Source organism: Geothrix edaphica, assembly GCF_030268045.1.
Taxonomy (GTDB): Bacteria; Acidobacteriota; Holophagae; order Holophagales; family Holophagaceae; genus Geothrix; species Geothrix edaphica.
In genome coordinates this window covers 557,364-660,716 of record NZ_BSDC01000002.1, presented here as the reverse complement: position 1 = coordinate 660,716, position 103,353 = coordinate 557,364, and the positions used below count along the sequence as shown (strand labels likewise).

The 103,353-nt window shown below is 67.6% G+C and carries 88 protein-coding genes and 3 tRNA genes (1 of these 91 cut by a window edge); 53 read left to right on the top strand and 38 right to left on the bottom strand.

Going from position 1 to position 103,353, the window contains the following annotated elements; genetic code table 11:
- Positions 1–633 precede the first annotated feature (633 nt).
- The 4 genes from QSJ30_RS10805 to QSJ30_RS10790 all read right to left on the bottom strand — a co-directional run bounded on the left by QSJ30_RS10805 (position 634) and on the right by QSJ30_RS10790 (position 5,235).
- Positions 634–1,053: a hypothetical protein gene (locus tag QSJ30_RS10805; protein ID WP_285609091.1), complete on the bottom strand. Its 420-nt coding sequence runs from the start codon at positions 1,051–1,053 to the stop codon at positions 634–636.
- Between the two features lie 659 nt (positions 1,054–1,712).
- A complete protein-coding gene (locus QSJ30_RS10800; RefSeq protein WP_285609090.1) occupies positions 1,713–2,204 on the bottom strand; it encodes a DUF2314 domain-containing protein in 492 nt (163 codons plus the stop codon).
- 645 nt (positions 2,205–2,849) lie between these two features.
- Complete coding sequence (locus QSJ30_RS10795) at positions 2,850–4,442, bottom strand: M28 family peptidase (protein WP_285609088.1); 1,593 nt, start codon at positions 4,440–4,442, stop codon at positions 2,850–2,852.
- 25 nt (positions 4,443–4,467) lie between these two features.
- On the bottom strand, positions 4,468–5,235 hold the full coding sequence (locus tag QSJ30_RS10790; protein WP_285609087.1) for an RsmE family RNA methyltransferase: 768 nt from the start codon (positions 5,233–5,235) through the stop codon (positions 4,468–4,470).
- An 81-nt stretch (positions 5,236–5,316) separates the two neighbouring features.
- Between QSJ30_RS10790 and QSJ30_RS10785 the strand changes: the two genes are divergently transcribed.
- Positions 5,317–6,261: a TerC family protein gene (locus QSJ30_RS10785; protein ID WP_285609085.1), complete on the top strand. Its 945-nt coding sequence runs from the start codon at positions 5,317–5,319 to the stop codon at positions 6,259–6,261.
- Entirely contained in the window at positions 6,258–7,208 is a 951-nt protein-coding gene (locus tag QSJ30_RS10780; protein WP_285609083.1) for a bifunctional riboflavin kinase/FAD synthetase, read from the top strand. Before QSJ30_RS10785 ends, QSJ30_RS10780 begins: the two co-directional genes overlap by 4 nt.
- Positions 7,209–7,217: 9 nt before the next feature.
- Here the strand turns inward: QSJ30_RS10780 and QSJ30_RS10775 are convergent, their stop codons facing one another.
- Positions 7,218–7,370, bottom strand: coding sequence for a hypothetical protein (locus QSJ30_RS10775; RefSeq protein WP_285609081.1), 153 nt, complete (start codon positions 7,368–7,370; stop codon positions 7,218–7,220).
- A gap of 777 nt (positions 7,371–8,147) precedes the next feature.
- Here QSJ30_RS10775 and QSJ30_RS10770 point away from each other — a divergent pair.
- From QSJ30_RS10770 to QSJ30_RS10755, 4 genes are all read left to right on the top strand, one after another.
- Positions 8,148–8,480 (top strand): YegP family protein, encoded by a 333-nt coding sequence (locus QSJ30_RS10770; RefSeq protein ID WP_285609079.1) that lies wholly within the window; start codon positions 8,148–8,150, stop codon positions 8,478–8,480.
- 177 nt (positions 8,481–8,657) lie between these two features.
- Positions 8,658–9,014 (top strand): hypothetical protein, encoded by a 357-nt coding sequence (locus QSJ30_RS10765; RefSeq protein WP_285609077.1) that lies wholly within the window; start codon positions 8,658–8,660, stop codon positions 9,012–9,014.
- Positions 9,015–9,194: 180 nt separating this feature from the next.
- Positions 9,195–10,118, top strand: a complete 924-nt coding sequence (locus QSJ30_RS10760) for a DUF4238 domain-containing protein (RefSeq protein WP_285609075.1) — start codon at positions 9,195–9,197, stop codon at positions 10,116–10,118.
- Positions 10,119–10,320: 202 nt separating this feature from the next.
- Positions 10,321–10,716 carry a hypothetical protein gene (locus tag QSJ30_RS10755; protein ID WP_285609073.1) on the top strand — a complete coding sequence of 132 codons (396 nt, stop codon included), beginning with the start codon at positions 10,321–10,323 and terminating at the stop codon, positions 10,714–10,716.
- A 376-nt stretch (positions 10,717–11,092) separates the two neighbouring features.
- On the opposite strand, the gene QSJ30_RS10750 is transcribed toward QSJ30_RS10755, so the two are convergent.
- Entirely contained in the window at positions 11,093–11,830 is a 738-nt protein-coding gene (locus tag QSJ30_RS10750; protein WP_285609071.1) for a tyrosine-type recombinase/integrase, read from the bottom strand.
- A gap of 453 nt (positions 11,831–12,283) precedes the next feature.
- On the opposite strand from QSJ30_RS10750, the gene QSJ30_RS10745 reads away from it, so the two are divergent.
- The 3 genes from QSJ30_RS10745 (at position 12,284) to QSJ30_RS10735 (ending at position 21,560) form a co-directional block, all read left to right on the top strand.
- A complete protein-coding gene (locus QSJ30_RS10745) occupies positions 12,284–19,513 on the top strand; it encodes an RHS repeat-associated core domain-containing protein (RefSeq protein WP_285609069.1) in 7,230 nt (2,409 codons plus the stop codon).
- Positions 19,506–20,093: a hypothetical protein gene (locus tag QSJ30_RS10740; RefSeq protein ID WP_285609068.1), complete on the top strand. Its 588-nt coding sequence runs from the start codon at positions 19,506–19,508 to the stop codon at positions 20,091–20,093. Before QSJ30_RS10745 ends, QSJ30_RS10740 begins: the two co-directional genes overlap by 8 nt.
- A 567-nt stretch (positions 20,094–20,660) precedes the next feature.
- A complete protein-coding gene (locus QSJ30_RS10735) occupies positions 20,661–21,560 on the top strand; it encodes a hypothetical protein (protein WP_285609066.1) in 900 nt (299 codons plus the stop codon).
- Positions 21,561–22,146: 586 nt separating this feature from the next.
- On the opposite strand, the gene QSJ30_RS10730 is transcribed toward QSJ30_RS10735, so the two are convergent.
- Both QSJ30_RS10730 and QSJ30_RS10725 read right to left on the bottom strand, forming a co-directional pair.
- Positions 22,147–22,455, bottom strand: coding sequence for a hypothetical protein (locus QSJ30_RS10730; protein ID WP_285609064.1), 309 nt, complete (start codon positions 22,453–22,455; stop codon positions 22,147–22,149).
- A 166-nt stretch (positions 22,456–22,621) separates the two neighbouring features.
- On the bottom strand, positions 22,622–23,236 hold the full coding sequence (locus tag QSJ30_RS10725) for an acyltransferase (RefSeq protein WP_420798783.1): 615 nt from the start codon (positions 23,234–23,236) through the stop codon (positions 22,622–22,624).
- 31 nt (positions 23,237–23,267) lie between these two features.
- Here QSJ30_RS10725 and QSJ30_RS10720 point away from each other — a divergent pair, with 31 nt between their 5' ends.
- Positions 23,268–23,954 carry a MarC family protein gene (locus QSJ30_RS10720; protein ID WP_285609062.1) on the top strand — a complete coding sequence of 229 codons (687 nt, stop codon included), beginning with the start codon at positions 23,268–23,270 and terminating at the stop codon, positions 23,952–23,954.
- Here QSJ30_RS10720 and QSJ30_RS10715 read toward each other — a convergent pair whose 3' ends face one another.
- Positions 23,955–24,503, bottom strand: coding sequence for a glutathione peroxidase (locus tag QSJ30_RS10715; protein ID WP_285609060.1), 549 nt, complete (start codon positions 24,501–24,503; stop codon positions 23,955–23,957).
- A 129-nt stretch (positions 24,504–24,632) separates the two neighbouring features.
- Between QSJ30_RS10715 and QSJ30_RS10710 the strand changes: the two genes are divergently transcribed.
- Both QSJ30_RS10710 and QSJ30_RS10705 read left to right on the top strand, forming a co-directional pair.
- Positions 24,633–26,021: a two-component system sensor histidine kinase NtrB gene (locus QSJ30_RS10710; protein WP_285609058.1), complete on the top strand. Its 1,389-nt coding sequence runs from the start codon at positions 24,633–24,635 to the stop codon at positions 26,019–26,021.
- Positions 26,022–26,067: 46 nt separating this feature from the next.
- The gene (locus QSJ30_RS10705; RefSeq protein WP_285609056.1) at positions 26,068–28,947 is read left to right on the top strand and encodes a WD40/YVTN/BNR-like repeat-containing protein; all 2,880 of its coding nucleotides are present in this window, start codon (positions 26,068–26,070) and stop codon (positions 28,945–28,947) included.
- On the opposite strand, the gene QSJ30_RS10700 is transcribed toward QSJ30_RS10705, so the two are convergent.
- From QSJ30_RS10700 to uppS, 4 genes are read right to left on the bottom strand one after another with little or no spacing between them, the layout of a single operon-like run.
- Entirely contained in the window at positions 28,948–30,084 is a 1,137-nt protein-coding gene (locus QSJ30_RS10700) for a M50 family metallopeptidase (protein WP_285609054.1), read from the bottom strand.
- The gene (gene dxr, locus QSJ30_RS10695) at positions 30,081–31,253 is read right to left on the bottom strand and encodes a 1-deoxy-D-xylulose-5-phosphate reductoisomerase (RefSeq protein WP_285609052.1); all 1,173 of its coding nucleotides are present in this window, start codon (positions 31,251–31,253) and stop codon (positions 30,081–30,083) included. Before dxr ends, QSJ30_RS10700 begins: the two co-directional genes overlap by 4 nt.
- Position 31,254: 1 nt before the next feature.
- On the bottom strand, positions 31,255–32,142 hold the full coding sequence (locus QSJ30_RS10690) for a phosphatidate cytidylyltransferase (RefSeq protein ID WP_285609050.1): 888 nt from the start codon (positions 32,140–32,142) through the stop codon (positions 31,255–31,257).
- Positions 32,142–32,828, bottom strand: a complete 687-nt coding sequence (gene uppS / locus QSJ30_RS10685) for a polyprenyl diphosphate synthase (protein ID WP_285609048.1) — start codon at positions 32,826–32,828, stop codon at positions 32,142–32,144. Before uppS ends, QSJ30_RS10690 begins: the two co-directional genes overlap by 1 nt.
- A gap of 126 nt (positions 32,829–32,954) precedes the next feature.
- Here uppS and QSJ30_RS10680 point away from each other — a divergent pair, with 126 nt between their 5' ends.
- A complete protein-coding gene (locus QSJ30_RS10680) occupies positions 32,955–35,357 on the top strand; it encodes a response regulator (protein WP_285609046.1) in 2,403 nt (800 codons plus the stop codon).
- Positions 35,358–35,414: 57 nt separating this feature from the next.
- Positions 35,415–36,554 (top strand): hypothetical protein, encoded by a 1,140-nt coding sequence (locus tag QSJ30_RS10675; protein ID WP_285609044.1) that lies wholly within the window; start codon positions 35,415–35,417, stop codon positions 36,552–36,554.
- A gap of 48 nt (positions 36,555–36,602) precedes the next feature.
- Here QSJ30_RS10675 and QSJ30_RS10670 read toward each other — a convergent pair whose 3' ends face one another.
- Positions 36,603–37,322, bottom strand: coding sequence for a response regulator transcription factor (locus QSJ30_RS10670; RefSeq protein WP_285609042.1), 720 nt, complete (start codon positions 37,320–37,322; stop codon positions 36,603–36,605).
- 321 nt (positions 37,323–37,643) lie between these two features.
- On the opposite strand from QSJ30_RS10670, the gene QSJ30_RS10665 reads away from it, so the two are divergent.
- Positions 37,644–38,594, top strand: a complete 951-nt coding sequence (locus tag QSJ30_RS10665) for a glycosyltransferase (protein WP_285609041.1) — start codon at positions 37,644–37,646, stop codon at positions 38,592–38,594.
- 16 nt (positions 38,595–38,610) lie between these two features.
- Here the strand turns inward: QSJ30_RS10665 and QSJ30_RS10660 are convergent, their stop codons facing one another.
- The 3 genes from QSJ30_RS10660 to QSJ30_RS10650 are packed head-to-tail and all read right to left on the bottom strand — an operon-like array spanning position 38,611 to position 41,612.
- Positions 38,611–40,008, bottom strand: a complete 1,398-nt coding sequence (locus QSJ30_RS10660) for a sensor histidine kinase (protein ID WP_285609039.1) — start codon at positions 40,006–40,008, stop codon at positions 38,611–38,613.
- Positions 39,998–40,672 carry a response regulator gene (locus QSJ30_RS10655; protein WP_285609037.1) on the bottom strand — a complete coding sequence of 225 codons (675 nt, stop codon included), beginning with the start codon at positions 40,670–40,672 and terminating at the stop codon, positions 39,998–40,000. Before QSJ30_RS10655 ends, QSJ30_RS10660 begins: the two co-directional genes overlap by 11 nt.
- Before the next feature lie 22 nt (positions 40,673–40,694).
- A complete protein-coding gene (locus tag QSJ30_RS10650) occupies positions 40,695–41,612 on the bottom strand; it encodes an ABC transporter substrate-binding protein (protein WP_285609034.1) in 918 nt (305 codons plus the stop codon).
- A gap of 232 nt (positions 41,613–41,844) precedes the next feature.
- Between QSJ30_RS10650 and QSJ30_RS10645 the strand changes: the two genes are divergently transcribed.
- The 6 genes from QSJ30_RS10645 to QSJ30_RS10620 all read left to right on the top strand — a co-directional run bounded on the left by QSJ30_RS10645 (position 41,845) and on the right by QSJ30_RS10620 (position 48,315).
- Positions 41,845–43,122, top strand: coding sequence for a porin (locus QSJ30_RS10645; protein ID WP_285609032.1), 1,278 nt, complete (start codon positions 41,845–41,847; stop codon positions 43,120–43,122).
- 11 nt (positions 43,123–43,133) lie between these two features.
- The gene (locus tag QSJ30_RS10640) at positions 43,134–44,888 is read left to right on the top strand and encodes an anion permease (protein ID WP_285609030.1); all 1,755 of its coding nucleotides are present in this window, start codon (positions 43,134–43,136) and stop codon (positions 44,886–44,888) included.
- Between the two features lie 71 nt (positions 44,889–44,959).
- Complete coding sequence (locus QSJ30_RS10635; protein WP_285609028.1) at positions 44,960–45,541, top strand: chromate transporter; 582 nt, start codon at positions 44,960–44,962, stop codon at positions 45,539–45,541.
- Positions 45,538–46,125: a chromate transporter gene (locus QSJ30_RS10630; RefSeq protein WP_285609026.1), complete on the top strand. Its 588-nt coding sequence runs from the start codon at positions 45,538–45,540 to the stop codon at positions 46,123–46,125. The genes QSJ30_RS10635 and QSJ30_RS10630 overlap by 4 nt, the downstream gene beginning before the upstream one ends.
- 25 nt (positions 46,126–46,150) lie before the next feature.
- Positions 46,151–47,344, top strand: coding sequence for a CaiB/BaiF CoA transferase family protein (locus tag QSJ30_RS10625; RefSeq protein WP_285609025.1), 1,194 nt, complete (start codon positions 46,151–46,153; stop codon positions 47,342–47,344).
- 8 nt (positions 47,345–47,352) lie between these two features.
- A complete protein-coding gene (locus QSJ30_RS10620; RefSeq protein ID WP_285609023.1) occupies positions 47,353–48,315 on the top strand; it encodes a hydroxymethylglutaryl-CoA lyase in 963 nt (320 codons plus the stop codon).
- 7 nt (positions 48,316–48,322) lie between these two features.
- On the opposite strand, the gene QSJ30_RS10615 is transcribed toward QSJ30_RS10620, so the two are convergent.
- The gene (locus tag QSJ30_RS10615; RefSeq protein ID WP_285609021.1) at positions 48,323–48,511 is read right to left on the bottom strand and encodes a DNA gyrase inhibitor YacG; all 189 of its coding nucleotides are present in this window, start codon (positions 48,509–48,511) and stop codon (positions 48,323–48,325) included.
- 164 nt (positions 48,512–48,675) lie between these two features.
- Between QSJ30_RS10615 and dnaK the strand changes: the two genes are divergently transcribed.
- From dnaK to QSJ30_RS10580, 7 genes are all read left to right on the top strand, one after another.
- Positions 48,676–50,568 (top strand): molecular chaperone DnaK, encoded by a 1,893-nt coding sequence (gene dnaK / locus QSJ30_RS10610; protein ID WP_285609019.1) that lies wholly within the window; start codon positions 48,676–48,678, stop codon positions 50,566–50,568.
- Positions 50,569–50,646: 78 nt separating this feature from the next.
- Complete coding sequence (gene dnaJ, locus QSJ30_RS10605; RefSeq protein ID WP_285609018.1) at positions 50,647–51,714, top strand: molecular chaperone DnaJ; 1,068 nt, start codon at positions 50,647–50,649, stop codon at positions 51,712–51,714.
- On the top strand, positions 51,707–52,084 hold the full coding sequence (locus QSJ30_RS10600) for a MerR family transcriptional regulator (RefSeq protein WP_285609016.1): 378 nt from the start codon (positions 51,707–51,709) through the stop codon (positions 52,082–52,084). Before dnaJ ends, QSJ30_RS10600 begins: the two co-directional genes overlap by 8 nt.
- A gap of 62 nt (positions 52,085–52,146) precedes the next feature.
- A complete protein-coding gene (locus QSJ30_RS10595; protein ID WP_285609014.1) occupies positions 52,147–53,013 on the top strand; it encodes a sigma-70 family RNA polymerase sigma factor in 867 nt (288 codons plus the stop codon).
- Entirely contained in the window at positions 53,010–53,897 is an 888-nt protein-coding gene (locus QSJ30_RS10590) for a P-loop NTPase family protein (protein ID WP_285609013.1), read from the top strand. The genes QSJ30_RS10595 and QSJ30_RS10590 overlap by 4 nt, the downstream gene beginning before the upstream one ends.
- A gap of 3 nt (positions 53,898–53,900) precedes the next feature.
- Positions 53,901–56,453, top strand: a complete 2,553-nt coding sequence (locus tag QSJ30_RS10585) for an MMPL family transporter (protein ID WP_285609011.1) — start codon at positions 53,901–53,903, stop codon at positions 56,451–56,453.
- On the top strand, positions 56,450–57,505 hold the full coding sequence (locus tag QSJ30_RS10580) for an SAM-dependent methyltransferase (protein ID WP_285609009.1): 1,056 nt from the start codon (positions 56,450–56,452) through the stop codon (positions 57,503–57,505). The genes QSJ30_RS10585 and QSJ30_RS10580 overlap by 4 nt, the downstream gene beginning before the upstream one ends.
- Before the next feature lie 108 nt (positions 57,506–57,613).
- Here the strand turns inward: QSJ30_RS10580 and QSJ30_RS10575 are convergent, their stop codons facing one another.
- Together QSJ30_RS10575 and QSJ30_RS10570 are read right to left on the bottom strand one after the other, a co-directional pair.
- Positions 57,614–58,159, bottom strand: coding sequence for a hypothetical protein (locus QSJ30_RS10575; RefSeq protein ID WP_285609007.1), 546 nt, complete (start codon positions 58,157–58,159; stop codon positions 57,614–57,616).
- A gap of 182 nt (positions 58,160–58,341) precedes the next feature.
- Positions 58,342–60,252, bottom strand: coding sequence for a CocE/NonD family hydrolase (locus QSJ30_RS10570; protein ID WP_285609005.1), 1,911 nt, complete (start codon positions 60,250–60,252; stop codon positions 58,342–58,344).
- Between the two features lie 174 nt (positions 60,253–60,426).
- Here QSJ30_RS10570 and QSJ30_RS10565 point away from each other — a divergent pair, with 174 nt between their 5' ends.
- Both QSJ30_RS10565 and aguB read left to right on the top strand, forming a co-directional pair.
- The gene (locus tag QSJ30_RS10565; RefSeq protein WP_285609003.1) at positions 60,427–61,452 is read left to right on the top strand and encodes an agmatine deiminase family protein; all 1,026 of its coding nucleotides are present in this window, start codon (positions 60,427–60,429) and stop codon (positions 61,450–61,452) included.
- Positions 61,449–62,318 carry an N-carbamoylputrescine amidase gene (gene aguB / locus QSJ30_RS10560; protein WP_285609001.1) on the top strand — a complete coding sequence of 290 codons (870 nt, stop codon included), beginning with the start codon at positions 61,449–61,451 and terminating at the stop codon, positions 62,316–62,318. Before QSJ30_RS10565 ends, aguB begins: the two co-directional genes overlap by 4 nt.
- Positions 62,319–62,335: 17 nt before the next feature.
- Here the strand turns inward: aguB and meaB are convergent, their stop codons facing one another.
- Positions 62,336–63,274, bottom strand: a complete 939-nt coding sequence (meaB, locus tag QSJ30_RS10555) for a methylmalonyl Co-A mutase-associated GTPase MeaB (RefSeq protein ID WP_285608999.1) — start codon at positions 63,272–63,274, stop codon at positions 62,336–62,338.
- Positions 63,275–63,376: 102 nt separating this feature from the next.
- Here meaB and QSJ30_RS10550 point away from each other — a divergent pair, with 102 nt between their 5' ends.
- The 4 genes from QSJ30_RS10550 (at position 63,377) to QSJ30_RS10535 (ending at position 65,641) form a co-directional block, all read left to right on the top strand.
- Positions 63,377–63,781, top strand: coding sequence for a hypothetical protein (locus tag QSJ30_RS10550; RefSeq protein WP_285608997.1), 405 nt, complete (start codon positions 63,377–63,379; stop codon positions 63,779–63,781).
- A 16-nt stretch (positions 63,782–63,797) separates the two neighbouring features.
- Positions 63,798–64,919, top strand: a complete 1,122-nt coding sequence (locus QSJ30_RS10545; protein ID WP_285608995.1) for a hypothetical protein — start codon at positions 63,798–63,800, stop codon at positions 64,917–64,919.
- A gap of 15 nt (positions 64,920–64,934) precedes the next feature.
- A tRNA-Pro gene (locus QSJ30_RS10540) sits at positions 64,935–65,011 on the top strand.
- A gap of 366 nt (positions 65,012–65,377) precedes the next feature.
- Positions 65,378–65,641 carry a hypothetical protein gene (locus tag QSJ30_RS10535; RefSeq protein ID WP_285608993.1) on the top strand — a complete coding sequence of 88 codons (264 nt, stop codon included), beginning with the start codon at positions 65,378–65,380 and terminating at the stop codon, positions 65,639–65,641.
- 60 nt (positions 65,642–65,701) lie between these two features.
- On the opposite strand, the gene QSJ30_RS10530 is transcribed toward QSJ30_RS10535, so the two are convergent.
- The 6 genes from QSJ30_RS10530 to QSJ30_RS10505 form a co-directional block, all read right to left on the bottom strand.
- Complete coding sequence (locus tag QSJ30_RS10530) at positions 65,702–66,685, bottom strand: alpha-ketoacid dehydrogenase subunit beta (protein WP_285608991.1); 984 nt, start codon at positions 66,683–66,685, stop codon at positions 65,702–65,704.
- An 11-nt stretch (positions 66,686–66,696) separates the two neighbouring features.
- Positions 66,697–67,668: a thiamine pyrophosphate-dependent dehydrogenase E1 component subunit alpha gene (locus tag QSJ30_RS10525; protein ID WP_285608989.1), complete on the bottom strand. Its 972-nt coding sequence runs from the start codon at positions 67,666–67,668 to the stop codon at positions 66,697–66,699.
- A 49-nt stretch (positions 67,669–67,717) separates the two neighbouring features.
- Positions 67,718–68,692: a c-type cytochrome domain-containing protein gene (locus tag QSJ30_RS10520; RefSeq protein ID WP_285608987.1), complete on the bottom strand. Its 975-nt coding sequence runs from the start codon at positions 68,690–68,692 to the stop codon at positions 67,718–67,720.
- A 13-nt stretch (positions 68,693–68,705) separates the two neighbouring features.
- Positions 68,706–69,275 (bottom strand): hypothetical protein, encoded by a 570-nt coding sequence (locus QSJ30_RS10515; protein WP_285608985.1) that lies wholly within the window; start codon positions 69,273–69,275, stop codon positions 68,706–68,708.
- Between the two features lie 143 nt (positions 69,276–69,418).
- Complete coding sequence (locus tag QSJ30_RS10510) at positions 69,419–70,765, bottom strand: GAF domain-containing protein (RefSeq protein WP_285608983.1); 1,347 nt, start codon at positions 70,763–70,765, stop codon at positions 69,419–69,421.
- Positions 70,762–71,286: a hypothetical protein gene (locus QSJ30_RS10505; RefSeq protein WP_285608981.1), complete on the bottom strand. Its 525-nt coding sequence runs from the start codon at positions 71,284–71,286 to the stop codon at positions 70,762–70,764. The genes QSJ30_RS10510 and QSJ30_RS10505 overlap by 4 nt, the downstream gene beginning before the upstream one ends.
- Positions 71,287–71,430: 144 nt before the next feature.
- On the opposite strand from QSJ30_RS10505, the gene QSJ30_RS10500 reads away from it, so the two are divergent.
- Entirely contained in the window at positions 71,431–71,826 is a 396-nt protein-coding gene (locus QSJ30_RS10500) for a bacteriohemerythrin (protein WP_285608979.1), read from the top strand.
- 324 nt (positions 71,827–72,150) lie between these two features.
- On the opposite strand, the gene QSJ30_RS10495 is transcribed toward QSJ30_RS10500, so the two are convergent.
- Positions 72,151–72,227, bottom strand: a tRNA-Arg gene (locus tag QSJ30_RS10495).
- A 68-nt stretch (positions 72,228–72,295) separates the two neighbouring features.
- Between QSJ30_RS10495 and QSJ30_RS10490 the strand changes: the two genes are divergently transcribed.
- On the top strand, positions 72,296–72,898 hold the full coding sequence (locus tag QSJ30_RS10490; RefSeq protein ID WP_285608977.1) for a DUF4337 domain-containing protein: 603 nt from the start codon (positions 72,296–72,298) through the stop codon (positions 72,896–72,898).
- Positions 72,899–72,944: 46 nt separating this feature from the next.
- Here QSJ30_RS10490 and QSJ30_RS10485 read toward each other — a convergent pair whose 3' ends face one another.
- The 5 genes from QSJ30_RS10485 to QSJ30_RS10465 all read right to left on the bottom strand — a co-directional run bounded on the left by QSJ30_RS10485 (position 72,945) and on the right by QSJ30_RS10465 (position 79,854).
- On the bottom strand, positions 72,945–73,778 hold the full coding sequence (locus QSJ30_RS10485) for a hypothetical protein (RefSeq protein WP_285608975.1): 834 nt from the start codon (positions 73,776–73,778) through the stop codon (positions 72,945–72,947).
- 25 nt (positions 73,779–73,803) lie between these two features.
- Complete coding sequence (locus QSJ30_RS10480) at positions 73,804–75,222, bottom strand: NCS2 family permease (RefSeq protein ID WP_285608973.1); 1,419 nt, start codon at positions 75,220–75,222, stop codon at positions 73,804–73,806.
- 28 nt (positions 75,223–75,250) lie between these two features.
- Complete coding sequence (gene uraA / locus QSJ30_RS10475; RefSeq protein WP_285608972.1) at positions 75,251–76,531, bottom strand: uracil permease; 1,281 nt, start codon at positions 76,529–76,531, stop codon at positions 75,251–75,253.
- 206 nt (positions 76,532–76,737) lie between these two features.
- Positions 76,738–78,249: a putative bifunctional diguanylate cyclase/phosphodiesterase gene (locus QSJ30_RS10470; RefSeq protein WP_285608970.1), complete on the bottom strand. Its 1,512-nt coding sequence runs from the start codon at positions 78,247–78,249 to the stop codon at positions 76,738–76,740.
- Between the two features lie 99 nt (positions 78,250–78,348).
- Positions 78,349–79,854 (bottom strand): aminotransferase-like domain-containing protein, encoded by a 1,506-nt coding sequence (locus QSJ30_RS10465; protein WP_285608963.1) that lies wholly within the window; start codon positions 79,852–79,854, stop codon positions 78,349–78,351.
- A 136-nt stretch (positions 79,855–79,990) separates the two neighbouring features.
- Here QSJ30_RS10465 and QSJ30_RS10460 point away from each other — a divergent pair, with 136 nt between their 5' ends.
- Complete coding sequence (locus tag QSJ30_RS10460; protein ID WP_285608961.1) at positions 79,991–81,055, top strand: hypothetical protein; 1,065 nt, start codon at positions 79,991–79,993, stop codon at positions 81,053–81,055.
- Here the strand turns inward: QSJ30_RS10460 and QSJ30_RS10455 are convergent.
- On the bottom strand, positions 81,052–81,726 hold the full coding sequence (locus tag QSJ30_RS10455) for a cupredoxin domain-containing protein (protein ID WP_285608959.1): 675 nt from the start codon (positions 81,724–81,726) through the stop codon (positions 81,052–81,054). The two genes, QSJ30_RS10460 and QSJ30_RS10455, sit on opposite strands and share 4 nt — an antisense overlap.
- A 53-nt stretch (positions 81,727–81,779) precedes the next feature.
- On the opposite strand from QSJ30_RS10455, the gene QSJ30_RS10450 reads away from it, so the two are divergent.
- A complete protein-coding gene (locus QSJ30_RS10450; RefSeq protein WP_285608957.1) occupies positions 81,780–83,933 on the top strand; it encodes a serine/threonine-protein kinase in 2,154 nt (717 codons plus the stop codon).
- A 115-nt stretch (positions 83,934–84,048) separates the two neighbouring features.
- Positions 84,049–85,284 (top strand): CHRD domain-containing protein, encoded by a 1,236-nt coding sequence (locus QSJ30_RS10445; protein ID WP_285608955.1) that lies wholly within the window; start codon positions 84,049–84,051, stop codon positions 85,282–85,284.
- A 416-nt stretch (positions 85,285–85,700) separates the two neighbouring features.
- On the opposite strand, the gene QSJ30_RS10440 is transcribed toward QSJ30_RS10445, so the two are convergent.
- Positions 85,701–85,777: transfer RNA gene (locus tag QSJ30_RS10440), tRNA-His, on the bottom strand.
- Between the two features lie 109 nt (positions 85,778–85,886).
- Here QSJ30_RS10440 and QSJ30_RS10435 point away from each other — a divergent pair.
- The 6 genes from QSJ30_RS10435 to QSJ30_RS10410 all read left to right on the top strand — a co-directional run bounded on the left by QSJ30_RS10435 (position 85,887) and on the right by QSJ30_RS10410 (position 92,499).
- On the top strand, positions 85,887–87,392 hold the full coding sequence (locus QSJ30_RS10435; RefSeq protein ID WP_285608953.1) for a trypsin-like peptidase domain-containing protein: 1,506 nt from the start codon (positions 85,887–85,889) through the stop codon (positions 87,390–87,392).
- An 89-nt stretch (positions 87,393–87,481) separates the two neighbouring features.
- On the top strand, positions 87,482–88,801 hold the full coding sequence (locus tag QSJ30_RS10430) for a response regulator (protein WP_285608950.1): 1,320 nt from the start codon (positions 87,482–87,484) through the stop codon (positions 88,799–88,801).
- Entirely contained in the window at positions 88,798–90,129 is a 1,332-nt protein-coding gene (locus tag QSJ30_RS10425; RefSeq protein WP_285608948.1) for a hemolysin family protein, read from the top strand. Before QSJ30_RS10430 ends, QSJ30_RS10425 begins: the two co-directional genes overlap by 4 nt.
- A complete protein-coding gene (locus QSJ30_RS10420) occupies positions 90,122–90,979 on the top strand; it encodes an NTP transferase domain-containing protein (RefSeq protein WP_285608946.1) in 858 nt (285 codons plus the stop codon). Before QSJ30_RS10425 ends, QSJ30_RS10420 begins: the two co-directional genes overlap by 8 nt.
- Positions 90,980–90,983: 4 nt before the next feature.
- On the top strand, positions 90,984–91,967 hold the full coding sequence (locus QSJ30_RS10415; protein WP_285608944.1) for a phosphotransferase: 984 nt from the start codon (positions 90,984–90,986) through the stop codon (positions 91,965–91,967).
- 7 nt (positions 91,968–91,974) lie between these two features.
- The gene (locus QSJ30_RS10410; protein ID WP_285608942.1) at positions 91,975–92,499 is read left to right on the top strand and encodes a GNAT family N-acetyltransferase; all 525 of its coding nucleotides are present in this window, start codon (positions 91,975–91,977) and stop codon (positions 92,497–92,499) included.
- A 4-nt stretch (positions 92,500–92,503) separates the two neighbouring features.
- Here the strand turns inward: QSJ30_RS10410 and QSJ30_RS10405 are convergent, their stop codons facing one another.
- Positions 92,504–93,793 (bottom strand): RsmB/NOP family class I SAM-dependent RNA methyltransferase, encoded by a 1,290-nt coding sequence (locus QSJ30_RS10405; RefSeq protein ID WP_285608940.1) that lies wholly within the window; start codon positions 93,791–93,793, stop codon positions 92,504–92,506.
- Between the two features lie 88 nt (positions 93,794–93,881).
- Here QSJ30_RS10405 and QSJ30_RS10400 point away from each other — a divergent pair, with 88 nt between their 5' ends.
- The 8 genes from QSJ30_RS10400 (at position 93,882) to QSJ30_RS10365 (ending at position 102,786) form a co-directional block, all read left to right on the top strand.
- A complete protein-coding gene (locus tag QSJ30_RS10400; protein ID WP_285608938.1) occupies positions 93,882–94,328 on the top strand; it encodes an OsmC family protein in 447 nt (148 codons plus the stop codon).
- A gap of 5 nt (positions 94,329–94,333) precedes the next feature.
- On the top strand, positions 94,334–94,909 hold the full coding sequence (gene nrdR, locus QSJ30_RS10395; RefSeq protein ID WP_285608936.1) for a transcriptional regulator NrdR: 576 nt from the start codon (positions 94,334–94,336) through the stop codon (positions 94,907–94,909).
- Between the two features lie 295 nt (positions 94,910–95,204).
- Positions 95,205–97,622 carry an endopeptidase La gene (gene lon, locus QSJ30_RS10390; protein ID WP_285608934.1) on the top strand — a complete coding sequence of 806 codons (2,418 nt, stop codon included), beginning with the start codon at positions 95,205–95,207 and terminating at the stop codon, positions 97,620–97,622.
- A gap of 7 nt (positions 97,623–97,629) precedes the next feature.
- The gene (locus tag QSJ30_RS10385) at positions 97,630–98,487 is read left to right on the top strand and encodes a tetratricopeptide repeat protein (protein WP_285608933.1); all 858 of its coding nucleotides are present in this window, start codon (positions 97,630–97,632) and stop codon (positions 98,485–98,487) included.
- A gap of 48 nt (positions 98,488–98,535) precedes the next feature.
- Positions 98,536–98,916 carry a hypothetical protein gene (locus tag QSJ30_RS10380; protein WP_285608931.1) on the top strand — a complete coding sequence of 127 codons (381 nt, stop codon included), beginning with the start codon at positions 98,536–98,538 and terminating at the stop codon, positions 98,914–98,916.
- Positions 98,917–98,989: 73 nt separating this feature from the next.
- On the top strand, positions 98,990–99,907 hold the full coding sequence (gene ftsY / locus QSJ30_RS10375; RefSeq protein WP_285608930.1) for a signal recognition particle-docking protein FtsY: 918 nt from the start codon (positions 98,990–98,992) through the stop codon (positions 99,905–99,907).
- On the top strand, positions 99,900–101,027 hold the full coding sequence (gene ribD, locus QSJ30_RS10370; RefSeq protein ID WP_285608929.1) for a bifunctional diaminohydroxyphosphoribosylaminopyrimidine deaminase/5-amino-6-(5-phosphoribosylamino)uracil reductase RibD: 1,128 nt from the start codon (positions 99,900–99,902) through the stop codon (positions 101,025–101,027). Before ftsY ends, ribD begins: the two co-directional genes overlap by 8 nt.
- Before the next feature lie 79 nt (positions 101,028–101,106).
- Positions 101,107–102,786, top strand: a complete 1,680-nt coding sequence (locus QSJ30_RS10365; protein WP_285608928.1) for a hypothetical protein — start codon at positions 101,107–101,109, stop codon at positions 102,784–102,786.
- 3 nt (positions 102,787–102,789) lie between these two features.
- Here the strand turns inward: QSJ30_RS10365 and thiS are convergent, their stop codons facing one another.
- Both thiS and QSJ30_RS10355 read right to left on the bottom strand, forming a co-directional pair.
- Positions 102,790–102,990 carry a sulfur carrier protein ThiS gene (gene thiS / locus QSJ30_RS10360; RefSeq protein ID WP_285608927.1) on the bottom strand — a complete coding sequence of 67 codons (201 nt, stop codon included), beginning with the start codon at positions 102,988–102,990 and terminating at the stop codon, positions 102,790–102,792.
- Positions 102,987–103,353, bottom strand: the final stretch of a protein-coding gene (locus QSJ30_RS10355) for a trans-sulfuration enzyme family protein (protein WP_285608926.1). The gene runs 830 nt beyond the window's last position; only the last 367 of its 1,197 coding nucleotides appear in the window; its start codon lies beyond the right edge, outside the window; it ends in the stop codon at positions 102,987–102,989. Before QSJ30_RS10355 ends, thiS begins: the two co-directional genes overlap by 4 nt.

Sequence of the window (103,353 nt, the reverse complement as noted above, 5' to 3'; positions counted from 1 at the left end):
CGGCGATCAAACACCAGCCGAAGCCGCGCGCCGCTGGGATTCACTCCGGTCGGCTACGCCTCCCTCCGCGAATCCCAGCGAGACAACCCTTAACCCAGGACTCTCAACATCCTTGGTATAGAAGTGGGGAGGACGTCAGAGCCCGCCCACGTCGGCCTAACGAAGGAAGCTAAGCGGCCACGCCTGCACCGAGGCGATGAGCAAAGCCGAGATAGCGAAATGATGAGATAGAACGGAAGGCAATGCAGGCGGGGTCCGACTTGAGCGGAGGGTTAGGCAGGGCTGTCTCATTTTTTAAAAATTGCTGCTGACAAAATTATGCCCGAAATCATCAGGTGCCCAACCACGTTAAACCAAAACAAGGACGGGTCCTTTCTTCTGTAAGCCCAACCACTACCGCGGTTCTTCGCTCGACCAATTCGAAAGTTGTAGGCAGTAAAAAGAAACCATGCCATTCCGATAGAAGCGATGGCGATTCTCTCAATCATGTAGCCTGCCTAACGAATGAAGCTAACCGGACCCGCCTGCACCGAGGCGCTGAACGGAGCCGAGAAAGCGAGAAGCTGAGAGAGAGCGGAAGGCAATGCAGGCGGGGTCCGAGTTGAGCGGAGGGTTAGGCAGGCTGGGCCTACACTATGGGAGAGTAATTTCAACACTATTGTTTCGATCAAAGTGATACCACCTGAGTGCAGGCGAATGGACATCGATCGTAGATAATTCAGTGGCCCGAACCAAACTGAACTCGTAACCATAATCACCTTCGAGTTCTCCTGCCGGCCACATGTCGACCCAGTTTGGAAAGTGGTAATAGAACTTAAAGGGGCCGATTCGTAATGTCGTATTGCCCACTTGGAACGACATCCGGCCGATGCCAACTAACGATTTCGCGTGAACCTTGCCTTTGCGGATTGAAGTGTTTGATCGTGAGAAGGAACCACTTCCATCGCCTTGAAACGTTGATTCGAATTCAGCAGATCCCCAACCCTTCTCTTCGTCGGGTTTCACTGCTGAGAACCTCAGTGCCCCGTATTGGTTTCCCTTTTTGACGAGCATAACCAATCCGGCAGGGACAGAGATTCGGCGTGGCCCGACCGTTGCCCTAATCGCCTGCCCCTCCGTGCTCTGCGCAGGGAGGAGCATTACCAGGGCACTAATGGTCAGAGTTGGGATCAAGAGACTGCCTAACGGGTGGGCTAACCGGCACCGCCTGCGCCGAGGCGCTGAACGAAGCCGGGATAGCAAAATGTTGAGAGAGAGCGGAAGACAATGCAGGCGGGGTCCGAGTTGAGCCAAGGGTTAGGCCGACGGGATAGGTTTGTTTCTGCCGATAAGACGGAAGTAGGTGGAAAGGAATTTATACGCAAATGGAATGCATGGACCGAGTGCCATCAAGTAATTTGGCTTAGGGTTCACGGCATAAGAATAGAGGCAAAACAGGCAGGCTGACAGAAAGAGCAGGCCAAAAGTTAGAGCCCAAGCCGGAAGGATGGTTCCAGGCGTGAGTGCACGGCAATTCGGGCACCATTCGGCTTTCTGCGGGAGTTGCCCAGCGCACTTGGGGCACGTGCGTTTCATTGGAGGCCTAACGAAGGAAGCTAAGCGGCCCCGCCTGCACCGAGACGATGAGCGGAGCCGAGAAAGCGGAACGAAGAGAAAGAGCGGAAGGCAATGCAGGCGGGGTCCGAGTTGAGCGAGAGGTTAGGCCGACGAGCCTAGACATACTTTTGTTCTTCGATTTCAAGTTGCGGGGGTAAGTGGCCCCATTGTTCGCGGCCACGAACAAACATGACACGCATCGTAAAACCACCTGTGTAACTTCCGCTTGGCGATTCAACCTGCCAATCCACCAATTCAGAGATTGAATGAGTATGGATGCGCTCTAACCGTCCGGTATGAGTAATCGGCGGGGTGAGGTAGCGCACACTCATCTGAGAATTTTCCAAGCCGAGCATTTCAGCCCAAAGGAATTCCTTTTCTCCAGAACTAGAAATGAATGGGACTTTGACCCGTACACCATTGTTGGGTTGGTCAACTAGGTCAAGAAACTGCGGAATGGAGGCCACAGCCTTCTGCATTGCCTCACTCATCAACGGATCGTCGGGTTCCATAAAAAGTGGTGGCAAATCGGGGCGAGAAATGCGGAAGAACCGCCACCAAATGAAGAGTGCGGTCAAACCAATCAAAGGGTAGATGAAGTGCGTCATTTGGCGGCCTAACGATGGAAGCTAACCGGCCCAACCGCGACCGGGCGATGAGAGGGGAGCGGAAATCCCAGCGCACGGGGGAGAGCGGAAGGCACGTGCGGTTGGGTCCGAGTTGAGCGCGAGGTTAGGCCGAGCCCTAAGTAGTAGTGCCCCGAATACGCGCCGCGCTTAGATTTGAGCCTGCTTGTGTGCGAGCGGAAGTTCATGCTGACGAACCCAAAGGAAAACGATGGAGTTATCGCGTGAACGTGGAGGCCGAGATGCTGAAGCGGCCTCGATGATGGCAGAAATCCATGGGCCGATGGTTGATGAGTAAGCGATAACCCTATTCTTTGAACGCTGAAGACTGAGGAACGGTGAGCCTTTGCCGCTGGAGTGAGCCAATCTGATGAAGCTGAACCAGCGCCTCACCACCCAGCAGGCAGAAAGAGAAGGGCGAACGAGGCCTAACTTTAAATTGGACGGCGGGTTTTTGTGGGTGTTGAGGCCGCCTAATCGGGGGGGAGTGAGGGTAATTGTTGAAAGAACCGCGGAGCTATGGAATGGGGGGAATTGAATAGGCAGACCGGAAAAGGGCGGATGGATGGGGGATCCTAGCGCATTCCTGACATGCGGGTGTGGGGTTTGGGAGGACCGGGGTCGGGGTCAGCGGGCGGCCTTGAAGGTGGGCTTGGTGGGGGCGTTGGCGACGGCCTGGCCGAGGTCGAAGGTGAACTGGGCCTGCTGGACCATGCCACGGAGATCCCAGGTGGGGTCGTACTCGTCGGTGACCTGGTGGTAGCGCTTGCCGTAGGCGGCGGCCTTGGCCTTCAGGGCGGCGGGATCGGCGCCCTGGTAGTCGCGGCCGCCGCCCACGGACAGGGCGGGCACGCCGGCCTGCACGAAGCTGTAGTGGTCGGAGCGGAAGTAGCCGCCGCCGGTGTCGGCGCGGGGCGGGGCGACGGTGAGGCCGGCGGCCCTGGCCACGGCGAGGCCCAGATCGCCCAGGGTGCTGCGGTTGGCGAAGGGCAGGCCGATGTCCCTGGTGGGGGCCACGAAGTTGAGGCTGTCCAGGTTGAGGTCCGCCGCGGTCTTCGCCAGGGGCCAGAGGGGGGCGGCGGCGTAGGCCTTGGAGCCCAGCAGGCCCTGCTCCTCCCCGCACACGAAGAGGAACATCTGGCTGCGCTTCGCGGGGGCGTGCCGGGCCGCCTGGGCCATGGCCAGCAGGGCCGCGCAGCCCGAGGCGTTGTCCACGGCGCCGTTGTAGATGCCGTCGCCCTCGGAGCCCGGATGGCCGTCCACGGCCGGGGCTGCGCCCCTGCCCAGGTGATCCCAGTGAGCTGAGTAGATCACCACCTCGTCCTTCAGGACCGGATCCGAGCCGGGCACCACGCCCGCCACGTTGGCCTGCTCGACGGTGCGCACGGCGCTGGCCAGGGTGCCCTTGAGGCGCAGGTCCAGGGCCACGGGCCGGAAGTCGCGGCGCAGGGCCCGGGCGCGCAGGGCATCGAGATCCTGGCCGCCCTGCTTGACCAGGGCCCGGGCGAGGGCCTCGGTGACCCAGCCTTGCAGGGGCGTGCCCTCGGGGCCCTGGGCCAGCTGGAAGCGCTCCGCGTCCCAGCCGTTGCGGACCACGGGCCAGCCGTAGCTGGCGGACGGTGTGGTGTGCACCAGCAGGATGCCGGCGGCGCCCTGGCGGGCGGCCTCCTCGAACTTGTACGTCCACCGGCCGGAGTAGCTCAGGTCGGGGCCGTCGAAGAGGCCCGGCTCCTCGGCCGTGGGCGCGGGCTCGTTCACCAGCACCAGCAGCACCTTGCCCTTGAGGTCGAGGCCCTTGAAGTCGTCCCAGCGGTCCCCGGGTGAGTGGATGCCGAAGCCCGCGAAGACCACGGGCGCGTCGAAGGCCTGCTCGGGCTTCGCGACGCCGGAGCCGTAGACGATCTCCGTCCCGAAGGCCGGGGTGGCGCAGGCCCCGCCGCCCATGAAGCTGATCGTGCTGCGGCCCGTCAGGGTCCGCAGGCCCCGGAGGGGGACGGACTGGCGGTACGAGGCGCCGTTGGCGGGCCGCAGGCCCAGGGCCTGGAGCTCCGTTTCCAGGTAGCGCACCGTCAGCTCGGCGCCGCGCTGGCCCGTGCCGCGGCCTTCCAGCAGATCGTCCGCCAGGAAGGCGAGGTGGGCGCGCAGCGGGCCCTCCTGCACGGGCGGCGGCGCCTGGGCGAGGAGGGGGATCGCGGCCAGGAGGGACGGCAGGACACGCATGGAGGCTCCGGAGGTGGCCCCCAGTTTACCTCGTAACACGGGGTTTGCTGGAAGCAGGGCCCGAAGTAGGAACGGCGGACCTCCCCAGCTCGAACTGCACGGCCCCCAGCAGGGCCACGGGGGCGGTGACGGCGCGGAGGATGCTGCGGCCCAGGCTCACGGGCTGCCAACCGGCGGCGGCCAGGGCGGCGTACTCGGCGTCCGTGATGCCACCCTCGGGGCCGCTGGTGAAGGCCAGGGGCTCCCGGCGCAGCTCCGGGTTGGCCTGGCCCGTGGCCAGCTCGTAGGCCACCCACTTCTGGGGGGCCTCCCAGGCGGCGAGGGCCGCGAGGGGGATGGGGGCGCGCAGTTCGGGGCGGCGGCTGCGGTGGCTCTGCTCGCAGGCAGACTGGATGATCCGGGTCCAGCGCTCCATGCGGGCGGCGGTCTTGGCGGGATCGAACTCGCTGCGGGCGTAGATGACCGGCTGGATCAGCGTCGTGCCCAGCTCCACCAGGGGCGCCAGCCAGTCGTCGAAGAGGCTGAGTTGCGCGGGCAGGGGCAGGCAGGCGTGGAGGGGGATGGGCGGCTCGCGGTCCTCATGGAGGGGGGCCACCAGGCGCGCCAGGGCGTGGGCCCGGTCCAGCTCCGCCAGGTCCGCCGTCCAGGGCTGGTCGCCCAGCACCAGCTCCAGGGCGTCGCCGGGCTGCAGGCGCAGGGCCCGCAGGTGCCGGGCGGCCTCGGCGCCCAGGGGCACGGCGAGGTTCTCGGCGGCAGCGGCCGGAGGATCGAGGAACAGGCGGGGGAGGCTCACGGGGAAATCATCCCATAAGGAATTCCCGGTCATCCCGCGGGGACTTCCCCCCCTCGATAAGCTGGATGTTCTGGAGGACCCTTGGTCGACGCTCTGCTGCAAGCCGCTCCCTGGTGGGCCTGGGGTGGCTTTCACGCCTTCGTGTTCCTCATGCTCACCCTGGACCTGGGCGTGTTCAACCGGAAGATCCACGCCCCCAGCATGCGGGAGGCCGCGGTCTGGAGCTCGGTCTGGATCACCCTGGCCCTCGTCTTCAATGCGCTGATCTTCCAGGCGGAGGGCGCCCAGAAGGGGCTGGAGTGGTTCACGGGCTACGTGCTGGAGAAGTCCCTCAGCGTGGACAACCTCTTCGTGTTCGTCCTGGTGTTCCAGAGCTTCCAGGTGGACCTGCGGCACCAGCACCGGGTGCTGTTCTGGGGCGTGCTGGGGGCCCTCATCATGCGGGCCGCCATGATCCTAGCCGGCACGGCCCTGCTCAACCGCTTCGAGTGGATGATGTACGTCTTCGGCGGCTTCCTCCTCTACACCGGCGTGAAGATGCTGCTGGTGAAGGGCGAGGACTCCGACCCCACGCAGAACCCCATGGTGAAGGCCTTCCGCCGCTTCGTGCCCTACGACGAGAAGGGCGGCCACGAGCACTTCTGGTCGTACAAGAACGGCCGCCGCTTCGCCACGCCCATGCTGCTGGTGCTCATCACCATCGAGGTGACGGATCTGGTCTTCGCGGTGGACTCCATCCCGGCGGTGCTGGCCGTGAGCCGCGACCCCTTCGTGGTCTACACCTCGAACATCTTCGCCATCCTGGGCCTGCGCAGCCTCTACTTCCTGCTGGCCAAGATGATGGACCGCTTCCACCGGCTGAAGACGGGGCTGGCCATGGTGCTGGCCTTCGTGGGCGTGAAGATGTGCATCGCGGACTGGGTGCACATCCCCGTGCAGTACAGCCTGCTGGTCATCGCGGCCGTGCTGGGCGGGAGCGTGATCGCCAGCCTGGCCTGGCCCCTGGAGCAGGACGGGGCCGAATGATGGAGGTCTGGCGCCACACCCTGGAGGCCGCCCCGATCTCCGGCCCCTGCGTGGTCACCCTGGGCACCTTCGACGGCGTCCATGCGGGCCACCGGGAGCTGCTGCGGATCGCCGCGGGACGGGCGCGGGCGGCGGGCCTGCGGGCCGCCGTGGTCACCTTCGATCCCCATCCCACGGTGGTGGTGGCCCCCCAGCGCCGGCCGAAACTCCTGATGACCCTGGAGCAGCGCCTGGAGGCCTTCGCGGCCGAGGGCATGGACCTGGCCTGGGTGATCCCCTTCAGCCGCCCCTTCTCGGAGCTGAGCCCCGCGGCGTTCCTCGGCGGCGTCCGGCGGGCCCTCGCGCCCGTGGAGCTCCACGTGGGGCGGGCCTTCTGTTTCGGCCGGGACCGCAGCGGCACCGTGGAGACCCTCGAGGCCTGGGGCGCGGCCCACGGCTGCGCGGTGCACACCCTGGCCCTGCGCGCCCCGGATGGCGGACGCCTCTCCAGCACCCGCATCCGCGAGGCCCTGGATCGCGGCGAGGTCGAGGCCGCCGCGGAGCTGCTGGGCCATCCCTACACGCTGACGGGCGTCGTGGTGGAGGGCGACCGGCGGGGCCGCCACCTGGGCTTCCCCACGGCGAACCTGGCCTGGGAGCAGGAGCAGCTGCCGGCCTTCGGCGTCTACGTGACCGAGGCCTGCCTCCCCCACCACCACCCGCAGCTGGAGGGCCCCCGCCTGGGGCTCACCAACGTGGGCGAGAAGCCCACCTTCGAGGGCCAGCGCCTCACGGTGGAGACCCATCTGCCGGAGTTCGAGGGCGACCTCTACGGCGCCCGGCTGCACCTGCGCTTCCTCCACCGCATCCGCGGCGAGGCGCGCTTCGCCTCCGTGGACGAGCTCCGGACCCAGATCACCCGGGACGTGGCCACCGGCAAGGCCTGGTGGGCGGCCCACCGCGGCTGAGGCGGGGTCCTAGCTGGCCGCCGCCACCCGCCAGCGGGTGAGGGGCCGCTCGGCCAGATCCCAGACCTGGAAGCCCAGGGGGAGGCGGCTCACGCCCAGACGCTTGCGGATCTGGGCCTTGGCGGCCTCCAGGCTCTCGGCCTCGACGGGGCCATACTCCATGAAGTAGCCTGAAAACTTGTATCCAAAAGCTTTACGCACTCGAGCACCCCCGGTTTCTCGACTTTCTGGACTCCTCAGTGGGATCAATTTCGCTTTTTATCCGTGTTTCGTCAAGAGGAAAAGGCGAAAATATCAAAAAAATAGAACGGAATCTTGGGAAATCGGAAGGGATCCGGTGGAGGGGGTGGAACCAAATCTGGACAGGCGGTAGTCCAACTGGACCAAGGCCTGGGTCCAGGGAGAAATTTCTCGGACCCCAATGGAGATCGTTCGAAGGATTCGGGTTGGGGAGGGCGGCGGGATTCCAGCGCTGGGGGGATCGCCTCACCCCGGCCAACCAAGAGGACACCTCTGTTCCCTGACCAAGCTACGCCCAGCGTCGGCGTGACTGATTCGCTTCCTTTGTTCGACCTCGCCGAGGTCGGAACGAGCATCCAGTTAGCAACCGTTCAGCCTGGCATTTCGCCTGTTCAGCCGTTCTGCTTGGGGGTTTGGTGGTGGGTGTGCGTTCATGGTGGCAAACCACACGCTGCTCTTTTCAATTTCCGCTTGGTTTTCCGGTCGCCTCGGTTCACAGCAGCAGAGCTGTGGGCTCGGCCTAACCTCGCGCTCAACTCGGACCCAACCGTTCATGCCTTCCGCTCTCCCGCCTTGGTTGGGGTTTCCGTCCCCCTACAACGTCCGGTTGGGGTTGGGCTGGTTGGGTTCAACCGTTAAGTGTTTCGCTCACTGTTAACCCCGGCGCATCCGCGCCATAACCTTCAAAGGAGATCCACCATGTCTGGTTGGTTTGAACTCAAGAAGGCTTCTGATGGTCAGTTCCAGTTCGTTCTTAAAGCTGGCAATTCTGAAACCATCCTCACCAGTGAACTTTACACAACCAAGCCCTCTGCTCAAAACGGCATTGCCTCGGTCCAGGCCAATTGTGGCAAGGATGATCGATACGAGAGACTCGTATCCAAGAACGGCAAACCCTATTTCAATCTCAAGGCCGCAAACCATCAAATCATTGGTACCAGCCAGCTGTACTCCTCAACCGAATCTCGTGATGCAGGCATTGTTTCTGTGAAAGCAAACGGCACTTCCACCACCATCAAGGACAACGCCTAACCTTCAGCTCAACTCGAATCCCACCTGTATTGCCTTCTACTTTCTCTCAACGTCCCGCTTTCTCGGCTCCGCTCAGCGCCTCGGTGCAGGCGGGGCCGGTTGGTTTGTTTTCGTTAGGCGCATCTCCGCAATTTTTCAAGCACCACTGTCCTGGGTATTCCTTTTCATGGAGGCCACATGAGCCTGGAGATCATCAAAATTCACGAACAAGGCAAACAGGACAGTGAGTACATAGAACTTAGGGCCGTTGAAAAGTGTGACCTGAAATACTACATTGTCTCTGACACCACCTACACATCGGAAACTTCCATTTCAAATAAACTTAGAAACATACATTGGTTTTCTGCAAAAACAGTTGAAAAGGGAGATTACATCTTTCTCAGAACATGCAAGGGGGCAAACACCTCGCATAAGAATCAAGCAGGAACCACCACTCACGTAATTTTCTGGGGCCTCGATAAACCCGTATGGAACAACACCGGTGATGCGGGAATATTGTTCACATTGAAAACATGGAATACAAAAAAAGCATAACTCTATGCAATCAACACCTGACCCTTAGCTCTACTCGGACCCCGTCTGGATTGCCCGCTGCTCTTTCTCTTCATCCCGCCTCCTCAGTCCCGATCGTAGCTTCGATACAGGCGGGGCCGGTTACCTTCATTCGTTAGGCAGTTCACCGTTTTTACACTAATACCATCAGTAAGGATGAATGTGTCGAATCAACCCAAACGTCATCACTGGTGGCCAATGGCTCAATCCCAACACTGGACTGATGCTGATGGATTGGTATTCGCCTCGCGTTCAAACGGAACTTATTTTCGTGCGAACCCTTTGAACATTGGTGTTGAGTCCGAATTGTATACACGGTTTGGCAGCGACAATAGCAAAGACACATCTATTGAGGATTGGTTTGCCAATACTATCGATTCTCCTGTAACACAGATATTCAAGCACCTTTTTGATCCATCCAACATTACGCGCCAGTCATTCGATCCTGATCCAATGAAGGCTAAATCAGCAAAGGAAATCGGGTACAAAATCAATTCTTATATTGATAAGATCAGTTTGCCATCGAATATCCGTGCTGCAATTTCTGCTTATTTAGCAGCACTATTGGTAAGGCACCCAACCTATCTTTCCAAACTAATCAATTTTCATAATGATGGTTCCAATCCCCGTGAAACAGTCAAAGACATAGCACTAGATAATATGCTTGAATTATTCGAACTCTATTATCAAAAGATTAGAAGTGCGGTTTTTATTGTGTCTCGCCGTATTGGAACATCAGAATTTTTGTACGCTGATGGCGGTATTTTGGTTGATGAACCCTGGCGCAGGGAGTTTGGTATTCCATTCGATATTCACGCCCCTCTAACACCGGACATCGCGATACAGGTTCTACCAATCCCTGACCATGGTGAACTTTCGTATGCATTCATTGCAGAGTCCACGAATCAAGGTGTATCTCGGCAAAACAAGATAATTCTTGGAGGTGCACAACGGTTTGTCTTTTCCAGGCAACCACCGCCATCAACATTTATTCAAAGACACTTTGGTGTCCCCGCACCCAAAAATATTGGTTACAGCTTCATTAATGGCCAACTCAATACAACCTACGATCCTTCACGAAAATGACATATTCAATTACCGGCTAACCTCTCGCTTAACTCGGACCTCGCCCGCATTGCCTTTGGTTCTCTCTCAACTTCTCGCTATCCCGGATCTGCCCAGTGCTTCGGTGCATGCGGGGCCGGTTAGCTGCCTTCATTGGGCACCACGGAAACTCCATAGTCCGCCGATCAGATTCGAAACTTAATCAGCCACTCAGGAGGTATGCATGTCCAAGGACTTTCTTGATATAAAAATGACTGGATTTGATGAGAAAGCATCACGCCCTGTCGAGCAAGGCTCCCCGATCTTCCGGATGCTGATTGATCTGTCCGGTGCGGCACCGTCAGAGTGGGCTCAATACTTCAATCAGAGATGGTCTCAGCACTTCTACATGAGGAAGCGCCGCGCACATGTGTCTGGGAATTCGCTAACCATTGAGTGCGTTCCAGATGAGTTGGAGAGAGACCACATTCCAGAACTGAAGAAAGTGATCGCAGAAACGAACGCCGCCTACGCAAAGTACCACGCTCAAAGACAGCAGGAGCGCGCAGAGGAAGAGGCAAAGAAGGCCTCCGACTCCGAGAAACTGGCCCAAATCAAGAAGACCATCAAATTCGACTGAGGCTGCAGCCTAACCCTCCGCTCAACTTGGCCCCCGCCCGCATTCCACGCTCTTAACTCCGTGCTATCTCTTCGTTCCAGGAGTCTATAGGAGGATGTATGACGAAAAAGGTTACGAGCCACCCTGTTGCCGCCAAGGCTTCTTCCGTCCTGAGAAGCTCTTCTACGGGGAAGGCCTCCAAAGCTGCAGCCGGTAGCGCTTTGTCTCAAGCAGACCCATCAAAGGCGACATCATCCAAGGCGGCGACAGCTGCATCCAAAACGCTACGGGATGGCCGAACGAGTGCTGCCAGTAAAAGCGCCGCCGGGTCGGCGCTATCGCAAAGATTTGGCGGGAAGAAAAAGTAAGTTCAGCCAGCCAAGCCAGGCTCGGATGCTCACCCCGCCTGAACCTTCAGCACCTGCACATTGCTACTCGGCTCTGGACCCGGCTGTGGACGGGCCTTCTCCATCGCAGCCCGCATGTTCTTCAGGTCCTGCTCGTAGTAGTACTGGGCCGTAGTCTGCTGTGAGCTATGTCGCATGATGGCCGAGACCTGAACCAGTGGGACGCCACGATTCAGGAGGTTTGTGGCCAATGAGCCCCGGAGCCGATGATGGCTCCAGTCCATGAAGCCCATCGCGGCAGCGGCCTGCTTCACCACATGGTCCGTGTATTTCTCCCCGTGGGGGGTGTCGTGGTTTTTTCTGGGGCACATGTATCGACCCATACGGGGAAGCCGGGCGAACCATTCACTCATTTCCTCGATGACCGGGAGGGTCTCAACCTTCCCACCCTTCCCTTCGACCGTGTAGGTCTGAGTCCGCTCGTCGTACCTGTCCCAGCGAAGTTCATATGCCTCGAATCGGCGCAAACCCAAGTAATGCATCGCTCTGACCATGGTCTGCTGTTGAAGGTTGGGGTACTTCAGCACCCGATTGGCCGCCTTCGTGGCCACAATGCGGGCGAGCCGGTTGTCCTTGATGTCCTCGCTCCCCTCGAAGAGGTAGTAGGAGATCTCGACCTTCTTCCCGGGCTTGGTCACCAGCAGCAGGGGAGTCCGCTTGTCAGGGGTTGCGTTGGGGGCCTTGGGCGTCAGGTCCTTCTTGGGGGTGATGGGCTGCGAAATGGCCATGATTCGGTCCTCCAGGCTGCTTGGGCGATCTACCCAAGGAGATGGGGAGGCTCTGCTCTCCCCTACCTTGATAATCACGACGCCTCGCAGTCCTGGCACGCCGCGAACTGCGGATCCCCGCGTCAAACCTATCTTTCAGGGCCTATGGTGCTGTGAACCAGGTGGGTAACCAGAGCATTGGTTGGGCGAGTATCAACCCGCGTATAACCCCGGTTGGGCCGGAATCCATACGCTCCGTGGACCAAGGTCCAGGCGAAATCGGACCGGCATCGCCCAACCCCACCCGGTCTTGGCAGATCCGGAGTCCACCAAGTATCCGGGGGCCGCGAATTGGGCCGGTGGTGGGGGTACCTAATGGTTCACTCTACCTAATTAGAACTCGGAATTTTTATTTAAAATAAGACTCAAGCGCTACCGCTTGGGAAGTGAAATGACACCGTTCGCAGGATTTGGATGTCGAATTCAGAGTTGCGGCTAGGATTTCAAAAGTTTTTGAAGTTAATCCTTCGCTGCAAGTTTTGGGGATGTTGCGTCAACAATGATGGAGCCAAGACGATGATCGTGCTGGAAACGATGCGGCCAATGTTGCGAAGAGCCTTACTCGTTGGCGCCCTAGGAATGGCGATTGGGATTTGGTCTCCAATGAGGGCTCAAGATATTTCAAGTTCGGCAGACGCCTCAGGAAGTTCCACTCCGTCTGCCAGCTACTCCATATCCATGACCCTGGGCAGCGTGGATGCAGTGTCGGGGTCTATTAACCTGTCGGTACCCCTTGGTCCGACACTACCTGGGCGGATCCCTGCTGGATTTAAATGGACCTACGACAGCATGGACCCGATGCAATCCAGGGTCGGTGGGGCATATCTTCCGGTAGTTTGGCCTGCGTCATTTGATATTTCGTACGGGATCGGAGCCAATACACGAGCCCTTGTCCTTGGAGCCAAGTACGAATTCCTCCGTGCAGCTGTCCCGACAGGCGGCATTCCTTCAGACGAGACGTTCCAGGCCTGGATGACCGCAAGAGGTGTGGATCTTGGTTCTGCTGATGCCAACGCGTACTTCACTGCCAATGGTGGCGATGACAGTGTTCCTCCCATGTTCGAGATCGTCGCCAAACAGCCAAGTGCAGACGGAACGAAGTGGTACATCCAATCGGACTGGATCGTCAAGATTCCTCATAACAGGCTCGATGGCACTTACACCACATATAAGGTCGCCAAACGCCAGGTTGTTCTGGACGGAGGCCTGGCGGTGTGGACCAAAGACGGCCTTTCGGCAGAATTCACCAACCGCTTTGGCGACCACGTGTCGTTCGTTGTGGCTTCTGATCCCGCCAATCTCCAAACAACTTATACACTTCAAGATATTTTGAATCCGGGAAATACCCTGACCATGGTCCTCAAAACGGGCTCGGCCATGTCGCCCTTTGGTTCATGGGACTTCCAGGTACAGCAGGCAAATAACTCGACCTTGACGGTGACGAATCCCTTTGGACTTCCAAAGGTGGTGATGGGTGGGCTGGCCCGCCTTGGTCAAGCATGGGTTTACCCTGGTCCCGGATTACGCGGTGCATCGTCGAATGGTGAGAGAGGATTTACTCCCACTTCCCTCACCGAGACTGCAGACAACGGCGAGGTTGCGGCCACCTCCTGGACCTGGCAAACAGAAACGTCCCAGGACTCCAAGTGCCAAGATCCTTATGACCCAACCCAATTCATTGAATGCATGTTGCCGTCTCCATGCATGTACCTGCACACGATCAATCATCCAAATGGGCTGACTGAATCGATCACCATAGGGGATGGTCTTAATCTCTCATCGGCTGCTTTTTCTGGAAGTCTTTGGGTGGGCTACCGTCCAGGCATACCCATGACCCAGATTGTGGCAAATGAAAAGCCCAATCCTACGCAAGGTTCCGCCGCGTGGCGCGTGTGCCGGACTGATGGCGTCACTGGAGAAACCTTCCTGATCGTGAGGAAAAGCCCCACCATCTCTCAGCCGGGGGGTGGAGGGCCTTACACTTGGGTTAATACAGCCCATGAGACTTGGGTTCTAAAGTACCCGACCAGTTCACCGGGCTCTACGTCTAAGTATCGAGGGGTTCACCTCATCCACCCTTCGGCCACGGCGGATATTAGACAGAACGCATCCTCTCCCCAGGCCTTCTTATTTGCCACCTCAGCCATCCTGGCCAAAGAATCCATTCACGGGGTTGGTGGACCCACGGACCTTTCCACGAGTTCTTGGGCCTTCCCACCCAATTTCGATCCCGCCTCCACCAGCTATATCCGGGATTCGGTGACGGTTTTCGACGGTTGGGATGTGCGGAGTTGGGCCAATCCCAGCGGAAGCCTAAGCGTTGCCCAACCTCTGACTGCGACCCCTCTGCGAGTTAAGACGGATACGGATAAACTTCCGAGCCGTGTTCAAATTGCAGGACTGCCAAATGTCCCGGGTGCCAGGGACGATTGGGGCCCGACCCAGACCGATGAGTACGCTCTACCTTGGTCTGGCAGCCTCAGTACCGTTGACCCAAACCAGACTGCTTCGTGGAGTGGAACTGTAAGCCTTCCCAGTTCTGGCGTGCATCGTACGGGCACCATCCAACGGAGTTGGAACTCGGCACTGTTGGCCTTGCAGATCTCCCAGGATCACAAGACCTTACAAGTCCCGAGTGGTTCTGGTGCTGCTCGGTATGTTTCAAGCGTGGATACCTCGTCCTTGGCCGTGTCCCTCAGTCCTCAGGCAAGCGCCGACTTTGGGATCACCACCAATACCTATTCCACTAGCGGGTCAACCCAAGGCCTTCTTACACAGGTATCAGCCCAGCGTGGCGGGTATACCGCCACCGAGACCAGGGATTATCAGGTAGCAGGGCCTAATGGCCTGCTACTTCCCCTAGTTGGTTCAGTGACTAAGACCCTTTCGGGGCCCAATGGGTTGGCTCCAGCGAATCTGGATGATCCCTCTGTGAAGGCCGGCACCGACTATACCTACACCAATGACAACTTTCATCGCTTGGCTTCGCAGTTCGACAAGACGACCGGAACCGGGATCACCTATGACGCATTCGACTCGTTCGGGCGGGTCACCCAAAAAACTGAGAAGCCACTGGGAATTGTGACGACCTCTAGCTATGACGACTGGGGGCGACTCCAAACTGAGACACATGCCTATGGCACGTCCAAAGCCGTGACCACGAGCTACACCTATGATCCGAACGGGCTCTGGACGAGAAAGACGGTCACCAGTGCCGAGGGTGTAGCTATGACCATCTTCACGGAACTGGATGCATTTGCTCGGGTGAAAACCATTCACACCCTTAAAGGGGGTGGTACCGAGGTGGCAACTCAGACCTTCCAGTACGACGAGTGGGGCCAGAAGAAGGCTATGAGCCCGGTGCTTAAGACTGGTGCGACTCCTTATGGGAACACCACCTATTCCTACGATGATCGTGGCCAGTTGGTTCAGACAACGGATCCAAAGGGCAATGTGCTCTCTCGGACTCCCACTGATTCCACGGGGCTTGCTTCCTACCCGGCCTGGAGGACCCAGACCGTGGATGGCGTGCCCTTAACCGGCATCTGGACGACCTTTACAGATGATCGTGGCTACAGTCGCGGCGAGGTTTATGACCTCCTCGGACAGAAGGTGGCGGTCGTAGATCAGAACGGCCACGTATCGACCTATGCCTACGACCAGGACGGCCACCTCCTTCAAACCAACCAGGGTGGGCAATTGCGGTCTTATGTTTACAACGCCATGGGGTGGATGACCCAGCGAATCGAGCCTGAGGAGGGTCTGACTTCCTATCCCGAGGTTGATCCCTACACAGGTGCGCCAAATTTCAACATATACGGGTTACCAAGAGCCGCTCAAATGAAAGGCTCTGGAACCGGTGTGGCCGTAACCATGACCACCACCCTGAACCATTTCAATCTGCTGGCTACGACCTCGAGCACCGACGGAGTTATCACCTCCTCACGTTCCTTTGGATATGACAGCCTGCATCGGCTCAGTTCGTTCACGGATGTCCAGCCGAATGGGACATTAACTGAAATCTATGGTTACGACGAGGTCTCACGCCCTACCACCAAGACTGTTTCTGATGGCATTCAGTCATTCACTGTTTCCCAAACGCTGGATAGCCTTGGGAGAGTGACGAGTTTGACTTACCCCTCGGGTGGTGGTCGCGCGCCCCAGTTGGCTGTGATCGATGGTGATGACCAAGGGCGTCCTAGTTCCATCAGATTGGACGGCAGCCTACGGGCGAGGGCGTCCTATGATCAGGTTTCTGGATCCTCTGACACGACGACAATAATTTACGGTAATGGGAACTCAACAAGCTCGACCTTGGAGAAGGGTGATCTGGTAAGGACTGATTACACAGCTCTCCCCACATCTGGGTTATTCCCCACCGGATCTGAGGCTAATGCCATGGCCTGGACGCCCGGCGGGCTAATGACGGATCGTGGGGCAGATCATTTCGACTACGATGGCTTGCAGCGGTTAGTTCACAGCAAGGTAGTAGGCATCTGGGGTGAAGTGACGGACCAGTGGTTCGCCTATGATCGGTGGGGAAATCGGGCCGCAGAGGACTGGACCTATGTAGCTTCTGGGGCGAGTCCTTCATCCAAGCCCGATGAGGTCTTAGCGTATGCGGCGACTTACGACGCTCGCAACCGCCTGACGGAATCTGTGGCCGCTCTGATTCCCGGGAGTTGGCGAGGAGGTGCTGGACAAGGCACGCAGAATGGATCCCTCCTGACTGGGGCGAGCTATGATGCATTGGGCCGGCTTTCATCAATCTTTGCAGTTCCCAATAATCAAGCACAGAAAGCTTCGAGTTGGAGTTACGACCCATCAGGTCGGGTCATCAGTGAAACCGTCGAAGGTGCGACCTCGACTTACCTTTTGGATGGGGAAGGGCTGCGCTTCAAGCGGATGAGGTCTGATGGTTCCATCCAATACACCGTGTACGGATTCAATCGGGAGCCCCTCACCGTCTTCGTGAAGACGCCAACCGTCATCACCACCGTCCAAGCCAGGACCTTGGCCGCGACCAGTACCACCAAGAAGAGGCTGAAGACCGCCCAGGCATTGATCGGCGGCGATCCTGTGGGCGCCTACATCGATGGTCCGGATGTAGGCACGACCTTGTACGTAGGCCAGGCGGTGTCCTTCACCGGAACCTCGGATTTCGGGTACTCCTTCAGTTGGACATTTGGGGATGGGACGACGGCCACCGGAGCCTTTCCCATCAAGACCTACACGACGGCAGGCACGTACACCGTGACCCTCAGGGTAGCGGCGATCTCTGGTTATATTGGCAGTTCTGCGACCCGCAGCTTCACGGTGGCCGTGGCCAAGCCGGTAATCAGCAGCTTCACCGCCACGCCCACCACCATTGCTCTGGGTGCAAGTTCCACCCTTGTGTGGTCGGTCACCGGTGCAACCAGTTTGAGCCTGGACAATGGAATCGGCAGCGCCACTGGAACCACAAACCGGGCAGTTAATCCAAGCGTATCCACCACCTTTACCCTGTCCGCCACCAATGCGGGCGGTACGGTGACGGCGATTGTGACTGTGACGGTGGTGCAGCCCCCCACCCTCACCAGCTTCTATGCGAACCCAGCCAATATCTATCAGGGGGACGGCAGCACGCTGTTCTGGACTGTCAGTGGGGCCACGAGCCTGAGCCTGGACAATGGCATCGGGGCCGTGTCGGGCAGCAGTCGGCCCGTGAGCCCGAGCGCCACTACGACCTATACACTGACTGCGACAAACACCTTAAACGGCGTCAGCGTAAGCCGGACGGCCATGGCCACGGTCTATGTAAGTCCACGGCCCACGGTGCCGAACATCGACGGTTTCACCGCGGACGCCACCACCATCGCTGCGGGCTCTGGGACGACCCTGCGCTGGAGCGTGAGCAATAGCGTGGGCGCGGTGAACGTGTTCATCACCAACGTGGGCACGGTGGCTCAAAGCGGCAGCCAGTGGATCACGCCCGCCGGCACAACCACCTACACGCTAACGGCCACCAACTCCCTGGATGCCACCAAGAGCGTATCCCGGGATGTGACGGTGAGCGTGGTCAACCGGCCCGTCATCACCTTCAGCGCCAATCCTGGTGCAGTGAACGTGGGGTCGAGCAGCACGCTCAACTGGAGCGTAACAAACAGTCCCACCTCTGTGTCCATCGACCAGGGGATCGGGGGCGTGGGGGCCAGCGGGTCGACCAGCGTGAGCCCCGGGGCGACCACCACTTACACCCTGACGGCCAGCAACCTGGCCGGGACCGTGACTGCCACAACCACGGTCAGCGTCACCCAGAAGCCCGTGATCGTGAGTTTCCAGCCGACCTCCAGCCAGATCAACCAGGGCTCAAGCACCACCCTCACCTGGACCACCCAAGGGGCGACAAGCCTCACCGTGAATGGAGCCTCAGTACCGGGAACCAGCCTCCTGGTGAGCCCCACCACCACCACGTCCTATACCCTGGTCGCGACCAACGCCGCGGGAACCGACTCCAGGACCACCACAATCACGGTGGTGATCCCGGAATCCTTCCTTTGGAACAAGACCATGATCTACGGCTTCGGCCAGGAACTGGCGGAGGAACAGGCCGGGCAGGGCACCGTGTACATCCAGTCGGACTATGTGGGCAGCCCAAGCATATTGTCCGATGCCACGGGCAGGGTGATCGGACGGCAGAAGGCTCTCCCCTTCGGGGAACGGTACGGCCAGAGCGGGACCAAATCCATCCGGCGTTACACCAACCACGAAGACCAGGACGGAAGCCCGGTTTACATGCAGGCCCGGATGTACCTCCCAACCTATGGGAAGTTCGCCCAGGTGGATCCTGCCTACGACCAGGTCAAGGACGATCCCGAAACCTGGAACCTCTACAACTACGTCACCAACAACCCGGTGACACATACCGATCCGGACGGTCGGGAAGCGAGTCAGACGTCAACCGGATCGCCAGGGGATGCTTCGACAAACAACAAGACGATAGTGGCAGGACCTGATCAGGTCGTTATCACCGCTCACGATCCTAATACCGGGCAAAAGGTCGTGATCGTTATGACGCAAGCGCAATATAAGGCTGCCGGAAGCCCTGGTGTTGGTGGGACAGTCGCTCCTGGTGCAGGTGTAGTTGCGGCACCGGTAGGGACAAGCCAGGCGGCGAATAACCAGATGCCCTCCACGAAGACAGGTGGCGGCGCGCAAACAAAAGTTGAATATGCAAAAGAGGTTCCGAAGGAGGTAAAAGCCGCACTAGAAGCCATCGCTGGATATCTCAATGATGGAACAACATGGAAGTCGGTGGGGGGGATGAGGACCCCGGCTCAAAACAAAGCTACTAAGGGGGCAAAAGGCTCCGACCATGTTGCGCTTAAAGAAGAAGAAGGAAAGAAAGGTGCTGAAGACGGTCATTGGATGAAAGATGGGAAAAATGTCGATAAAGCCGTTTATGAAAAAATAAAAACGGATGGTCTATATTTGGGTGACGGCATTCAAGCGATTTTTCACCCAGGAAATTCAGCACACCTTGAACACTTCCATCTAGGTTTTAGTGATAAACGATCTGATACTGTATATACCAAAGAAACAGGACCAAATAAATATACGCCAGAAAAACGGCTGATAACAATTTTGGGAGAAGAAAATGATTAACATGAGGCATTTTGTCGCCCTGATTGTTGTTTTGTGGTGTTCAATTGGAGGTGCGGGCGTTTCAAACTTTCCATATTCACCACTAAATGCTCATCACAAAAATATATACTTGTATTGGGATTGCGATGGAACAAAGGGGCATGCTCGCATGGTTGTTTCTATGAATGCCGTGAAGCAGTCGCTGCATGGTGAAAATATAGTCAGACAACTTAATGTGGCGTGGACTGTCGATGGAAGCTCGCTTTCAGATAATCCAATTGAGTACTTTGAATGCGTTGATGGTTTGATATGGACAGATAAACAAGTTAAGACCAATAATCAAGGCGATCTGATTTCTGATTCGCCTTTTCTCAAACACCCAAGCTCCATTGAATTAATAGGATCTGGGAATACCTGGATGTTAGGCAAGAAAAATTTGGGGAAATGGAAGACATATAAAATCAAAGAATATACTGGAATTTATTCAATTATTACTCTATCCGAGACAGAGGGTTTGCTTTGTGAAGAGGAATTTAATTCAACAGGCATTTTGTTGAATTCATTAAAGTTGATAAAACAAGGTGGCGGTAGATCTAAATAGATAGTCCGCGCAAACAGTTGAGGCAGTGCAAGCAGCGCCAGGTACTACGGCCCCAGCAGGGGGAACAACCACAGTGGCAGCGCAGAATATGGCCGTTCCCGGAACCCTGTACGCGACCGAGGATGCGATGGGGAAGGCCGGAATACGTCACCTGGCCGACATGAGAGACAACTATGGTGCGAATGTCGGGGGGCAAGAGTATGTGATGGCGACGTACTCCGTAACCGCTGGTGGTGTAACCCAGTACGGGTTCACCGCTGCGACAACCGACGGCGCGGGTAAATCAGCCACCGTCCCAGTTGGCTCTGTACCTGCGGGAGCCACATGGGTTGGCACCATTCATAACCATCCAAACAGTAATGCGATGAAAACAAAGTCTGATATTCCATCGACTGGAGACCTTCGAACCACATTTACTCCAGGCGCTTCTGGGCCTCGCGGGTCTGGATATGTTTGGGATGCGACGAGAGGGTCCGCTTTTAAATTCACGGTGAGGCCCGGTGTAGACCCATACACCATCAGATCGGCAGAGCCACCGCGAAGCGCTTACATCAAGGAGTCGATCTCATGGTGAGACTTATCAACCCTTTGGCTAACTTGATCCTTTGTGGGTCTCTGTATTCTGCGGCTCAGGACTATCCAAAGAATGAGGCCCACTCATCACCAACGCGCCGGATTGTCTCTGTGGATGGAAAGGCATCTTACGGTTCCGAAAAATGGTTCAGCAGCTATCACAAACCAGAGTTGGGAACTATCGCATCGCCCGAAGGTGGGTGGCTCAATAGGGCTCATATCTTAGGCGTTGATTGCGAGTTCGCGTTTCAATGGATAGGAATGGAATCCTTTGTGGAAGCGAAGGGTATCCACGATTGGATGAAGTTCCCAAAGTGGAGCCGTGTCTCTGTAGGTAAAGAAAAGTTCGATGGGTTCGTTGTCTACAGTGTTGGTAGAGGAGATTTGTCAAACCGTGTTTCCGACCACATCTATGTTGCATGTGATGATCAAAGTCGAGTCGTTATTATCCGACTAATCACGCTTAATCATTTGAAGGGGAGGTCAAGAATTGATCTGGTTCAAAATCTACTTGGACTAGTGGGCGGCAATTTCAAAGCTTCATCAGTGGAATTGAGCAAAGTTGGGAAAAGCATCAATGCGTCAAAGTTTGTCGTAGCCAGGGATGTTCCGACCACCATGGCAGAAGCCACTCAAAGATTGATTAAGGTCTTAACCCCTGTAGAACGAGACCACCTTTTGAAAAATATTCAAGATGAGCCAGACCTTTTGGATCATTGGCCAACGGTTGATGGAGAAGTGAACAGGCTGCATTGGATGACGATCTATTGGGGACTCAATGACCCTTCATCGCCACTAAGGCGGGATATCGGTAAGCCCAAGGGCCTGAGCAATGCTGACTACCTTCTCGAAGTATTAAAGCGCGTGGAGAAATTGCTGCGAGAGAAACCCTAATCTAATTTTCGGCGCTATCTGCTGGTGTTTGAGAGAAGACCTCCCCACAGTGCGGCAGTTCAAGAAAAGGGCCTGGCGGCCCTTTTCTGTTGTTCCTTCCCTGCCGTGTGTCCCGGCCATGAGCCCCCCCGTGGGCACGGGGGCTCATGGCCGGGCGCAAGTGACCCGCTTGTTTCGTACAGTCTTTGGCGTTGGAGTGGGTCGAGGGCCTGCACGGACAGCCCGCGATCCGGGAGCGTGCCAGGCGCATTACCTGGCGCGATACCGGAGGAATGGGCCAGTTCGGTATCGCTTGACAGTAGGAAATCCTCTAAGGAGGGACTTAATCCGTGGAACCAAATCTGGCAAAGGTTTGTTAACCCCAACCATTTGATGCAGCACCGTATCCCATGAAGTAGCCGCTGAACTTGTAGCCGAAACTGCGAAAAGAGGTCCGCATGGGGGCTCCATCTGTCCCGTTCATACGATATTCGTCTTTTTTTCGTTCAAGTCAAGGGTAAAGGCGAAAAAAGTCTGAATGAGATTGGCTGAAGCCCCTCCAGCTTGCCGCAGAGGATCGGACGGCGGCTGTCCAATCAGCCGGAGGTCAGCGGAGCCAAAGCTCCACGCGGGCCTGAAAGGGCGGGGCCAGGGGGCGGGGCAGCGGCCGGAGGACCACGCGGCCCTCGCCGCAGTCGTCGTCACGGTAGGACCGGACGTAGCCGGAGTAAGCGCCGGGGTAGCAGCCGTCGTCACGGTCGCGGCGCTCCCAGCGGTCGCCGTCCCAGCGGCGGTAGGTATCGCGGCAGGCGTCCCGTTCGACCACCACCCAGCGGGGGCGACGGTGCCAGGGGCTGTGGGCGGAGAGGGGGAAGGCGGCGAGGGTCGCGAGGGCGAGCAGGGCCAGACGGCGCATGGGACCTCCTTGCGGGAGCGGGGTGAGTCACCCCGCATGGAGGCCATCTCACGAGCTGTGCCAGATCCGGAGGTGAAGTCATCAGGGCGGTTGGCTGTGGAAGGGACTGGGAGCGCCGCGCGAAATGCAACATTGGAGGCCACCGGCGTGGCAGGCGACGACGTGGTCAGCGGTCCCGCCGGTCCCCCACCACCACGGCCGGCACCCCCGCGACGATGGCCCAGTCGGGCACATCCTTCGTCACCACGGCGCCCATGGCCACCACGGCGTGGTCGCCGACGGTGAGGCCGTCCGTGATGCCGGCATTGGCGCCGATCCATACATCGCGCCCGATGCGAATGCCCCGGGAGCGCACGGGCTGGTCCTTGATGGCGCGGTCCGGTTTCAGGCCGTGGTCGAAGGCGTAGAGGGCCGCACCGCTGGCGATGCGGGTGCCGTCGCCGATGGTGAGGCCCTTGCGCCCGCCGTCGAGGCGGGCGCCGGCGTTCACGCTGACGTCATCGCCCAGGGTGAGGGGCCCGTGGAGGAAGGCCTGGGCGGCGATGGCACAGCGGTCGCCCAGCACCACGCCCCGGCCCGGCTCGCCGAAGATGGCCGCGTCCGGCGCGATGAAGCAGCCCGTCCCGAGCGTCACGGTCTCCTGGGCCACGAGGCGAGCCTGCACCTCCGCCTGCCAGGCCTCGGCCCAAGCGCGGTGACGCGGCTTGAGGGCGAAGTAGAGCCAGGGCATCCAGGCCAGGCGGCGCTGGTGCTGCTCTCTCAGGGCATCGAGGTCGCGCATGGGGGGAGTGTACAGGCTGTAGACTTCCCGCATGCCCACCCTCGGCCCCCTGCCCACCCTGTCGTTTGCCCTCGGTGTGGCGACGTCGCTGTTCTCGGTGCTGAACCCCATCAGCGCGGCGGCGATCTTCGCCAGCGCCACCGCGGGGATGGAGGCGCCGGCCCTGCGCCGCAGCGCGAAGAAGGCGGCGCTCACGGCGGGCGCCGCCATGCTGGCCTTCGCCCTGGTGGGCCAGTTCATGTTCAGCCTCTTCGGCTTCACGGCCCTGGCCATGCGCTTCGTGGGGGGCGTGCTGGTGCTCTACCGGGCCATCGCCATGCTCTACGGCGAGGACCCCCGCGAGCGCAGCACCGAGGACGAGAAGGCCGAGGCCAGCCGCAAGCTGCCCGAGGACTTCGCCATCATCCCCTTCGGCATCCCGCTGGTGGCGGGCCCGGGCACGCTCTCCACGGTGATGGGCATGATCGCGGGGATCAGCTGGCTGGAGTACGGCGTGGTGCTCCTCGCCATCCTCCTGAACACCTGGATCGTCTACCTGTTCCTGCGCAAGGCCCCGGTGGTGTTCGCCCGCCTGGGCGCCATCGGCACCAAGGTGGTGAACAAGCTCATGGGCCTCATCCTCGCGGCCGTGGCCATGCAGTTCCTCATCAACGGCGTGAAGGCCCTCTACGTCGAGATGCGCGAGACGCCGCCGGCGGCCATCGTCGCGACGAAGTAGCTACTTCAGCGCCGCTTCGAGGGCGGCCTTCAGCTCGGCGCTGTCGGGGGCCACCTTGCTGGGGAAGGCGGCGATCACCTGCCCGTCCTTGCCCACGAGGTACTTGTGGAAGTTCCAGGCGGGCTCGCCGTGCTTGGCGGTGAGGAACTGGTAGACGGTCGCCTGCTTCGCGCCCTTCACATCCAGCTTCTCGAAGAGGGGGAAGGTCACGCCGTAGTTCGCCTGGCAGAACGACTCGATCTGGGCGGCGGAGCCGGGCTCCTGGGCGCCGAACTGGTTGCAGGGGAAGCCGAGGATCACCAGGCCGCGGTCCTTGTACTCGGTGTAGAGCTTCTGCAGCCCCGCGTACTGGGGCGTGAAGCCGCACTCGCTGGCCACGTTCACGGCCAGCACCACCTTGCCCTTGTAGACGCCCAGGGACTGGGGCTTGCCGGCCAGCGTGTGGAGGGTGATCTCGTGCAGGGACATGGGGACCTTCCTTTCGGTGGCGGGGAGGGAGAGGCCGGTGAACAGGGCCAAGGTCGGGACAAGGATCGAGGCGAGGCGCATGGGGCTCCAGGGGGACGCTGCCTTGGATGCCCACCCGGGCGCGATCGTGCCAGACCGGTAGAAAAACGAGCGAGGGTATGCGGTCTTGGGCGGGATTTGCGCTAGCCTCTTGAGCAACCGGACATGTCCATGCCCGACCCCAGCCCGAAGCCAGCGCCGCCCCCGAAAGCCGCCACCGCCGGTGCCGCGAAGGTCGCCCTGGGGTACGCGCTCCTCTCTGCGCTGTGGATCCTGCTCTCCGACCGCCTGGTCCAGGCCCTGGCGCCGGACCCCGCCTGGATGACCACCCTGAGCATCCTCAAGGGCTGGGCCTTCGTGGCCGTCACCGCCACCCTGCTGTTCGTCATGGTGAAGCGCCTCGTGGCCGGCGTGGCCAGCCGCGAGGCCCAGCTGCGGACCCTGCTCCACGCCATCCCCGACATGGTGTGGCTGAAGGATCCCGAGGGCGTCTACCTGGCCTGCAACCCGGCCTTCGAGCGCTTCTTCGGCGCGCCGGAGCTGGAGATCCTGGGCCGGACCGACTACGACTTCCTGCCGAGGGGCGAGGCGGACTTCTTCCGCCAGAAGGACCGCGAGGCCACGGCCGCCGGGGGCCCCCGGGTGAACGAGGAGTGGATCACCCTGGCGGATGGCGGCGCCCGCATCCTCCTCGAGACCCTGAAGACCCCCATGCTGGACCAGTCCGGCAGGTTCGTCGGCGTGCTGGGCATCGCGCGGGACATCACGGAGCAGGACAGCCACTCGCGGGAGCGGGCGAAGCTCCAGGCCCAGCTCTATGAGGCGCAGAAGCTGGAGTCCCTGGGCCGCTTCGCCGGCGGGGTGGCCCACGACTACAACAACATGCTGAGCGTGATCCTCTCGAACGCGGATCTGGCGCTCTTCCAGCTGGCGGAGGGCCGCCCCGAGCGGAAATACCTGGAGGAGATCGTCAAGGCCGCCCGGCACTCGGCGGATCTCACCTCCCGCATGCTGGGCTTCGCCCGCCGCCAGCCGATGGTGCCGAAGGCGGTGGACCTCAACCAGACCGTGGCGGACCTCCTGCCGGTCCTGGGGCGGTTGGCGGGCGGGTCCATCGAGCTCGTCTGGAGCCCCGGCGGGGGCCTGTGGACGGCCTGGGTGGACCCCACCCAGCTGGAGCAGGTGCTGACGAACCTGGTGGTCAATGCCCGGGACGCGATCCCGGGTTCCGGCCGGATCACCCTGGAAACGGCCAACTGGACCCTCCGCGATCGGGACTGCGGGGCCTGGATCGACGCGGAGCCCGGCCAGTACGTGGGAATCCAGGTGTCGGACACCGGGAGCGGCATGGCCCCCGAGGTGGCCGCCCAGATCTTCGAGCCCTTCTTCACCACCAAGCCCTCGGGCCGCGGCACCGGGCTGGGGCTGGCCATGGTCCACGGCATCGTCCGCCAGCACCGGGGGACCCTGCAGCTGGACACGGCCCCCGGCCGGGGGACCACCTTCCGCATCCTGCTCCCCCGGGCCGGGGCCGGAGTGCCCGCGGAGGCACCCCACTAGATAAGGGCGGGATCCGGCTATGCTGGCCTCAACTCACGAGGCTTCTATGCGACCTGTCGGCCTGGCCCTGCTGCCCCTCCTGCTCGTGGCCGGGGAGGCGCCCCTCACGAAGACCCAGGCCGCCGCCGCCTTCCACCCGAAGGTGGCCACGCCGGCGCCCGCGGCGCGCCTGGGCGCCTTCGAGCAGCGCACGGCCATGGAAGCGGCCACGCCCTTCGCGGCCATCCCCCTCCGCAACGTGGGCCCCATGGGCCAGGGCGGCCGGGTGGTGGCCCTGGCGGTGGACGATCGGGCGCCCCAGCACTGGCTCGCGGCCTTCGCCACCGGCGGCCTGTGGTGGACGGACACCGAAGGCGCCACCTGGACGCCGCTCTTCGACAAGGGCGCCGCCATCGCCCTGGGCGATGTGGCCGTGGTGTGGGGGGCGCCGGGCGTGCCCAAGGTGATCTGGCTGGGCACCGGCGAGGCCAACGCCAGCCGCAGCTCGTACGCCGGAGCGGGCGTGTTCCGCTCGCTGGATGGCGGCAGGACCTGGCAGGCGGCCGGCCTGGCGGACAGCCACCGCATCGCCCGCATCGCGCCCCACCCGGCGAACCCCGACGTGGCCTACGTGGCGGCCCAGGGGCCGCTCTACACCGAAGGCGGCGAGCGGGGCATCTTCAAGACCACCGATGGCGGGAGGACCTGGACCCAGGTGCTGAAGGCTCCCGCCCGCACCGGCGCCACGGACCTGCTCATGGATGCCGCCGATCCCGACACGCTCTACGCCACCCTCTGGGAGAAGGACCGCAAGCCCTGGGACTTCCTGGAGAGCGGCCCGGGCTCGGGCCTGTTCAAGACCACGGACGGCGGGAAGACCTGGGCGCGCCTCGAGGGCGGCCTGCCCTCGGGCGAGGGCCTGGGCCGCATGGGCCTGGCCCAGAGCCGGCAGGATCCGAAGAAGCTCTATGCCTTCGTGGACAACCAGACCCCGCGGCCCGCGACGGAGCAGGACCCCTTCGAGGACCCGGAGCGCCTCACGGCCAAGCGCCTCCGGGGCCTGGACGAGGCGGCCCTGGCCAAGGTGGAGCCGAAGCGCCTGAAGGCCTTCCTCAAGGAGAACGGCTACCCCAAGGACCTGACGGCCGAGGGCCTCCAGGCGGACCTGAAGGCGGGCAAGGTGAAGGTGAAGGACCTGCTGGACTGGCTGGGTGACGCGGACCAGGCCCTCTTCGACACGGACATCATCGGAGCGGAGCTCTACGCCACCGGGGACGGCGGGGCCACCTGGACCCGGACCCACCCGGGCCGCCTGGACGAGTTCACCTACACCTACGGCTACTACTTCGGCCAGGTGCGGGTGGATCCCACCAATGACCGCAAGGTCTACCTGCTGGGCATGCCCGCCCTCCAGAGCGAGGACGGGGGTCGCACCTTCAAGGGGATCAACGGCGACGACTGGAGCGTGATGCACCCCGACCACCACGCCCTGTGGATCGACCCGCGGGACGGCCGCCGCCTGGTGCTGGGCAACGACGGCGGACTGAACGTCTCCACGGACGGCGGCGGCACCTGGCGCAACGTGAAGAACCTGCCCGTGGGCCAGTTCTACGCCATCACCACCGACCGGGCCGAGCCCTACAAGATCTACGGCGGCCTCCAGGACAACGGCGTGATGGCGGGGCCCGCCACGCCCCTGAAGCCGAACCAGCAGACGGACGCCTGGCGCGCCATCTACGGCGGCGACGGCGGCTTCGTGCAGGTGGATCCCCGGGACAACACCACGATCTACACCGAAAGCCAGTTCGGCCACATGAGCCGCCTGGAGAAGTCGGGCCTCACCGCCATCCGGCCCATCCACCAGCTGAAGGAGACGCCCCACCGCTTCAACTGGATGACACCCATCCTGATGTCGCCCCACAGCCCGGACATCCTCTACACGGGCGGTCAGAAGGTGCTGCGCAGCCTGGACCGGGGCGCCACCTGGACCGCCATCAGCGGGGACCTCACCAGCCATCCGAAGGCCGGGAACGTGCCCTTCGGGACGCTCACCACCCTGGCGGAGAGCCCCAGACACTTCGGCCTGCTCTATGCCGGCACGGACGACGGCCGGGTGCACGTGAGCCGGGACGGCGGCTTCAGCTGGAAGCCCGCGGACAAGGGCCTGCCCAGGGACCGCTGGGTGACGCGGGTGGAGGCCAGCGCCCACGATGAGGGCACCGCCTATGCCACCTTCAGCGCCTACCGCCAGGACACCGGAGAGGCGCTCGTCTTCCGGACCACGGACTACGGCGCGACGTGGAGCTCCATCAAGGGCAACCTGCCCGCGGAAAACATCAACGTCATCCGCGAGGATCCGGCCAACCCGAAGCTGCTGTTCCTGGGCTCGGACTTCGGCGTCTTCGCCTCCCTGGATGGCGGCCAGCGCTGGGAGGTGCTGGGTCGCGACCTGCCCCATGTGCCCGTCCACGACCTGGCCATCCAGCCCAAGGCCAAGGACCTGGTGGTGGGCACCCACGGCCGCAGCGCCTTCGTGGCGCCCATCGGGGCCCTGGAGCAGCTCACGCCGGAGGTCCGCGCCCAGGCCGCCCACCTGTTCGAGCCCGCGAAGGTGAAGGGCCAGGCCTGGTGGAAGCAGGACCGCCCCGGCTGGTTCGGCACCCGGGAGCCCGAGCCCTGCATCATCTGGTTCCACCTGGCCCGGGCCGGCGCCGCCACCCTGACCCTGCGGGACGCGAAGGACGCCGTGCAGCGCACCTGGACCTTGCAGGCCGGCGCCGGCCTGGGCCGCGTGGACTGGGACCTCCAGGTGGACCCGGCCGCCCGGCCCGGCCTGCCGGCGGGCCGCCGCCCCTTCGTCCTGCCCGGCGAGTACAGCCTCACCCTCGAGGCCGCCGGGCAGACGCTCAAGACCAAGGTGGTGGTGGAGGCGCCGAAGGAGGAGTGATTACTTCCGCAGCTTCATCAGGTCCAGGAAGATCACCAGGGCCATGAGGGAGGCCAGCAGCAGGAAGCCGCCCGTGAGGATCTTCTCCTTCAGCTCGATGGCGAGGTCCTTGCGCCGCGCCTTCTCGAAGGCCAGCAGGGCCATGTGGCCGCCGTCCAGGGCCGGGATGGGCAGGGCGTTGAGGATGGCCAGCTGCAGGCTGATGGCCGCGCACATGAAGAGGAAGGTCTCCCAGCCGTGCTTGGCGGCCCGGCTGCCCTGCTTGATGATGCCGATGGGCCCGGCCACCTCGGCGCTCTTGGCCTGGAAGGTGACGAGGCGCTTGAGGAAGCTGAAGACCTGGCCCGTGAGGCGCCAGGAGGTCTCCACCGCATAGCGGCCGCCCGTCAGGAGGTCGCCGGCCTGGAAGGGGCGGAACTCCAGGGGCGTGGCCACGGGCAGGGGCATGAAGCCCAGGCGACCCTTGCCGCCTTCAGCGCGGGGCGTAAGGGGGAACGCCATGGGTTTCCCGTCCCGGGTGAGGCGGAAGGGCACGGGCTGGTCCGGATGGGCCTGGATGTAGGCCACGGCGGCCTCCCACTCGGCGCCGGGGAAGCTCAGGTCGCCGATGCCCCGCAGCTCGTCGCCCACCTTGAGGCCGCCCTGCTCCGCGGCGCCGCCGGGGACGAGCTCCACCACGGTCCAGGTCTCCTGCACCTTGGTGACGCGGGCCTGGTGGATGCCCACGGCCGCGAAGAGGACCAGCGTGGTGGCCAGGTTGGCCAGGATGCCGCCGCTGTAGAAGAGCATGCGCTTGCCGAAGGGCTGCTGGAGGAAGCCGTAGGGATCCTCGGCGCCGGGTTCCTCGGGGTTGAAGCCCGCCAGCTTCACGTAGCCGCCCAGGGGCAGGAGCGACAGCCGCACGTCCGTTTCGCGCCACTTGAAGCCGAACAGGCGGGGACCGAAGCCCAGGGAGAAGACCTCCACGGGCATGCCCATCCACTTGGCGGCCAGGAAGTGCCCCCCCTCATGGAGGAAGATGAGACCGCCCAGCATGAGCACGGGACCCCAGAAACCGGCCCCGGGCAGCTTGAAGGCGAAGAGGAGGGCGGCGGCGAAGGCGAAGCTGTAGGACAGGGGCAGGCGGAAGCGGTTCATGGACACCCGAAAGATCGGACCCTGGCTCGGACCCATCCTTCAGCATGACGCCTCGCGGCCCGGTCTGCATCCAGCACCTGGGGGAGGGACTCGATGGGCCCCGCGGGAATCCGGTCCAGGAGGTCGCGGTTGCAGGCCTGGATGTCCCAGAACCGCAGCTGCCCTTGGAGGAAAGCGGCCACGGCCACCTCGTTGGCGGCGTTCAGCAGGGCCGGGGCCGTGCCGCCCTCCCGCAGGGCCGCAAAGGCCAGGCCCAGGCAGGGGAAGCGCTCCAGGTCCGGGGCCTCGAAGGTCCAGGCGCGGGCCTCCTCCCAGGGGTACGGCGCCACGGGGCCGGGCTGCTTGTCCGGGTAGAGCAGGCAGTACTGGATGGGGAGCTTCATGTCGTTGGCGCAGACCTGGAGCTGATAGCTGCCGTCGTGGAAGCCCACCATGGCGTGGACCTGGCTCTGGGGGTGGACCGTGACGGCCACCTGGTCCGGCGTGAGCCCGAAGAGGACGGAGGCCTCGATGACCTCCAGCCCCTTGTTCATGAGGGTGGCGCTGTCGATGGTGATCTTGGGGCCCATCTTCCAGGTGGGGTGGTTGAGGGCCTCTTCGATGGTGGCGGCCTGGATGCGGGCCAGGGGCCAGTCCCGGAAGGGGCCGCCGCTGGCGGTGATGCGCACTTCCCGGATGGTGGCCGGCTCGCGGCCATCCAGCAGCTGGTGCAGGGCCGCGTGCTCGCTGTCCACGGGCAGCAGCTCGCCGCCGCCGGCCAGGGCCGCCTCGTGCATGAGGGCGCCGCCCACCACCAGGGATTCCTTGTTGGCCACGCAGACCCGGCGGCCGGCGCGCAGGGCGGCCTCGGTGCTGGCCAGGCCCGCGCTGCCCACGATGGCGGCCACCACGGTGTCGGCGTCGGCATGGAGGGCGCAGGCCAGGAGGCCGTCGTCGCCCCAGTGCACCTCGGGCCGGTAGGCCAGGGCGGACCGCAGCCACTCCGCATCCTCCTTCGAGCCCACGGAGACGCAGCGGGGGCGGAAGACGTCGCACTGCGCCCGCAGCAGGTCGCGGTTCCGACCCCCGGCCAGCGCCACCACGGAGAGCCGGTCGGGATGCGCCCGCACCACGTCGAGGGTGGAGGTGCCGATGGAGCCGGTGCTCCCCAGGAGGGCGAGGTGCCTCACGTCAATTGAACCCGTGGACGAAGTGCACGTAGGCGAACAGCACCGGCGCCGCGAACACGAGGCTGTCCACGCGGTCCAGCACGCCGCCGTGGCCGGGGATGGACACGCCGCCGGCGTTGGAATCCTTCACGCCGGCGCTGCGCTTCCAGGTGCTTTCCACCAGGTCGCCCAGCTGGCCCGCGAGGCCCAGCAGCAGGCCCAGTGCCACCACGTCCACCCAGGTCCACTTCGGGCAGACCGTGGCCTGCATGAGGAAGGCACCGAGCAGATTGCCGCCCAGGTTGCCCAGGGCGCCCTCCCAGCTCTTCTTGGGGCTGACGCGGGGGGCGAGCTTGTGGCGGCCGAAGAAGGTGCCCACGAAGTAGGCGGCGCTGTCGCCGAACCACGTGATGATGAAGAGGGCGAGAATGAGCCGGCTGCCGGTCCGGGGCAGGGTGTCCTGCAGCATGAACAGCTTCTGCTGGAAGCCCAGGCCGAAGCCCAGGTAGAGGGCTCCGAGCCAGGTGATGGCCTGGCTGGGCAGGGCCTCCTCCAGCTTGGGGTCGAAGAACAGGGCGCCGAAGTGGATCACCAGGGCCCCGACGGTGAAGACCAGCCAGAGGGGCAGGGGATCCTGCCCGCCCGTCGCCAGGAAGAAGTGGGCAAGGATGCCCCACCCCACCAGGGTGCCGGCGGCCAGGGAGGGGTTGAAGCCCCGCACCCGGGCCATGAGGGTCATCTCGCGGACGCCCATGAGGATGGCGAGGGCCATGACGGCCAGGTAGGTCCAGGGGGCCCAGGGGCGGTCGCCGAACCAGAGGAGGCTGAAGAAGAAGACACCGAAGACCAGGGCCGTGGTGATGCGCACGGTCATGTTCTTGGTGTCCATCCTGGGCGTGGTCCGTTCCATCAGATCCCCCCGAAGCGACGTTCGCGCTGGGCGTAGTCCTCGAGCGCTTCCTTCAGCTCCGCAGGGCCGAAGTCGGGCCACAGGAGGTCGGTCATGTAGAGTTCCGCGTAGGCGGACTGCCAGAGCAGGAAGTTGGAGATGCGGTGCTCGCCGCTGGTGCGGATGAGCAGGTCCACGTCGGGCACGCCGGCGGTCCAGAGGCGGGCGCCCAGGGCGGCCTCGTCCACCTGGTCCGGACGGAGGCCATCCTCCACGCAGCGCCGGGCGGCCTGGGCCAGCTCCAGGCGCGAGCCGTAGTTCACGGCCAGGTGGAAGGTCATGCCGGTGTTGCCGGCCGTCGCCGCTTCCAGGGCCTTCATGTCGGCCCGGATGCCGGCGGGCATGCCCTCCAGGGCCCCCAGGTGGTGGAAGCGGATGCCCTTCCTGGCGAGCTGATGGACGAACATGCGGAGGTACATGCGGAGGAGGGCCATGAGGGCGGCCACTTCCTGGGGCGGGCGCTTCCAGTTCTCCGTGGAGAAGGCGTAGAGGCTCAGGTGCCGGATGCCCGCCTCCGAGGCGGCCTCCAGGATGCGCTCCACGGCCTGCACGCCGGCCTTGTGGCCCTTGATGCGGGGCCACCCCCGCTGCGCGGCCCAGCGGCCGTTGCCGTCCATTATTATGGCGACATGGGTCGGGACGGTCATCGCGCCGGAAACCTCGGAAAGGTGAAAAAGGTCATGCTAGCACGGGGCCTGCCGTAGAGCCGGGTAGCGGCTGGTCTTCCGGAGCCCCGTGCTAGGCTTGACTCCATCTTTTTCCCTGGCGAACCCATGGTTCAGTTCAATACCCGAGCCAACGAGATCCTGCTCAAGCTGGTCTACTACGGGCCGGGCCTCTCGGGCAAGACGACCAACCTGCAGTCGTTGCACGCCATGTGCTCGGACCGGCAGCGGGGCGAGCTGTTCTCCGTCAACACCCAGGAGGACCGCACCCTCTTCTTCGACCTGCTGCCCATCAACCTGGGCTATGTCTACGGCAACTCCATCCACCTGCAGATCTACACGGTGCCGGGTCAGGTGCAGTACGACGCCAGCCGCCGGGTGGTGCTGGGCGGGGCGGACGGCGTGGTCTTCGTGGCGGACTCCGACGAGGCCAAGATGCAGGACAACGTGGACTCGCTGTCGAACCTGTACCACAACCTCAACGCGAACCGCTTGAACATCAAGCAGATCCCCTTCGTCCTCCAGTACAACAAGCGGGATCTTCCCGAGGCCATGGCCGTGGGCGTCATGAACCGCCGGCTGAATTTCCGCAACGTCCCGTACTTCGAGTCCGTGGCCAACCGCGGGGTGGGCGTGCTGGACACCTTCCTGGCCATCACCCGGGAGACGGTGGCCTACACCTTCAAGAAGTACCACCTCGACAAGAAGATCAAGGATTTCGACGAGATGCTCGCCCTCATCGAGTCCAACGTCCGGACGACCCTGCGGGAGCTTCCCCCGTCCCCGGCGGCCTCCGGGCCCACCGCCGAGGCTCCGGCCCAGGCCGCCGACACCACGGTGCTGAAGCACGGCAGCGTGACCGTCGACGACCTCCAGCCCGGCCGGGCGGCGGATCCCCAGGAGCTGCTGGAGAACGCCCTCAAGTCGAACATGGAGACGGCCCGGCTCTACTCGGAGCTGAAGCAGGTCAAGGAGTCGCTGGAGCAGAAGAACGAGGAGCTGGGCAAGCTCTACGCCCAGCTGGAACGGGCGAACCAGGACAACCAGAAGACCCGGAAATACCTGGAGGGCCTCATCCAGAACATGGGCGAGGCGGTGGTGTCCTTCGCGCCCGACGGGAAGATCCTCACCTGGAACGCCGCGGCAGAGCGCATCTTCGGCTACACGCGACCCGAGATCGTCGGACGCAGCGTCTCCCAGCTGGCCCCCGGCCACCTGGTGGGCGAGCTGGACCAGATCGCCCACCAGGTCGGCCGCGGGCAGGTGGTCCGCGATCCCGACACGACCCGCATCCGCAAGGGGGGCGAGGCCTTCCCCGCCAGCATCACCTATGCCCCGGTGCGGGGCGCCGACGACCGCGTGATCGCCCTGTCCGCCCTGGTTCGCGACACCAGCCAGACCCAGGCCCTGGAGGAGCGGCTGGTCCACTCCCAGAAGCACGAGGCCCTGGGACGCCTGGTGCCGGCCCTCTTCCACGAGGCCTCCAACCGGCTCACGCCCGTGCTGCTGGAGGCCCGGCTCATCGCCGAGTCCGCCCTGGACCCCTATCAGGCCGAGCAGGCGGCCCGCCTGGTGAAGGCGGTGGACTCGGTGCAGAGCCTGCTGGATCCCCTCCAGACCGTGCTGAACCCGCCCAAGCCCTCGCGCATCCCCACCCAGCTGAACCAGGTGATCCAGGAGGCCGTGGCGCTGGTGGAGCTGAAGGCCCGGCGTGCGGGGATCTCCCTCGACCTGAACCTGGACCCCGCCCTCCCCGAGGCGGCCTTCGATCCCTGCCTGCTGCGCCAAGCCCTGACGAACCTGCTGCTGAACGGGATCCAGGCCATGGCCACCAGCCCCATGAAGCGGCTGCGGGTCGCCACCCGGGCGGTGGATGGTCAGGTCCAGGTGGTGGTCCAGGATTCGGGGGCCCCGCTCCCGGAAGCCGGGCTGGCGGACCTGTTCGACCCCGCCTCCGCCTCCACGCCGGAGGCCCTGGGCCTGCCGGTGGCCAGCGTCATCGCCCGCCAGCACGGCGGGCGGCTCACGGTGCGGAGCCAGGAGGGCCTGGGGAACGCCTTCCTCATGGAGCTGCCCCTGCCCCTCCCGCCGGAAGGCCCTGAGGTTTCCGCCGCCGCGGCCACCGGGCTCCAGGGCCGCCGGGCCCTGGTGGTGGATGACGAGGCCTTCCTGCTGGAGTGTCTGGTGGACGCCCTCCAGGTCTGGGGCCTGGAGGTCACCCCGGCCAGCCAGGGGGCGGAGGCCATCCAGCACCTCGAGGCGGGGGCCTTCGACCTGATCGTCTCGGACATCCGCATGCCGGGCCTGTCCGGCGTGGACCTCTTCGAGTGGCTGCGCGCCCAGCGTCCCGCCATGACCCAGCGGATCCTCTACACCACGGGCGACTCCTTCGACGTGAAGACCCGGGACTTCCTGGCGGCGAACCAGGTGCCCTACCTGGGTAAGCCTTTCGATCTAAAACAACTGAAACAAAGCCTGGAACAACTCCTAGAGACTCCGATCGAGGCGTGACAGTCCCCCCTGAGTCATACTGGGGCCTCTCATCGCACCCTCAACGAGGAGCCTCCTATGCAGCGCCGCTGGGTTTTGGCAGTCATCGTGGGTTCGGGCCTCCTGGCCCAGACGCCCCCTCCCGTTCCCCCGCCTGCCCCGGCCCCCGAGCCGGCCCAGGTTCCGCCCCAGGCGCCGCCGCCCGAGCCCAAGCCCGCGGAGATGAAGGCCGAGGTTGTGGCGGTCATACCGAAGCCCGGCCTGCAGCCGGAGCCGAAGGCCTTCGAGCAGCTCCGGCCCAGCCAGCGCAAGCTCGCCTACACCCTGCAGCGGGCGGCCCTCTCCGCCCATGAGCTGGGCTACTACCGGAGCCACCCCAAGGCTGTGGAGGTGCGCGACGCCCTCGGCGCCCTCGTGGCCGTGAAGGCCATCCTCCCGGAGAAGGCCTCCGCCGCCATCCCCGCCGTCGAGGCGTACCTGGCCAAGGTCCGCGCCCAGCACGGGCTCTACGATGCCGATGGGAAGAAGCTCCTCCTCGAGTCCACCTGGAAGGATCTGCTACTGGCCGCGCGCGCCGCCGCCAAAGCCGACGCCAAGGGCCTGGAGTCCCGCCTCGCCAAGCTCAAGGGCCTGCTCTTCGACGCCAAGGTCGATGCCACGGCGCCCACCTGGGCCGCCCCCGAAGCGCCCGCCCAGGGCAAGAAGGCCAAGGCCGCCAAGGGCCCCAAGGCGCCCGAGGGCTTCGCCAACCAGAAGGCCATCACGGCCCTGTGGGTGAAGCGGGCCCAGACCTGGATCGACAACACCCGCCAGGAGGTGGACGTCAAAGGCGAGAAGAAGCTGCGCAGCGTGCCCGACCCCGCGCAGACCAAGGCCCTGAACGCCCTGCTGATCTGGCTGGAGAACGAGGACCTCGACCTGCTGCGGGATCCCGGCTTCGGCTGGCTGGACCTGCGCCGCCTGGGCGCCACGCCCGGCCCCGCCCTCCTGGCCCATGCCGACGCCATCGCCACCTCCAAGGCCCCCGAGGGTCCGGCGGGTGAGCTGACCCTCCTGCCGACCCTCGAGCCCGTGCTGGCCGAGAGCAAGTTCAGCAAGGGCGACGAGAAGCGCCAGATCCTGGCCGACGTCAAGCAGGGCGCCCCCGCCGCGGACCTCGCCACGCAGATGGCCGCCTTCGAGAAGCTGGCCCGCAGCCGCGAGTTCGACACCAAATAACTTCTGATCTTCTTCCAAGAGAAACGGGGCGCGTCGCGCCCCGTTTCTCTATTCCTCGCCCTTCCGCTGCTTGCCTTCCGGGTCGAACTGGTAGCCCACGCTCCGGATGGTGTGGACCCAGCGGGGGTGATGCGCGTCCTGCTCCATCACGCGCCGGATGCGGACGATGAAGTTGTCCACGGTGCGGCTGGTGGGGTAGGCGTCCTCGCCCCAGACCTTGTCCAGAATGTCCGTGCGGCTCACCACCTGGCCGGGCCGCTCCATGAGCAGGCGGAGGATCATGCACTCTTTCATGCCCAGCTGGAAGGGGCCGTTGGGGCCCTCGCCGCAGTAGTTGTCGAAGTCCACCCAGTGCGGGCCGAAGGCCTGGCGGCTGCTCATCTCCCGGCTCTTGTACCAGGCCTCGCGGCGGAGGATGGCCCGCACCCGCAGCAGGAGCTCCTTCACCTGGAAGGGCTTGCCCAGGTAGTCGTCGGCGCCGGTCTCGAAGCCGTGCACGCGGTCGTCATCGGTGTTCTTGGCCGTGAGGAAGAGAACCGGAGTGAAGTTCTTGGCCTCGCGCACCTTCTCGCAGATGGTGAAGCCGTCCATGCCCGGCAGCATCACGTCCAGGATCACCAGGTCGTAGTTCTCCGCCAGGATCTGCCTCAGGGCCTGGTCGCCCCGGGGGATCCAGGTGCAGGAGAGGCCCTCCATCTCCAGGTTCAGCTTGATGCCCTCGGCGAGGCTCAGCTCATCTTCCACCAGCAGGATCTTGGGCTCGGGCATGGGAAACTCCAGCAACAACGACGTCGCAACCAAACCCCACGGCGCCGCGCGAGGGGTGCCGGGCGAGCGAGGCGAGGAACGCGAGTGAAAGCGTAGCAGGTACTACGCGCAGCGAGCGTGACGCAGCCCCGCGACGCCCGCCACCCCTCGCCCGATGGGATGAAGCCAGGTGGGCGCTCCGCGTCGTCAGGGCCCTTGAACAACGAACCACGTTGCCCTGCGGGCCCCTCCTTCCGGCGCATCCCACCTGGCTTCATCGCGGCACCGTCGGGTTTGATTGCGACGTCTCGGATCCTACTAGAATGAGGGGTTGGAGCGCCCATGGACCCCTACCTGAGCATCGTCATCCCCATCTACAACGAGGAGGAGAACATCCCCGCGCTGTGGGGGCGCCTCTCCAGGGTGATGGCAGAGCACTTCACGGATCCGGCCAAGCCCTGGGAGATCATCTTCACGGACGACGGCAGCCGGGACCGCAGCCTGCCCATGCTCATCGACATCGCGAAGGCCGAGCCCCGGGTGAAGGTGGTGGAGTTCAACCGGAACTACGGCCAGCACAGCGCGATCTTCGGAGCCTTCGCCGAGGTGGGGGGCCGGATCATCGTCACCCTGGACGCGGACCTCCAGAATCCGCCCGAGGAGATCCCCAAGCTGGTGGCCAAGGTGGAGGAGGGCTACGACGTGGTGGGCGGCTGGCGCCAGGGCCGCCAGGAGAACGACAGCTTCTTCCGCACCATGCCCAGCAAGATCGTCAACGCGGTCACCCGCAAGACCACGGGGGTGCGGCTCCACGACTACGGCTGCATGCTGCGGGCCTACAGCCGCGACGTGGTGGACGCCATGCTGCTCTGCAAGGAGCGCTCGAGCTTCATCCCGGCCCTGGCCAACAGCTTCGCCAAGCGCATCACCGAGGTGCCCGTGGCCCACGCCGAACGCGCCGCCGGCGAGAGCAAGTACGGCCTCTGGAAGCTCATCAACCTCCAGTTCGACCTGCTCACCAGCTTCAGCCTGCTGCCCCTGCAGATGCTCAGCGTGTTCGGCGTCATCACGGCGGCCTTCGGGTTCCTGCTCTTCCTCGGCCTGGTGGTCTACCGCTTCCTGCACCCGGAAGGCACGGCCCAGGGCGTGTTCACGCTGTTCGCCATCCTCTTCTTCTTCGTGGGCTGCCAGTTCATCGCCTTCGGCCTGCTGGGCGAGTACATCGGCCGCATCTACCAGGAAGTCCGCGACCGGCCCCGGTACATGGTGAAGAAGGTCCACCAGGCGAAGTAGGGCCCCGGGCCCCGACCTACCCGGCCAGCCCGGCCGGGAATGCCACCGTGACGACCAGGCCGGAACCCGAAGCGGGGTCCGACAGCCGGACCTCGGCGCCCAGGGCGCGGGCCACCTCCTGGACGATGGACAGCCCCAGGCCGCACCCGGGCGTGTCGTCGTTGCCGAGCCGGCAGAACCGCTCGAACACCCGGACCCGATCGGCGGGGGGGATGCCGGGCCCGTTGTCCTCGATGGCCAGGACCGGGGCCCCATCCGCCCTCCGGAGTGCGAGGGTGACCCGCCCGCCAGGAGGGGTGTAGCGGAGGGCGTTGTCCACGAGGTTGGCCACCAGCTCGTGGAGCATGGCGGACGGGGCGGCCAGATCCAGGCGTCCCTCGGGGCGGTCGAAGCCCAGGTCGATGTTCCGGGACTGGGCCAGGGTCGCCTGCTCCTCGAGCACCCGCTGGGCGAGGTCCGCCAGGTCCACCCGCTCGCCGGGCCGGTGGGCCAAGGTCCCAGCCTCGGCCCGGGACAGGGCGAGCAGCTGGTTCACCAGGCGGGTCCCCTGACGGACGCTGCCGGACATGGCCTCCAGGACTTCGTCCTTGAGGGCCGGATCGGCGCTGCGCAGGCCATGGCTGGCCTGGGTCTGGAGCACGGCGAAGGGGGTACGGAGCTGGTGGGAGGCGTTGGCGATGAAGCGACTGCGGACGGCCATCTGGGCGTCCAGGCGCTGGATGTAGCCATTGAGGGCCCCCACCAGGGGCTGGAGCTCCTGAGGCATGGGGCCGGACCGCAGCGGCTCGAGGGACCCGGGCGTACGCCGCCCGACTTCATCCCGGAGCCGGAGGATGTCCTTCAGGCCCCGCCGCAGGGCGAACCAGATCAGGAGGCCGGCAAGGGCCAGGGTCCACAGGTCCTGCCGCAGGGTGGTGGTCCAGAGCTTGCGGGCCAGCTGGTCGTGGTCCTGGAGGGTCTGGGCCACCTCGATGATCACCGGGCCCTCCGCCGGAGCCGCGAAGACGGGTTGCGCGTAGGCCACCACCCGGACGGGCTCGCCGCGGACTTCGGTCTGAAAGTACACCGACTCCTCCGGTCGGGGCGCTTCCGCCGGGGAGGGCAGCTCCGCGTAGCCCGAGAGGAGCACGCCCTGGGGCGAGGCGATGCGGTAGTACACGCGGTCCTGGGCCCCGGACTGGAAGAGCTCCAGGGCCGCGGGCGGGATGGCCACGTCCAGCAGGCCGTCCTCGAACCGGATCTGCTGGGCGATGATGCGGGCCGAACCCAGCAGCAGGCGGTCCTGCACCATGTCGGCCGTCCGCCGCGCCTCCCGCCGGGCCAGGGCGAGGTTCATGAGGGCCAGGCCACCCAGGGGCACCAGCAGCCACAGCAGCAGGCGGGCCCGGAGGCTGAGAGCGCGGTCAGACCTCATGGCGCGGCTTCAGGAGGTAGCCGAGGCCCCGGAGCGTCACGATCACCGCATCGCCCGGCTCGAGCTTCCTGCGGAGCCGGTGGACGTAGATCTCGATGGCGTCCGGGTTCACGTCCTGGTCCAGGGAGTACAGGCTCTCGGCCAGGGCCTTCTTGCTCACCGTCCGGCCGGCCTTCATCATCAGCCCCTCCAGCACGGCGTGCTCCCGGGGCGTCAGGGCCAGGGGCGCGCCCGCCAGGGTGAACTCGCGGCGGTTGCTGTCGTAGACCAGGGAGCCGCAGGCGAACACCGGGTTCTTCTGCTGGTTGACGCGCCGGAGCAGGGCCCGGATGCGGGCCTCCAGCTCGTGCACCTCGAAGGGCTTGACCATGTAGTCGTCGGCGCCGAAATCGAGGCCCTCCACCCGGTCCCGGGTGGCGTCGAAGGCCGTGAGGATCAGCACCGGCACGGCATTGCGCCGGCTCCGGAGGCGCTTGAGAATCTCCCGGCCATCCAGCCCCGGGAGGGCGAGGTCCAGGATCACCAGGTCGTAGACCTCCGTGCGGAGGAGGCCATCCGCCTCCAGGCCGTCCTGGGCGCACTCCACCGTGTACTTGTCCGCCCTCAGGGTCCGGGCCAGCCACTCGGAGAGGGCGCGGTTGTCCTCGACCAGCAGAAGTTTCATGGGCGGCGGATTCCAGGGAGGGTCACTTGACGGCGTTCACGAATTCCAGGGTATAGGTGCTGGTGAGATCCACGGCCTTCCCCTGGAGGGAACGCTCCGTGTGGGTCAGGATGCGAAGGACGTTGGCGGGGCCGTTGGCGGGCATCCGTCCGTCGGGGATGAAGATGGGTTTGCTGCGCGCCAGGGCCCTGATGTAGATGGCCTTGTCCTGTCCGTAGTAGTCGGCGGGGACATGGGCGGCGATCTCGGCCGCCGTGTGGCCCTGGATGTAGCGGAGGGCCTTCACCAGCGCATTGACGAGCTTCTGAACTTCGGGCTTGTGGCGGTTCACCCAGGCCGTCTGCATGTAGAGGCAGGAGGCCGGATAGGGGCCGCCCAGCGCCCTGGCTGTGTCTTCCGGGGTGCGCAGGTCCACCAGCACCCGCGCCTTGCCGCTGGCGAGCAGCCGCGATGCGGTGGGCTCGGTCGTCATGCCGGCGCCGATGGCGCCACTGGACATCGCTTCGATGAACGAATCACCCGTGCCCACGGGCTTGAAGGTCACCTGGTTCAGCCGCAGCCCCGCCGACAGGGTGAGGTAGCGGGAGAGGAACTGGGTGGACGAGCCGAGTCCGGTGACGCCGAGGGTCTGGCCGCCGAGGTCCGCCATGGTGCGCACCTTGGGCAGCCGGGCAGACACCAGCTCCACTTCGCCCGGGGCCTGCGAGAACTGGACCACCGACACCACGGCCTTGCCCTGGGTCTGCATGTAGACGGTGTGGTCGTAGAACCCGACCACGCCCTGGGCCCCGCCCAGCTGCTGGGCCAGCTTCACGGGCAGATAGATGATCTTCTCGATGCCGCCCACCATCAGGACGATGCGCTCGGCGGCGCGCCCTGGCCAGGCGGCTGCCGCCAGCAGGACAGCGGCAAGGGCGAGGGATCTGGATGGGCGCGTCATGGCGGCTCCGGACCGGGTTCGTGGGTCTTCCAGGATGATCGCACCGGGGCGGTCCGGAGGCCCCGCGTGACCGTACGCACATCAGGAGCCGCTGAAAGCTGGCTGAAAGGTTGGGCTCCTAGATTTCCAGTGAACCATCCCGCTTCGCCCCGATCCCTCTCCCGGGAGGCGGCCTCCGGCTGCCCATCCCTCTCGATCCCGCTGTACCCATCCCTCACACCAAGGAGTCTCCATGCACCTCCGCACCCTGGCCTGCCTGATCGCGGCCACCCTCCTCCCGGCCCAGGAGGTCGACGTCCAGGCCGAGCTCGCCCGGCAGAACGCGCGTCTCGCCGAACTGGAGAAGAAGGCCGGCCCCAAGGCCGAGAGCGCCCCCCTGGCCTTCCCCGAGGGCCTGACTCCCTACGTGCTGATCGACCTGACCGTGGTGGGCAAGTCCAACGCCACCGCCGATGGCCGGACCAAGGTGGACATCGGCGAGCCCTTCTTCAGCGGGAGCCGCTGGGGCCTGAAGGGCCTGCTCAAGACCAACATCGATGGGCTGGATATCATCTACAAGCTGGAGAGCGAGTACTTCCTCTTCGACGGCGAGCAGGGCAAGAGCAACACCCTGTTCAACCGCGACGCCTGGATCGGCATCAGCGGCAAGTCCTTCGGCAAGATCACCATCGGGCGCCAGAACACCCTGGCCCGGGACTTCGCCGTGATCTACTGCGATCCCTTCAACCACGCCGAAGTGAACTACGACGAGGGCGGCTGGACCAACAACTCCAACTTCAAGTCCCTGGTCTACTACGCCGGTGGCGTCAGCGTCAGCCCTGTCAACGGCGGCCCCGCCCAGACCCGCATGGACAAGGGCATCGTGTGGAAGAAGGCGAACGGGGAGGGCCTTTGCCTCGGCGCGGCCTTCGACATGAACTACGAACCCAATACCTCGGTCCGCAACTCCACCGCCTCGTTCGCCCTGGGCTGGAACGCCCGCACCTGGCACGTGTCCGGCTTCTACACCGAAGCCAACAACGCCGGCAGCACGGCCACCAGCGCCACCTTCGCCACGGCCCCCACCGGCTACACCCAGAAGTCCATGTCCTTCGGGGGCAACGTCAACCTGACTCCCGCGCTGAAGATCAATGCGGGCTACTTCCACTACACCGCCGAGCAGGGCCCGGGCCACCCGGACCGCTCCGACAACGCCTACACCCTGTCCGGTTCGTACAAGCTGAACCCGAAGTGGACCCTGTACGCCGGTCTCCAGTCCATCAGGGTCGAGAACGCAGGCATGGCCACTGCCACGGGCGGCATCCCCAATGCCTTCACCAATGGCGCCAACGCCGCCTTCTACACCACAGGCGGCAAGGACTCCATCTACGGCGCGGTGCGGCGCCACCTCAGCAAGAAGATCGAGGCCTACGCCGTCTACGACTACCTGAAGCTGAAGGACGCCTACTACATCAACACCCGCCAGGGCCAGGCCGAGTACGGCCTCGGCTTGCGGATCTCTGCGCTTTAGGGGGCAGCAACATGTCGAACCCAGATCCCAAGGGCCGCGGCTGGCAGGGCGCCAAGCCCATGCAGCTCCTGGTCACCCTAGCCGTCGGCTGTCTCCTCTACTTCATCCTGCCGCGCGTCGCGCCGGTGCCCGACGCCAAGCTCTTCGCGGGCACGGCCGCCGCCAAGGCCAAACCCGGCGACAAGGCCGCGAAGCCCGGCGAGAAGGTGGCCAAGCCCGCCGACAAGCCCAAGCCCGCGGAGGCCAAGGCCGCTGAACCCAAAGCTGCGGCTTCCGCCAAGAAGCCGAGCGCGAAGGAGCTCGAAGTCCAGCGCATCGAGGCCGAGGCCAAGGTCAAGTTCGAGGCCGCCGCCAAGGCCAAGGCGGACGCCGAGGCCAAGGTGAAGGCGGAGGCGGACGCTAAGGCGAAAGCCGAGGCCGAGAAGGTCCGCCAGGCGGACTGGATCCGCGGGCTGCACCTCTTCGCCATCTTCGTGGCCACCATCCTGGGCATCATCCTCCGGCCCCTGCCCATGGGCGCCGTGGCCATGATCGGCGTGGGCCTCACGGCCATCACGGGCACCCTGCCCATCGGCGACAGCCTCAGCGGCTTCGCGGAAAAGACCCTCTGGCTCATCATCGTGGCCTTCATGTTCGCCCGAGGCTTCATCAAGACGGGCCTCGGCACCCGCATCGCCTACTTCTTCATGCGCCTGCTGGGCAAGCGCACCCTCGGCCTGGCCTACGGCTTCGCCGCCACCGAGTTCGTGCTGGCGCCGGTGGTGCCCAGCAACACCGCCCGCACGGCCGGCATCATCATGCCCATCATGCGTTCCCTGGCCCGGGCCTACGGCAGCAACCCCGAGGACGGCACCGCCCGCAAGATCGGCGCGTACCTCACCATGACCTGCTTCAACCTGGACCTCATCGTCAGCGCCATGTTCCTCACGGCCATGGCCGCCAACCCCATGACCCAGAAGTTCGCCGCGGACTTCGGCATCACCATCACCTGGAACAGCTGGTTCGTGGCCGCCATCGTGCCCGGCCTCGTGGGCCTGCTGGTGATCCCCTATTTCTTCTACAAGCTCTACAAGCCCGAGATCACCGAGACGCCCGAGGCGGTGGAGATGGCCACGGCCAAGCTGAAGGAGATGGGGCGCCCCTCCATGTCCGAATGGCTGATGGTCGCCGTGTTCAGCTTCGTGCTGGTGCTCTGGGTCATCGGCGAGAAGGCCTTCGGCATCGACGGCACCACCGCGGCGCTGCTGGGCCTGGCCCTGCTACTGCTCACGGGCGTGCTGACCTGGAAGGATGTCCTGGAGGAGCACAATGCCTGGGACGTGCTCATCTGGACCGGCGGCCTGATCATGATGGCGGGCTTCCTCAACAAGCTGGGCATGATCCCCTGGTTCAGCAAGGTGGTGGGCGCCTCCATGGCAGGCCACGGCTGGCATTTCGGCTTCCTGGTCCTGGCCGTGACCTACTTCTATGCCCACTACTTCTTCGCCAGCATGACGGCCCACGCCGGCGCCATGTATGCGGCCTTCCTGGGCGTGTCCATCACCCTCGGGGCGCCACCCATGCTCGCCGCGCTGGTGCTCTGCTTCTTCTCCAACCTGCACGCCAGCATGACCCACTACGGGACGGGCCCCGCCCCGGCCATGTTCGGCCTGGGCTACGTGCCCATCGGCACCTGGTGGCGCCTGGGCTTCATGGTCAGCGTCGTGAACATCCTCATCTGGGTGGTCGTGGGCGGCGCCTGGTGGAAGGTGCTGCACCTCTGGTAGGTTCGCAGTCAGCGAGGGGGACCTGCCGGGCGTAGGTCCCCCTTTGCCCTTCCTGTTTCCCGTGGATGACCATGACTGAGCGCGAGACCCTTCTCGAGGATCAACCAGGGCCCCGGTCCCTGACGGAGCTCTTCCTCACCTTCACCTGGCTGGCCGTGCAGGGCTTCGGCGGCGTCATGGCCGTGGCGCACCGGGAGCTGGTCGAGCGGAAGCGGTGGCTCACCCAGGCCGCCTTCGTCGAGGAATGGGCCGTGGCCCAGATCATGCCCGGCCCCAACGTCATGAACCTCTCGCTGGTCATCGGCGGCCGGCGCTTCGGCTGGCGGGGCGCTCTGGCCGCCATGGCCGGCATGCTCGCGCTGCCGCTGCTGCTGGTCCTGCTGCTGGCCGTGGCCTACGGCCGGCTGGGCCAGCATCCCGCCGTGGTTCGGGCCCTGCGCGGGATGGGCGCCGTGGCCGCGGGCCTGATCATGGCCGCGGGCCTCCGCCTCTCCGGGGGCCTGAAGGGCCACCCTCTCGGCGCCCTCGCCTGCGGGGCCCTGGCCGTGGCCGCTTTCGGCGGGGTGGTGCTGCTGCACTGGCCCATGCCCTTCGTCCTGCTGGGGCTCGGCAGCGTGGCCTGCCTGGCCACCTACGCGAGGCTGAACCCGTGACGGCCGCCCCGGGAGCCTTCCCTCTGCACGGCTGGGACTGGCTGCAGCTCTTCGGCCACTTCCTCCTGCTGTCGCTGCTGTCCGTGGGCGGCGCCCTCACCACGGCGCCGGAGATGCACCGCTACCTGGTGCTCCAGCAGCGGTGGCTCAGCGAGACCCAGTTCAGCAGCTCCATCACGCTCGCGCAGGCGGCGCCGGGCCCGAACATCCTCTTCGTGGCCCTCCTGGGCTGGAACCTGGGCATGAACTCCGGCGGGCCGCTGCTGGCGCTGGCCGGGGTGGCCCTCGCCCTGACCGGTATCCTGCTGCCCAGCACCATCGTCACGCACCTGGCCTCCCAGTGGGGACACCGGAACCGGCACCTCCGCGCGGTGCGGGCCTTCAAGCAGGGCATGGCCCCCGTCGTCATCGGCCTCATGCTGGCCACCGGCTGGATCCTGGCCCGCACGGCCCACGATGCCGGCCCGGCCTGGCCCCTCTGGCTGCTGACCACCGCCACGGCCCTGCTGGTCTGGCGCACGCGGCTCCACGTGCTCTGGCTCCTGGCGGCCGGCGCGCTCCTCGGCATCCTCGGCGCGGTCTAGACCCCGCCCCTCTCGCGAGCCCTCCATGCAGCCCTCCGTCCTCAGCGGCCTCCGCGTCCTCGAACTGGGCCAGCTCATCGCGGGGCCCTTCGCGGCCAAGATCCTCGGCGAGTTCGGGGCGGAGGTCATCAAGATCGAGCCGCCGGGCGCGGGCGATCCCCTGCGCAAGTGGCGCCTGCTGAAGGACGGCACCTCCGTCTGGTGGCAGGTGCAGTCGCGCAACAAGCAGTCCGTGGAGCTGGACCTGCGGAAGCCCGAGGCCCAGGCGATCGCCCGGGACCTGGCGAAGGAGGCGGACGTCCTCATCGAGAACTTCCGGCCGGGCACCCTCGAAGGCTGGGGCCTGGGGTGGGAGGACCTGCACGCCCTCAACCCCGGCCTGGTGATGCTGCGGATCTCCGGCTACGGCCAGACGGGGCCCTACCGGGACCGCCCGGGCTTCGGCGTCATCGGCGAGGCCATGGGCGGCCTGCGCCACCTCACGGCCGAACCTGGGCGCACACCCGTGCGGGTGGGCGTGTCCATCGGCGACTCCCTGGCGGGCCTGCACGGGGCCCTCGGCGTGCTGCTGGCCCTCTACCACCGGAAGGTGAATGGTGGCGAAGGGCAGGTCATCGACGTGGCCCTCTACGAGGCCGTCTTCCACATGATGGAGAGCCTGCTGCCCGAGTACAGCGCCTTCGGCGTGGTGCGCGAGCCCTCGGGCAGCGCCCTGCCGGGCATCGCGCCCACCAATGCCTACCGCTGCGCGGACGGTGGCTACGCCCTCATCGCGGGCAACGGCGACGGCATCTTCAAGCGCCTCATGGTCTGCATCGGCCGGGAGGACCTGGCCGAGGATTCTGGGCTGGCGGGCAACGACGGCCGCGCCGCCCGCGCCGCGGAGCTGGATGCGGCCATCGGCGCCTGGTCGGCCACGCGGTCCCTGGACGAGGTGCTTGCGGCCCTGGACGAGGCCCGAGTGCCCGCGGGACGCATCTACAACGCCCGGGACATCGCCGAGGATCCCCACTTCCGGGCCCGCGACATGATCCTCCAGGCCCGCCTGCCCGACGGCCAGGCCATCGAGGTCCCGGGCATCGTGCCCAAGCTGAGCCTCACGCCGGGCCAGGTGGAGCGCCCCGCGCCGGCCCTGGGGGCGGATACGGAAGCCGTGCTGCGCCGGGCGGGCGTGTCCGAGGCGGCCATGACGGAACTGCGCGCCAAGGGCGTGATCTGAGGAGTCCCATGTTCGAGCACCGCTCCTCTCATCCCATCCTCATCCAGGAAGTGGGCCCCCGCGACGGGTTCCAGATCGAGGACTGCTTTATCCCCACGGCCGACAAGATCGATCTGATCGATGCCCTGAGCCTCTGCGGCCTGGCCAAGATCGAGGTCACCTCCTTCACCTCGCCCAAGGCCATCCCCGCCCTGGCCGACGCCGACGAGGTCATGCGCGGGATCCGGCGCGTCCCCGGCGTGGTCTACACGGCCCTGGTGCCGAACCTCCGGGGCGCCGAGCGGGCCCTCGCCGCGAACACGGACGAGCTGAACCTGGTGATGTCCGCCAGCGAGACCCACAACCTGCTCAACCTCCGCATGACCCGGGAGCAGTCCGTGGCGCGGCTGCTGAAGGTGGTGGACCTGGCGCGGGGAACCGGCGCGGCCCTGAACGTGTCGATCTCCACCTCCTTCGGTTGCCCCATGGAAGGCGCGGTCCCCGAGGCCACGGTGCTGGGCCTCGCGGAGCGGTTCCTGGCCCGGGGCGTGGGCGGCATCACCCTTTGCGACACCACGGGCATGGCCCATCCGGGCCAGGTGGCCTCCCTCTGCGGGGCCTTCCGGGCGCGGTTCCCGGAGGCCGAGCTCACGGCCCACCTCCACAACACCCGGGGCCTGGGCCTGTCGAACGCCCTGGCGGCGGTGGAAGCCGGGGTCGTCCGCTTCGATGCCTCCCTGGGCGGCCTGGGGGGCTGCCCCTACGCGCCGGGCGCCACCGGGAACGTCTGCACTGAGGACCTAGTCCACCTGTTCCAGGCCATGGGGGTTCCGGTGGCCGTGGACCTGCCGCGACTCCTGGCCGCCGCCCGGGGCCTGCCCGAGCTGGTGGGCCATGACGTCCCGGGTCAGGTGCTGCATGCAGGGCGCAGCCAGGACCTGCATCCGGTGCCCGCCAGCCTGGAGGCCATCAGGGCCCGGGCTGAGGCCTGAGGCCGCATCAGCCCTCTTCGCCCTCGCCGCTCCAGCCCTCGCCGTCCTCCTCCTGCGGCTTTTCCGGGATGCGGTAGCTTTCGCTGGCCCAAGCCCCCAGATCCCGGAGCTGGCAGCGCTCCGAGCAGAAGGGCTTGAAGGGGTTGCCCTCCCAGGAGGTGGGGGTGCGGCAGGTGGGGCAGGGGCGAAGCGTCATGGCTGTCAGCATATCCATTTTGACAACACCATCAAACAAGAAGAAAATATGAGTCGTTTTTAGAAGATCGTATTGACGGAAGGTTCCTTTCCTCTATCCTAGGGGGACAGGGTGGGCGCAGCCCGGCCTGTCCCCCAGCAGCCACCCTCAGAAGGAGCGACCCCATGGGCAAGATCATCGGCATTGACCTCGGCACCACCAACAGCTGCGTGGCCGTCATGGAAGGCGGGCAGCCCAAGGTGATCCCGAACCCCGAGGGCGCGGACACCACGCCTTCCGTGGTGGGCTTCAACCCCAAGACCAGCGAGCGCCTCGTGGGCGCCCCGGCCAAGCGCCAGGCCGTGGCCCAGCCCAAGAGCACCATCTACTCCATCAAGCGGTTCATGGGCCTGCCCTTCGCCGACTCCGACAAGGAGCAGAAGCTCGTTCCCTACACCGTGGAGCGCGCCGACAAGGGCGGCTGCGCCGTGGTGGTGAACGGCAAGCACCTCAGCCCCGAGGAGATCAGCGCCGCGGTGCTGACCAAGATGAAGGAGGCCGCCGAGGCCTACCTGGGCGAGAAGGTCACCGAGGCCGTCATCACCGTGCCCGCCTACTTCAACGACGCCCAGCGCCAGGCCACCAAGGACGCCGGCGCCATCGCGGGCCTGGATGTGAAGCGCATCGTCAACGAGCCCACGGCCGCGGCCCTGGCCTACGGCCTCGACAAGAAGAAGGACGGCACCATCGCCGTCTTCGACTTCGGCGGTGGCACCTTCGATATCTCCATCCTCGAAGTCTCCGAGGGCGTGGTCGAGGTGAAATCCACCAACGGCGACACCCACCTGGGCGGCGACAACATCGACCAGGCCATCATCGACTGGCTGGCGGACGAGTTCCAGAAGGCCGAGGGCATCGACCTCCGCAAGCAGGCCGACGCCATGCAGCGCCTCAAGGAAGCGGCCGAGAAGGCCAAGATCGAGCTCTCCAGCACGACACAGACCGACATCAGCCTGCCCTACATCACCGCCGACGCCAGCGGCCCCAAGCATGTGAACCAGACGCTCTCCCGCGCCAAGTTCGAGCTGATGATCGAGCCCATCCTGCAGAAGCTCAAGGGCCCCTGCGAGAGCGCGGTGAAGGATGCCAAGCTGGCCCACCACGAGATCAACGAAGTGGTGATGGTGGGCGGCTCCACCCGCATCCCCAAGGTGCTGGAGATGGTGAAGTCGATCTTCGGCAAGGAGCCCAACCACAGCGTGAACCCCGACGAGGTCGTGGCCCTGGGCGCCGCCGTGCAGGCGGGCGTGCTGGCGGGCGACGTGAAGGGCGTGCTGCTCCTGGACGTGACGCCCCTGTCCCTGGGCATCAACGCCAACGGCGGCCAGATGAGCGTCATCATCCCCCGCAACACCACCATCCCCACCAAGCGCAGCGAGATCTACACCACGGCCGTGGACAACCAGCCCGGCGTGGACATCGAAGTGTTCCAGGGCGAGCGGCCCGTGGTGGAGGGCAACAAGCTGCTGGGCCAGTTCCACCTCGGCAACATCGCCCCCGCGCCGCGCGGCATGCCCCAGATCGAGGTCACCTTCGACATCGACGCCAACGGCATCGTCCACGTCACCGCCAAGGACAAGGGCACGGGCAAGGACGCCAGCATCACGCTGACGGGCAGCACCGGCCTCTCCAAGGAGGAGATCGACGCCAAGGTGAAGGACGCCGAGGCCCACAAGGCTGATGACGAGGCCCGCAAGGCCCTGCTGGAGGAGAAGAACCACCTCGACCAGATGGTCTACCAGGTGGAGAAGCTCCTGAAGGAGAACGGCGACAAGCTGCCCGAGGCCGACAAGAAGGAGGCCGAGGAAGCCATCGTCGAGGCCAAGGCCGCCCTGGCCAGCCTGGACCAGGACCGCATCAAGAAGGCCCTGGAGGCCCTCACCGCCAAGAGCCACAAGCTGGCGGAGAGCCTCTACAAGCAGGAGCCGCCCCAGGATGGCGGTGGCACGCCCGGCGCGCCCCAGGGCGATGGCAAGAAGGGCGATGACAATGTGATCGACGCCGAAGTCGTCAGCTAACCTGGGCACGAAAATGGGGAGCCCGCGGGCTCCCCATTTTTGTGCCTTGGACAAATCTGAGTGCTTTAGACTAAACCCATGCCCCATCCCGACTACTACAAGATCCTGGGCGTGCCTCGGACGGCCTCGGAGGAGGACATCAAGAAGGCGTACCGGAAGCTGGCGCGAAAGCACCACCCGGACCTGAACCCGGGCGACGCCAAGGCCGAGGCGGAGTTCAAGAAGCTGGCCGAGGCCAATGATGTCCTGTCGGACCCCGAGAAGCGGAAGAACTACGACACCTACGGCGATCCCAGCGGCCCCGGGGCCCAGGTCCCGCCGGGCTTCGAGCCGGACGCGGGCTTCTCCTTCGAGGACATCTTCGCGGGGTTCGGCGGGCGTCCCATGCGCCACGGGCCCGAGCGCGGCGAGGACCTGGTCCACACCGTGCGCCTGGGCTTCCGGGAGGCCTTCGAGGGCACGCGGCTCAACCTGCGCGTGAACCGCTCCGAGCCCTGCATGGCCTGCCGCGGCACCGGCGAGGCCGCCAAGAAGCAGGAGCCCTGCCGCACCTGCGGGGGCAAGGGCAAGGTGGGCGGGGGCTCGGGCTTTCTCTCCTTCGGCCGCACCTGTCCCGACTGCCAGGGCCGGGGGATGCGCGCCCCGGCTTGCCCCGAGTGTGGCGGCGCCGGTCGGCATCCCCGGCAGGAGACCGTGACCATCGCCATCCCCGCGGGCGTGGAGGACGGGGCGCGCCTGCGGGTGGCGGGCAAGGGCGAGGCGGGCCGCCGCGGTGGCGGGCCCGGCGACCTCTACCTGCAGATCAGCATGGAGGCGGACGCGCGCTTCGAGCGCAAGGGGCCGAACCTCTATGTCCGGCTGCCCATCAGTTTTTCGGAAGCCGCCCTGGGGGCGAAAGTGGACGTGCCCACCCCCGAGGGCCAGCAGACCATCAAGGTGCCCCCGGGCACCCAGACCGGGGCCCGGCTCCGGCTCAAGGGCCAGGGCATGCCCATCCCGAGGGGCAGCCAGCGGGGCGACCTCATCGCGGAAGTGGCCGTGGTGACGCCCCAGATCCAGGACGAGCGCAGCAAGGAGCTCCTGCGGGAGCTGGCGGAGCTGAACGACGCGGACGTGCGGAAGCAACGGAGTGCGAGCCATGGCTAAGGACCCGAGACTCGGCGCCTACATGATCGGCGTGGTGTCCATGCGCTACGGCGTGCACCCCCAGACCCTGCGCCTCTACGAGCGCGAGGGCCTGCTCACGCCCAGCCGCACCGAGGGCAAGACCCGCCTGTACAGCGATGACGACCTGGAGCGCCTGGAGTTCATCCTCAACCTCACCCGCGACCTCGGCGTGAACCTGGCCGGGGTGGAGGTGGTCCTCACCCTGCGGGACCGCCTGAACCGCATGCAGGAGGACCTGGAGCGGCTGGCCCAGGCCCTGGAGGCCGCCGGCGTCAAGGACGTGCCCCGGCCCGTCAGCGGCACGGGCCTCGTGAAGCTCGCCTCGCACGGGTTGCGCAAGCGCAGCTGAACACGAGGCTTCGCAAGCGGCGCGGATCGCTTGCTATGCTGATCCTTCTCCCTAGGTGATCCGTGCCCCTCCGGCATCTCGAAGAGCGTTCGCTCGACAAGTACTTCGACTCCATCCGCCACCTGCCCCTGCTGACGGCAGAGGAGGAGCGCATCAACGGGCGCCTGTGGCAGAACGACCGCAACCCCGAAGGCCTCCGCAAGCTCGTCGAGGGCAACCTCCGCTTCGTGGTGAAGGAGGCGCGGAAGTTCGAGGGCATGGGCCTCGATCTGCTGGACCTCATCAGCGAGGGCAACCTGGGCCTCATCGAGGCCGCCAAGCGCTTCGATCCCGAGCGACAGAACAAGTTCCTCACCTACGCCTCCTGGTGGGTGCGGCAGGCCATCTTCCACGCCCTGGCCGAACACGGGAACAAGATCCGCCTGCCCCAGAAGGTGGCGGGCCACCTCGTGCAGCTGAACCGCGTCACCCAGAAGCTCAGCCAGTCCCTGGGCCGGGTGCCCATGCTGCAGGAGATCGCCACCGCCGCGAACCTCACCGTGGAGGAGGTGGAGCGGCTCCAGCTGCTCCAGCAGACCACCTCCACGGTCTCCACCGAACAGGGCCTGGGTGACTCGGACCTCACCGTGGGCGACAGCCTGGAGCAGGAGGTGGAGCCCTCCGCCATGCACACGCTGGACCAGGAGGCGTTCCTGGAACAGATCGAGGCGAGCCTGCAGACCCTCAGCGAGAAGGAGCGCAAGATCATCGCCCTCCACTTCGGTCTGGGCGGGCATGAGCCGCTGACCCTCGAGCAGATCGGCAAGCAGTTCGATCCGCCCATCTCCCGGGAGCGCGTGCGCCAGCTGGAGGAGCGGGCCTTCTCCCGCATCCGCGAGCGCCGCCGCGAGGTGCTGGGCGGCTTCCTGCGGGGCGGAGACGGGCCATGAAAGGGCGTCCTGACTGTCCCCGCTGCCAGGGCCAGGGACTCATCTTCGATCCCGATCCCCAGAAGCCGGTGCTGGTCTGCGGCTGCACGGCGGATGTGGCCCCGGACGCGGAAACCCTCGGCCTGCCCGCCCGCTACCGGGAAGCCGACTTCGCCCGCTTCTGGAAGTGGTGGAACAACGTCCAGGCCTGCCACGCCCGCGCCCTCCTGGACCGCGTGGCGGACCTGGAGGACCTGCTGGCGAGGCCCGTCGACGAGGTGGGCGACCTGGAGGGCCGCGACGATCTCGTGAAGCTCCTCGCCGCCCTCAAGCGCCGCCCGGAGCACGGCATCCGGCCCGCCGGTGCTGACTCCCTCTTCCAGTGGGCCTCCAACGGCAAGCACAAGTTCCGCCACGGCTGGGAGCTGTGGTGGATCCACGGCCCCGCCCAGAGCGGCCGGAGCACCCTGGCTGCTGCAGCCCTGCGGGCCTGGACCGAGCGCACGGGCAAGGGCGGCCGGTTCGTCTCCGTGCGGACGCTCAGCCAGGCCATCAAGGACGCCTACTACGACGTGCGCAGCTTCCAAAACCAGGCCTTCCAGAGCGTGCGCGACCTGGTGGAGCCCCTCCAGGATCCGCCCCTCCTGGTGCTGGACGACTGGGACCGCATGGACTCGGACCTCCGCGTGGCCGCGGCCCTGGCCCAGCTGCTGGATCACCGCTACAGCGAGGAGCTGCCCACCATCCTGACCTCCGCGGGCCCCCCCGAGGCCCTGGACCGTCGCGAGAACCACCCCCTGGCCCGCCTGGAGGATGGCAGCCTCCTGGAGCGGCTGCGCGGCGCCGAGCGAGTGGAGATGGTGCCGGCCCTGAAGCCCTGGATCGAGCGCATGGAGCGCGGGTAGGCGATGAAGGCTCTGCTCCGCGGCCTCCTCCGCCTGCACCTGTCCCGGTCCCCGGGGCTCTGGCTCCTCACGGCGGGCCTCTCCCTGGTGCTGGGCTGGGGCACCCTGCGCGTGGAGCGGGCCCTGGACCTCATGAGCCTGCTGCCGGCGGAACACCCCGCCGTGCGGGCGAACCTGGAGGCGGGCGTCGGCCAGCAGGAGCTGCTCTGGCTGGTGGCGGAGGGCAGCGAGGCCGACCTGGAGGCCCGCCGCGCCTGGGCTGAGGGCCTGGTGGACCGGCTCCTCACGAAGGGCGGTCTGCCCCTCAACGGCCTGGCCGCCGAGGGCCGCCTGTCCGATCCCGTGCCGGTGCCCGGCCCCGGCGGCCTGAGCCCTTGGCCGGCACTCTTGGCCGTGGGCGCCATCACCGAGGGCGACGCGGCCGTGAGCCGCCTCACCACGGAGACCCTCTACGCCCTGGCCCCCGCCTGGCTGGGGGACCGGCTGGCCCCCCTGAAGGAGCCCGCGGAAGTCCAGCGGCGCCTGCAGGCCACGGCCCGCGCCCTGGCCTCGCCCGAGCCCCTCCCCGCGGCCCTGGCCCGCCTCGATCCCCTGGGGCTCCGGGACCTGGCCCCCCAGACCGGCGAGGGCATGGCCAGGGCCCAGGCCCTGGGCCGCGCCTTCACCCTGCGCATGCGGACGGGCTACCTGGAGACCAAGGACGGCCGCTTCGTCCTGCTGCCCCTGGTGGCGGGCTTCCCGGCCACGGAGGTGAAGGCCACCACCCGCGCCCTGGCCTGGCTGGGCCGCGGGGCCGAGGGCCCTCTGCCCGAGGCCGCCACCCTGAAGGCGGTCGAGGCCGCGCTGGCGCCCCAGGCCGAGCGCGCCTTCCCCCTCCAGGCCACCGGCGCCCATGCCATCACCGCCTGGGAGTCCCACCGGCTCACCCTCGAGGTGCTCCTCAGCCTGGCCCTCAGCTTCGTCCTCATCGGCCTGGTGTACTGGCTGGGCTTCCGCACCCTTGCCGGCTACGGCTTCGTCATGGGCCCCCTCCTCATCGGCATGGTGTGGGCCCTGGGGCTCACGGGCTGGATCCTGGGGCGTGTGAACCTCATGGCCGCGGGCTTCGGCGCCGTGCTGCTGGGCGTGGGCGACGACGTGGGCATCCTGCTCTTCAGCCGCTACCGCGAGGAGCGCCGGGCGGGCCGGGTCAAGGCCCGGGCCCTGCGTGCGGCGCTGCTCGGCACGGGACCCGGCGTGGTGGCCGGTGCCTTGGCCACAGCCCTGGCTTTTCTGGCCCTGGCCTTCGCCCCCTTCCCCGGCATCCGCGACCTGGGCCTCACCACGGGCCTGGGCCTACTGGCCTGCCTCGCCGCCACCTTCCTGGTGATGCCGCCCCTGCTGCTCTGGCTGGACCGGGGCAAGGGCACCTTCGCCCCGGGGCCGCCACCGCCCCTGCCGCGCCGCCGCGCCTGGGCCCCCTGGGCCGCCCTCGGACTGCTGGTCCTGGCGCTCCTGGGCGCACCCCGCACCCGCTGGGAGGAGGACCTGCGCCGCTTCCGGGCCCAGGGCAATCCCGCCCTCACCCTCCAGACGCGGCTGACGAAGACCCTCGGCGCCAGCCTCCAGCCCCTGGCGCTCCAGATCCCCCTGGAGGATCCGGACCGCCTGCCGGCCCGCTGGAACAAGCTGAGCCCCATCCTCCGCGAGGCGGGCCTGCCCGTGCCCGACTGGCAGAGCCTCGATCCCGAATTGCGCCACGCCCTGGGCTCCGAGACCTGGCGGCGCCAGGTGCTGGAGGCCGCGGCCAGGGCGGGCCTGGATCCCGCGGGCCTGGAGGGGCCCCTGGCCGCCCTGGCCTCCGCGGCGGCGGATCCGGGCGAGCCCGTGCGGGCCCTCCAGGCCCTCCTGCCCCGGGCCGCCCAGCCGCCCGAGGAGGCCCGCCGCTGGACGCTCTGGGATCGCCTGCACCGCGGACGGACCCTCGCTCCGCTGCCCACGGCCCTGACGGTCCCCATCCGGCTGGACGAGGCCTCCCTCCTCCGGCTCACCCCGGAGGTCGAGGCGGCGGGAGGGCGCTTCGTCGGCACCCAGCCGCTTTTCCGCGTGGTGAAGGGCATCGCGCGGGAGGCGGTCCAGCAGGCCGTTCTCCTGGCCCTGACAGGGATCTTCGCCGTCATCGCCCTCTTCGGCCGCAGCCTGCGCTTCGCGCTGTTCGCCCTGGTGCCCCTGCTGGCCAGCCAGGCCGGCGCCCTGGGCGCCCTGGGCTGGGGCGGCGAGCCCCTCACCTTCCTCTCGCTCATGGCCATCCCCATCGCCCTGGGCGTCAGCGTGGACACGGCCTTCAACCTGCTGCACCGGGCCCGGGGCGAGGCCGATGCCCCCCAGCGCGTGGCCCGCGTCAACGCCGTCTGCGCCGGCACCACGCTGGCCGGCTTCGGCGGCATGGTGTTCAGCGGCTACCGCGGCCTGCGGGGCCTCGGGCTGGCCTGCCTGGGCGGTGTGGCCCTGGCCCTCCTCCTCACCCAGTGGCTGCTGCCCGTGCTGCTGGAGAAGTGGCCCTTGGAGAAGAAGTGAACCCGCTGACCGACCTGCTGCAGACCCGCCTCGCCGAAGGCCCCGTGCCCGCCGCGGAGGTGATGGCCCTGGGCCTCTACCACCCGGAGCACGGCTACTACCGGCGTTCCGAAGGTCCCTGGGGCTTCGCGGGCAAGGACTACTACACGGCCCTGGACCTGGGGCCCCTGCTGGGCCAGACCATCGCCCTGCGCCTGGAGGCGGCCTGGGAGCGCCTGGGCCGACCGGCGGTCTTCACGGCCCTGGAGCCCGGCGCCGGTCGCGGCTGGCTGGGCCGGGATGTGCTGAACGCCGTCACGGGCCCCTTCGCCGAAGCCCTGGTTTATATCCACCGTGACGACAACCCCGCCGCCCGCCGGGCCGCGGAAGACGCCCTGGCGCCTTTCCTGACGGCGAATCGCGCGCGCTTCGCCGCTGAGAACGAACCTCTGGAGCCCTTCACCGGCGCCATCTTCAGCAACGAGTTCTTCGACGCCCTGCCCGCGCAACCTTGGCGCTGGGATGGCGGACAGTGGACCCGCGAGGTGCTGACCGCTGCCGGTCCCCAGTGGCAGGCCGCGGATCCCGGCGAGGCCGGCGCCTGGTTCGCGGCTCAGACCGATGGCCTGGAGCCCCGGGACGGCAGCATCTGGTGCGAGGGCCTGCCGGGCCTCATCCACGAGCTGGCGGCGCCCCTGCAGGCGGGCCTCTTCCTGGCGGTGGACTACGGCGAGCCCGCCAGCCGCCTGCTGGCCAAGGGCGCGGACCTGCGCCGCTTCAAGGCCCACAGCGTGGACGGCAACTGGCACGAGGACCTGGGGGAGGCCGACTTGACAGTGGATGTCGACTTCACCCGGCTGGCCGCCCTGCTCCAAGGTGAAGGCCTGTCGGACCTCAGCCACCTGGAGCTGAGCAAGTGGATCCGCACCCACGCCCCCCTGGACCAGTGGGGCGCCGGCTGGATGGCCCTGCCGGCCCCCGAGCGCATGAAGCGCACCGAGAACCTCCTCCAACTCACCCTGCCCGACATGATGGGCAGCCGGTTCAGGGTGTTGGAGGGCTGGAAGGGTTGAAACCCAGGTTTTCCGCTCCATTCGAAGGCTATTCAATGGCTGATTGAAGAGCCATCCGGGCCGCGGGCGTCAGCGAGGCTGAAGAACCAGACCGGGATCGAGTCTTTATTATTTCTTAGTTCGCTCAATCACCAGGGTATAGGGGTAGTTGGCCTGACCATACAGCATCAGGGCAACCTGATAGGGTTTGTCTGTAACGTTGGTGATCTCGATCCTGGCGGCGCGGGAGGGGGCCGGCATCAGGTTCGCCCGCCGCACCTGGGAGGCCATGGCATCGGCAGGTCGCTTGGGCAAAAACTTCATGAAGATGCGGCCGCCTGTCTGTCCTTGGAGGCGCAGGCGCAGCTTCTCCCCGGCCCCCAGGATGAATCCATAGCAGCGGAAGGCATTGGGCATCTCGGCGGCCAGATCGGCCATGCCGGATCCCGGGCCCAAGGGGCGTTGCCCTGGCAGGGTCTGGGATTGAGCCGTGCCAAGCACCCCCGTTTGGAGGATCAGGCTTTTGGCTTCGATGACCGTCTGGTCATCGGCCACCGGGACCAGCTCATAGGGGTTCTCCTCAGGCTGAGGGCTGGGAGGGGTCACGGGCGTTTGAGCCCATCCCGAGGATTGAAGAACCACCAGGGAAACCAGGCTGAGGAAAACACGGGGCATGGATCACTCCCAAGGCTGAGCATGAAATCAATGAGTCTGGACCCGATCGAAAAAGGTGTTCCTGGCCTCGGATGCACGAAAGATGATGCATAAATCGGGAAATCACGGTCGAGTGTCACTGGTTCTTCGCCACGCGTCAACCCGACCCCCGAGCCAGACCAGGTGCTTCCTGCCTGATTGCCCTACTGCCTTGGGGGCCGCGCAAGATCGAGCAGGCCCACTGACACCCCGCTCGGCCGCGCGGCATCGTGGAAGACGGTGTGGGTGGCCTTCTGGTAGTCGCCGGCCTTGGCCTTGTTGATGTCCATGAACACCTGGGGATTGCGGTCCATGAGGGGGAACCAGGTGCTCTGGACCTGCACCATGACGCGGTGTCCCTTTTTGAACGTGTGGAAGATGTCGTTCATGGACCAGGCCACGCGGGTGGGCTGGCCGGGGACGAAGGGCGCGGGCGTGGACAGGCTGTCGCGGAACTTGCCGCGCATGACCTCGCCCCGCACCAGCTGCTGGTAGCCGCCCATGGGGTTGGGTGTGCGATCCCAGGGGAGGCCGCTCTCCCTGAAGTCCGGGTTGTGGAAGTCGTCCGGGTAGACATCGATGAGCTTCACCACCCAGTCGGCGTCGGTGCCCGTGGTGGCCACGAAGAGCTCCGGTCGCAGGGGGCCGGCGAGGGTCAGGTCCTCAGCCAGGGGTTCGGTCTGGAACACCAGCACGTCCGGCCGGCGGCCGGCGAAGCGCTGGTCGGCGACCATGTAGTCCTTGGGCATGCCGATGGCCACCTGTTCCGTGAAGGGGACGGGCTTGGCGGGATCCGAGCTGAAGCTATCGGCGCCGCCGCCGGGCGCCGGCGGCGCCAGGGAGAGACCGCCCTCGGGCTGAAGGTAGAGCTTCGCCTCCCGGGCCTGCTTCGGCGGCCAGGCCTCCAGCTGGCGCCAGCGGTTGGCGCCGGTCTCGAAGACGGTGGCCTTGGCCAGGGCGGGGGCCTTCGCCTCCTTCAGGTGCTGCATGAAGAAGTGGAAGAGGACTTCCGTCTGGAACCAGGAGGAGGTGTCGGCCCCGAACTGCACGGGGCCGAGGTGGTCGCCCTTGCTGCGCTCCCAGCCCCCATGGAACCAGGGGCCCATGACCAGCCGGCTGTCCGTGGCGGGGCTCTGGCGGCCCAGGGTCTTGAACACCTGGAGGGTGCCGTAGAGGTTCTCCGCGTCGAACCAGCCGCCCACGGTCAGCACGGCGGGCTTCACGTCCTTGAGCTGGGGCCGCGGGTTGCGGGCCTGCCAGAAGGCGTCGTAGTCCGGGTGGTCCAGCATCTCGTTCCAGAAGGGCACATCCTTCGTGTACTGCCGCGTGTCGCCCGTGGGGCCCAGGCGCAGGAACCACCCGTAGCCATCCGAGGTGCCGTGGTGGAAGGGCCGGGGCCATTCCGCCGTGGGCTTGGGCCGGGGCTGCCCGAAGCTCACCATGAAGTTGAAGGCATGGGGCAACCACAGGGCCCCGTTGCGGTGGAAGTCGTCGCCCGCGAACCAGTCCGTGATGGGGGCCTCGGGTGACACGGCCTTGAGGGCCGGATGGCCCGACAGCATGCCCACGGCCGTGTAGAAGCCGGGATAGCTGATGCCCCACTGGCCGGCGCGGCCGTTGTTCCCCTCCACGTGCTTCAGCAGCCAGTCGAGGGTGTCGTAGGTGTCCGTGCTCTCATCCACGGCGGCCCCGCTCACCGCGCGCTGGGGCCGCATGTTCACGAACTCGCCCTCGGACATCATCCGGCCGCGCACGTCCTGGTACACGAAGATGAAGCCCTCCTTCTGGAAGGGGGCCGAGGGGCCCAGGTGCTCCGGGAAGGCGTCGGCGCCGTAGGGGTACACGCTGTAGGGCGTGCGCTGGAGGAGGAAGGGGTAGGTGCGGGTGGTGTCCTTAGGCGTGTAGATGGCCGTGAAGAGCTTCACGCCGTCCCGCATGGGGATCTGGACCTCGCGCTTGGTGTACTGGGCGCGCACCTCGGCGGGCCCCGCCGCCGCATCCTGGGCCGGCGCGCTCGCCGCGCCGAGAAGGAGAACCGGGACGAGCGCGGCGCGCAGGGCGCGGATCAGGGACATGGAGGCTCCGGGGCGAGGCATCATGATAAGCGGCATGAAGGGCCTCCGGGGGGGTCCTGTCCTTGCAGCAATAAGGTCTGCCGAGGCGCAATAAGCCTCGACGGGAGAAGGCCCTTTTGCTGAACTGGAGGGTGCTTCCATCGGGAGCCGCATCCTATCCAGGGGTTCCGCGCCATGTCCCAGCCGACCTACCGACAACCCGCCGAGTGGGCCCGCCACAGCGCCTGCTGGCTGGCCTGGCCCAGCCACGGCCACCTCTGGCAGGAGAACCTGGCCCCGGCCCGGGCGGAGTGGGCGGCCCTCTGCCTGGCCATCGCCGAGGCCGGCGACGAGGCCCTGGACATCCTGGTGCAGGACGCCGCCGCCGAGGCCGAGGCGGGCACCGCCCTGGCCCCCGTGCTGGGCCAGGTGCGCTTCCATCGGGTGCCCGTGGGGGACATCTGGCTGCGCGACACGGCGCCGATCTTCGTGGAGGATGGGGCCGGCACCTTGCACGCGGCCTGCTTCGGCTTCAACGGCTGGGGCCGGAAGTACCTGCTGCCCGACGACGACCGGGTGGCGGGCCGCGTGGCGGCCCTCAGCGGCGCCCCCCGGATCGACCATGCCTGGATCCTCGAGGGCGGGTCCGTGGAGGTGGATGGCGAGGGCACGGTGCTCACCACCCGCCAGTGCCTGCTCAATCCCAACCGCAATCCCGGCCTGGACCAGACCGAGATCGAGGCCGCCCTGCGCGACGGCCTCGGCGCCGAGAAGGTGCTGTGGCTCGACGAGGGCCTGCTGAACGACCACACGGACGGCCACATCGACACCCTGGCCCGCTTCGTGGCCCCGGGCGTGGTGGTCTGCATGGAGGCGCAGGAGCCCGGCGATCCCAACGCCGCCACCCTGGACCGCCTGGCCGCGGACCTGGGAGCCCTGACCGACGCCCGGGGCCGGCGGCTCCAGGTGGTGTGCATCCCCTCGCCTGGCGTGGTACGGGACGAGGATGGTGAGCTGATGCCCGCCAGCTTCGTGAACTTCTACATCGGCAACCGCAGCGTGGTGGTGCCCACCTACGGCACGGCGTACGATGACGAGGCGGTGGCAGCCCTGGCGCCGCTCTTCCCCAACCATCGCGTCCTCGGCCGGTCCGCCCGTGCCATCCTCAGCGGGGGCGGCGCCTTCCACTGCATCACCCAGCAGCAGCCGGAGGTACGATGAGCGAATCCAGGAGCCAGCCGGCGAGCCTCGTCCGGGTCGCCGCCCTCCAGTGCGCCTTCACCGACAGCCTCGAGCAGAATGTCGCCCGGGTGGAGGGCCTCGTCCGCGAAGCGGCAGCCACCGGCGCCCACGTCATCCTGCCTTCGGAGCTGTTCGAGGGCCCCTACTTCTGCCGCGAGGAGAAGGACGCCTTCTTCGATTGGGCGAAGCCCGTGGCGGGCCATCCCACCCTCGCCCGGTTCCAGGCCCTGGCGAAGGAGCTGGGCGTGGTGATCCCCGTCTCCTTCTTCGAGCGGGACGGCCACGCCTTCTACAACAGCCTGGCCATGGTGGATGCGGACGGCGCCCTGCTCGGCGTCTACCGCAAGAGCCACATCCCCGACGGTCCGGGCTACGAGGAGAAGTTCTACTTCCGGCCCGGCAACACCGGCTTCAAGGTCTGGCCGACCCGCTTCGGGAAGCTGGGCGTGGGGATCTGCTGGGACCAGTGGTACCCCGAGTGCGCCCGGGCCATGATGCTGCTGGGCGCAGAGATCCTGCTCTACCCCACGGCCATCGGCACCGAGCCCGAGAACCCCGAGCTGGATACCAAGGATCTGTGGCAGCGGGCCATGATCGGCCACGCCGTGTCCAACGTGGTGCCCGTGGTGGCCGCCAACCGCATCGGCCTGGAAGGCGACCAGACCTTCTACGGCCACTCCTTCATCGCAAACCATCGCGGCGACAAGGTGGCCGAGCTGGGCCGCAGGGAATCCGGGGTGATCACGGCAGACCTGGATCTCGACGAGATCCGCCGCAACCGCGCCTCCTTCGGCTTCTTCCGGGACCGCCGACCGGAGCTCTACGGCATCATCACCCAGGCCTGAACCGGACGCCTGGGAGGTCAGCCTTCGCCGAGGATGTCGGCCACGGCCGTGTAAGGATCCAGGCTGCGGTCGGCGATGGCCTGGATGGCCGCCTCGAGCCGGGCGGGGCCGGCCTGGGCCCGGGCCCGGCGCAGGGCGGCCTCGGCCAGCAGGGACTCGAAGCGCAGCCGGGCCCGCTCCCGGGCCTTCCGGGCCAGGCCGCCGTGGGCCCGCAGCCAGGCGCCGTGCCCGCGCACCTGCGCCAGCAGCTCCGCCACGCCCTCGCCCCGCTGGGCCACGGTGCGGAGCACCGGCGGATCCCAGGGCCGCGTGGCCGCCATGGACTTCATGGCCGTCAGCTCCTGTTCCACCTGATCGGCCCCATCGCGGTCGGCCTTGTTGATCACGAAGAGGTCCGCCACCTCCATGATGCCGGCCTTGATGGCCTGGATCTCGTCGCCCATGCCCGGCACCAGCACCACACAGCAGGTCTGGACGCAGGCCACCACGTCGACCTCGTCCTGCCCCACGCCCACGGTCTCGACGATCACCGTGTCGAAGCCCGCCGCGTCCAGCAGGTCGATGGCGTCCTGGGTGGCGCGCGCCAGCCCGCCCAGGGCCCCGCGGGTGGCCATGCTGCGGATGAAGATGCCCGGATCCGCCGCGATGCGCTGCATGCGGATGCGGTCGCCCAGGATGGCACCGCCGCTGAAGGGCGAGGTGGGATCCACGGCGAGGATGCCCACCTTCTGGCCCTCGGCCCGCAGCGTCCGGGCCAGCTGGTCCGTGAGGGTGCTCTTCCCGGCCCCCGGCGGGCCTGTGATGCCGATCACCGATGCCCCGCCCAGGTGGGGCCAGAGCCGGGCCATCAGATCGCGGGCTTCGGGGTGGCCATTTTCCATCCAGGAGATGGCCCGGCCCAGGGCCCGCGGCTCCCCGCGGCGCAGGGGCTCCAGGAGATCGGAACAGGAAGGCATGGGCCCAGGATGCCAGCACCCCGGCAGGACGGAAACTCGCAGGCCGGATCTGGTTGCGGTACCCTAACCCTTCCGGCCCGGGCCGCAGTAGGACCATCAACGATGATCAAAGGGCTGAAACCCTCCCATGACCCTGCCTCCGGGGACGCGACGCCGGAGGCTTCGCCGGCCAGGCCCCCCGTCCGGCTCACCAAGCGGGCCCCTGTCGTCCCCCCGGACCCCAAGGCGCCCCGGGAGAAGATCTGCGCCGAGTGCGGCCTGCGCTTCAAGGTGGAAACCGGCCAGAAGTTCTACCTCTGCCCCGACTGCTACCGCCGCTCCTTCTCCTACAAGCGGAAGGGGGGGAAGGACGCCGCCCGGGTCCTGACCCACATCACCTGCGCGGCCTGCGGCGCCCAGGAGTACCTGCCCTTCATCCCCGAGGAGCCCGCCAAGGCCCTCTGCCGGGCCTGCTTTGCCAAGGAACGGCCGGAACCCAAGGCCCCTCCCCGGCATTCCCGTTCATGAGCCAGGAGACCTTCTGATGCGCGTCGCCCTCCTCCTTCCCCTGCTGGTCACCGCCTCCCTGCTGCCCGCCCAGGGCCCCGCCCCCAAGCCCGCGGCCCCGAAGGCCGCCGCCAAGACCGAACCCACCTCCGAGACCGCCCGCCGGGTCTTCCTCCAGGTGCTCGACGCGGTGGACGCCGGCTGGTTCGGCCAGCCCTACCAGGGCATCACCTCCGTGGAGATGCAGGGCACCCTTGGCATCGGCCTGAGCGGCGCGGCCGTGAACCAGAAGGTGGACAGCCTCAGCCAGGGCCAGGTGAAGGGCAACAGCCAGGGCGGCCAGGCCAACCTGCGGGTGAAGGGCACCTATTTCGCCAACGGCGACTTCCGTACGGACCTGGCCGGGGACTTCGGCACCCTGCTCTACACCCGCCGCGGCACCCGGGGCTTCCTCTACAGCAAGGAGCAGAACGCCTACACCACCCGCGTGGACCTGCCCCCCTCCGACGCGCCCCGCACCTACATGGCCTGGTTCCGCCAGACCCTGAACGACATCAAGGCGGTCTACATCGACGCCCCCACCTTCAAGGCGAGCGTGGCCGGGGAAGAGACCAGCGGGGGCCGGACCCTCCAGCGCCTCGTCTTCAACGCCCCCACCAAGCCCTGGGACGCCAAGCGGCGGGAGCAGAGCATGGCCCAGAGCCTGGGCTTCTGGAAGCGCGGCCGCCTGGAGGTCCTCGTGGACAAGGCCACGCAGATGCCCCAGCGCCTGGACTTCCGGAACGACGAGCAGGGCGTCCAGACCCGCATGGACTTCAGCTACGGCGCCGGCAACAAGCTCCAGGCCGTCAACATCTCCAACAGCAGCCGCGGCATGGAGGGGCCGGGCTGGCTCCGCCTGGGCTACGGCGGCGACGGCCTCATGTCCCACGTCGCCGGCGAGCTGGCCAGCCAGGACAAGAAGGTCTCCTTCGCCATGGATCTCGCCTGGTCCAAGACCCGCACCCCCAACGAGCTCATCGCCATCCCCCCCGCCGGCGCCACCAAGCGCGGCCGCGAGGACCTGGAGATCCAGCTCATGGTGGGCCTCGCCTCCCGGATCTTCGACCTCCAGCGCGCCGGCCTCAACCTCCGCAGCGTCGCCATCGGCGGAAAGTAAGTAGACTGGACCCATCGGAGCGTGGCGCAGCCTGGTAGCGCATCTGCTTTGGGAGCAGAGGGTCGCGAGTTCGAATCTCGCCGCTCCGACCAATGGGTTCCAACAACCGCCTGTCGGCGAGATTCGAACTCGCGAGTGGACTTTCGAAGGCAGGACTTGATGTCCTGCCGTAGAAAGGCCGGCGGCTGGCAAAGCCAGACGCAGTTCGAATCGCGCCCTGGTGAGTCGGCGCGAAATACGGAGAACGGCAGGCGGCTGAGTGTTGAAGCCACCTTTAGTAGGAGCGCCAGAGCAAGACCAGCGGCTGGCGAAGCCTGGCACCGTTCGAATCCCGCCCAGGGCGAACCCAAACTTAACAAGAATTAACACAATACCTACATTGAGCCGGTTCGATAATGGGCCTGACGGTCATCTGCCTGGATGCCGAACCTTCCCCTCTCAACCGCTCGAGGTCAGACATGAAGCTCGTCGAGGGGGCCCAGGCCGGGTCCAAGAGGGGAGAAACCAGAACACGGCTGTTTTCCCAGCCAAGGCTGATCACCCGCCGCAGTGATCAAGTCATCGAAGCGCGCGACGGATTCGGCCGCCTCCTCGCCCACTACAACCCCAAGACCAACGAGATGCGGGATTGCCGCGGCGATCTGCTCGGAACCGGCAATCGGCTCCATCGGATCCTCCTGTCGCTGGGGCCCATCCTGCATCCTGGACCAGCGGATCACTGAGTCAGGCCTCCCGATGCCTTCCGGGTGTGGCACAGCCGAAGGCACCGGCTCGGAACCACCTCACCAGATCGGCGCCGCCTCCAGGGTCCGGGCCACGAGCCCGGCCGCGGCCCCGACGATGGCGTCCGCCTGGGGGGCGAAGGCCTGCTCCAGGGGATAGCTGGCGGGGGCCGGGGCGTCGGGTCCCGTGAGGCGGATGATGGGGGCCCGCAGGGCCTCGAAGGCCTGCTCGGAGATCAGGGCGGCCACCTCGGCGCCCACGCCGCAGAGGCGGCTGGCCTCGTGGACGATGACGACGCGACCCGTCTTGCGGACGGAGGCCAGGATGGTGGCCTCGTCTAGGGGCTTGAGGGTGCGCAGGTCGAGGACCTCCGCGGAGACGCCCTGCTCCGCCAGGGCCTCCGCGGCGGCCAGGCAGGTGTGGACGGTCTTGGCGTAGGAGATGAGGGTGACGTCGCTGCCTTCGCGGCGGATGGCGGCCTGGCCCAGCGGGATCAGCGCCTCGTCCTCGGGCACCTCGCCGGGCGCGAAGGCCAGGCCGATGTCCATGAAGAAGAGCACCGGGTTCTCGTCGCGGATGGCCGCCTTCATGAGGCCCTTGGCGTCGGCAGGCGTGGACGGCATCACCACCTTGAGGCCGGGGGCGTGGACGAACCAGGCCTCCAGGTTGTGGTTGTGCTGGGCGCCGACGCTCCAGCCGCCGCCGGTCATGGCCAGCGCCACCATGGGGAAGGAGAACTGGCCGCCGGACATGTAGCGCAGCTTGCCCGCGCTGTTCACCAGCTCGTCCATGGCGAAGCAGAGGAAGGGCGCGAAGAGCAGGTCCACCACCGGGCGCAGCCCCGTGGCGGCGGCGCCCGCCGCGGTGCCGGCGATGATGCCCTCGGCCAGGGGCGTGTTGCGCACGCGCTGAGGCCCGAAGGCCTTGAGCAGGCCCTTGCGCTTGGTGGCGGTGCCCTCGCCGAACATGAGCACGCGGGGGTCGCGGGCCATCTCCTCGTGGAGGGCGGCTTCGACGGCGTCGTGGAAGGTCATCTGGGTCATGGATCGGCTCCTCAGGCGTAGACGCCGGCGGCGAGGTCGGAAGGATCGGGATAGGGGGAGGTGGAGGCGAACTCGGCGGCCTCGTCGATGGCGCGGCGGGCCTCGGCATGGAGCACTTCGAGATCGGCTGTGGTCAGCTCGCCGTCGGCCAGGAGGCGGGCCTCCAGGCGGCTGATGGGGTCCTTGGCCATCCAGGCCTCGAGCTCGGCGGGGTCCACGTAGGACTGGTCGTGGGGCTCCATGTGGCCGCGCTGGCGGTAGGTCCAGGCCTCCAGCAGGAAGGGGCGGCGCGTCTCGCGCACCTGGGCCGCGGCATGGAGGGCGGCCTTGCGCACGGACTCCACGTCGTTGCCGTCCACGGTGAGGCTGTCGATGCCGTAGGGCGCGGCCCAGGGGGCCACGTGGTCGCCCACCATGGTCTCCTTCCGGTGGACGAAGGCCTGCCACTGGTTGTTCTCGCAGACGTAGAGCACGGGCAGGTTCCAGACCGACGCCAGGTTCAGCGATTCGTGGAAGATGCCCTCGCAGGCGGCCCCATCGCCGAAGAAGCAGACGACGATGCCCTCGCCGCCCAGCATGGCGCGGGACAGGGCCACGCCCGGAGCCAGGGACAGCTCGCCGCCCACGATGGTGGAGGTGAGTACCACGCCCAGCTCCTTCACGGAGATGTGCAGGGTGCCGCTGCGGCCCTGGCAGTAGCCCGTGCTGCGGCCCATGACCTCGGCCAGCATGCGGCCGGGGTCGGCGCCGCGGGCCAGCAGGTGGCCGGCGCTGCGGTGGTTGGTGAGGATCTGGTCCTCGGTGCGCAGCGCGGAGACCACGCCCACGGCAGCGGCCTCCTGCCCCACGGAGGTGCAGACATTGGGGAAAGGACCCGCGGCGTGGAAGGCCACGATCCTCTCTTCGTAGGCCCGGATGCGCAGCATGGCCGCGAGCAGCTCCGGGCGGGTGGGGCCGGGTTGGGGGGTGGTGGACAGGCTCATGCGGACCTCCGGGACGGGGGGTGGGAAGGGCGGTTGGGAGAGAGGGGCGTCAGTGGGACGGTACGAGGGGCAGGTCGGCGATCCAGCGGCGGACATGGTCCACGGCGGCCCGGTCCACGCGCACGGTGCCCAGGGGCGGCATCTGGGCCACGGGGTTGCGCGAGGCCATGCGGTGGAGCAGGGCGCTGCGCTCCGGGTGGCCGGGGCTGAGGATGCGGCTCTCGGGCTGGCCGGGCACGGGGAAGCTGCCGGGCGCCAGGGCCGTGCGGAGGGCGGCCTGGGGGCGCAGGTCCAGGTCCAAACCCGGGATGGGCCGGTCCGCCCGGTGGCAGGTGGCGCAGTTGGCCTGGAGGTAGCCCAGGGCCGTGCGGGTGGCGGGTTCCGCCTCGATGCGGGGCGGCCGGGTGAGGAGGTCCGGCCGGGCGCCCTGGAGGAGGCGTCGGGCCACCAGCTCCTTCAGCGTGACCATGCCGGGGCGGAGGGGCTCCCCGTGGAGGGCCCCGGGGTCCCGGTCCGGGGAGAGCTGGAGGGCCGTGAAGCCCAGGACCTCCACCCGCTCCTGACCGTGGCAGTCCCGGCAGTCCGCCCGCGAGGGGATGCCATGGCGCAGGCCCGGGGCCACCTCGGCGGCATCCGGCAGCCCGCCTTCGGGCACGAGGACGGCGTCTGTCTGCGCCTCGTTCCAGGCGTAGCTGGCGAAGACCCAGGTCCTGGGCCCGGTCTTCCAGAGCAGGCGCGTCTCCACCTTGCGGCCCCCGAAGGCGAACTCCTTCCAGGCCTTGGTGCCCACGGGGAACACCCAGCCCGCCTCGTCGCGGCCGTCGATGGCCGCCGGCAGGTGGATCCACCGGGCCTTGGCGGCGCCGTCGGTCCACAGCGGGTACTGGGGCGCGTAGGCCAGGTTCCGGGCCGCTACCACGCCCGGAGCGGCGTAGAGGCCGGTCTGGGAGAGCAGGCGGGGCGGGGCTGGCGCCTTCGCCCACACAGGCGTCAGGGCCAGGACCGGAAGGAGGAGGGCGCGCATGGCAGGGTCCGGCTCAGTGCATGGGGATGGGCGTGGCGGCCGGCTCGATGGGCACGGGCACGCGGTTGTGGACGGCCGGGATGGACTGCAGGTAGGCGAAGATGGCCTTCAGGTCCGGCTCGCTCACCAGCTGGAGGTTCTGGACGGGCATGGGGGGCAGGATGGGGCGGCCCTGGCCCAGGTGGCGGCGCGTGCGCACCATCTGGAGGAACTGGGCCTCGGTCCAGCTGCCCAGGCCGGTCTCCTTGTCGGGCGTGAGGTTGGCGGAGTAGCTCACGCCCCAGGGCCCGGTGAAGGCGGTCATGGTGAGAGAGCCGGCCCAGCCCCAGGGCCCCTCCGGCAGCTTCGGCGCCGGGGGCATCTTCAGGGTGTCGGGGTGGCCGGACAGCATGCGCGTCATGTCCGGCTCGGGGCCCTTGGCGCCCATCTTCAGGGGCGTGTGGCAGTCGTGGCAGCCCGCGATCGAGACCAGGTAGGCGCCGCGCCGGATGAGCTTCGGCTGGGCGGGGGCCGCGGCCTGCGCCAGGCTGGCGCCGAGGAGGAGGCCGAGGGCGGCCAGGGGGAAGGAGCGGTTCAGGGTCATGGTGTGCCTCATCAGGAAGGTCGGGACTCGAAACCCGATGAGGGATATATGCCACCGATGACGAATGGTTTATTTGTTTTTTCCACCCTTAAGAAAGAATTAGCAAGCCTTTAAGAAGGTTTTAAGAAGTGGCAGGTCCAGGGTCAGGTGCCGAGATCCATATCCTCCAGCTCCAGGGGCCGGCCCACCAGCAGCCGGAAGCGGCCCCGGCCCGTCTTCTCCAGCTGCACACAGGCCTGACGCTCCGCCAGGCGGCGATGGAGCAGCACGAGACGGGCCTCCAGGTTGTCGCTCTGGTCCGGCAGGCGCACCCGCGGATCGGCCCGCAGCTCGCGGTTGCTGAACTGGGTGCGGCCCAGGGCCTGGTAGTCCTGCAGGAGCGTCCAGAGGATGTTCCCAGCCACGCCCTTGATGAGGTAGTCGTCCCCCAGGAAGATGCTGTCGTTGGCGGCGTAGTGCCGCACCCGCAGGGGGGGGCCGGCGGGCGGAGGGTCGCGGGGGACCCCGGACTGAGCCTCGTCGGCCAGTTCGAGCTCCGCCAGGAAGAGACGGAAGAGGCCCCCCACCTGGGTGGCCAGGGCCACCAGCGCATCCTCGTCCGCGTGGGTGAACCGCATCTCCGTGGGGCTCTCCACGAACAGCACGCCCAGCGGCTCGCGGGCTCCGGGGATGGGCACCGCCAGCTGGCTGCCTGGGGCCGCCAAGCCCGGGAAGGGGATCTCCGTCTCCAGCCGGTCGCCGAGGCCCTGCCGCTCGGCTCCCTCCCGCATGGCGAGGCCGTAGGCATACTCGGAGGTGACATGTGAGATGCGGATGGGCACCCGCTCCCGGGCCGCCACGCCGATGACGCCGTCGCCCACCTGGAGCTCCGAGCCCACGCCCGAGGTCGGGTAGCCCCGGCTGGCCACGGTGTAGAGCCGGTCCCGGCCGGGATCCAGCATCATCACCAGGGCCTGCTCGATGGCGAAGTGGGCCTGCAGGCCGTCCAGCATCGCATCCAGGAGGGACTCGGCATCGGGGCTCAGGGGCAGCCGCTCCATGCAGGTGCGCAGGGCCAGGAGGGGATCCACGGCGGGGAGCGGGGCCGGCAGCGTGCTGCCCGGCACCACCTCCGCCCGCTCGATGCGGTAGATGTCAGAGCCCAGCAGGCGGAACACGCCGCTCATCCCGGTGTGGGACGCGATCCCCGCCAGCTTGGCCTTCATGGATTCGAAGATCGGCCCTTCGCTCTCCGTGCGCTGGTAGGTCAGGTGGACCCGGTACTGCTGGGCGGTCTGGGGGTGGATGAGGCCCAGGGTGACCCGCGGATTCGCGAGCAGGTTCTGGTGGGTGCGGTTGAAGAACTGGTAGGAGAGGGCCAAGTGGCGGTCGTCCAGGTACTGCCCCTGGGACATGTAGGCCACGTTGGGCGTGCCGTCCGGGGCGCAGGTGGAGACGACGCCAGGAATGACGCCATCCAGGCAGTCGCGGAGGGCGCGGACGGGGATCATGGGGCCCCCGCCGCCGGAGGGGGCATCAGGGCCGGGATCAGGGGTGTTCCAGCCTGGGCCCCCGGTGTCGAGTTGAAGAGGGCCGAGGGCGTGAAGGTCAGGGCCACCAGGGCCTCGTCGGGGCAATCGAGCAGGGTCCGGACCATGACTTCCGTGAAGCCCAGGAAGACCAGGCACTGGGCGAAGGCCGCGCGGTAGGCGTTGACGCAGGCGAGGTCGCCCTCGCCCAGAGGGGCGAGCCGGGCGTCCCGGCCCTTGATCTGGACCGTGCGGTGGGTGGGGGGCTCGCTGAAGACCACGGCCAGGGCCCCGCTCCGCGTGGCGTCCCGGACCAGGTCCGCGGCCTGGGGCGCGGCGAAGAAGACGGTGATGCGGCCCGCATCGGGCTCCACACGGCAGCCGAAGGCGCGGCAGAGGCTGGGGACGCCCGTGGCGCTCGCCGAGCCCGCGTTGATGGAGACGCCGCCCGCGATGAAGCGGGCCAGGTCTGGATCGAGCTGGAGGGTCGGGTGGGCCGGCATGGGGGGATGATTTTATCCAATCTTCATCCGCGGGTGGGGCCGACGAGCGAAGGCCGAGGGCCCGTCCCGGGGCGAGTCTTCCCGATGCCCTGGTATTCTTTGGGTGTGAAGCCCACCCCTGCCATTCGAAGCGCGCGCCCTCCCGTGCGCTGGCGCCGCCAGCTCGAAACCGGGCTGGCGACCATCGACCAGCAGCACCGGGAGCTCTTCGATGCGCTGGCCCGGCTGGCCAGCGACTTCGAATCCGACGCACCGAAGCACCAGCTGGACGAGGGGTTGGCCGCCCTGGCGCGGCACCTCATCAAGCACTGCCAGACCGAAGAGACCCTCATGAAGGAAGCAGGGTTCGCCGATCGCATCGTCCACGCGAACCAGCACCAGGACCTGGTCCTCCGGGTGCGCGACCTCCACTACCGGCGGGCGAAGGGGCAGGACCTGGGCCTGGAGGCGGTCGCCCTGGTCGCCGAGTGGCTGGACCAGCACATCTGCGAGTCGGACCTGGCCATGGCGGGCTGCCTGAAGACCCTTCATACGGCCTGAGGTCGCGGGTCCAGCTGGCGCACGGGTGGGCGCCGACCCACTTCACGCTGGGCTCGAACCGCCACCTGCTGGCCCCGGCCATGACGGCGCCGGGCCGACATCAAGTCGGCCCTCTGCCCATGGCCTACCGGGCCGCAGGTGTTTCTCGCTGGTCCGAGTCCAGCTAGGCGCACGGGTGGGCGCCGACCCACTTCACGCTGGGCTCGAACCGCCACCTGCTGGCCCCGGCCACGACGGCGCCGGGCCGACATCAAGTCGGCCCTCTGCCTATGGCCTACCGGGCCGCAGGTGTTTCTCGCTGGTCCGAGTCCAGCTAGGCGCACTTGGTGCGCCTAGCTGGACTCGAACCAGCGACCTACGGCTTAGAAGGCCGTTGCTCTATCCACCTGAGCTATAGGCGCGCGAGGGATAGTCTAGCGGGTCCGGCTGGCGGGCCTTGTCCTAGACTGGGGGCCTCAAGGAGACCGCCATGCCGGAGACCCTCGACCCCATCCAGGATGCGGTGCAGGACCACGCGGCAGATAGCCGCTTCAACGGGTTCATCGCCCTCTTCGTGGCGGTGGTGGCCACCTTCATGGCCCTGTGCAACGTGAAGGACGGCAACGTCGTCCAGGCGATGCAGCAGTCCCAGGCCAAGGCGGTGGACCAATGGGCCTACTACCAGAGCAAGAGCACCAAGCAGCACATCGCCGAGAACGCGGTGGAGATGCTGAGGGTCCAGCTCGACATGAGTCCGGGGTTGAAGCCGGACCTGCGCGCGAAGGTGGAGGCCCGGATCGCCGCCCAGGAGGCGGCCGGGAAGAAGTACGAAAAAGAGAAGGAGCAGATCCGGGCGCAGGCGGAGCAGGCTGCCAAGGACTACGACGCGATGAACGTCCATGACGACCAGTTCGACCTCGCCGAGGCCTGCCTGAGCGTGGCCGTGGCACTGGCGGGCGTCACGGCCCTCACCCGCAAGCGGTGGCTCTTCGCCGTGGCCGGAGTCTTTGCCAGCATCGGTTTCATCTTCGGGTTGGCTGGGTTCCTCCACTGGAACCTGCACTCCGACCTGATGGCCAAGCTCCTGGGGTGAACGGAATAGGGGGCCGAGAGGCCCCCTTCCTGACCTCCGAAGCGGCTCAGAAGTGGATCTGCAGCTGGGCCATGGGGGCGGTGACGCGCTTGTTCGTGGCGGGGGCGGGGCCGTCGTGGTTCGGGCCGCCGAACTTGTTGTTCCAGTACTCGAAGCCGGGGCCGACGTAGACCTTCTTCTTGGTGCCGAAGAGGGGGCTGATGTCGAACATCAGGGAGAGGTTGGCGAGGGTCTCGGGCTTGGTCTCGACGCCGAAGCCATCCTTGCCCTTGGGGCCCTCGTAGTTCGCGTAGCCCTTGAACTCGGCGCCCACCCCGCCCATCTGGAAGGGGATGCCCCAGGCGGCGGTGAGGTAGTACGTGGTCTTGTAATCCACGGACCGGCCCACGATGCCGTTGTAGTTCTGCTCGTGGCAGGCGAGGAGGCCCAGGTCGAAGAAGCCGGCCGGCACCTTGAAGTGGAAGGTGGGGCCGGCCACCAGGAAGCGCTTCTTGGAGGCGAAGGCGTTGTCCTTGGCGTTGAAGTCGAAGCCGGCGGTGAGCGAGATGTCGCGCACGGGGCCGAAGCCGAGATCGGTCTTCGTGAGCTTGCCGAGGCTTAGGGAGCCGCGGTAGAGCGCGTAGACCTCGTTGGCGCCGCTGTTCCCGCTGGCGGTGGGGTCGTTCCGGTCGGACATGAGCATGTCCACGTTGAAGAAGTTGGTGCCGTAGGCCCAGCCGCTGACGTGGCCGAGCTGGAGGATGTTCTTCTTCACGGTGCCGTCGATGCCGGGCTCGCGGAACTGGGTGCCGGTGCGGTAGCCGATGAAGGTGTCGCTCCAGTCGGCGGCGCCGAGGGGCAGGGCGGCCGCCACGAGGAGGGCGAGGGCGAGCTTGGTCATGGGTTCTCCAGGTTGGGGCGGGGTCCTAGGCGGACAGGAAGAGGAGCTTGAGGAGGAAGATCACCGAGAGCACGAGGATGATCGGGTTGATCTCCTTGAAGCGCCCGGTGGCGGCCTTCAGCACGGTGTAGGCGATCATGCCGAGGGCGATGCCGTTCACGATGGAGAAGGTGAAGGGCATGACGATGACGGCCAGGTAGGCGGGGATGGCGTCGGTGACGTCGTCGAACTTGATCTCCTTGATCTCCGACAGCATGAAGAAGCCGATCATCATGAGCGCCGGGGCCGTGGCCTGGAGCGGCACCATGAGGAAGAGGGGCGACAGGAACAGCGCCAGGGCCAGCCAGCCCGCCACGACGAGAGCCGTGAGGCCCGTCTTGCCGCCCTCGGCCACGCCCGAGGCGCTTTCGATGTAGGCGGTGATGGCCGTGGTGCCGAACATGGAAGCGAAGGTGGTGCCCACCGCATCGGCCATGAAGGCTTTCGACGCGCCGGGGAACTTGCCGTCCTTGTCCAGCAGCTTGCCCTGGGCGCCGATGCCCATGAGCGTGCCGATGGTGTCGAACATGTCCACGAAGAGCAGGGTGAACAGGATGATGAAGATGTTGATCATGCCGCCCAGGGACTTCGTCCAGCTCCAGTCGTACTGGAACATCCTGGGCCAGCTGGGCAGCTGGAAGATCGTGCCCTTGGGCAGGTGGGTGAAGCCGCCGCCCAGGCTCACGGGCAGCAGGCCCGCCAGGGTGATGGCCAGGATGCCCAGGAGGATGGCGCCCTTCACGCGCTTGGCCACGAGCACGGCGATGAGGAAGAGCCCCACCACGGACCAGAAGGCGGGCGTGAGGTGGCCGTGGTCGAAGAACTTCGCGATGAAGAGGTTGTTCACGTCATGCAGGCCGAAGAGGGCCGCGGGATCGTTCTTGAGCACGGGGAAGATGGTGTCGGGCTCGAACTTCAGGCCCACCTGGGTCACACCGGAATCCACGAAGCCGATGATGGCGATGAAGAGGCCGATGCCCACGGAGATGCCCTTCTTCAGTGAGAAGGGAATGGCGTCCATGAAGGCTTCGCGCACCTTCATGGCGCTGAGGGCGATGAAGACGAGGCCTTCCAGCAGCAGGGCCGTGAGGGCCACCTGGATGGTGTAGCCCATGCCGCCCTGGTTGGCCGGGGCGCAAACAGTAAATGCGAAGAAGGCCGAGAGGCCGATGCCCGAGGCGAAGGCGATGGGCAGGTTCGCGTAGAAGGCGCCGATGAGGGTCGAAAGGATGGCGCAGACCACGAAGGCCGTGAAGCCCACATTGGGCGCAATGCCCGCCACCTTGAGGAAGGCGTTCGGGATCAGCGAGATTACGTACGCCATCGAGATGAAGGTGGTGGTGCCCGCGAGCACCTCCGTGGCCACCGTCGTGCCCTTGGCCTTCAGGCCGAAAAACCGTTCCATGCGGTACTCCTCGAAAGGGGTGAAGGGATCAGGACTGGGTTTCGGTGTCGTTGCTGAGGCCCAGGTGGTCGAGGGCCCAGAAGAGCAGGCTGAGGGCGATGGCCACCACGGTGCCCAGGGCCATGCCCTTGAGCTCCACGGTGCCCAGCTTCACGGCCGCGCCGCTGATGCCGCTGATGAGCACCACCGAGGTGAGGATCAGATTGCGGGACTGGGTGTAGTCCACCTTCTTTTCGATGAGCATGCGGATGCCCGCGGCGGCGATGACGCCGAAGAGCAGGATGCAGACGCCCCCCATGACGGGCACGGGGATGCTGCGGATGAGGGCCGCCAGCTTGCCGGAGAAGGACACCAGGATGGCGATGATGGCAGTTCCGCCGATGACCCACACGCTGTAGACCTTGGTGATGGCCATGACGCCGATGTTCTCGCCGTAGGTGGTGTTGGGCGTGGCCCCGACCAGGCCCGACAGCACGTTGGAGATGCCGTCGCCCAGCAGGGAGCGGTGCAGGCCGGGATCCTTCATCAGGTCCTTGCCCACGATGTTCCCGGTCACCACCAGGTGGCCCACATGCTCCGCCAGCACCACCAGCGCCGCGGGCAGGATGATGAGGATGGCCTGCAGGTTGTAGGTGGGCGCGTAGAGGGTGGGCACCTGGAACCAGGGCGCCAGGCGCACCGACTGGAAGTCCACCACGCCGAGGCCGAGGGCGATCACGTAGCCCGCGATGACGCCCAGCAACACGGGGATCACCGCCAGGAACCCGCGCAGGAGGATGGAGGCCAGGATGGTCACCGCCAGGGTGGACAGCGACACCACCAGGGCCAGGCGCAGCGGCATGCCCAGCACGGCGGGGCCGGCCGTGAGGCCCGCCATGTTGGTGGCCACGGGAGCCAGCTCCAGGCCGATGATGGCCACGATGGCGCCCATGGCGGCCGGGGGGAAGATGATGTCGATCCACCGGGTGCCCGCCACGCGCACCACCTGGGAGAGCAGCATGAAGATGAGGCCGAAGACGATGAAGCCGCCCTGGGCGGCGGAGTAGCTGAGGCCTGCCGCCAGCACGGCGAAGACCGGCGAGAGGAACGCGAAGCTCGAGCCCAGGTAGGCGGGGATGCGGCCCCTGGCCACGACCAGGTAGATCAGCGTGCCCACGCCGTTCATCAGCAGGCAGGTGGCCGGGTTCACCTTGAAGAGGAAGGGCACCAGCACTGTTGCGCCGAACATGGCGAACAGGTGCTGGAGGCTCAGGGGCACCGTCTGCAGCAGGGGCAGGCGTTCGTCGACGTCGATGGTGCGGCGCTGCATGGGGGCCTCGATGGGTGGGACCCTGCCGAAGCGCCATGGGAATGCGCCGATCTCCGGGGCCCGGGGAAGGGTCCGTACGGTCCGGAGGCACAGGGACACCTTGATTCTTCCGTGCCCGCGGGCAGGCCAATGTCACATTTTGTTTTTTACAAGCCCCCCAGGCGGGGGCCGGCCTCTGCGGCGGAGGCCCAGGAGCACCGGGGCCGCTACCGGGCTCCGCGTCCCCGGCCCGCCGGGACCGCCCGGACGACCTTGACTTCCTCCTGCCCGCGCGCGGCCTTCTTGAGGAACTGCTTCGTGGACATGAACTCCAGCATGGCCTCGAAGGCGTCCGCGGGCAGGGGCCGGCCCAGCAGGAAGCCCTGCAGGCAGTCACAGCCCAGCAGCTCCAGCATGTCCCGCTGACCCTCGGTCTCCACGCCTTCGGCCACCACGGTGAGGTTGAGGCTGTGGGCTAGTTGGATGACGGCCCGCACGATGGCCTCGGACGAGAGCCCGGGGTCCTCGGAGGTCAGCGCCGCGATGAAGGACTGGTCGAGCTTCAGGGTCGTGATCGGCAGGCGCTGGAGGTAGCCCAGGGAGCTGTAGCCCGTGCCGAAGTCGTCGATGGCGATCCGGGTGCCGATCTCGCGCAGCCGGTGGAGCGGCGCCAGGTCCTCGTGGCCCTGGCGCATCACCATGCTTTCCGTGAGCTCCAGCTCCAGGCAGCCGGGATCCAGGCCCGTGTCCGCCAGGGCCCGCGCTACGCAGGCATCCCAGTCCCCGTTGGCGAACTGGAGGACGGACACATTCACCGCGAGGAGGAGCGGCGAGGGGCTGATGGCCTGCCACTTGGCCATCTGGCCGCAGGTCTCACGGAGGGCCCACTCGCCGATGGGCAGGATGAGGCGGCTCTCCTCGGCCAGGGGGATGAACTTCACGGGAGGAACCGATCCCAGGAGGGGATGGTTCCAGCGCATGAGCGCCTCGGCGCCGGCCAGGCGGCCGTCCATGAAGAACTGGGGCTGGTAGTACATCTGCAGCTCGCCGTTCTGCAGGGCGGACCGCAGGCAGCTCTCCAGCTCCTGGCGCTCCAACGAGACCTCGTTGAGGGTGCTGGTGAAGCACTCGATGCGACCGCCGCCGCGCTCCTTCGCGCGGACCAGGGCGGACTCCGCGTGGGCCTCCAGCACGTGCGGATCCATGCCGTCGTTGGGGTAGACGCAGACCCCGATGCTGGCGGTGAGATCCAGCTCCCGGGACCCGGCGCGGAAGGGCGCCTGGAGGGCCTCCAGCAGCTTCTGGCCCACCCGGGCCGCCGCCACCACATCCTTGATCTCCGGGAGCAGGACCAGGAACCGGTCGCCGCCCATGCAGGCCAGCGTGTCGCCCTGGCGCAGGGCCTCCTGGAGGCGCTGGCCCACCAGCCTCAGCACCTCGTCGCCGCCCGAGTGCCCCAGCAGGTCGTTCACGCGCTTGAACCGGTCGAGATCCATGAGGAGGAAGGCGACGATATGCCCATGGCGCTGGGCCACGAGCAGGGACTGGGAGAGCCGGTCCTCGAAGTGGCGATGGTTGGGCAGCCCGGTGACGGCATCGAGCAGGCTCAGTTCCGACACCCGCTGCTCCAGGGCGTTGATGCGCCGTTCCGCGTTGCGGAGGCGCCCGATCGCATCGAGACGGTCGATCTTGAGCATGAAGCCCCTGAGATCCAGACCGTGGGGGCGCTCGTTCGGCAAATGGGCTCCAGATGGCAGTTAAAGCCTAAGCCACGAATCCGGAACGTGCCAGGAGGAATGGATTGCAGCAGGGAAAAAACGGTCGTGACGCCGGGAACCTCATCCCTGGGGGCCGCCGCCCCGGGGGAGCGCGCCGCCGGGGCGCACCTCCTTCAGCGCGAGGGCCATGCGGGCGCAGGCTTCGTTCTGCTCGTCGAGGCTGTGGGCCGCGAACCCCAGGCAGATGTGGGGAAGCGTCCGGCGGTGCAGGTCGTAGAGGGCCCCGGGGTAGAAGACCACCCCGTGGGCGAGGCAGCGCTCGGTCCAGGCCTCGAGCGGCACCTCCTCGGCCACGCGCACCCAGAGGGACAGGCCCTCCCGCGGGTTCTTCACGGAGATGGCGGGATGGAGGTGGAGCAGGAGGCGATCCACCATGGTCTCCCGCCGCTCTTCGGTGAGCTTCCGGATGCGCCGCAGGTGCCGGACGATCTCGCCATCGCGCAGGGTCTCCTCGATGGTGGTCTCCTGGACCAGGTTCCCGGGCCAGTCCACCAGCTGCCGCTGCTGGGCCAGGGCCTTGATGAGGCCCGCCTCCCCCGCCAGGAAGCCCACCTGCAGGCCCGGCGCGAGGATCTGCTCGAAGCTGCTGAAGTAGAGCACCCGGCCCTGGGGATCCTCGCTGGCCAGGGGCAGGCTGGGGTTCTTCTCCCGGTGGAAGCCCAGGCTCGGGTCGCCCTCCAGGATGCGGAAGCCATGCGCCGCGGACAGCTCCAGGAGGCGCCGGCGCCGGGCGGGATCCAGCGTCACCTGGGTGGGGTGCTGGGGGCTGGCGGTGAGGTAGAGCAGGCGGATGGGCTCCTGGATCAGCAGCGCCTCGAGGGCCTCCACATCCAGCCCGTGGGCGTCCACGGGGACGGGAAACAGCCGGGCGCCGGCGGCCCGGAAGGCCTCGGCCACCCGGAAGAGTCCCGGGTTCTCCACGGCGACGGCATCCCCGGGGGCGAAGAGCACGCGGGAGACGAGGTTCAGGGTGCTCATCAGGCCGCGGGTGAGCAGGAGGTTGCCGGCCTCCACGGACAGGCCGCGCATGTCGCGCAGCATCTTGCAAAGGGAGCTCCGCAGGTCCAGCAGCCCCCGGGGATCCCAGCCGGGCTGCAGCAGCCGCTCGGGGTGCAGCTTGAGCACCCGGCCGTAGGCCCGGTGGATGGCGTCCGTGGGCGCGAGCCGCAGGTCCGTCGTGTCGGGGATCAGCTGGAAGGATTCCAGGGCCGGGGCCCCCGGCTGGAAGAAGGGCCCGCCGCGGGGCGTGGCGCGTTTCCAGGAGGCCGAATCCTGCGCGGAGATCCCCGCAGCGACCTCCAGGACGAAGGGCAGCTTCCGGGCCACGAAGGTGCCCCGGTCCGGGGCGACTTCGATCCACCCCTCCGCCTCGAGCTCCCGGTAGGCGGCCAGGGTGGTGTTCCGGTTCACGCCGAGCTGGTCGGCCATGGCCCGGGTCCCCGGCAGGGCATCCCCGGGCTTGAAGCGGCCGTGCCGGATGCCCTCCTCGAGGGCCTTCACCAACTGGAGGTACAGAGGCTCCGCCTTGGTTCGATCCAGCGCGATGGCAAGATCCCAGCTGCCCAACCTGGACCTCCGTGGCTCGGGCCAGGATCCGATTGCGGGCGGGCCCCGTCAAGGCGGGCCGGAGCAGTTGCGGCCGCGACGACCTTCGCCATTCCAGGGCACTGGACTACCATCCACGGAAACCCCGAGCCCCCGGATGATGCTTCCGATCCGCCGCTGGACATTACACCTGGTCGCCGCCCTCGCCTTCGGCCAGGAGGCCGCGCCCTTCCCCCAGGAGCCACCCGGATTCTGGCAGCCCGCCTGGGAGCTGACGCTGCGGGGCGACCAGCTCTCGGATCCGGGCCAGGCCACGGAGTCCTTCCGCCGCGCGGGGGCCCAGCTCCGGCTCCGCTGGTCCTGGGACCTGCCGGCGCTACACCTGGAGGCCGGCAGCCGCTCGGCCCTGGGCTCGGACGGGAATCGCCTCAATCCGCCCCGCTGGGACCAGCAGCCCTCGAATGGAACCCAGCTGGACGTGGCCCACGCGGCGCTCTCCTGGGTCACGGCGCGGACCTTCGGCACCCTGGACCTGGGGCTGCAGGAGAGCCGGCTGCTGTCCTCCCAGGCCCTGTGGGACCGGGATCTCCGCCTGCTGGGCGCCGGCGGCACCGCCGGGGTCCGCGGCCCCGGAGGGGCGCTCCAGGAGGCCAGCCTCCGCGGGATGACGGGCCGGGTCCGGACCATCCTGGGCGGCCAGGTGGATCTCGCCGCAGCCCAGGTGGTCCTGAAGCTGGACACCGGGCCCTGGTCCTGGACGGCCCACGTGGGGCGCTGGGACCTTGCCTGGGATCCGGCCGACGAGCGCCTCCGCCGCCTGCCCGGCCACAGCCCCACGGAGCGGCAGCGGATGCGGGTAGACGCGGGCGGCGCCGCCGCGAAGTGGAACACGGTCTTCCCGTGGGAGATCCGCTGGTTCCGGTCGGGCAACCGGGAGACCCGGGAGACCAGCGAGGAGGTGCAGGCCACCGCCGGCAGCCGCGAGCGGGTCTACTGGCCGCAGGTGTCCCTCACCTGGCAGCGCCTCTCCTCCACGGGCACGCTCTATCCGGTGAACGGGGACGAGTGGTGGTTCTACCGCCGGGCCCGGGGCCCGCGGCTGGACGTCGCCCTGCCGCTCCCGGGGCAGTGGATCGTCTCCGTCGTGTACCTCCGGCAGCGGACGGACGGCGAGGAGTACCGGATCACCCGGACGATGCTGGTTCTCATGAAGCGGTTCTAGTAGTTCCGGTCGTCCGCCGGGGGGGCGTAGTCCCGGCCGAACTTGTTCTTGTGGGGCTCGAGGGCGGGCAGGGAGACCTCGAGCTCCCAGGCCCCCTGGGTGGGGCCATCGCCGACCGCCACCGTCCAGGTCCGGTCGCCGGCCTCGGGATGCCAGAGGCGGAGCCGGTAGGTGCCCGCGGGCACCCGGTCGAACCGCACGCCCGACCGGCCGTCGAGCACCTGCGCGAAGGGGGTGCTGACCACCCACAGGAACGCGTTCATCTGGTGGTGGACGTTGCAGTAGAGCTTCACCAGGCCAGGGTTCGCCACCTTGACCCTGGGTGCGTCCCCGGGCCGGTACTGTCCGGTGTCGAACCGGTTCCCCTGGGTCACGCTGAACACGTTGTGGAGGATGTGGTCCAGGTTGGGGAACGTCACGTCGGTGCCGGGCGTGGCGATGGAGACGCGGGGGTGGAACTCCTTCCCCACCGTGCGGATGACGAGGGGCTTCGACGGCCCCGCCGCCGGGACCGGGGCCTCGATGGGCTCCAGGATGGCCACGCAGTCCTTCAGTGAGGCCCGGAACCGGCCGTCCTTCTCCCGGAGCCGCACCGGGCCCTGGACGCTCCCGGCAAGCAACGGCACGGTCAGGGCCAGGACGGGCAGACCGTGAGCGGGGGTTCGGAACATGCTTGGCATCCAGGGTAGATTCGAGGCAAGTATACCGACCCCGAGGAAGGCCCATGCCGCCACCCATCAGCTGGTACCGGACGCTGGCGTGGACCTTCTTCACGCGGCAGGCGGCGGCCCTCCTGGCGCTCCTGTCCATCATCCTCTGGGTGGCGTACAGCGAGGCCGAGCGGGGGGCGCGGGCCATGGCGAGCGACAGCCTCTCCGCGGGCGGCTATGTCCTGGACCGGGCCTTCGAGCAGCAGGGCCGGTCCATGGATGCGGGGCTGGAGGTCTTCGCGCAGTACTCGGGCAACCTCGCCCTCGTGGAGCAGGCCCTGGAGACGGGCGCCTCCACCAGCCTGGCGGACACCCTGGTGGAGAACCTGCCCCGGCTGAGCGCGGAGGTGGCCCTCGTCGTGAAGCCGGACGGCACCCTCCTGGCCGCCACGGCCAGGGGCGCGCGCCCCGCCTTCCCGGACGCGGGGATCCTCCAGATGGCCCTGGCCCCGGAGGACGCCCGATCGGAGCGCCACCCGGGCCCCTCCTACCGGGGCTTCCTCCGGGTGGACTGGGGGGACCGGCCGGGGGTCTATCACGCGGTGGCGCGGCCCCTGACCTCGCCCGGGGGGAGCCCCCTGGGGGCCATGCTGGTGGGGACGCGGGTGGATGACCGGGCCGCCGGCGACCTCCGGCGGCTGGCCATCGCCGGGCCCCAGCGCGGCGATCCCTCCGCCCACCTGGCCCTGCTGAGCCAGTTCCGGACCCTGGGGACGACCCTCCCGGAGGCGGAGGCCCTGGACCGGCTCCTGGCGCGGGAACCGGCCTTCCTCGCGGTCCGGGCCCAGGTCCTGGATGGCCAGCGGTCCCAGGTGCTGTCCTTCAAGGTCGCCGGGCGGAACTACCTGGGGATGGTGTCCCCGCTGCGGGGCGTGAACGCCCTGGACCTGGAGATGGCGGATGTCCTGCTGATGCCCATGGACCCCCTGCTGGCACCCTTCCGCAACCTGCAGAAGGCCATCCTGGCCGTGGGGGTCGCGGGGCTCCTGGCCGCGCTGGCCCTGAGCCTCCGCTCCGCCCGGAAGGTGACGGCCCCCCTCGAGGCCCTGGCCACCGCCGCCCAGGCCCTGGCGGAAGGCGAACCGCCCGAGACCCTCGCCCTTGTGCCCACGCAGGACGAGGTGGGACTGCTCACCCGGACCTTCCGGTCCATGCTCGCCGAGCTGAGGGCCAAGGATGACCTGCTGGCCCTGCTCGAAACGACCCGGAAGGGGGCGGGGCCCTGGGTCCTCCCGAGCCCCCTCCCGCCTCCGACCGCGGAGGAGGCCACGCGGCGCCTGCGGCCGGCAGGTGCGGCCGAGGCGGCCGAGCCCCTCCCCGCCGCCCTCCAGGCCGGCGCCGTCTTCGCGAGCCGGTACCGGGTGGAGGAGCTGCTGGGCCGTGGCGGGATGGGCGTGGTCCTGAAGGTGCGGGACCTCCAGCTGGACGAGGAGGTCGCCCTGAAGGTCGTCCGGGCGGGTCTGGCCTCGGATCCCGCGTTCCTGGCCCTGCTCAAGCAGGAGATCCGCCTGGCCCGGAAGATCACGCACCGCTACGTCCTCCGGACCCACGACTTCGGGGAATGCGACGGGATCCCCTACGTGACCATGGAGTACCTGAAGGGGATCACCCTCCGGAGCCTGCTGGAGGGGCGGGGGCGCCTGCCGCTGGCGCTGGCGCTGCGCATCGCCCGTCAGGTCGCGGAGGGGCTGGAGGCGGCCCATGGGGTCGGGGTGGTCCACCGGGACATCAAGCCGGCGAACGTCCTGTTCGATGTGCGGGGCGACGCCAAGATCATGGATTTCGGCCTCGCCGCCCCGGTCGCGGCCGTGATCGCCCGGGAATCCGGGAACCTCATCGGTTCGCCCCGCTACATGTCCCCGGAGCAGATCCAGGGGGGGCCGGTGGACGCCAGGACCGACCTCTATGCCCTGGGGATCATGCTGTTCGAGCTGTGCTCGGGCCTGCCGCCCTTCGACAGCCCCAATATCAACGACCTCCTCGCCCTGCACCTCGAGGCGCCCGTGCCCGCCCTCGCGGACGCCCTGCCGGACCTGCCCGCCGACCTCGGCGCCCTGGTGGGCCGGCTCATGGCCAAGCGCCAGGCGGACCGCCCGCAATCCGCGGCGGAGGTGGTGGAGATCCTGAAGATGCTGGCGACCAGCGGCGGGGGCACCTCGCGGGTGTGAGGGCGGTGCGGGGCCTCCACCGGAGGGGTCCCCAATTCCAGACCGGATCTGCTTCGGCCCCGGCCGGGGTCCCATGTTGGGCCCACAGGGGAGTCCCCCTGAGCAGGAGCAGCCCATGAGATCCCCCCACCTGAACCCCCGATCCGGGCCGCGAGCCTTCGGCGCCCTGGCCCTCTCCCTTCTCGCACTGATGGCGGCCGCCTGTGGCGGCGGCGGGGGTGGCGGCGGCGCCACCGTCGCCCCTCCGCCCCCGCCCCCCCTGGTCCGCTACGCCGCGCTTTCGGGCGCCGCCGAGGTGCCGACCAACGCCTCCACGGCTGCCGGGGCCGCGACCTTCTCGGTGAACCCGAGCACGAAGGTCCTGACGGGAACCGTGACCACCTCGGGCATCGCCGGGGTGGCCGCGCACATCCACGAGGGTGCGGCGGGGAGCGCGGGGCCGATCGTGATCCCGCTGAGTGGCGGGCCCGGGGGCGTGTGGACCGTCCCGGCCAACACCGTGCTGACCGACGCCCAGTACGCGGCCCTCCAGGCCAACGCCTACTACGTCAACGTCCACAGCGCCGCCTTCACGGCCGGTGAGATCCGGGGCCAGATCGCGCTGCGGGTGAGCTTCGGGAGCCTCACGGGCGCCCAGGAGGCCACCGCCACGCCGAGCACGGCCACGGGGTTCGGCTCCCTGGCCGTGGACGCCCTCACGGGGGCCATCCAGGGCACGGTGGTGACGGAGGGCATCACGGGGACCGCCGCCCACATCCACGAAGGGGCCGCCGGGGTGGCCGGACCGATCCTCATCCCCCTCACCGACGCCGGGGGCGGGGTCTGGACCGTGGCTCCGGGCGCGACACTCACCAGCGCCCAGGTGGCCAGCTGGCAGAGCGGCAGCCTGTACGTGAACGTGCACTCCGCCGCCTACCCCGCCGGCGAGATCCGCGGCCAGCTGAACCTCAGCGCGCCGGTCACCCAGTCCGCCACGCTGGCCGGCGCCAGCGAGGTCCCGGCGACGCCCTCGACCGCCACGGGCACGGGCGCGGTGAGCGTCAACCCCGTCACCCTCCAGCTGAGCGGCGGCCTGTCCACCTCGGGGATCACGGGCACCGGGGCCCACATCCATGAAGGCGCGGTGGGCACCGCCGGACCCATCATCGTGCCCCTCGGCGATGGCGGCAGCGGAACCTGGACTGTTCCCCTGGGCACCCGGCTCACGAGCGGCCAGTTCACGAGCTGGCGGACCGGCGGCCTCTATGTGAACGTCCACAGCACGACCTACCCCAGTGGCGAGATCCGCGGCCAGCTCGGCGGCGGCACCGGCGGCGGCACGGGTGGCGGGACCGGGGGCGGGGGGTACTAGGAGCAGGGCGAACCCCGGCGGGGTTCCCAGAAGGCCGAGGGCCCCCCGGTGGGGCCCTTGGCTTCTTGGTGTCCGAACCGCCCGAACCGGCCGGCAGCCCGCTGCGCGGGCTGCCGGTCTTGCTCCCGGCCCTCCCCCGGAGGGCCTCCGCAAGGGCTCGCTCTTCGCCGGGACCCGACTCGGCAGGGTTCCCCGAACCCGGCTGCGTCACCCGGCAGTCGCGACTGTCGCCGGTTCTTGGGTAAGAAGAAGATCTCGACCCACCCGGACCGGACTCGAACCGGCCGCAGCCCGCTGCGCGGGCTGCCGGTCTTGCTCCCGGCCCTCCCCCGGAGGGCCTCCGCAAGCCCACTGTCGCCGGTTCGAGTCCAGGTGTCCCAGATTGAAAAGGCCCCCGTGCGGGGGCCTTTTCAATCTGGGGCGGCTGACCGGACTCGAACCGGCGACACCTGGAATCACAATCCAGTACTCTAACCAACTGAGCTACAGCCGCCGTTGGACTGCTCAGATTATCCTGGTCGGCCCGGGAAGGCCAGCGGGAACCTTCGGGGGACTGCGGTCATCGAATGGCATGCCGGAGGATCCGGCGGAGTGAGGGTTGCATGAATCGTCAGGTGAAGCAGGTCTTGGGGTTGTCGGCCTTCGCGGCCGGGTGCATGGCCCTGGGGATGGGGCTCAGCCACGGCTGGCAGGCCCAGGCACAGGAAGAGAAGCCGGTGATGGTGGAGGCGAAGGGCATGGACCGCCTGCCACCCATCGCCGACGTGGCGGAGAAGCTGAACCCAACGGTGGTGGCCATCACCAACACCAGCTTCGTGAAGAACCAGCGCTTCCAGCACCCCCAGATCGGGGGCGATGACTTCTTCGACTTCTTCTTCGGTCCCGGGGGGCCGCAGCAGCGGCGCACGCCCCGGGGCGGCAATGACGGCGAACAGCGGGCCGTGTCCGGCGGCTCCGGCGTGATCATCAGCCCCCAGGGTGAGATCCTCACGAACTACCACGTCATCGCCAGCATGGGCGAGGGCGACAACGCCCTGGAGGTGAAGACCTCCGACGGCCGGAGCTTCAAGGCCGCGGTGCTGGGCAAGGACAAGGAGCTGGACATCGCCCTCATCAAGATCGATGCGGCCCACCTGCCCTTCGCCAAGCTGGGCGAGTCGGATTCGCTCCGCATCGGCGAGTGGGTGGTGGCCATCGGCAACCCCTTCGGCCTGGAGCACACCGTCACCCAGGGCATCATCAGCGCCAAGGGCCGCAAGCTGGATACGGGCGTGAGCTCCTTCCTCCAGACCGACGCGGCCATCAACCGCGGCAACTCCGGCGGCCCCCTGCTCAACCTGAAGGGTGAGGTGGTGGGCATCAACACCGCCATCAACCCCGCGGGGCAGAACATCGGCTTCGCCGTGCCCATCAGCCAGGTGAACCGCATCCTCAAGGACCTCCGCAGCGGCAAGCCCGTGAGCCGGGGCTACCTCGGCGTCGGCCCCACCGACCTGGACCAGGCCTACCAGGACGCCCTGGGCGTCAGGGAAGGCGTGGTGGTCAGCACGGTCGAGAAGGGGCAGGCGGCGGACAAGGCCGGCGTGCTGCGACTGGACGTGATCACCGCCGTGGACGGCCAGCCTGTGCGCAGCCAGGACGAGCTGGTGAGCGTGATCTCCAGCCGCCGGGCCGGCGAGACCGTCAAGCTCTCCGTCTGGCGGGACGGGAAGACCCTCACCTTCACGGTCACCCTGGGCGACCGCAAAGCCCTCGATGCGCAGCGCCGACGCGACTCCGGCGAGGAGCCCGAGGATGAGGGCAGCCCGAAGCCCCAGGGGGATGTGAAGGGCGTCAACCTGGAGAAGACCTACGGCTTCACCGTGGAGCCCATGGACCTGAAGCACCGGCTCAAGGGCGTGGTGGTGACCTCCGTGGATCCCCGCTCCCCCGCCGCCGAGCGCGGCATGGCCCCCGGCATGGTCATCACCGAGGTGGGTCGCCAGGCCGTGAACAACCTGACCGAGTTCAACGCCCAGGTGAAGAAGGCCGGCGGCAAGACCCTGCTGCTCTTCATCCAGAGCCCCAACGGCAGCCAGAAGGTCACCCTGGCCATCCCCCCCCGCTGACCGCCCCGGCCGTTCCCGGAGCCCCGGTCCGCCGGGGCTCTGGCCGTTTCGGGGTAAACTTCAAGGTTCAACCAGGGTAAGGATCGACCATGGGCCAGCGCCTCCTTCTTGTGGACAGCGACCGGAGCTTCCTCAAGGAGCATCAGGTCAGCCTGGAAGCGGCCTTCGATCTGGAGGTGGCCAAGTCGCCCGAAGGCGTGGTGGCGCGCCTGGAGCAGGGGGACTTCGCGGCGGCGCTCATCTGCGTCGAGGTGGCGGACAACAAGGGGTACGCCCTGTGCTCCACCCTCCGGAAGCAGCCCTCCCTCGGCCACCTGAAGATCGCCCTCATCAGCGCCAAGGCCACGGAGGAGGAGTACCGCCGGCATCAGAGCCTCAAGGGCCGTGCGGATCTCTACCTGAACAAGCCCATCGCCCCCAGCACCCTCGTGGCCGCCCTGGCACCCCTGGTGCCCGGCCGCATCGTGGATCCCGACAACCCCCTGGGCGACCTGATGGACACGGAGCTGGGGGATGACTGGCTCGATGTGCTGAAGGGGGGCGCGCAACCGCCACAGCCACCTCCGGCGCCGGCCCCGCCCACCCCGATTCCGGCTGCACCCACCCCGGCACCAGCCCCACCCCCCACCCCGGCCACCAGTCCCGCACCGGAACTGGAGACCCGGGCCACTGCCCCCACGGACACGCCCCGGGCCCGCCTCCTCGAGGCGCAGATCGACGCCCTGCGCGAGGAACTGCACACGAAGGACCTGCGCCTCCGCGAGGCCGAGGGCGAGCTTCAGCGGCAGGTCGGGTCCGTCACCCAGAACCTGGATGACACGGCCGCCTCGAAACGGGAGATCCAGGCCCTGAAGACCCGCGTGGCCGAAGCCGAGGCGGCCCTGGCCAAGCGGGAGCAGGAGCTGGCGGATCACAAGGAGAAGGGCCACGTCCTCCAGCTCAACCTCGCCGGTCTCGAGATCGCCATGCAGGGCCAGGAGCGCGATCTGAGCGAGCTCGGCGCCGGCCTGAGGCAGGCGGAGGCCGAGCTCGAGGCCAGCCGCGCCCGGGCCCTGGAGGGGGAACAGCGGGTCCAGGCCCTCCAGGAGCAGCTTCAGGGGCGCCAGGAGGAGCTGGTCCGGCTCACGGCCCAGGTCTCGAGCCTGCGCCAGCAGCTCGACGAGACCACCGTCCAGCATGACGGCGAGCGGCTGGAGCTGATGAACGGGCTGGACCAGAAGGATGCCGAGCTGGCCCGGGCCCGGCAGGCGCTGGCGGAGCAGCGGGAGACCTTCGCGGCCCTGGAGCGGGAGAAGCAGGCCGCCCTCGGCCAGCTGTCCGAGCACCGCGACCGCCTTCAGAACCTGGATGGCCTGCTTCAGGAGATCCAGGAGCACCTGCGCCGCGGTTCTGACCTCACGAAGGGATGACGGCCGTGACCCTGGCGGCAGCCCTCATCTGCATCGTCCTCCTCCTGGCCAGCGCCTTTTTCGTGATGGCGGAATTCGCCGCCGTGCGCGTGCGGTCCACCCAGCTGGAAGCCCTGGCGGACACCGATCCCCGGGCGGCCGCGGCCCTGGAGGTCCACCGCGGCCTGGGCCACCACCTCTCGTCCATCCAGGCCGGCATCGTGCTGTGCGCCCTGGCCCTCGGCGCCGTGGGCGAGGAGCTGTTCAGCCACGCCTTCCGGGGCGTGTTCGGACATCTGCCCTGGCCGGCCCTGGTGGCGCCCCTGAGCTCCGGCCTCGCCCTGCTGGTGATGACCACCCTGGACGTGGTGCTGGCGGAGCTGGTGCCGCGGAGCCTCGCCATCCGGGCCGCCCTGCCCTGGGCCCTCCGCACCGCCACGCCACTCCTGGCCTGGTCGCGCCTGGTCCGCCCCCTGACCTGGGTCCTCACCCGCCTGAGCCACCTGGTCCTGCGGGCCCTCGGCGTCCAGCCCGAAGCCGACGCCGAGGACCTGCTGCCCAGCGAGGCCGAGTTCCGCCGCATGCTCGAGCGCAGCCAGGCCGAGGGGCACCTGGAGCTGGACCGCAAGGAGCTCATCGAGAACCTCTTCGACTTCAGCAAGCGCACGGTCAAGGAGATCGCCGTGCCCCGGGCCCAGGTGGTGTCCTTCGACCTCCACCGCAGCCTGGAGGCCAACCTCACCGTGGCCCGCAGCACCACCCACACCCGCATCCCCCTGGTGGAGGGGGACCTGGACCACATCGTGGGCGTCATCCACCTGAAGGAGCTGCTCTGGGCCCTGCAGGACAGCCCCGGCCCCGTGGACCTCCGGGCCCTGGCGCGGCCGGCCTTCTTCGTGCCGGAGATGAAGCCCATCCAGGGCCTGCTGCTGGAATTCCAGCAGCGCAAGCAGCACCTGGCCCTGGTGGTGAACGAGCACGGCGGCGTGGACGGCCTGGTCACGCTGGAGGACGTGCTGGAGGAGCTGGTGGGCGAGATCCAGGACGAGTTCGACCGCGAGGCCATCCAGCTGCGGAAGACCCGCGGGGGGGCCTGGCTGGCCCAGGGCGACGTCATGCTGGAGCAGCTGGTGGATCACCTGCGGCTGGACCTGGTGGCCGAGGCGGGCTCCGTGAGCCTGGGCGGCTTCTTCCAGGAGCGCCTGGGCCGCGTGCTGCGCCCCGGCGACGAGCTGCGGCTCCAGGGCTGGCGGATCCGCGTGCTGTCCATGCGCGGCCTGGCCCCGGGCCAGTTCCTGTTGAAGCCGCTGCCGCCAGCGCCCCGTCCTCCGGAAGACGGCGATGCCTGAACCCCTGGAGGGCTTCCTCCTGGCGGCGGGCCTGGGCACGCGCATGGGACCCCTCAGCGCCTGCCTGCCCAAGCCCGCCTGGACCCTGCGAGAGAGGCCCCTGCTACAGTGGGGCGCCGATGCCCTGCGCGCCGCCGGAGCCCACCGCCTCGGCTGCAACGCCCACCTGCTGCCGGAGCGCCTGCGGCCGGTGGCCGGCGGCCTGGAGGTCTTCGGAGAGCCAGAGCTGCTGGGCAGCGCCGGCGGGCTGCTGCACGCCCGGGGCAGGGTCGGGGCCGAGCTGCTGGTGTGGAACGCCGACATCTGGGCGGACGAGGTGCCCTTCGACCTCCTGCGGGCCCGCCACCGCGAGGCCGGGGCCACCCTCAGCTGGCTGCTGGTGCCCCATCCCGGCGGGGGCTGGAACCCCGTGTGGATGGATCACGAGGGCCGCGTGCTGCCCAAGGGCGTGACCGGCCCCTGGGGGCCCTACCACTTCACCGGCGCTGCCGCCTGGTCGCCGGAGGCCCTGGCCCTGCTGCCCGAGGGCCCCAGCGAGGTGAACGACCTGCGGCCCCGGCTGGCCGCCCTCCCCGCGGGCCACCTGGGCGTGGTGACGGAACCCTTCCCCTGGCGCGAGGTGGGCACCGCCGACGCCCTCATCAGCGCCGCGGCGGAGGTGGCGCCAGACCAGGAGGGCCGCCTGTCCGGCAGCTACGTGCATCCCGCCGCGAAGCCCGCCGCCAACCCCACAGGCCGCCTCACCCGCTGCATCCTGGGTCCCGGCGCCGCGCCACCCCCCGCCATCACCGATGCCGACGCCCTCTGGTTCGAGGAGGGCGGCAACCAGGTGCGGCTGGGATTACCCTGAAGCCATGGATCCCCGCCTTCTCCGCGCCCTGGAGCGCTGGCACCTGTCGGATCCGCATCCCCTGGCGGGGGACGCGGGGGCGCGGCAGTACACCCGCGTGGCCCATCCCCAGCTGGGCACGGCCCTGGTGGTGCTCCATCCCCTGGACACGCCGGAGAAGCCCGACGAGAGCTACTTCGAGTTCCAGGCCCTCCAGGCCTACCTGGACCCCGTGCTGCGAGTGCCCACCATCCTCCAGCGCGATGAGGGGGACCGCTGCCTGCTGGTGGAGGACCTGGGCGATACCTCCCTGGAGCGCCGCCTGGTGGAGCATCCCGAAGAGGAGGTCTTCTGGGCCGGGCAGGCCGGCTGGCTGCTGGCCACGCTGGCCGGGCCGCTCACCCTGGGCGCCCCGGCCCACGCCTTCTTCATGGGGCGGGCCTTCGACCAGGCCAAGTTCCAGTTCGAGTGGGACTACTGCCGCGCGAACTTCTTCCGCGACTTCCTCCAGAAGGATCCGCCCCGCTGGCTGGACCGCATGATGGAGGAGGCCCACGCCAGCCTGGAGACCCGGGCGCACTTCTTCGCCCACCGCGACTTCCACGTGCGCAACCTCATGGTCCACGGCGACCGGCTGGTGGTCATCGACTTCCAGGATGCCCGCCGGGGCGCCGCCACCTACGACCTGGCCAGCATCCTCTACGACGGCTACTGGGACTGGTCCCGGGAGGCGGGGCACGCCCTGGTGGGCCCCCTCCAGCACGAGCTGGGCTGGAACCACGAGGCCCTGCTGGAGGAGCTGAACCTCAGCGCCCTCCAGCGCAACCTCAAGGCCCTGGGCACCTTCGGCCACCAGATCGTCCACCGCCACAAGGCCCACTTCGCCCCCGCCATCCCCCGCACCCTGCGCCACCTGCGCGGCCACTTCCAGCGCATGAACCACCAGGACGGCGTCCTCGCCACGGAGCATATGCTGCGGCTGGCGGAGGACCGGCTCCTCAAGGGATGAGGCCCCCATGAACCCACCTGTCCGCGTCCGTGAGCTCCGGAGGGACGAGTTCGAAACCCTCGGCCAGCTGATGGTGGAGGTGTACTCGAACCTCGAGGGCTTCCCCACCCCGGACGAGCAGCCCGCCTACTACGCGCTGCTGGCCAACATCGGCGCCTTTTCCGAAAAGAAGGACGCCAGCGTGCTCGCGGCGGTCGCCCCGGACGGCGACCTGATGGGCGGGGTGGTCTATTTCGGCGACATGGCGGCCTACGGATCGGGGGGGACGGCGACGGCCGTCAGGAATGCCTCGGGCATCCGCCTGCTGGGAGTCGATCCCCGGTTCAGGAACCAGGGGGTGGGTAAGGCCCTGACCCACGCCTGCATCGAGCGGGCGAGGGAGCGGGGCCACGCCCAGGTCATCCTCCACACCACCCAGGCCATGCGGGTGGCCTGGGCCCTCTACGAAAGCCTGGGCTTCCAGCGCTCGGAGGACCTGGACTTCAGGCAGGGGGACCTGCCGGTGTTCGGCTTCCGGCTCCGGCTGTCCTAGCGGATTAACGGGCCGCGCGCGCCACGGCGAAGGCCTGGAAGCCCTCGCCCTCCCAGCGGAGGGGGTGGGGCCGGAAGAAGGCCGTGCGGCCCCCCTCCGCGTCGGCCGGGGCCCCCCGGTCCGCGGGCCACACCGCGGCCGGCTGCAGCCCGGGACGGGCCTCCGCCAGCCAGTCGCGGTGGGCCGCGCCCTCCTCGGGCAGCCAGGAGCAGACCGCGTAGATGAGCAGGCCGCCCGGGGCCAGGCGGTCCGCAGCGGCGGTGAGGAGGCGGCGCTGGAGGCCGGTGAGGCGGGGCAGGTCGTCATGGACCAGCCAGGGCCACTCGGGATGCTTCTGGAGCGTTCCGCTGCCGCTGCACGGAGCATCCAGCAGGATGAGGTCGAAGGCCGTGTCGCTGCGTTCCAGCCACTCGGCGGCGTCGGCCTGGATCACCTGGGCGCTGAGCCCCCGCTGCTGGAGCGTCTGCCGCAGGCGGGCGACGCGCCGGGGATGCACCTCCAGGGCCGTGAGCTCGGCCCCCGGGTGGCGCAGGGCCAGGGTGGTGGTCTTGCCGCCGGGGGCGGCGCAGGCGTCGAGGATGCGGGCCACGGGGCGGTCCCAGGAGTAGGCCAGCAGGGCCTGGGAGCTGCGGTCCTGCACCATGCCCTGGGCCGCTTCCAGCCAGGGGCGGGGGAAGGGCGCCTCCTCCGCCAGGCGGAAGCAGCCCGGCAGGTCCGCGTCGGGTTCCAGTCCTTCGGGAGGTTCCCCCGTCAGCACCCGGAAGGATGGCCTGGGGGGCTGCTGGAGCCGGGCCCAGAGCTCCTCCAGCCCGGCCTCCGCCCCGTGCGGGGCCAGGGCGGCCTTCAGGGCCCGCTCGGTGGCGGGTGTGCGATCCAGGGCCGCAGGCAGGGCCTCCAACTCGGCGGCAAGGCCGGCGCGGTCCTTGGCCGCCCGCCGCAGGATGGCGTTCACGAGCCCCTTGTGGGGCACGAAACCCAGGTCGCGGGTGGCGGCCAGCTCTACGGCCTCGTTCACGGCCGCGTGGTCGCTGACGCCGGGCAGCCAGGCCAGCTGCACGAGGCCCATGGCCAGGGCCACCTGGGTGCCCAGGGGCACGCCCCGGGCGGGATCCTTCAGCTTGGGCTTCACCCAGGCCTGGAGGCGGCCCCAGCGGCGCAGGCAGAGGCCCAGCAGGGCCTGGGCCAGATGGGCATCCTCGCCCAGGTCGCGATCCCAGATGTCCGGCACCCGGCCCTTCTCCCCGAAGACTTCATGGAGGGCGTGGGCGACGTGGAGGCGGGCGGGGGTCGGCATGGACTCCCATCATCGCTGGAAAGGCCGGCGGGGCGAAGGGCAGGGCGGGGTGTGGCATCCTGGGCGCAGGCTTTCCAAGGAGAACCCCATGGCCCACCACTATCCCCTCACCCTCTCCTGGACCGGCAGCACCCACGACGCCAGCTACTCCCGCAATGCCACCGTCACCACCCCCGGCAAGCACCCGTTGGCCGTCAGCAGCGCGGCGGAATACGCCGGCGACGCCGGCCGCTGGAATCCTGAGGATCTGCTGGGCTCGGCGCTCGCCACCTGCCACATGCTCACCTTCCTGGCCCTCTGCGCCAAAGCCAAGGTCGACGTGGTGGGCTACGAGGACCACGCCGAGGCCGTGCTCGACACCGTGGACAAGGTCACGCGCATCACCCAGGTGCACCTGCGCCCGGCCATCCGCGTGCCCCGCGGCACCAGCATGGCCAAGGTGGTGGAGCTCTTCGAGAAGGCCCACAAGTACTGCTTCGTGGCCAATTCCGTCACCTGCGAGGTGGTCATGGAACCCCGCGTCGTGGAGGTCTAGCTTCCGTGCGCTGTCCCTTCTGCGGGCACCTCGAGGACAAGGTGGTGGACTCCCGCGAGTCCCGCGAGGGCGATTCCATCCGCCGCCGCCGGGAGTGCCTCTCCTGCACCCGCCGCTTCACCAGCTACGAGCGGGTGGAGGAGGTGCCCCTGGTGATCCTCAAGAAGGACGGGCGGCGCGAGCCCTTCGACCGGCAGAAGCTCATGAAGGGGCTGCTGCTGGCCTGCCAGAAGCGGCCCGTGTCCCTGGCCCGCATCGAGGAGCTGGTCGCGGATGTGCACGCCCGGCTCATGGAGCGGCCCGACCGCGAGATCCGCAGCCGCGAGCTGGGCGAGCTGGTCATGGACGAATTGAAGGCCCTGGACCAGGTGGCCTATGTCCGCTTCGCCAGCGTGTACCGCGACTTCAAGGACCTGCCCGACTTCGTGAAGGCCCTGGAGGGCCTCATGCACAAGGAGGCCCACAAAGAGGCGGTGGAGCGGGGCGGGGCGATGGCGGCGCCGGAGCCCGCCAAACCCATCTCCCCGGCCCTGTTTCCCGGCGAGGCCGAGGCCCCGGTGCTGAGGACCCGCAGGAAGTAAGAGTGCCCAACAAAACCCGACGATGCCGCGATGAAGCCAGCCGGGTGCTCCGTAAGGAGGGGCCCGCAGGGCAACGTGGTTCGTTGTTCAAGGGCCCTGACGCCGCGGGGCGCCCGGCTGGTTTCATCCCTCCGGGCGAGGGGTGGCGGGCGTCGCGATGCCGCGTCACGCTCGTCGCGCGTAGTACCCGCTACGCTTCGACTCGCGTTCCTCGCCTCGCTCGCCCGGCACCCCTCGCGCGGCGCCGCGGGGTTTTGTTGGGCACTCTGAGGGTATCCTGGGGGCCGAGGTTTCCGTGGCCGACGACGTTCTTTTGCCCACCCCCACCGAGGAACAGCCCAAGCTGCCCGAAGAGTTGCCGGTCCTGCCCCTGCGGGACGTGGTGGTCTATCCCTACGTGATCCTCCCCCTCAGCGTCAGCCGGGAGAAGTCCATCCGGGCCGTGGACACGGCCCTGGTGGAGAACCGCATGATCCTGCTGCTGTCCCAGAAGCAGACGGAGATGGACAACCCCAAGCCAGAGGACCTGTACCAGGTGGGCACCGCGGCCCTCATCATGCGCGTGCTGAAGTTGCCGGACGGCCGCATCCGGGCCCTGGTGCAGGGTCTGCAGCGGGTCCGTGTGGAGTACTTCACCGAGACGGAGAACCTCTTCAAGGCCCGGGTGGAGCCCCTGGGCGAGCCCGAGATGAAATCGCCGGACCTGGAGCAGGACGCCCTCCTGCGCAGCGTGAAGCAGACGCTGGAGAAGGCCGTGGCCCTGGGCAAGACGCTGCCCCAGGAGGTCCTGGTCATCGCGGGCAACCTCGACAATCCGGGCCGCCTGGCGGACCTGGTGGCCTCCAACCTGGACCTCAAGCTGGCGCAGACCCAGGAGGTGCTGGAGATCGCCCACCCCGGCCTGCGCCTGAAGCGCGTGAACGAGCTGCTCCAGCGGGAGATCCAGCTGCTGGAGGTGCAGCAGAAGATCACCATGGAGGCCCGCGGCGAGATGGACAAGAGCCAGCGGGAGTACTACCTCCGCCAGCAGCTCAAGGCCATCCAGCAGGAGCTGGGCGAGGGCTCGGAGCTGGCCGAGGAGGTCACGGCCTTCCGCGACAAGCTGGCGAAGATGAAGGTGCCCGAGGAACCGCTGGTCGAGATCGAGCGCAACCTCAAGAAGCTGGAGCGCATGCACCCGGACTCCAGCGAGACCGCCGTGACGCGGACCTACCTGGAGTGGATGACCGAGCTGCCCTGGGGCACCTTCACCGAGGACAACCTGGACCTCAAGCAGGCCCAGACGGTGTTGGACGAGGACCACTTCGGCCTGGCGAAGATCAAGGACCGCCTGCTGGAGTTCCTGGCGGTGCGCAAGCTGAAGCCCGACCTCCGCGGCACCATCCTCTGCTTCGTGGGGCCCCCGGGTGTGGGCAAGACCTCGCTGGGCAAGTCCATCGCCCGGGCCCTGGGACGCAAGTACTCGCGCATCTCGCTCGGCGGCGTCCATGACGAAAGCGAGATCCGGGGCCACCGCCGCACCTATGTGGGCGCCATGCCGGGCCGCATCGTGCAGGCCCTCCACCAGGTGAAGAGCATGAACCCCGTGATCATGCTCGACGAGGTCGACAAGATCGGCCGGGACATGCGCGGCGACCCCAGCGCCGCCCTGCTGGAGGTGCTCGATCCCGAGCAGAATCACACTTTCCGCGACCACTACCTGAACGTGCCCCTGGACCTCAGCCAGGTGCTCTTCCTGGCCAATGCCAACGAGCTGGACCCCATCCACCCGGCCTTCAAGGACCGCATGGAGATCATCCACCTCAACAGCTACACGCTGGAGGAGAAGCTGGGCATCGCCGAGCAGCACCTGATCCCCAAGCAGCTGGAGAAGCACGGCGTCACGCGGCAGCAGCTGTCCATCCCCAGGAGGGCGCTGAAGGCCATCATCACGGGCTACACCCGCGAGGCGGGCCTGCGCCAGCTGGAGCGCGAGCTCGGCGCCGTCTGCCGCAAGGTGGCCCGGCGGGTGGCCGAGGGCACGCTGAAGAAGAAACTCGTGCTCACGGACGCAGGCATCCACGAGCTGCTGGGCCCCGTGAAGCTCCTCCAGGACGAGCGGCTGAAGGCGCCCCGGGTGGGCGTGGTGACGGGCCTGGCCTGGACCTCCGTGGGCGGCGACGTCCTCTTCGTCGAAGCCCTCAAGATGCCGGGGAAGGGCGGCCTCATCCTCACGGGCCAGCTGGGCGATGTCATGAAGGAGAGCGCCCAGGCGGCCCTCAGCTACATCCGCAGCCGGGGCGAGGCCTTCCAGATCGACCCCGAGGTCTTCCAGAAGCAGGATCTCCACATCCACTTCCCCGAAGGCGCCATTCCCAAGGACGGCCCCAGCGCGGGCCTGGCCATCGCCACTGTGCTGCTCTCGGTGCTCAAGGATGTCCCGGTGCGGAACACCCTGGCCATGACCGGGGAGATCGATCTCCGCGGCGAGGCCCTGGCCATCGGCGGCCTCAAGGAGAAGGCCCTGGCGGCGCTCCGGCTCGGCATCAAGGACATCCTCATCCCCCACGCCAACCAGAAGGATCTGGAGGAGATCGATCCCGAGCTGCGGAAGCAGCTGCGCTTCCATCCCGTGAAGCACGTGGAGGAGGTCTTCGAGCAGGCCCTGGTGGGCTGGAAGCGGCCCGGAGCCCCGGCCGCCAAACCCAAATCCAAAGTCAAATCCCGGCGCTGAGGTCCCCATGCTGATGCCCTTTGCCGCGGTCCCCCCGCCCAAGCCCCCGACTGCCCGGGCCCATGTCGTCGAAGCGGGGGCCGCCCAGGCCCTGCCCCCCGCGGCCGAGAGCCTCCTCCAGGCCGACAACTGGCCGGGGCTGGCGGACTGGTTCGAGAAGGCCTCCCCCAAGGTGCGCCGGCAGCACTACGAGTACTGGCTCCAGGCCCTGAATCGCAGCCAGCGCTGGGCCCGCCTGGCGGACGCCTGCAAGGCCCTCACGCCCCAGATCGAGGGCCGGGGGAAGCCCCGCCTCGGTACCTACCGGCTCTACCGGGCCCAGGCCCTCAGCCAGCTCGGCCGGCACCGGGAGGCCATGGCGGCCCACGCCGAGAACGGCCGGCTGGGCCAGCCCGAAGGCTACGCCAACGCCTGCGTCGAAGCCCAGCTGGCCGGGGATTGGAAGGCCCTCCTGGCCCACGCGGGCACCCTGCTCGCCCGCAAGCCCGGGGATGCCGAGGCCCTGGGCTGGAAGGGCGAGGCCCTGGCCCACCTGGGGCGCTTCGACGAGGCGACCACGGTCCTCCGGCAGGCGGTGCAGGCCGATCCCAAGGCCGCCTACGCCTGGAACAACCTGGGCCGCGCGGCCCTGCAGCACAAGGCCTGGCCCGAGGCCAAGGCGGCCTTCGACCAGGCCCTGAAGCTGGCGCCGGGCCAGCTGGAGGCCCTGTTCAACCGCGGGATCGCCCAGTTCAACCTGAAGCGGTACGCCGCCAGCCGCGATGACTTCAAGGCCGCCCTGGCCCTGCGGCCCGGCGATCCGGTGCTCCAGGAAAACCTGCGCCAGGCCGAGAAGATGGCGGCCGCCTATCCGCAGGAGCCCTGAGGCGCTTGTCCCCACGGCTCCGGGAACCCATGCTGTCCCGGGGTTCCCATGCTCACTGAAGCCTTCGCCCTCGTCCTCCAGCTGCCGCCCCTGGCCTTCAACGAGGCCCCGCCACCCCGTGGTTTCCAGGCCCCCCGGGAGCTGACCTGCCGCATCGGTGAGCTGGGGCGCCCCTGGTCGCCGCCCGCGCCACGACCCCTGTGGTCCACGCGGGTCGCCATGGACCCGCGCGGCCTGCGCCCCCAGGAACCGAAGCACCTGGTGAACCCCCTGGCGGACTTCCTGCTGCTCTTCGTGCTGGCGGGATGGGCCTCGAGCACCGGCGGAACGGTGGATTTCCGCACCTGGCCTGAGCGGAATCCGGGCTTGGCCACCCCTCCGGTCTCGCCCTTCTCGCCGGCGACCTCCTGGGCAAATCCTCGACTCTAGGCCGGTTGTTCCACGTGGAACGCTGTTCTGGGGGCCGGGAAACCCCTCCCCTTCGGTAGACTGGAGCCGCGAGGTGGGCGTGGGGCTTCTGGGCGGTCTGTTCGACAAGTTCAAGCAGGGACTGAAGCGCACCCAGGAGCTGGTGCTGGCGCCCATGGGCCGCCTCCTCGGCCTCCGGCGCCTAGACGAGGACCAGCTGGAGGAGCTGGAGGACCTGCTGCTCCAGGCGGACCTGGGGGTTAGGGCCGTGGACCAGCTCATGGCCCGGCTCCGCTTCGAGCTCCGGGGCGGGTCCGAGATCGACCCCAAGGCCGTGCTGAAAGACGAGCTGCTGAAGCTGCTCCGGCAGCGTCCGGCCCGCCCCTTCGTGGCCTCGGACACCCAGGTGGTGCTCCTGGTGGGCGTCAACGGCGTGGGCAAGACCACCACCCTGGGCAAGCTGGCCGCCTTCCTCAAGGCCCGGGGCGAGGGCGCTCTGGTGGTGGCGGGGGACACCTTCCGGGCCGCGGCCATCGACCAGCTGGAGCGCTGGGGCGAGCGGGCCGGGGTGCCCGTCATCCGCAACCAGATGGGGGGCGACCCCGCCGCCATCGCCTTCGACGGGGCCACCAGCGCCCTGGCCAAGGGCACGCCCTGGGTGCTCATCGACACGGCGGGACGGCTCCACACCAAGGACCACCTCATGAAGGAGCTGGACAAGATCCGCCGCAGCCTCCAGAAGGTGATCCCCGAGGCCCCCCATCGGGTGCTGCTGGTGCTGGATGCCACCACGGGCCAGAACGGCCTGCAGCAGGCCGAGGTGTTCGCCCGGGTCGCCGGCGTCACGGACCTGGTGCTCACGAAGCTGGACGGCAGCGCCAAGGGGGGCGTGGTGGTCCCCATCCTGGATCGCCTGAAGCTCCCCATCGCCTTCGTGGGCGTGGGCGAGGGTGTGGACGACCTCATCCCGTTCGACGCCGGGGCCTTCGTGGACGGGCTTCTGGATGCCTGACCTGGATCTGACTCCCGAGGTCGCCTGGGCCCTGGCCACGGGCGGCCCCTGGCCCGAGCCAGAAGGCCAATCCGGCGATGCTCGCTTCATGGCCCTGGCCCTGCGGAAGGGGTTGAAGGGCGTGGGCTTGTCCAGCCCGAATCCGCCCGTGGGGTGCGTGCTGGTGCAAGGGGGCCGGGTGATCGGGGCGGGCGTCCACACCCGGGCCGGGGATCCCCACGGCGAGATCATGGCCTTGAGGGACGCCGAAGCCCGGGACGAGGAGGTCCGTGGCGCCACGGCCTACGTCACCCTGGAGCCCTGCTGCCACCAGGGGCGCACGGGTCCCTGCACCCTGGCCCTGCTCCAGGCGGGCGTGGCCCGGGTGGTGGTGGGTGTCCGCGATCCAAACCCCCGGGTGGATGGTGGCGGCCTGGCCATCCTGCGCGCCCAGGGCGTGGCCGTGGAGGAGGGCGTCCTGGGCGAGGCCTGCGCCCGCTTCCACGCCCCCTTCTTCAAGCTCATCCACACGGGCCTGCCCTGGGTGAGCCTCAAGCTGGCGCTGGGCTCCGATGGCTCCCTGGGGCCCGCCGGGCGCACCACCCCCATCACGCCGCCGGCGGTCCAGCGCCTGGGCCACGCCCTGCGCCGGGCCGCGGAGGCCATCGTGGTGGGCCGCCACACCGCCGAGGTGGACGATCCCCAGCTCACGGACCGCTGGTCCGCCTCCACCGCGCCCCACCGGGTCTTCCACCGGGTGGTCATGGACAATGCCGGCCAGGTGCCTGCCGGGGCCCGGGTCTGGCAGCCCCTGGCGGGACAGCCCGCCCTGCGGGCCGTCACGGGCGATCCCGAACCCCTGCGGGGCGTGGAGGATCTCCGCCTGCCCCCGGGTCCGCGGGGATGCAGTTTGCGGCACCTGTTGCACGAACTCGCCGCCCGGGGTGTGGGGCGGGTGCTGGTGGAGGGGGGCGGCACCCTGGTCCAGGCCTTCCTGGAGCAGGGGCTCGGCGACGAATTCCACCGCTTCCAGAGCGACCTTCCCGCCGGGGGAACCGCGCTAGAGCTGCCCCTCCCGCCGGCCTGGCAGCTCCGGGCCCGGGCCCGGTGGGCGGGCGGCCGCTGGGAAGTCTGGCGCTAGAAGCCTGTCCAGGACTGGCCCCCACCCCTTCCTGGCACGACCCTTGAGTCATACTGGGATTCCCTCCCCTGGAGTTTCCATGCGCCTACCCATCTGGCGAGTCTCCACCGGCCTCCTCGGCCTCCTGCTCATGGCCGCTTGCGGCGGTGGGGGTAGCTCCGACGGCCCCAGCGCCGTCACGGTCACGGTCCAGGGGCAGTACGAGAAGCGGACCCTGTCCGCTTCGGGTGTCGGCACGACCACCACCCTCCCCACGCGCTACAGCTATGCCCAGGTGGTGAACAGCAGCTCGGGCCAGGTGGTGGCCTCCGGAACCCTCGATGGTGCCGGCACGGGCACGTTCACCGTGCCCAAGGGCATCACCTTCTACGTGGCCCTCTACGCCAGCATCGAGGTCCCGACCACTTCCGGCAGCGGCTTCTACTTCTACGGGGAAGTGAAGAAGGCCGTCCCGATGGCCACCTATGCCAGCGCTGAAGCCTTCAACCAGATCACCCCCTGGACGACGATCAGCGCCGACGTCTCCGCCAACACCAGTGGAACCCTCGCCCTGCGCGCCCTGGACGCCACCGGTGAAGGGGCCGCCTTCGCCATCGCCGACCAGATGGCCACCTTCGCCCTGGGCATGCGCGGCCTCGAGCCGACCCTCCAGCTCCCCGAGCTCTATGCCTTCTGGATGACGGGCACCACCGCCACCTCCTATCCCACCGCGGCCCTGGGCCCCGGCGGCACGACCATGCTCACGCAGAGCTCGGCCCTGGGCGGCCGGGCCATCTTCCAGCACAGTGTGCGGTACGCCGCTCCTGCCGCGGCAGATCGCGGGGCCGACGCCTACAACGACAGCGCCCTGCAGGAGGCCTTCGCCCGCCTGCTCTTCGCTGATGGCAGCCTGGCCTACGGCAACGGCACCTACGGCACCATCGTCCGGCGCGACAACGACAACGCGTTCGTCCTGCCCGCCGACCCGTCCGAGCCGGCCATCGCCTTCGTGAGCGGCTTCAGCAGCTTCCTGTCCAGCGCCTTCCGCAATGATCCGGCCTCCTACGACATCCCCGTGGGCGGTGGCCTCCCCACCGTCTTCCGCCTGGACCAGCACACGGGCTTCACTCCCACGGGCGGCGGCGAGTTCTACCCGGGCTCCGTGGCCCGCACCCTGTGGGGCATCTGGAAGAACCCGGCCATCTTCAACGGCACCCAGGCCGGTCTGCAGACGATGTGGAAGGCCACCAACCCCGCCTTCACCCCGAACGACTATGAATTCGGGAAGACCCCGCTGGCCTGCTATCCCACCTACCTCACGGGCCTCAAGCGCCTGGCTGGCCTCGCCGCCGCGACGCCCCTCGCCAACGAGCTGGCCCTGGAGAACGTGGGGAACGGGACGGACCCCACCTCCTCCATCTACCTGAACGGCCCGGCGCTGTGGACGGTGTCCCCGCTCCCCATCAGCGCTTCCGGCAGTTTCTCCACCAACGGACCCGCCCTGGGCTACTTCTATGACTGGGACACCGCGCAGGCCTTCCGCTTCGTCCAGGGCGCCGCGGGCCCCCGGACCCTGACCCTCACCACCCCGGGCAGCGGCCTCCTGATGGAGCTCTTCGACACCTTTGGCCTGCTGACCTGGGCCGAGGCCTCCAGCAGCGGCAATGGCGTCATCAACCGAACCAGCCTGCCCGCCGGGACCTATGTGGTGCGGGTGCGGGTGGATCCCCTCCGCACCTACGCGAGCGGCACCATCTCCTATGGCCTGACGGTGAACTGAGCCTCAGCCCCCGCCCACCAGCCGCACCACCTCGAGCCGGTCGCCCTCCTGAAGGGGGGTCGCCGGGTGGTCGGCCCGGCGGATGACCTCGCCGTTCAGCTCCACCGCACTGCCGAAGGCCGGGAGGTCCAGCCAGGCGGTCAGGTCGGCCAGGGTCGCCAGCTCCGGCGCCTCCCGGAGCTCGCCATTGAGGTGCAGCTTCACGGGGCCCCCTGGGCGGCCGCCTGGAAGCCCTGCTCCAGGTCCGCGACCAGGTCCGCCTGGTCCTCGATGCCCACGGAGAAGCGCAGCAGGCCATCGGTGATGCCCAGCCGGGCCTTCACCTCCGGGGCCGTCTTCAGGTGGCTCATGCTGGCGGGGTGCTGGATGAGGCTCTCCACCCCGCCCAGGCTCACGCCCCGGGTGATGACCTCCAGGGCCTCGCAGAAGCGGCGGCCGGCCTCCAGGCCCGCCCGCAGCTCGAAGCTGATCATGGCGCCGAAGCCCGTCTCCATCTGCCGGGCGGCGATCTCATGGCCCGGATGGGTGGGCAGGCCCGGGAAGTCCACCCGCGCCACGTGGGGCTGC

Excerpts from the sequence above, each read along its gene's own strand:
- QSJ30_RS10805 (WP_285609091.1), bottom strand. The coding sequence starts at position 1,053 with ATGCTCGTCAAAAAGGGAAACCAATACGGGGCACTGAGGTTCTCAGCA.
- QSJ30_RS10800 (WP_285609090.1), bottom strand. The coding sequence starts at position 2,204 with ATGACGCACTTCATCTACCCTTTGATTGGTTTGACCGCACTCTTCATT.
- QSJ30_RS10795 (WP_285609088.1), bottom strand. The coding sequence starts at position 4,442 with ATGCGTGTCCTGCCGTCCCTCCTGGCCGCGATCCCCCTCCTCGCCCAG.
- QSJ30_RS10780 (WP_285609083.1), top strand. The coding sequence starts at position 6,258 with ATGATGGAGGTCTGGCGCCACACCCTGGAGGCCGCCCCGATCTCCGGC.
- QSJ30_RS10775 (WP_285609081.1), bottom strand. The coding sequence starts at position 7,370 with ATGGAGTATGGCCCCGTCGAGGCCGAGAGCCTGGAGGCCGCCAAGGCC.
- QSJ30_RS10770 (WP_285609079.1), top strand. The coding sequence starts at position 8,148 with ATGTCTGGTTGGTTTGAACTCAAGAAGGCTTCTGATGGTCAGTTCCAG.
- QSJ30_RS10765 (WP_285609077.1), top strand. The coding sequence starts at position 8,658 with ATGAGCCTGGAGATCATCAAAATTCACGAACAAGGCAAACAGGACAGT.
- QSJ30_RS10755 (WP_285609073.1), top strand. The coding sequence starts at position 10,321 with ATGTCCAAGGACTTTCTTGATATAAAAATGACTGGATTTGATGAGAAA.
- QSJ30_RS10750 (WP_285609071.1), bottom strand. The coding sequence starts at position 11,830 with ATGGCCATTTCGCAGCCCATCACCCCCAAGAAGGACCTGACGCCCAAG.
- QSJ30_RS10745 (WP_285609069.1), top strand. The coding sequence starts at position 12,284 with ATGTCGAATTCAGAGTTGCGGCTAGGATTTCAAAAGTTTTTGAAGTTA.
- QSJ30_RS10740 (WP_285609068.1), top strand. The coding sequence starts at position 19,506 with ATGATTAACATGAGGCATTTTGTCGCCCTGATTGTTGTTTTGTGGTGT.
- QSJ30_RS10735 (WP_285609066.1), top strand. The coding sequence starts at position 20,661 with ATGGTGAGACTTATCAACCCTTTGGCTAACTTGATCCTTTGTGGGTCT.
- QSJ30_RS10730 (WP_285609064.1), bottom strand. The coding sequence starts at position 22,455 with ATGCGCCGTCTGGCCCTGCTCGCCCTCGCGACCCTCGCCGCCTTCCCC.
- QSJ30_RS10725 (WP_420798783.1), bottom strand. The coding sequence starts at position 23,236 with ATGCGCGACCTCGATGCCCTGAGAGAGCAGCACCAGCGCCGCCTGGCC.
- QSJ30_RS10720 (WP_285609062.1), top strand. The coding sequence starts at position 23,268 with ATGCCCACCCTCGGCCCCCTGCCCACCCTGTCGTTTGCCCTCGGTGTG.
- QSJ30_RS10715 (WP_285609060.1), bottom strand. The coding sequence starts at position 24,503 with ATGCGCCTCGCCTCGATCCTTGTCCCGACCTTGGCCCTGTTCACCGGC.
- QSJ30_RS10710 (WP_285609058.1), top strand. The coding sequence starts at position 24,633 with ATGCCCGACCCCAGCCCGAAGCCAGCGCCGCCCCCGAAAGCCGCCACC.
- QSJ30_RS10705 (WP_285609056.1), top strand. The coding sequence starts at position 26,068 with ATGCGACCTGTCGGCCTGGCCCTGCTGCCCCTCCTGCTCGTGGCCGGG.
- QSJ30_RS10700 (WP_285609054.1), bottom strand. The coding sequence starts at position 30,084 with ATGAACCGCTTCCGCCTGCCCCTGTCCTACAGCTTCGCCTTCGCCGCC.
- QSJ30_RS10690 (WP_285609050.1), bottom strand. The coding sequence starts at position 32,142 with ATGGAACGGACCACGCCCAGGATGGACACCAAGAACATGACCGTGCGC.
- uppS (WP_285609048.1), bottom strand. The coding sequence starts at position 32,828 with ATGACCGTCCCGACCCATGTCGCCATAATAATGGACGGCAACGGCCGC.
- QSJ30_RS10680 (WP_285609046.1), top strand. The coding sequence starts at position 32,955 with ATGGTTCAGTTCAATACCCGAGCCAACGAGATCCTGCTCAAGCTGGTC.
- QSJ30_RS10675 (WP_285609044.1), top strand. The coding sequence starts at position 35,415 with ATGCAGCGCCGCTGGGTTTTGGCAGTCATCGTGGGTTCGGGCCTCCTG.
- QSJ30_RS10670 (WP_285609042.1), bottom strand. The coding sequence starts at position 37,322 with ATGCCCGAGCCCAAGATCCTGCTGGTGGAAGATGAGCTGAGCCTCGCC.
- QSJ30_RS10665 (WP_285609041.1), top strand. The coding sequence starts at position 37,644 with ATGGACCCCTACCTGAGCATCGTCATCCCCATCTACAACGAGGAGGAG.
- QSJ30_RS10660 (WP_285609039.1), bottom strand. The coding sequence starts at position 40,008 with ATGAGGTCTGACCGCGCTCTCAGCCTCCGGGCCCGCCTGCTGCTGTGG.
- QSJ30_RS10655 (WP_285609037.1), bottom strand. The coding sequence starts at position 40,672 with ATGAAACTTCTGCTGGTCGAGGACAACCGCGCCCTCTCCGAGTGGCTG.
- QSJ30_RS10650 (WP_285609034.1), bottom strand. The coding sequence starts at position 41,612 with ATGACGCGCCCATCCAGATCCCTCGCCCTTGCCGCTGTCCTGCTGGCG.
- QSJ30_RS10645 (WP_285609032.1), top strand. The coding sequence starts at position 41,845 with ATGCACCTCCGCACCCTGGCCTGCCTGATCGCGGCCACCCTCCTCCCG.
- QSJ30_RS10640 (WP_285609030.1), top strand. The coding sequence starts at position 43,134 with ATGTCGAACCCAGATCCCAAGGGCCGCGGCTGGCAGGGCGCCAAGCCC.
- QSJ30_RS10635 (WP_285609028.1), top strand. The coding sequence starts at position 44,960 with ATGACTGAGCGCGAGACCCTTCTCGAGGATCAACCAGGGCCCCGGTCC.
- QSJ30_RS10625 (WP_285609025.1), top strand. The coding sequence starts at position 46,151 with ATGCAGCCCTCCGTCCTCAGCGGCCTCCGCGTCCTCGAACTGGGCCAG.
- QSJ30_RS10620 (WP_285609023.1), top strand. The coding sequence starts at position 47,353 with ATGTTCGAGCACCGCTCCTCTCATCCCATCCTCATCCAGGAAGTGGGC.
- QSJ30_RS10615 (WP_285609021.1), bottom strand. The coding sequence starts at position 48,511 with ATGACGCTTCGCCCCTGCCCCACCTGCCGCACCCCCACCTCCTGGGAG.
- dnaK (WP_285609019.1), top strand. The coding sequence starts at position 48,676 with ATGGGCAAGATCATCGGCATTGACCTCGGCACCACCAACAGCTGCGTG.
- dnaJ (WP_285609018.1), top strand. The coding sequence starts at position 50,647 with ATGCCCCATCCCGACTACTACAAGATCCTGGGCGTGCCTCGGACGGCC.
- QSJ30_RS10600 (WP_285609016.1), top strand. The coding sequence starts at position 51,707 with ATGGCTAAGGACCCGAGACTCGGCGCCTACATGATCGGCGTGGTGTCC.
- QSJ30_RS10590 (WP_285609013.1), top strand. The coding sequence starts at position 53,010 with ATGAAAGGGCGTCCTGACTGTCCCCGCTGCCAGGGCCAGGGACTCATC.
- QSJ30_RS10585 (WP_285609011.1), top strand. The coding sequence starts at position 53,901 with ATGAAGGCTCTGCTCCGCGGCCTCCTCCGCCTGCACCTGTCCCGGTCC.
- QSJ30_RS10575 (WP_285609007.1), bottom strand. The coding sequence starts at position 58,159 with ATGCCCCGTGTTTTCCTCAGCCTGGTTTCCCTGGTGGTTCTTCAATCC.
- QSJ30_RS10570 (WP_285609005.1), bottom strand. The coding sequence starts at position 60,252 with ATGTCCCTGATCCGCGCCCTGCGCGCCGCGCTCGTCCCGGTTCTCCTT.
- QSJ30_RS10565 (WP_285609003.1), top strand. The coding sequence starts at position 60,427 with ATGTCCCAGCCGACCTACCGACAACCCGCCGAGTGGGCCCGCCACAGC.
- aguB (WP_285609001.1), top strand. The coding sequence starts at position 61,449 with ATGAGCGAATCCAGGAGCCAGCCGGCGAGCCTCGTCCGGGTCGCCGCC.
- meaB (WP_285608999.1), bottom strand. The coding sequence starts at position 63,274 with ATGCCTTCCTGTTCCGATCTCCTGGAGCCCCTGCGCCGCGGGGAGCCG.
- QSJ30_RS10550 (WP_285608997.1), top strand. The coding sequence starts at position 63,377 with ATGATCAAAGGGCTGAAACCCTCCCATGACCCTGCCTCCGGGGACGCG.
- QSJ30_RS10545 (WP_285608995.1), top strand. The coding sequence starts at position 63,798 with ATGCGCGTCGCCCTCCTCCTTCCCCTGCTGGTCACCGCCTCCCTGCTG.
- QSJ30_RS10535 (WP_285608993.1), top strand. The coding sequence starts at position 65,378 with ATGAAGCTCGTCGAGGGGGCCCAGGCCGGGTCCAAGAGGGGAGAAACC.
- QSJ30_RS10530 (WP_285608991.1), bottom strand. The coding sequence starts at position 66,685 with ATGACCCAGATGACCTTCCACGACGCCGTCGAAGCCGCCCTCCACGAG.
- QSJ30_RS10525 (WP_285608989.1), bottom strand. The coding sequence starts at position 67,668 with ATGAGCCTGTCCACCACCCCCCAACCCGGCCCCACCCGCCCGGAGCTG.
- QSJ30_RS10520 (WP_285608987.1), bottom strand. The coding sequence starts at position 68,692 with ATGCGCGCCCTCCTCCTTCCGGTCCTGGCCCTGACGCCTGTGTGGGCG.
- QSJ30_RS10515 (WP_285608985.1), bottom strand. The coding sequence starts at position 69,275 with ATGACCCTGAACCGCTCCTTCCCCCTGGCCGCCCTCGGCCTCCTCCTC.
- QSJ30_RS10510 (WP_285608983.1), bottom strand. The coding sequence starts at position 70,765 with ATGATCCCCGTCCGCGCCCTCCGCGACTGCCTGGATGGCGTCATTCCT.
- QSJ30_RS10505 (WP_285608981.1), bottom strand. The coding sequence starts at position 71,286 with ATGCCGGCCCACCCGACCCTCCAGCTCGATCCAGACCTGGCCCGCTTC.
- QSJ30_RS10490 (WP_285608977.1), top strand. The coding sequence starts at position 72,296 with ATGCCGGAGACCCTCGACCCCATCCAGGATGCGGTGCAGGACCACGCG.
- QSJ30_RS10485 (WP_285608975.1), bottom strand. The coding sequence starts at position 73,778 with ATGACCAAGCTCGCCCTCGCCCTCCTCGTGGCGGCCGCCCTGCCCCTC.
- QSJ30_RS10480 (WP_285608973.1), bottom strand. The coding sequence starts at position 75,222 with ATGGAACGGTTTTTCGGCCTGAAGGCCAAGGGCACGACGGTGGCCACG.
- uraA (WP_285608972.1), bottom strand. The coding sequence starts at position 76,531 with ATGCAGCGCCGCACCATCGACGTCGACGAACGCCTGCCCCTGCTGCAG.
- QSJ30_RS10460 (WP_285608961.1), top strand. The coding sequence starts at position 79,991 with ATGATGCTTCCGATCCGCCGCTGGACATTACACCTGGTCGCCGCCCTC.
- QSJ30_RS10455 (WP_285608959.1), bottom strand. The coding sequence starts at position 81,726 with ATGTTCCGAACCCCCGCTCACGGTCTGCCCGTCCTGGCCCTGACCGTG.
- QSJ30_RS10450 (WP_285608957.1), top strand. The coding sequence starts at position 81,780 with ATGCCGCCACCCATCAGCTGGTACCGGACGCTGGCGTGGACCTTCTTC.
- QSJ30_RS10445 (WP_285608955.1), top strand. The coding sequence starts at position 84,049 with ATGAGATCCCCCCACCTGAACCCCCGATCCGGGCCGCGAGCCTTCGGC.
- QSJ30_RS10435 (WP_285608953.1), top strand. The coding sequence starts at position 85,887 with ATGAATCGTCAGGTGAAGCAGGTCTTGGGGTTGTCGGCCTTCGCGGCC.
- QSJ30_RS10430 (WP_285608950.1), top strand. The coding sequence starts at position 87,482 with ATGGGCCAGCGCCTCCTTCTTGTGGACAGCGACCGGAGCTTCCTCAAG.
- QSJ30_RS10425 (WP_285608948.1), top strand. The coding sequence starts at position 88,798 with ATGACGGCCGTGACCCTGGCGGCAGCCCTCATCTGCATCGTCCTCCTC.
- QSJ30_RS10420 (WP_285608946.1), top strand. The coding sequence starts at position 90,122 with ATGCCTGAACCCCTGGAGGGCTTCCTCCTGGCGGCGGGCCTGGGCACG.
- QSJ30_RS10415 (WP_285608944.1), top strand. The coding sequence starts at position 90,984 with ATGGATCCCCGCCTTCTCCGCGCCCTGGAGCGCTGGCACCTGTCGGAT.
- QSJ30_RS10410 (WP_285608942.1), top strand. The coding sequence starts at position 91,975 with ATGAACCCACCTGTCCGCGTCCGTGAGCTCCGGAGGGACGAGTTCGAA.
- QSJ30_RS10405 (WP_285608940.1), bottom strand. The coding sequence starts at position 93,793 with ATGCCGACCCCCGCCCGCCTCCACGTCGCCCACGCCCTCCATGAAGTC.
- QSJ30_RS10400 (WP_285608938.1), top strand. The coding sequence starts at position 93,882 with ATGGCCCACCACTATCCCCTCACCCTCTCCTGGACCGGCAGCACCCAC.
- QSJ30_RS10385 (WP_285608933.1), top strand. The coding sequence starts at position 97,630 with ATGCTGATGCCCTTTGCCGCGGTCCCCCCGCCCAAGCCCCCGACTGCC.
- QSJ30_RS10380 (WP_285608931.1), top strand. The coding sequence starts at position 98,536 with ATGCTCACTGAAGCCTTCGCCCTCGTCCTCCAGCTGCCGCCCCTGGCC.
- ribD (WP_285608929.1), top strand. The coding sequence starts at position 99,900 with ATGCCTGACCTGGATCTGACTCCCGAGGTCGCCTGGGCCCTGGCCACG.
- QSJ30_RS10365 (WP_285608928.1), top strand. The coding sequence starts at position 101,107 with ATGCGCCTACCCATCTGGCGAGTCTCCACCGGCCTCCTCGGCCTCCTG.